Annotated in this window: 132 protein-coding genes, 2 pseudogenes and 2 riboswitches; of the genes and pseudogenes, 103 read left to right on the plus strand and 31 right to left on the minus strand. The window is 35.9% G+C overall.

Annotation, left to right across the window (positions count from 1 at the left end):
- Positions 1–17: 17 nt before the first annotated feature.
- From AC3WTI_RS17415 to glcK, 12 genes are all read left to right on the plus strand, one after another.
- On the plus strand, positions 18–1,295 hold the full coding sequence (locus tag AC3WTI_RS17415) for an MFS transporter (protein ID WP_087956962.1): 1,278 nt from the start codon (positions 18–20) through the stop codon (positions 1,293–1,295).
- A gap of 109 nt (positions 1,296–1,404) precedes the next feature.
- On the plus strand, positions 1,405–3,525 hold the full coding sequence (locus AC3WTI_RS17420; protein ID WP_087956961.1) for a peptidoglycan D,D-transpeptidase FtsI family protein: 2,121 nt from the start codon (positions 1,405–1,407) through the stop codon (positions 3,523–3,525).
- A gap of 332 nt (positions 3,526–3,857) precedes the next feature.
- Positions 3,858–4,775, plus strand: coding sequence for a phosphate ABC transporter substrate-binding protein PhoX (phoX, locus tag AC3WTI_RS17425; RefSeq protein WP_087956960.1), 918 nt, complete (start codon positions 3,858–3,860; stop codon positions 4,773–4,775).
- 27 nt (positions 4,776–4,802) lie between these two features.
- Positions 4,803–5,753, plus strand: a complete 951-nt coding sequence (gene pstC, locus AC3WTI_RS17430) for a phosphate ABC transporter permease subunit PstC (RefSeq protein ID WP_087956959.1) — start codon at positions 4,803–4,805, stop codon at positions 5,751–5,753.
- A gap of 1 nt (position 5,754) precedes the next feature.
- Complete coding sequence (gene pstA, locus AC3WTI_RS17435; protein ID WP_087956958.1) at positions 5,755–6,621, plus strand: phosphate ABC transporter permease PstA; 867 nt, start codon at positions 5,755–5,757, stop codon at positions 6,619–6,621.
- Between the two features lie 28 nt (positions 6,622–6,649).
- Positions 6,650–7,465, plus strand: a complete 816-nt coding sequence (gene pstB, locus AC3WTI_RS17440) for a phosphate ABC transporter ATP-binding protein (RefSeq protein ID WP_000226683.1) — start codon at positions 6,650–6,652, stop codon at positions 7,463–7,465.
- A gap of 314 nt (positions 7,466–7,779) precedes the next feature.
- Positions 7,780–8,436: a phosphate signaling complex protein PhoU gene (phoU, locus tag AC3WTI_RS17445; RefSeq protein WP_087957231.1), complete on the plus strand. Its 657-nt coding sequence runs from the start codon at positions 7,780–7,782 to the stop codon at positions 8,434–8,436.
- 354 nt (positions 8,437–8,790) lie between these two features.
- Positions 8,791–11,145, plus strand: coding sequence for a sugar phosphate nucleotidyltransferase (locus AC3WTI_RS17450; protein ID WP_087956957.1), 2,355 nt, complete (start codon positions 8,791–8,793; stop codon positions 11,143–11,145).
- Positions 11,146–11,214: 69 nt separating this feature from the next.
- Positions 11,215–11,364, plus strand: a complete 150-nt coding sequence (gene rpmG, locus AC3WTI_RS17455) for a 50S ribosomal protein L33 (protein ID WP_001265616.1) — start codon at positions 11,215–11,217, stop codon at positions 11,362–11,364.
- A gap of 104 nt (positions 11,365–11,468) precedes the next feature.
- Complete coding sequence (locus tag AC3WTI_RS17460; RefSeq protein WP_087956956.1) at positions 11,469–12,047, plus strand: 5-formyltetrahydrofolate cyclo-ligase; 579 nt, start codon at positions 11,469–11,471, stop codon at positions 12,045–12,047.
- A gap of 103 nt (positions 12,048–12,150) precedes the next feature.
- Positions 12,151–12,351, plus strand: coding sequence for a YqgQ family protein (locus AC3WTI_RS17465; protein WP_000253699.1), 201 nt, complete (start codon positions 12,151–12,153; stop codon positions 12,349–12,351).
- A 19-nt stretch (positions 12,352–12,370) separates the two neighbouring features.
- Positions 12,371–13,354 carry a glucokinase gene (glcK, locus tag AC3WTI_RS17470; RefSeq protein WP_048531179.1) on the plus strand — a complete coding sequence of 328 codons (984 nt, stop codon included), beginning with the start codon at positions 12,371–12,373 and terminating at the stop codon, positions 13,352–13,354.
- Positions 13,355–13,436: 82 nt separating this feature from the next.
- On the opposite strand, the gene AC3WTI_RS17475 is transcribed toward glcK, so the two are convergent.
- A complete protein-coding gene (locus AC3WTI_RS17475; RefSeq protein WP_087956955.1) occupies positions 13,437–13,610 on the minus strand; it encodes a DUF2759 domain-containing protein in 174 nt (57 codons plus the stop codon).
- A gap of 170 nt (positions 13,611–13,780) precedes the next feature.
- Here AC3WTI_RS17475 and AC3WTI_RS17480 point away from each other — a divergent pair, with 170 nt between their 5' ends.
- Positions 13,781–14,410 (plus strand): MBL fold metallo-hydrolase, encoded by a 630-nt coding sequence (locus AC3WTI_RS17480; protein WP_000871244.1) that lies wholly within the window; start codon positions 13,781–13,783, stop codon positions 14,408–14,410.
- 9 nt (positions 14,411–14,419) lie between these two features.
- Positions 14,420–15,532, plus strand: a complete 1,113-nt coding sequence (locus AC3WTI_RS17485; protein ID WP_492304383.1) for a class I SAM-dependent methyltransferase — start codon at positions 14,420–14,422, stop codon at positions 15,530–15,532.
- Positions 15,533–15,676: 144 nt separating this feature from the next.
- Here AC3WTI_RS17485 and AC3WTI_RS17490 read toward each other — a convergent pair whose 3' ends face one another.
- The 4 genes from AC3WTI_RS17490 to metI all read right to left on the minus strand — a co-directional run bounded on the left by AC3WTI_RS17490 (position 15,677) and on the right by metI (position 19,327).
- The gene (locus AC3WTI_RS17490; RefSeq protein ID WP_000894375.1) at positions 15,677–15,967 is read right to left on the minus strand and encodes an ArsR/SmtB family transcription factor; all 291 of its coding nucleotides are present in this window, start codon (positions 15,965–15,967) and stop codon (positions 15,677–15,679) included.
- A gap of 433 nt (positions 15,968–16,400) precedes the next feature.
- Entirely contained in the window at positions 16,401–16,913 is a 513-nt protein-coding gene (locus AC3WTI_RS17495; protein ID WP_087956953.1) for a cysteine hydrolase family protein, read from the minus strand.
- A 141-nt stretch (positions 16,914–17,054) separates the two neighbouring features.
- Positions 17,055–18,218, minus strand: coding sequence for a cystathionine beta-lyase (gene metC / locus AC3WTI_RS17500; protein WP_097841208.1), 1,164 nt, complete (start codon positions 18,216–18,218; stop codon positions 17,055–17,057).
- Entirely contained in the window at positions 18,215–19,327 is a 1,113-nt protein-coding gene (metI, locus tag AC3WTI_RS17505; RefSeq protein WP_087957230.1) for a cystathionine gamma-synthase/O-acetylhomoserine thiolyase, read from the minus strand. The genes metC and metI overlap by 4 nt, the downstream gene beginning before the upstream one ends.
- Before the next feature lie 241 nt (positions 19,328–19,568).
- A riboswitch (SAM riboswitch) is annotated at positions 19,569–19,678 on the minus strand.
- A gap of 203 nt (positions 19,679–19,881) precedes the next feature.
- Positions 19,882–19,991, plus strand: a riboswitch (SAM riboswitch).
- Positions 19,992–20,061: 70 nt separating this feature from the next.
- Here metI and AC3WTI_RS17510 point away from each other — a divergent pair.
- The 6 genes from AC3WTI_RS17510 (at position 20,062) to AC3WTI_RS17535 (ending at position 27,759) form a co-directional block, all read left to right on the plus strand.
- A complete protein-coding gene (locus AC3WTI_RS17510; RefSeq protein WP_097841207.1) occupies positions 20,062–21,894 on the plus strand; it encodes a bifunctional homocysteine S-methyltransferase/methylenetetrahydrofolate reductase in 1,833 nt (610 codons plus the stop codon).
- Complete coding sequence (gene metH / locus AC3WTI_RS17515; protein ID WP_087956950.1) at positions 21,894–25,292, plus strand: methionine synthase; 3,399 nt, start codon at positions 21,894–21,896, stop codon at positions 25,290–25,292. The genes AC3WTI_RS17510 and metH overlap by 1 nt, the downstream gene beginning before the upstream one ends.
- Before the next feature lie 18 nt (positions 25,293–25,310).
- Entirely contained in the window at positions 25,311–26,369 is a 1,059-nt protein-coding gene (gene murG / locus AC3WTI_RS17520) for an undecaprenyldiphospho-muramoylpentapeptide beta-N-acetylglucosaminyltransferase (RefSeq protein WP_087956949.1), read from the plus strand.
- 96 nt (positions 26,370–26,465) lie between these two features.
- The gene (locus AC3WTI_RS17525) at positions 26,466–26,726 is read left to right on the plus strand and encodes a DUF3966 domain-containing protein (RefSeq protein ID WP_000817964.1); all 261 of its coding nucleotides are present in this window, start codon (positions 26,466–26,468) and stop codon (positions 26,724–26,726) included.
- Positions 26,727–26,822: 96 nt separating this feature from the next.
- Entirely contained in the window at positions 26,823–27,215 is a 393-nt protein-coding gene (locus tag AC3WTI_RS17530) for a nucleoside 2-deoxyribosyltransferase (RefSeq protein ID WP_087956948.1), read from the plus strand.
- Positions 27,216–27,270: 55 nt separating this feature from the next.
- Positions 27,271–27,759 carry a hypothetical protein gene (locus AC3WTI_RS17535; protein WP_142286684.1) on the plus strand — a complete coding sequence of 163 codons (489 nt, stop codon included), beginning with the start codon at positions 27,271–27,273 and terminating at the stop codon, positions 27,757–27,759.
- A 36-nt stretch (positions 27,760–27,795) separates the two neighbouring features.
- Here AC3WTI_RS17535 and AC3WTI_RS17540 read toward each other — a convergent pair whose 3' ends face one another.
- The gene (locus AC3WTI_RS17540; protein ID WP_048531157.1) at positions 27,796–28,107 is read right to left on the minus strand and encodes a hypothetical protein; all 312 of its coding nucleotides are present in this window, start codon (positions 28,105–28,107) and stop codon (positions 27,796–27,798) included.
- A gap of 252 nt (positions 28,108–28,359) precedes the next feature.
- Between AC3WTI_RS17540 and AC3WTI_RS17545 the strand changes: the two genes are divergently transcribed.
- Both AC3WTI_RS17545 and AC3WTI_RS17550 read left to right on the plus strand, forming a co-directional pair.
- Positions 28,360–28,575, plus strand: coding sequence for a DUF3912 family protein (locus tag AC3WTI_RS17545; RefSeq protein ID WP_142286685.1), 216 nt, complete (start codon positions 28,360–28,362; stop codon positions 28,573–28,575).
- 87 nt (positions 28,576–28,662) lie between these two features.
- Positions 28,663–29,070, plus strand: coding sequence for a hypothetical protein (locus tag AC3WTI_RS17550; RefSeq protein ID WP_087956945.1), 408 nt, complete (start codon positions 28,663–28,665; stop codon positions 29,068–29,070).
- Between the two features lie 154 nt (positions 29,071–29,224).
- Here the strand turns inward: AC3WTI_RS17550 and AC3WTI_RS17555 are convergent, their stop codons facing one another.
- The 3 genes from AC3WTI_RS17555 to AC3WTI_RS17565 form a co-directional block, all read right to left on the minus strand.
- Complete coding sequence (locus tag AC3WTI_RS17555; protein WP_492304384.1) at positions 29,225–30,619, minus strand: L-cystine transporter; 1,395 nt, start codon at positions 30,617–30,619, stop codon at positions 29,225–29,227.
- A 107-nt stretch (positions 30,620–30,726) separates the two neighbouring features.
- Entirely contained in the window at positions 30,727–30,969 is a 243-nt protein-coding gene (locus AC3WTI_RS17560; RefSeq protein WP_000440714.1) for a DUF2626 domain-containing protein, read from the minus strand.
- 125 nt (positions 30,970–31,094) lie between these two features.
- Complete coding sequence (locus tag AC3WTI_RS17565; protein ID WP_087956944.1) at positions 31,095–31,790, minus strand: helix-turn-helix transcriptional regulator; 696 nt, start codon at positions 31,788–31,790, stop codon at positions 31,095–31,097.
- A gap of 205 nt (positions 31,791–31,995) precedes the next feature.
- Between AC3WTI_RS17565 and comGA the strand changes: the two genes are divergently transcribed.
- From comGA to AC3WTI_RS17615, 10 genes are all read left to right on the plus strand, one after another.
- Positions 31,996–33,039 carry a competence protein ComGA gene (gene comGA, locus AC3WTI_RS17570; protein ID WP_087956943.1) on the plus strand — a complete coding sequence of 348 codons (1,044 nt, stop codon included), beginning with the start codon at positions 31,996–31,998 and terminating at the stop codon, positions 33,037–33,039.
- Positions 33,032–34,063, plus strand: a complete 1,032-nt coding sequence (gene comGB / locus AC3WTI_RS17575; protein ID WP_087956942.1) for a competence type IV pilus assembly protein ComGB — start codon at positions 33,032–33,034, stop codon at positions 34,061–34,063. The genes comGA and comGB overlap by 8 nt, the downstream gene beginning before the upstream one ends.
- 11 nt (positions 34,064–34,074) lie before the next feature.
- Positions 34,075–34,374 (plus strand): comG operon protein ComGC, encoded by a 300-nt coding sequence (gene comGC, locus AC3WTI_RS17580; protein WP_016086289.1) that lies wholly within the window; start codon positions 34,075–34,077, stop codon positions 34,372–34,374.
- Positions 34,371–34,826 (plus strand): comG operon protein ComGD, encoded by a 456-nt coding sequence (gene comGD, locus AC3WTI_RS17585; protein ID WP_087956941.1) that lies wholly within the window; start codon positions 34,371–34,373, stop codon positions 34,824–34,826. Before comGC ends, comGD begins: the two co-directional genes overlap by 4 nt.
- Complete coding sequence (gene comGE / locus AC3WTI_RS17590) at positions 34,819–35,121, plus strand: competence type IV pilus minor pilin ComGE (RefSeq protein WP_142286704.1); 303 nt, start codon at positions 34,819–34,821, stop codon at positions 35,119–35,121. The genes comGD and comGE overlap by 8 nt, the downstream gene beginning before the upstream one ends.
- Positions 35,091–35,561 (plus strand): competence type IV pilus minor pilin ComGF, encoded by a 471-nt coding sequence (gene comGF / locus AC3WTI_RS17595; RefSeq protein WP_142286686.1) that lies wholly within the window; start codon positions 35,091–35,093, stop codon positions 35,559–35,561. The genes comGE and comGF overlap by 31 nt, the downstream gene beginning before the upstream one ends.
- Entirely contained in the window at positions 35,558–35,929 is a 372-nt protein-coding gene (gene comGG, locus AC3WTI_RS17600; RefSeq protein WP_087956940.1) for a competence type IV pilus minor pilin ComGG, read from the plus strand. Before comGF ends, comGG begins: the two co-directional genes overlap by 4 nt.
- Before the next feature lie 174 nt (positions 35,930–36,103).
- Positions 36,104–36,754: a 2OG-Fe(II) oxygenase gene (locus AC3WTI_RS17605; protein ID WP_142286687.1), complete on the plus strand. Its 651-nt coding sequence runs from the start codon at positions 36,104–36,106 to the stop codon at positions 36,752–36,754.
- Positions 36,755–36,872: 118 nt separating this feature from the next.
- On the plus strand, positions 36,873–37,370 hold the full coding sequence (locus AC3WTI_RS17610; RefSeq protein WP_087956939.1) for a shikimate kinase: 498 nt from the start codon (positions 36,873–36,875) through the stop codon (positions 37,368–37,370).
- A 38-nt stretch (positions 37,371–37,408) separates the two neighbouring features.
- Positions 37,409–37,609: a YqzE family protein gene (locus AC3WTI_RS17615; protein WP_000106080.1), complete on the plus strand. Its 201-nt coding sequence runs from the start codon at positions 37,409–37,411 to the stop codon at positions 37,607–37,609.
- Positions 37,610–37,676: 67 nt separating this feature from the next.
- On the opposite strand, the gene AC3WTI_RS17620 is transcribed toward AC3WTI_RS17615, so the two are convergent.
- Both AC3WTI_RS17620 and AC3WTI_RS17625 read right to left on the minus strand, forming a co-directional pair.
- On the minus strand, positions 37,677–38,309 hold the full coding sequence (locus AC3WTI_RS17620; protein ID WP_001073110.1) for a VC0807 family protein: 633 nt from the start codon (positions 38,307–38,309) through the stop codon (positions 37,677–37,679).
- A gap of 141 nt (positions 38,310–38,450) precedes the next feature.
- Positions 38,451–38,568, minus strand: a pseudogene (locus AC3WTI_RS17625) (GTP pyrophosphokinase).
- A gap of 73 nt (positions 38,569–38,641) precedes the next feature.
- Between AC3WTI_RS17625 and AC3WTI_RS17630 the strand changes: the two are divergent.
- On the plus strand, positions 38,642–38,869 hold the full coding sequence (locus tag AC3WTI_RS17630) for a hypothetical protein (protein WP_000032702.1): 228 nt from the start codon (positions 38,642–38,644) through the stop codon (positions 38,867–38,869).
- A gap of 96 nt (positions 38,870–38,965) precedes the next feature.
- On the plus strand, positions 38,966–39,097 hold the full coding sequence (locus AC3WTI_RS17635; protein WP_087956938.1) for a hypothetical protein: 132 nt from the start codon (positions 38,966–38,968) through the stop codon (positions 39,095–39,097).
- A gap of 36 nt (positions 39,098–39,133) precedes the next feature.
- Here AC3WTI_RS17635 and AC3WTI_RS17640 read toward each other — a convergent pair whose 3' ends face one another.
- On the minus strand, positions 39,134–39,928 hold the full coding sequence (locus AC3WTI_RS17640) for a YqhG family protein (protein ID WP_087956937.1): 795 nt from the start codon (positions 39,926–39,928) through the stop codon (positions 39,134–39,136).
- Positions 39,915–41,597 carry a DEAD/DEAH box helicase gene (locus tag AC3WTI_RS17645; RefSeq protein ID WP_001100039.1) on the minus strand — a complete coding sequence of 561 codons (1,683 nt, stop codon included), beginning with the start codon at positions 41,595–41,597 and terminating at the stop codon, positions 39,915–39,917. Before AC3WTI_RS17645 ends, AC3WTI_RS17640 begins: the two co-directional genes overlap by 14 nt.
- A gap of 390 nt (positions 41,598–41,987) precedes the next feature.
- On the opposite strand from AC3WTI_RS17645, the gene gcvT reads away from it, so the two are divergent.
- The 12 genes from gcvT (at position 41,988) to AC3WTI_RS17705 (ending at position 51,202) form a co-directional block, all read left to right on the plus strand.
- Positions 41,988–43,088 carry a glycine cleavage system aminomethyltransferase GcvT gene (gene gcvT / locus AC3WTI_RS17650; protein ID WP_087956936.1) on the plus strand — a complete coding sequence of 367 codons (1,101 nt, stop codon included), beginning with the start codon at positions 41,988–41,990 and terminating at the stop codon, positions 43,086–43,088.
- A gap of 20 nt (positions 43,089–43,108) precedes the next feature.
- The gene (gene gcvPA / locus AC3WTI_RS17655) at positions 43,109–44,452 is read left to right on the plus strand and encodes an aminomethyl-transferring glycine dehydrogenase subunit 1 (RefSeq protein ID WP_492304385.1); all 1,344 of its coding nucleotides are present in this window, start codon (positions 43,109–43,111) and stop codon (positions 44,450–44,452) included.
- Positions 44,449–45,924 carry an aminomethyl-transferring glycine dehydrogenase subunit 2 gene (gene gcvPB, locus AC3WTI_RS17660; RefSeq protein WP_087956935.1) on the plus strand — a complete coding sequence of 492 codons (1,476 nt, stop codon included), beginning with the start codon at positions 44,449–44,451 and terminating at the stop codon, positions 45,922–45,924. The genes gcvPA and gcvPB overlap by 4 nt, the downstream gene beginning before the upstream one ends.
- A 445-nt stretch (positions 45,925–46,369) precedes the next feature.
- Positions 46,370–46,573: a DUF3929 family protein gene (locus AC3WTI_RS17665; protein ID WP_000639160.1), complete on the plus strand. Its 204-nt coding sequence runs from the start codon at positions 46,370–46,372 to the stop codon at positions 46,571–46,573.
- Between the two features lie 70 nt (positions 46,574–46,643).
- Positions 46,644–46,835: a hypothetical protein gene (locus AC3WTI_RS17670; protein WP_000535935.1), complete on the plus strand. Its 192-nt coding sequence runs from the start codon at positions 46,644–46,646 to the stop codon at positions 46,833–46,835.
- A 118-nt stretch (positions 46,836–46,953) separates the two neighbouring features.
- Positions 46,954–47,328, plus strand: coding sequence for a GntR family transcriptional regulator (locus tag AC3WTI_RS17675; RefSeq protein WP_048531120.1), 375 nt, complete (start codon positions 46,954–46,956; stop codon positions 47,326–47,328).
- 3 nt (positions 47,329–47,331) lie between these two features.
- Positions 47,332–48,204, plus strand: coding sequence for an ABC transporter ATP-binding protein (locus tag AC3WTI_RS17680; protein ID WP_492304386.1), 873 nt, complete (start codon positions 47,332–47,334; stop codon positions 48,202–48,204).
- Positions 48,185–48,853, plus strand: a complete 669-nt coding sequence (locus AC3WTI_RS17685) for an ABC-2 transporter permease (protein ID WP_087956933.1) — start codon at positions 48,185–48,187, stop codon at positions 48,851–48,853. Before AC3WTI_RS17680 ends, AC3WTI_RS17685 begins: the two co-directional genes overlap by 20 nt.
- Positions 48,854–48,867: 14 nt before the next feature.
- Positions 48,868–49,500 carry an ABC-2 transporter permease gene (locus AC3WTI_RS17690; RefSeq protein WP_097841206.1) on the plus strand — a complete coding sequence of 211 codons (633 nt, stop codon included), beginning with the start codon at positions 48,868–48,870 and terminating at the stop codon, positions 49,498–49,500.
- Between the two features lie 33 nt (positions 49,501–49,533).
- Positions 49,534–50,157, plus strand: coding sequence for an ABC-2 transporter permease (locus AC3WTI_RS17695; RefSeq protein ID WP_087956931.1), 624 nt, complete (start codon positions 49,534–49,536; stop codon positions 50,155–50,157).
- A 10-nt stretch (positions 50,158–50,167) separates the two neighbouring features.
- Positions 50,168–50,767, plus strand: a complete 600-nt coding sequence (locus AC3WTI_RS17700) for an ABC-2 transporter permease (protein ID WP_142286688.1) — start codon at positions 50,168–50,170, stop codon at positions 50,765–50,767.
- Positions 50,768–51,013: 246 nt separating this feature from the next.
- Entirely contained in the window at positions 51,014–51,202 is a 189-nt protein-coding gene (locus tag AC3WTI_RS17705) for a hypothetical protein (protein WP_087956930.1), read from the plus strand.
- A gap of 16 nt (positions 51,203–51,218) precedes the next feature.
- Here the strand turns inward: AC3WTI_RS17705 and AC3WTI_RS17710 are convergent, their stop codons facing one another.
- The 5 genes from AC3WTI_RS17710 to AC3WTI_RS17730 all read right to left on the minus strand — a co-directional run bounded on the left by AC3WTI_RS17710 (position 51,219) and on the right by AC3WTI_RS17730 (position 53,867).
- Positions 51,219–51,476, minus strand: coding sequence for a DUF3975 family protein (locus AC3WTI_RS17710; RefSeq protein ID WP_087956929.1), 258 nt, complete (start codon positions 51,474–51,476; stop codon positions 51,219–51,221).
- 15 nt (positions 51,477–51,491) lie between these two features.
- Positions 51,492–51,806, minus strand: a complete 315-nt coding sequence (locus tag AC3WTI_RS17715; protein WP_000312623.1) for a DMT family transporter — start codon at positions 51,804–51,806, stop codon at positions 51,492–51,494.
- Position 51,807: 1 nt separating this feature from the next.
- Positions 51,808–52,140, minus strand: coding sequence for a DMT family transporter (locus AC3WTI_RS17720; protein ID WP_000312339.1), 333 nt, complete (start codon positions 52,138–52,140; stop codon positions 51,808–51,810).
- 71 nt (positions 52,141–52,211) lie between these two features.
- Positions 52,212–52,793 (minus strand): TetR/AcrR family transcriptional regulator, encoded by a 582-nt coding sequence (locus AC3WTI_RS17725; RefSeq protein ID WP_141545909.1) that lies wholly within the window; start codon positions 52,791–52,793, stop codon positions 52,212–52,214.
- A 96-nt stretch (positions 52,794–52,889) separates the two neighbouring features.
- Positions 52,890–53,867: a LacI family DNA-binding transcriptional regulator gene (locus AC3WTI_RS17730; protein WP_097841205.1), complete on the minus strand. Its 978-nt coding sequence runs from the start codon at positions 53,865–53,867 to the stop codon at positions 52,890–52,892.
- A 317-nt stretch (positions 53,868–54,184) separates the two neighbouring features.
- Between AC3WTI_RS17730 and AC3WTI_RS17735 the strand changes: the two genes are divergently transcribed.
- Entirely contained in the window at positions 54,185–54,721 is a 537-nt protein-coding gene (locus AC3WTI_RS17735; protein WP_142305867.1) for a DNA polymerase III subunit delta, read from the plus strand.
- A 40-nt stretch (positions 54,722–54,761) separates the two neighbouring features.
- On the opposite strand, the gene AC3WTI_RS17740 is transcribed toward AC3WTI_RS17735, so the two are convergent.
- Positions 54,762–55,145 (minus strand): rhodanese-like domain-containing protein, encoded by a 384-nt coding sequence (locus tag AC3WTI_RS17740; protein WP_048531103.1) that lies wholly within the window; start codon positions 55,143–55,145, stop codon positions 54,762–54,764.
- Positions 55,146–55,315: 170 nt separating this feature from the next.
- On the opposite strand from AC3WTI_RS17740, the gene AC3WTI_RS17745 reads away from it, so the two are divergent.
- Positions 55,316–56,152 (plus strand): lipoate--protein ligase family protein, encoded by an 837-nt coding sequence (locus tag AC3WTI_RS17745; RefSeq protein ID WP_087956925.1) that lies wholly within the window; start codon positions 55,316–55,318, stop codon positions 56,150–56,152.
- 28 nt (positions 56,153–56,180) lie between these two features.
- Here AC3WTI_RS17745 and AC3WTI_RS17750 read toward each other — a convergent pair whose 3' ends face one another.
- The 3 genes from AC3WTI_RS17750 to AC3WTI_RS17760 all read right to left on the minus strand — a co-directional run bounded on the left by AC3WTI_RS17750 (position 56,181) and on the right by AC3WTI_RS17760 (position 58,215).
- Complete coding sequence (locus AC3WTI_RS17750; RefSeq protein ID WP_097841203.1) at positions 56,181–57,020, minus strand: hypothetical protein; 840 nt, start codon at positions 57,018–57,020, stop codon at positions 56,181–56,183.
- 200 nt (positions 57,021–57,220) lie between these two features.
- On the minus strand, positions 57,221–57,892 hold the full coding sequence (locus AC3WTI_RS17755; protein WP_142286690.1) for a DUF1048 domain-containing protein: 672 nt from the start codon (positions 57,890–57,892) through the stop codon (positions 57,221–57,223).
- 5 nt (positions 57,893–57,897) lie between these two features.
- Positions 57,898–58,215, minus strand: coding sequence for a PadR family transcriptional regulator (locus AC3WTI_RS17760; RefSeq protein ID WP_061677431.1), 318 nt, complete (start codon positions 58,213–58,215; stop codon positions 57,898–57,900).
- A gap of 156 nt (positions 58,216–58,371) precedes the next feature.
- Here AC3WTI_RS17760 and splB point away from each other — a divergent pair, with 156 nt between their 5' ends.
- From splB to AC3WTI_RS17775, 3 genes are all read left to right on the plus strand, one after another.
- Entirely contained in the window at positions 58,372–59,397 is a 1,026-nt protein-coding gene (gene splB / locus AC3WTI_RS17765; RefSeq protein ID WP_087956922.1) for a spore photoproduct lyase, read from the plus strand.
- Positions 59,398–59,541: 144 nt separating this feature from the next.
- Positions 59,542–59,970, plus strand: coding sequence for a transcriptional regulator MntR (gene mntR / locus AC3WTI_RS17770; protein WP_087956921.1), 429 nt, complete (start codon positions 59,542–59,544; stop codon positions 59,968–59,970).
- A 53-nt stretch (positions 59,971–60,023) separates the two neighbouring features.
- Positions 60,024–60,686, plus strand: a complete 663-nt coding sequence (locus AC3WTI_RS17775) for an HAD family hydrolase (RefSeq protein WP_142286691.1) — start codon at positions 60,024–60,026, stop codon at positions 60,684–60,686.
- Here the strand turns inward: AC3WTI_RS17775 and AC3WTI_RS17780 are convergent.
- Together AC3WTI_RS17780 and AC3WTI_RS17785 are read right to left on the minus strand one after the other, a co-directional pair.
- Entirely contained in the window at positions 60,683–61,084 is a 402-nt protein-coding gene (locus tag AC3WTI_RS17780) for an SA1362 family protein (RefSeq protein ID WP_087956919.1), read from the minus strand. The genes AC3WTI_RS17775 and AC3WTI_RS17780 overlap by 4 nt on opposite strands.
- Positions 61,085–61,163: 79 nt before the next feature.
- Entirely contained in the window at positions 61,164–62,084 is a 921-nt protein-coding gene (locus tag AC3WTI_RS17785; RefSeq protein WP_087956918.1) for a DUF1385 domain-containing protein, read from the minus strand.
- A gap of 244 nt (positions 62,085–62,328) precedes the next feature.
- Here AC3WTI_RS17785 and AC3WTI_RS17790 point away from each other — a divergent pair, with 244 nt between their 5' ends.
- Genes AC3WTI_RS17790 through efp form a run of 4 tightly spaced genes read left to right on the plus strand, consistent with a single transcriptional unit; the run spans position 62,329 to position 64,955 of the window.
- Positions 62,329–62,817 carry a YqhR family membrane protein gene (locus AC3WTI_RS17790; RefSeq protein WP_142286692.1) on the plus strand — a complete coding sequence of 163 codons (489 nt, stop codon included), beginning with the start codon at positions 62,329–62,331 and terminating at the stop codon, positions 62,815–62,817.
- A 52-nt stretch (positions 62,818–62,869) separates the two neighbouring features.
- Positions 62,870–63,310, plus strand: coding sequence for a type II 3-dehydroquinate dehydratase (gene aroQ, locus AC3WTI_RS17795; RefSeq protein WP_000757087.1), 441 nt, complete (start codon positions 62,870–62,872; stop codon positions 63,308–63,310).
- A gap of 4 nt (positions 63,311–63,314) precedes the next feature.
- Positions 63,315–64,376, plus strand: a complete 1,062-nt coding sequence (pepQ, locus tag AC3WTI_RS17800) for a Xaa-Pro dipeptidase (RefSeq protein WP_000411051.1) — start codon at positions 63,315–63,317, stop codon at positions 64,374–64,376.
- Between the two features lie 21 nt (positions 64,377–64,397).
- Positions 64,398–64,955 carry an elongation factor P gene (efp, locus tag AC3WTI_RS17805; RefSeq protein WP_029439892.1) on the plus strand — a complete coding sequence of 186 codons (558 nt, stop codon included), beginning with the start codon at positions 64,398–64,400 and terminating at the stop codon, positions 64,953–64,955.
- Between the two features lie 35 nt (positions 64,956–64,990).
- On the opposite strand, the gene AC3WTI_RS17810 is transcribed toward efp, so the two are convergent.
- Positions 64,991–65,311 (minus strand): hypothetical protein, encoded by a 321-nt coding sequence (locus tag AC3WTI_RS17810; RefSeq protein WP_087956916.1) that lies wholly within the window; start codon positions 65,309–65,311, stop codon positions 64,991–64,993.
- Between the two features lie 282 nt (positions 65,312–65,593).
- On the opposite strand from AC3WTI_RS17810, the gene AC3WTI_RS17815 reads away from it, so the two are divergent.
- The 9 genes from AC3WTI_RS17815 to AC3WTI_RS17855 are packed head-to-tail and all read left to right on the plus strand — an operon-like array spanning position 65,594 to position 71,116.
- Positions 65,594–65,875, plus strand: a complete 282-nt coding sequence (locus AC3WTI_RS17815) for a YqhV family protein (protein WP_000816054.1) — start codon at positions 65,594–65,596, stop codon at positions 65,873–65,875.
- A gap of 28 nt (positions 65,876–65,903) precedes the next feature.
- Complete coding sequence (gene spoIIIAA / locus AC3WTI_RS17820; RefSeq protein ID WP_087956915.1) at positions 65,904–66,830, plus strand: stage III sporulation protein AA; 927 nt, start codon at positions 65,904–65,906, stop codon at positions 66,828–66,830.
- The gene (gene spoIIIAB, locus AC3WTI_RS17825; protein ID WP_087956914.1) at positions 66,824–67,339 is read left to right on the plus strand and encodes a stage III sporulation protein SpoIIIAB; all 516 of its coding nucleotides are present in this window, start codon (positions 66,824–66,826) and stop codon (positions 67,337–67,339) included. Before spoIIIAA ends, spoIIIAB begins: the two co-directional genes overlap by 7 nt.
- 14 nt (positions 67,340–67,353) lie before the next feature.
- Positions 67,354–67,557 carry a stage III sporulation protein AC gene (gene spoIIIAC / locus AC3WTI_RS17830; protein ID WP_000020914.1) on the plus strand — a complete coding sequence of 68 codons (204 nt, stop codon included), beginning with the start codon at positions 67,354–67,356 and terminating at the stop codon, positions 67,555–67,557.
- A 23-nt stretch (positions 67,558–67,580) separates the two neighbouring features.
- Positions 67,581–67,964: a stage III sporulation protein AD gene (gene spoIIIAD / locus AC3WTI_RS17835; RefSeq protein WP_078030514.1), complete on the plus strand. Its 384-nt coding sequence runs from the start codon at positions 67,581–67,583 to the stop codon at positions 67,962–67,964.
- Between the two features lie 10 nt (positions 67,965–67,974).
- Positions 67,975–69,147 carry a stage III sporulation protein AE gene (spoIIIAE, locus tag AC3WTI_RS17840; RefSeq protein ID WP_000943696.1) on the plus strand — a complete coding sequence of 391 codons (1,173 nt, stop codon included), beginning with the start codon at positions 67,975–67,977 and terminating at the stop codon, positions 69,145–69,147.
- Positions 69,148–69,159: 12 nt separating this feature from the next.
- Positions 69,160–69,792 carry a stage III sporulation protein AF gene (gene spoIIIAF / locus AC3WTI_RS17845; RefSeq protein WP_087956913.1) on the plus strand — a complete coding sequence of 211 codons (633 nt, stop codon included), beginning with the start codon at positions 69,160–69,162 and terminating at the stop codon, positions 69,790–69,792.
- Positions 69,782–70,444, plus strand: coding sequence for a stage III sporulation protein AG (gene spoIIIAG, locus AC3WTI_RS17850; protein WP_097841202.1), 663 nt, complete (start codon positions 69,782–69,784; stop codon positions 70,442–70,444). Before spoIIIAF ends, spoIIIAG begins: the two co-directional genes overlap by 11 nt.
- 15 nt (positions 70,445–70,459) lie before the next feature.
- Positions 70,460–71,116 carry a SpoIIIAH-like family protein gene (locus AC3WTI_RS17855; RefSeq protein WP_087956911.1) on the plus strand — a complete coding sequence of 219 codons (657 nt, stop codon included), beginning with the start codon at positions 70,460–70,462 and terminating at the stop codon, positions 71,114–71,116.
- Between the two features lie 100 nt (positions 71,117–71,216).
- Here AC3WTI_RS17855 and AC3WTI_RS17860 read toward each other — a convergent pair whose 3' ends face one another.
- Positions 71,217–71,411 (minus strand): hypothetical protein, encoded by a 195-nt coding sequence (locus AC3WTI_RS17860; protein ID WP_048531067.1) that lies wholly within the window; start codon positions 71,409–71,411, stop codon positions 71,217–71,219.
- Positions 71,412–71,880: 469 nt separating this feature from the next.
- On the opposite strand from AC3WTI_RS17860, the gene accB reads away from it, so the two are divergent.
- The 15 genes from accB to AC3WTI_RS17935 all read left to right on the plus strand — a co-directional run bounded on the left by accB (position 71,881) and on the right by AC3WTI_RS17935 (position 88,220).
- A complete protein-coding gene (gene accB / locus AC3WTI_RS17865) occupies positions 71,881–72,369 on the plus strand; it encodes an acetyl-CoA carboxylase biotin carboxyl carrier protein (protein ID WP_087956910.1) in 489 nt (162 codons plus the stop codon).
- A gap of 16 nt (positions 72,370–72,385) precedes the next feature.
- On the plus strand, positions 72,386–73,738 hold the full coding sequence (gene accC / locus AC3WTI_RS17870; RefSeq protein WP_048531063.1) for an acetyl-CoA carboxylase biotin carboxylase subunit: 1,353 nt from the start codon (positions 72,386–72,388) through the stop codon (positions 73,736–73,738).
- 22 nt (positions 73,739–73,760) lie between these two features.
- Positions 73,761–74,153 (plus strand): Asp23/Gls24 family envelope stress response protein, encoded by a 393-nt coding sequence (locus AC3WTI_RS17875; protein ID WP_000807630.1) that lies wholly within the window; start codon positions 73,761–73,763, stop codon positions 74,151–74,153.
- A 347-nt stretch (positions 74,154–74,500) separates the two neighbouring features.
- A complete protein-coding gene (gene nusB / locus AC3WTI_RS17880) occupies positions 74,501–74,893 on the plus strand; it encodes a N utilization substance protein NusB (protein WP_000830249.1) in 393 nt (130 codons plus the stop codon).
- A gap of 23 nt (positions 74,894–74,916) precedes the next feature.
- Complete coding sequence (folD, locus tag AC3WTI_RS17885; RefSeq protein ID WP_087956909.1) at positions 74,917–75,777, plus strand: bifunctional methylenetetrahydrofolate dehydrogenase/methenyltetrahydrofolate cyclohydrolase FolD; 861 nt, start codon at positions 74,917–74,919, stop codon at positions 75,775–75,777.
- Between the two features lie 26 nt (positions 75,778–75,803).
- On the plus strand, positions 75,804–77,162 hold the full coding sequence (xseA, locus tag AC3WTI_RS17890) for an exodeoxyribonuclease VII large subunit (protein WP_097841201.1): 1,359 nt from the start codon (positions 75,804–75,806) through the stop codon (positions 77,160–77,162).
- Positions 77,152–77,382 carry an exodeoxyribonuclease VII small subunit gene (gene xseB, locus AC3WTI_RS17895; protein WP_000428423.1) on the plus strand — a complete coding sequence of 77 codons (231 nt, stop codon included), beginning with the start codon at positions 77,152–77,154 and terminating at the stop codon, positions 77,380–77,382. Before xseA ends, xseB begins: the two co-directional genes overlap by 11 nt.
- Positions 77,382–78,272 carry a (2E,6E)-farnesyl diphosphate synthase gene (ispA, locus tag AC3WTI_RS17900; protein ID WP_087956907.1) on the plus strand — a complete coding sequence of 297 codons (891 nt, stop codon included), beginning with the start codon at positions 77,382–77,384 and terminating at the stop codon, positions 78,270–78,272. The genes xseB and ispA overlap by 1 nt, the downstream gene beginning before the upstream one ends.
- 301 nt (positions 78,273–78,573) lie before the next feature.
- Positions 78,574–80,466: a 1-deoxy-D-xylulose-5-phosphate synthase gene (dxs, locus tag AC3WTI_RS17905; RefSeq protein WP_087956906.1), complete on the plus strand. Its 1,893-nt coding sequence runs from the start codon at positions 78,574–78,576 to the stop codon at positions 80,464–80,466.
- Between the two features lie 3 nt (positions 80,467–80,469).
- On the plus strand, positions 80,470–81,309 hold the full coding sequence (locus AC3WTI_RS17910; protein WP_087956905.1) for a TlyA family RNA methyltransferase: 840 nt from the start codon (positions 80,470–80,472) through the stop codon (positions 81,307–81,309).
- Between the two features lie 142 nt (positions 81,310–81,451).
- A complete protein-coding gene (gene argR / locus AC3WTI_RS17915; protein WP_001032581.1) occupies positions 81,452–81,901 on the plus strand; it encodes an arginine repressor ArgR in 450 nt (149 codons plus the stop codon).
- A gap of 267 nt (positions 81,902–82,168) precedes the next feature.
- The gene (recN, locus tag AC3WTI_RS17920) at positions 82,169–83,908 is read left to right on the plus strand and encodes a DNA repair protein RecN (protein WP_087956904.1); all 1,740 of its coding nucleotides are present in this window, start codon (positions 82,169–82,171) and stop codon (positions 83,906–83,908) included.
- A gap of 118 nt (positions 83,909–84,026) precedes the next feature.
- A complete protein-coding gene (spoIVB, locus tag AC3WTI_RS17925) occupies positions 84,027–85,325 on the plus strand; it encodes a SpoIVB peptidase (RefSeq protein WP_087956903.1) in 1,299 nt (432 codons plus the stop codon).
- Between the two features lie 287 nt (positions 85,326–85,612).
- Positions 85,613–86,407, plus strand: coding sequence for a sporulation transcription factor Spo0A (gene spo0A, locus AC3WTI_RS17930; protein WP_033686380.1), 795 nt, complete (start codon positions 85,613–85,615; stop codon positions 86,405–86,407).
- 286 nt (positions 86,408–86,693) lie between these two features.
- Entirely contained in the window at positions 86,694–88,220 is a 1,527-nt protein-coding gene (locus AC3WTI_RS17935) for a glycosyltransferase family protein (RefSeq protein WP_097841200.1), read from the plus strand.
- A 187-nt stretch (positions 88,221–88,407) separates the two neighbouring features.
- Here the strand turns inward: AC3WTI_RS17935 and AC3WTI_RS17940 are convergent, their stop codons facing one another.
- Positions 88,408–88,554, minus strand: coding sequence for a YycC family protein (locus AC3WTI_RS17940; protein ID WP_001247671.1), 147 nt, complete (start codon positions 88,552–88,554; stop codon positions 88,408–88,410).
- A 50-nt stretch (positions 88,555–88,604) separates the two neighbouring features.
- Between AC3WTI_RS17940 and AC3WTI_RS17945 the strand changes: the two genes are divergently transcribed.
- Positions 88,605–89,333, plus strand: coding sequence for a glycerophosphodiester phosphodiesterase (locus AC3WTI_RS17945; RefSeq protein WP_048531043.1), 729 nt, complete (start codon positions 88,605–88,607; stop codon positions 89,331–89,333).
- Between the two features lie 49 nt (positions 89,334–89,382).
- Here the strand turns inward: AC3WTI_RS17945 and AC3WTI_RS17950 are convergent, their stop codons facing one another.
- A complete protein-coding gene (locus tag AC3WTI_RS17950) occupies positions 89,383–89,616 on the minus strand; it encodes a DUF2627 domain-containing protein (RefSeq protein WP_001190188.1) in 234 nt (77 codons plus the stop codon).
- Positions 89,617–89,752: 136 nt separating this feature from the next.
- Here AC3WTI_RS17950 and AC3WTI_RS17955 point away from each other — a divergent pair, with 136 nt between their 5' ends.
- The 19 genes from AC3WTI_RS17955 (at position 89,753) to AC3WTI_RS18045 (ending at position 108,374) form a co-directional block, all read left to right on the plus strand.
- A complete protein-coding gene (locus tag AC3WTI_RS17955; protein ID WP_087956901.1) occupies positions 89,753–91,825 on the plus strand; it encodes a sigma-54 interaction domain-containing protein in 2,073 nt (690 codons plus the stop codon).
- A 195-nt stretch (positions 91,826–92,020) separates the two neighbouring features.
- Positions 92,021–92,920 (plus strand): phosphate butyryltransferase, encoded by a 900-nt coding sequence (gene yqiS, locus AC3WTI_RS17960; protein WP_097841198.1) that lies wholly within the window; start codon positions 92,021–92,023, stop codon positions 92,918–92,920.
- Between the two features lie 34 nt (positions 92,921–92,954).
- On the plus strand, positions 92,955–94,055 hold the full coding sequence (locus AC3WTI_RS17965) for a leucine dehydrogenase (RefSeq protein ID WP_087956898.1): 1,101 nt from the start codon (positions 92,955–92,957) through the stop codon (positions 94,053–94,055).
- A gap of 87 nt (positions 94,056–94,142) precedes the next feature.
- Entirely contained in the window at positions 94,143–95,246 is a 1,104-nt protein-coding gene (gene buk / locus AC3WTI_RS17970; RefSeq protein ID WP_087956897.1) for a butyrate kinase, read from the plus strand.
- A gap of 4 nt (positions 95,247–95,250) precedes the next feature.
- Positions 95,251–96,672, plus strand: a complete 1,422-nt coding sequence (gene lpdA, locus AC3WTI_RS17975; RefSeq protein WP_001051291.1) for a dihydrolipoyl dehydrogenase — start codon at positions 95,251–95,253, stop codon at positions 96,670–96,672.
- 27 nt (positions 96,673–96,699) lie between these two features.
- Positions 96,700–97,701 carry a 3-methyl-2-oxobutanoate dehydrogenase subunit alpha gene (bfmBAA, locus tag AC3WTI_RS17980; protein WP_000852551.1) on the plus strand — a complete coding sequence of 334 codons (1,002 nt, stop codon included), beginning with the start codon at positions 96,700–96,702 and terminating at the stop codon, positions 97,699–97,701.
- 13 nt (positions 97,702–97,714) lie between these two features.
- A complete protein-coding gene (gene bfmBAB, locus AC3WTI_RS17985) occupies positions 97,715–98,698 on the plus strand; it encodes a 3-methyl-2-oxobutanoate dehydrogenase subunit beta (protein ID WP_000290071.1) in 984 nt (327 codons plus the stop codon).
- A gap of 15 nt (positions 98,699–98,713) precedes the next feature.
- The gene (locus AC3WTI_RS17990; RefSeq protein ID WP_000257655.1) at positions 98,714–100,030 is read left to right on the plus strand and encodes a dihydrolipoamide acetyltransferase family protein; all 1,317 of its coding nucleotides are present in this window, start codon (positions 98,714–98,716) and stop codon (positions 100,028–100,030) included.
- A gap of 340 nt (positions 100,031–100,370) precedes the next feature.
- Positions 100,371–101,549 (plus strand): FtsW/RodA/SpoVE family cell cycle protein, encoded by a 1,179-nt coding sequence (locus tag AC3WTI_RS17995; protein WP_097841197.1) that lies wholly within the window; start codon positions 100,371–100,373, stop codon positions 101,547–101,549.
- 107 nt (positions 101,550–101,656) lie between these two features.
- Positions 101,657–102,361 carry a DUF421 domain-containing protein gene (locus AC3WTI_RS18000; RefSeq protein ID WP_087956894.1) on the plus strand — a complete coding sequence of 235 codons (705 nt, stop codon included), beginning with the start codon at positions 101,657–101,659 and terminating at the stop codon, positions 102,359–102,361.
- Between the two features lie 69 nt (positions 102,362–102,430).
- A complete protein-coding gene (locus AC3WTI_RS18005; RefSeq protein WP_087956893.1) occupies positions 102,431–102,895 on the plus strand; it encodes an NUDIX hydrolase in 465 nt (154 codons plus the stop codon).
- Positions 102,896–103,016: 121 nt separating this feature from the next.
- A complete protein-coding gene (locus tag AC3WTI_RS18010) occupies positions 103,017–103,424 on the plus strand; it encodes a YjdF family protein (RefSeq protein ID WP_087956892.1) in 408 nt (135 codons plus the stop codon).
- Between the two features lie 143 nt (positions 103,425–103,567).
- Complete coding sequence (locus AC3WTI_RS18015) at positions 103,568–103,981, plus strand: BrxA/BrxB family bacilliredoxin (protein WP_001979317.1); 414 nt, start codon at positions 103,568–103,570, stop codon at positions 103,979–103,981.
- 250 nt (positions 103,982–104,231) lie between these two features.
- Positions 104,232–105,011 carry a transporter substrate-binding domain-containing protein gene (locus AC3WTI_RS18020; protein ID WP_000735471.1) on the plus strand — a complete coding sequence of 260 codons (780 nt, stop codon included), beginning with the start codon at positions 104,232–104,234 and terminating at the stop codon, positions 105,009–105,011.
- 36 nt (positions 105,012–105,047) lie between these two features.
- Positions 105,048–105,707, plus strand: coding sequence for an amino acid ABC transporter permease (locus AC3WTI_RS18025; protein WP_097841196.1), 660 nt, complete (start codon positions 105,048–105,050; stop codon positions 105,705–105,707).
- Positions 105,700–106,422, plus strand: a complete 723-nt coding sequence (locus tag AC3WTI_RS18030; RefSeq protein WP_048531021.1) for an amino acid ABC transporter ATP-binding protein — start codon at positions 105,700–105,702, stop codon at positions 106,420–106,422. The genes AC3WTI_RS18025 and AC3WTI_RS18030 overlap by 8 nt, the downstream gene beginning before the upstream one ends.
- Before the next feature lie 100 nt (positions 106,423–106,522).
- Entirely contained in the window at positions 106,523–107,491 is a 969-nt protein-coding gene (locus tag AC3WTI_RS18035; RefSeq protein ID WP_087956889.1) for an aromatic acid exporter family protein, read from the plus strand.
- A gap of 16 nt (positions 107,492–107,507) precedes the next feature.
- Positions 107,508–108,068 carry a L,D-transpeptidase gene (locus tag AC3WTI_RS18040; protein WP_063223020.1) on the plus strand — a complete coding sequence of 187 codons (561 nt, stop codon included), beginning with the start codon at positions 107,508–107,510 and terminating at the stop codon, positions 108,066–108,068.
- A 66-nt stretch (positions 108,069–108,134) separates the two neighbouring features.
- The gene (locus AC3WTI_RS18045; RefSeq protein WP_087956887.1) at positions 108,135–108,374 is read left to right on the plus strand and encodes a DUF3894 domain-containing protein; all 240 of its coding nucleotides are present in this window, start codon (positions 108,135–108,137) and stop codon (positions 108,372–108,374) included.
- Positions 108,375–108,451: 77 nt separating this feature from the next.
- Here AC3WTI_RS18045 and prli42 read toward each other — a convergent pair whose 3' ends face one another.
- The gene (gene prli42 / locus AC3WTI_RS18050; RefSeq protein ID WP_000549038.1) at positions 108,452–108,544 is read right to left on the minus strand and encodes a stressosome-associated protein Prli42; all 93 of its coding nucleotides are present in this window, start codon (positions 108,542–108,544) and stop codon (positions 108,452–108,454) included.
- 189 nt (positions 108,545–108,733) lie between these two features.
- Between prli42 and AC3WTI_RS18055 the strand changes: the two genes are divergently transcribed.
- Together AC3WTI_RS18055 and AC3WTI_RS18060 are read left to right on the plus strand one after the other, a co-directional pair.
- The gene (locus AC3WTI_RS18055; RefSeq protein ID WP_002008488.1) at positions 108,734–109,279 is read left to right on the plus strand and encodes a GNAT family N-acetyltransferase; all 546 of its coding nucleotides are present in this window, start codon (positions 108,734–108,736) and stop codon (positions 109,277–109,279) included.
- Between the two features lie 127 nt (positions 109,280–109,406).
- Positions 109,407–110,525, plus strand: coding sequence for a tripeptidase T (locus AC3WTI_RS18060; protein ID WP_048531011.1), 1,119 nt, complete (start codon positions 109,407–109,409; stop codon positions 110,523–110,525).
- Positions 110,526–110,569: 44 nt separating this feature from the next.
- On the opposite strand, the gene AC3WTI_RS18065 is transcribed toward AC3WTI_RS18060, so the two are convergent.
- A complete protein-coding gene (locus tag AC3WTI_RS18065; protein ID WP_087956885.1) occupies positions 110,570–110,770 on the minus strand; it encodes a hypothetical protein in 201 nt (66 codons plus the stop codon).
- 142 nt (positions 110,771–110,912) lie between these two features.
- Between AC3WTI_RS18065 and AC3WTI_RS18070 the strand changes: the two genes are divergently transcribed.
- Together AC3WTI_RS18070 and AC3WTI_RS18075 are read left to right on the plus strand one after the other, a co-directional pair.
- Entirely contained in the window at positions 110,913–112,151 is a 1,239-nt protein-coding gene (locus tag AC3WTI_RS18070; protein ID WP_074569315.1) for a DNA polymerase IV, read from the plus strand.
- Between the two features lie 78 nt (positions 112,152–112,229).
- Positions 112,230–112,376, plus strand: a pseudogene (locus AC3WTI_RS18075) (DNA polymerase IV); the annotation flags it as partial.
- Between the two features lie 32 nt (positions 112,377–112,408).
- Here AC3WTI_RS18075 and AC3WTI_RS18080 read toward each other — a convergent pair.
- Entirely contained in the window at positions 112,409–112,660 is a 252-nt protein-coding gene (locus AC3WTI_RS18080; protein WP_000656495.1) for a DUF3932 family protein, read from the minus strand.
- Positions 112,661–112,677 lie beyond the last annotated feature (17 nt).

The raw sequence follows: 112,677 nt of genomic DNA on the forward strand, positions 1-112,677 counted from the left end.
GTAAAGGAGAGTTGTGTATGAAGTGGAAACATGTAATTGGTGACGTTGAAGTGAATCGGGATTTAGTGTTATTACTCCTTATTGGAGGTTTATACACGCTCGCAATTTCTTTATCGAATACGTTTGTTAACATTTATTTATGGAAACAAACACAAAATTATGTGAATCTTGGCTTGTATAATTTGGCCAGCGTTGTATTACAGCCTCTCACATTTCTTATAGGTGGGAAATTAGCGAAGCGTATTGATCGCTCAATCTTGTTGCGAATAGGCGTAGGCACGTTAGCAGTTTTTTTTATTGTTGTTTTAGTAGCGGGAAAAAGCGCTTCTCACTATATTTTATTAATGGGGGCTCTTTTAGGAGTCGGATATGGTTTTTACTGGCTCGCGTTTAACTTATTAACATTTGAGATTACAGAACCAGAAACAAGAGATTTCTTTAACGGGTTTCTAGGACTTCTTACATCCTTCTCTGGCATGATTGGACCGATAGCAGCTGGATACACAATTTCACGTATGGAAAAATGGAGTGGCTATACGGTCATATTCTTTCTTTCGTTACTGTTATTTGCAATTGCTGTTATTTTAAGTTTCTTTGTATCTAAGAGAGAATGTGAAGGACGGTATGAAATTGTACAAGTATTGAAAGAGCGGAAAATTGATAAAAATTGGGGAAGAATTACACGTGCCCATTTTTTTCAAGGGTTAAGAGAGGGAACGTTTATTTTTGTTATTTCAGTGTACGTGTATTTAGCAACTGATAGCGAGCTTGCATTAGGGAAATATAGCTTAGTAAATTCGGCAGTATCATTTGTGTGTTACTATTTAGTCACTCGTATGTTAAAGAAAGAGTGGCGGAAAAAAGCGATATTGCTTGGAGGCATTATTTTATATGCTGTCGTATTTTTAGTTATATTCAACGTTACATACGCAAAATTACTTATTTATGCAGCGTGTATCGCGATTGCATACCCCATTTTGCTCGTTCCATACGGGTCCATGACCTATGATGTAATTGGTAGAGCGAAAAATGCGAAAGAGTTGCGTGTAGAGTATGTAGTTGTTCGAGAACTATGGTTAAATGCAGGAAGAATTTGCTCGATTTTAAGTTTTTTATGTGCTGTACTATTCTTTCCGCCTGAAAAAAGTTTGCCTTACTTATTATGTATTTTAGGTGCAGGACATTTCCTTATTTATTTTGCAGTTAAAAATGTCAAATATGATGAGGGAAATACAAGTAAAACAAGTGTTGTAACGCAAGGGACTGCGCAGAATCAAACAGAACCAGAAGGTTAACTTCTCGGTTGTTTTATGCTAGAATAGAAAAAGATGTAAGACAGCAGTGAGGACACCTGTATGAAGGTGTCCCTTTCACATTACATAGCTGTTGGTAGAGGGGGTTTGTATGAGCAAGAAGCAGAAACAACAAAAGAAAAAGACTCACGTTCCTTTTCGGTTAAACGTGCTGTTTTTCTGCGTGTTTTTAATGTTCTCCGCGGTTATTGTAAGGCTTGGTTATGTACAAATTGTTCGCGGTGAGGAATATAAGAATGAAGTGGAGAGGAAAGAAAACTCGACGATAAGTAATCCTGTACCACGTGGGAAAATATTTGACCGTTTTGGGCGACCTGTAGTAGATAATGCAGCTGTACGTACGATTACATTTACAAAAATGAAAGGATCAACTGCAGAGGCTCGCTTAGAAACAGCGAAAAGGCTAGCAGATTTGATTGAAGTACCGACAGATAAATTAACAGATCGCGATAAAAAAGATTATTGGCTTGCTATTCATAAAGAGGAAGCGAAAGAAAAAATTACGAATAAAGATCGTCAAGAGTTTAAAGATAAAAAAATTGACGATAAAGAATTAGATGAGCGTCAACGAAATCGCGTGACAGAAGAGGAAATGAATCAATTATCCGCAAAAGATTTAGAAGTACTAGCGATTAAAAGCAAAATGGACGGCGGATATGCGATGACGCCACAAGTTATTAAAAAAGATGCTACAGAAGAAGAATATGCGATTATTAGTGAAAACCTAGCAGCATTACCGGGTGTAGATACGAATGTTGATTGGGATCGAAAATATGTTTATGATGATTTATTCCGAAGTGTACTTGGCGGGGTATCAACATCTGATGAAGGTTTACCTAGAGAAAGACTAGATTACTATCTTGTTCGTGATTATAATCGAAATGACCGCGTAGGGAAAAGTTATCTTGAGCAGCAATATGAAGATAGTTTGCACGGTACGAAAGCGGAAGTGAAAAATATTACAGATAAAAACGGTAATATTTTAGAAACGATTAATGTATCAAAAGGGCAAAGTGGTAACAATCTGAATTTAACAATTGATATGGAATTGCAAAAGCGTGTAGAAGAAATTATCACGAAAAATTTATTGAGATATAAAGGGGGACAACCTCTTTTAGATCGTGCATTCGTTGTAATGATGAATCCAAAAAATGGTGAAGTTTTATCTATGGCAGGAAAACAGTTAGTGAATGAGAATGGCGAAACGAAAGTACAAGATTTCGCATTAGGTACGATGACAAGCTCTTATCCGATGGGATCAACTGTAAAAGGTGCGACAGTACTTACAGGATATCAAACAGGTGCGATTCAACCAGGTTCAGTTCAACTCGATGAACCAATCGTATTGAAAGGAACGCCGAAAAAATCTTCTTGGAAGACGATGGGATATATTAATGATCTGACAGCATTAAAAATGTCTTCTAACGTATATATGTTTAAAACAGCGATGAATATCGCAGGTGTTCAATATGTGAGAGGTGGTACGTTAGATATACCGCAAAAAGCATTTGATACGATGCGATATTATTTCGGACAGTTTGGACTAGGCGTAAAAACAGGTATTGATTTACCGAATGAATCAGCGGGCCAAACAGGTAAAGGAATTCAGCCAGGTTTCCTATTAGATTTATCAATTGGACAGTATGATACGTATACACCACTTCAATTAGCACAATATGTTTCAACAATTGCAAATGGTGGTTACCGTATGCAGCCGCAAGTTGTGAAAGAAATTCGTCAACCGGCAGTGAAACCAGACGAAGTTGGAAAAGTGGTTCATTCAATGGAACCGAAAGTGCTAAATCGTATTGATATGCCTGAATCACAAATTAAACGTGTTCAAGAAGGATTTAGACAAGTATTTAACGATTCTGGTGGTACAGCTACGAAATACTTTGCAGGTGCACCATATAAAGCGGCTGGTAAAACAGGTACAGCTCAAACTGTGTATGGCGGAGATAAAGAGATTGGTAGAAAGGCAAACGGTGAGCGTAAAGAAACATATAACTTAACGTTAGTAGGTTATGCGCCACTTGAAGACCCTGAAGTAGCATTTTCTGTTGTTGTACCTTGGGTAGATGATAAATCAGGTATTAACGGATATATTAGCCGTGACATTATGGACGCGTACTTTGATTTGAAAAAAATAGAAAATGGTGAAGCTACAAAAGAGGAAATAGAAAAGAAAAATAAAGAGCAAGATGATGAATAAAAAAGTTGTAAAAAAAGCACACTATCTGAAAAGATAGTGTGCTTTTTTTTATGGTTCATGCATACGTTTTAATAAAGTGGACAAGCGTATCATATCGGGAAATTAAGGGACCTCGCAAATGATACGTATGCATTTCCCTCTGGAGGATAACAATTTTATGAGCCCATTATCTGTGAAGAGGAACGGTGGATACGGATTCAAGTTTTACCTTGTGTTGATTCTTGTGGAACTTTACAAAACTTTTACAAACAATTAAAACCGAATTAATAGTTTAGCAGTATTCTTATATCTGTAATCCTGTTATTTCCGGTTACTTCTAGGAGGAAGAACACGTGAAATGGATAAGTGCATCGATTAAAGTTTTTATACTGTCGACATGTTTTCTTTATGTTGGCACGTCTACTGCATTTGCTGTGAATGAAATGGGAGAAGTGAGAGTTGATGGATCCTCAACGGTTTTTCCTATTATAGAAGCGGTAGCGGAGGAATATACAAAGGTGCATCCAAACGTGAAAATTTCCATCAGTGTTTCTGGAACAGGAGGAGGATTTAATCGTTTCAGTAAAGGAGAAGTAGATATAAATAATGCTTCGAGAGTAATGAAACAAGTGGAAGAAAATGAAATGAAGAAAAACTCCATTCAGTTTACACCATTTGAAGTCGCTTACGACGGTCTTACAATCGTTGTAAATCGCCAAAATACTTGGGTAGACAATATGACGGTAGACGAGTTACGTCTATTATGGAGTGAAGATGGAAGCGAAAAGCGATGGTCACAAATTCATTCTTCATGGCCACGCGAACCGGTGAAGTTTTATGCGCCAGGTGTAGACTCTGGTACGTATGATTATTTTCAAAACGTCATCTTACAAAATAATCGCATTGTAAAAAAAGTCTCTTTGTCTGAAGATGATCAAGTTATTATGCAAGGGGTAATGAATGATAAAAATGCCATTGCTTTTGTAGGATATGCTTATTATATGGCCAATCGAGATAAGGTGAGAGCAATAAAAGTGGATGGTGTGCTTCCGACGAAAGATACGATTCAATCAGGTAAATATAAGCCATTATCTAGGTCGCTATTTGCTTATGTAAATGATGCATCTATCCGAAATAAAATGAATGTAGAAAATTATGTTGAGTTTATGATTCAGCATGTTGGTGATCTCGCTGAAGAGGTAGGATATGTAAAATTACCAAAAGAAAAATACAATGAACAGCTGCGGATGTTAACAGAAATAAAAAAGTAATGTCAGGGTGGAAAGGGGTTTTCATCTTTGGCTTATAATGACAAAAGTCAAATTACATTTTCTGTACAACATTTGATTGAGAGAAATACAAAACAAAGAAAAAAAACGCAGCGAATCAATCGAATCGTTCCATTGTTACTAAAAATAATTGCTAGCGTGTCTATTGTGACGACACTTGGAATTATTTTTACATTGGCAAATGAAACATTGATGTTTTTTCAAAAAATACCATTACTCTCCTTTTTGACGGGAAAAGAATGGTTACCTTTTTTTGAAGATCCTAAATTCGGTATATTACCACTTATATGTGGAACGGTACTTGTAACAGCAATCGCTATGCTCGTAGCAATTCCTATCGGTTTAGCGTGTGCTGTATTTTTAAGCGAATATGCTTCAAACGGTGCAAGGAAAGTATTAAAACCGATGTTAGAACTATTAGCAGGTATTCCGACAATTGTATATGGTTTTTTTGCATTAACAGTTGTCACACCGCTTTTACAACGGGTTATACCAGATTTACAGTTTTTTAATGCGATTAGTCCGGGTATTGTTATTGGCTTTATGATGATCCCGACAATTGCATCTTTGTCTGAAGATGCAATGAGAGCTGTAGCGAAAGGGACGAAAGAAGCTTCGTTAGCACTTGGAGCAACTCGGTTTGAGATGGTAAAACAAGTCGTGTTTCCTTCGGCTTTTACAGGGATTATGGCAGCGATTATATTAGCTGCTTCCAGGGCAATTGGTGAAACGATGATCGTTGTAATTGCAGCGGGATCCACGCCGAACGTATCGCTCGATCCGACACACTCTATTCAAACACTAACAGCTTATATTGTGCAAGTGAGTTTAGGTGATGCTCCGCATGGAACAATTACGTATTACAGCATGTACGCTGTAGGGGCAACTTTATTCTTGTTTACTTTTATCATGAACATCATTTCGCAGTTTATTATGCGCCGCTTTAGGAGGGGGACATAATATGCGAATGTTGAATCATAAAAAAATACAAGAAAATATGGCATCACGTTTTTTTAAAGATCGAGTTTATAAAATGTTATGTTATCTAGCTATTTTGTTTTCAATAGTAATACTGCTTATTTTGCTTTTTCAAATTTTCGAAAAAGGTATAAGTTATCTTTCGTTAGATTTCTTTACAAACTTTGCTTCGCGTAATCCGAAAGAAGCTGGGATTGCTGCAGCATTGTCAGGAACGATATTATTTATGAATATTGTTATACCAGTCTCCTTTATATTTGGAGTCGGGACTGCTCTTTATTTAGAGCAATATGCGAAGGAATCTATATTTAAAAAGGTAATAGAAATTAATAATCAAACGTTAGCAGGAGTACCATCTGTCGTATTTGGATTACTCGGCTTAACTATTTTTGTATATGCTCTTCATTTAGGTGAGAGTATTATTGCGGCGGCACTGACGATGAGTTTACTCGTCTTACCTACAGTTGTAGTAGCAAGTCAAGAAGCGATACGATCTGTACCAAGTTCATTATTAGAAGCTTCTTACGGATTAGGTGCTACGAAGTGGCAAACGATGTATCAAGTTGTATTGCCATATGCTTTCCCGGGAATTATAACGGGTTGCACGTTAGCGATATCAAGAGCGATTGGAGAAGCGGCACCGCTATTAGTTATTGGGGCACTTGCATTTGCAAATTATGTTCCATTTAGTATGTTTGATAGATTTACAGTTTTACCAATTCAAATTTTTAATTGGATGAGTAGACCGCAAGAAGAATTTCAGTATGTAGCAGCTGCTGGAATGATTGTTTTGTTAGGTTTGTTGCTCTTTATCAATATATTTGTCCTATGGTTACGGAATCGAAAATAAGTTGGAAATGGATGAAAGGGGAATTCAAATGGTAGCAACAGTAGTAAATGTACAGGTGAAAAACGAGGAGAAAATCGAGACTGCGCCAAAGAAAGTAGTATTTGATACGAAAAACTTAAATTTATGGTACGGAGAAGACCATGCTTTAAAAGATATTAATTTAAGCATTCATGAGAATGAAGTTACAGCAATTATCGGACCAAGTGGTTGTGGTAAATCCACGTACTTAAAAACATTAAATCGCATGGTAGAGTTAGTACCAATCGTGCGAACTACAGGCGTAATTGAATATAGAGAGCGCAATATATTTGATAAATCATACCCAGTTGAAGAATTGCGAACACATGTAGGAATGGTGTTCCAAAAGCCAAATCCATTTCCAAAATCTATTTATGAAAATGTAGCATACGGCCCGAAGATTCATGGTATTAGCGACAAGAAAACATTGGATGAAATTGTTGAAAAAAGTTTACGTGGAGCAGCAATTTGGGATGAGTTAAAAGATCGTTTGCACGATAATGCATACGGCTTATCTGGTGGACAGCAACAGCGTCTATGTATCGCACGTTGTTTAGCGATTGAACCAGACGTTATTTTAATGGATGAGCCAACATCGGCACTAGATCCAATTTCAACATTAAAAGTAGAAGAATTAATTCAAGAATTAAAGAAAGACTTTAGCATCGTTATCGTAACGCATAACATGCAACAGGCAGCACGTATTTCAGACAAAACTGCTTTCTTCTTAAGTGGAGAAGTTGTGGAATATACAGATACAAATAAATTATTTACGACACCTTCAGATAAGCGTACAGAAGATTATATTACAGGCCGATTCGGTTGATGTCGCTAGTAAGGCTAAGAGTAAATACCCTCTTAACAGAGGGTATTTCTTATTTTATCCCGCATTTAACGGGCAGTAAGACCCCCACCTCAAAATTCAGCGAAAGCAAAGAAGTAAGGTGGGGGATCAACTGCCCGTAAAAGCCCGATTGGTGAGGGCTGATAATCAGTGGGGGATGAACAAAACCCCCACTGATTAAAGTTTCACTTTATTGAAAAGGAATACTTCTCCTATGTAAGGGTGATTACAGAGATAAGAGGCCTTACATAGGAGATTTATATATAATGGCACATAATATTGAGGGGGAAGAAACAATGGTAAGAGAACAATTTCAATGTGATTTAAAAACGTTACAACAAAAGGTGATTGAGCTTGGTGAACTAGCGAGGGAAGCTTTATTGCTTGCTATGGAAGGTCTTCATAAAAGGGATGTAGAGAAAGCGTTAGAGGTAATAGATGGTGATTATCGTATGGATAATTTAGAAGAGGAAATAAATGATCTTGCACTTATGCTTATTACGAAGCAGCAACCTGTAGCAAGTGATTTAAGAAGGATTTTTATTTCAATTAAAACAGCGACAGATCTAGAGCGTATTGCAGATCATGCCGTTAATATTGCGAAATCAACAATTCGTCTTGGGGAAAAAGAAGTGGTTGTTAGTTTGCACAATCTTGATGAAATGTTTGCAATTGCAAATAAGATGTTACAGTTAGCATTAGATGCATATGAGCAAGAAAATTTAACTTTTGCGAAACAAATTGCTGAAATGGATGATTCAGTTGATGAAATCTATGGGAAAGCGATTCGTGAATTTATATCTTCAGTACCAGAACAACCAGAAGCAATTACGCAAATTACACAATTATCATTTGTAGCGAGATATATTGAGCGTGTAGCAGACCACATTACAAATATTGCTGAAAATGTTTTTTATTTAGTAAAAGGAAAGCATTACTTATTAAATGAATAAAGAAAAAAGCAGGTGAAACATCACCTGCTTTTTTTAGTCAAAACATGACAAAAAAAGCTCATTGTTTCCTTTAGTTTATGATGATAAGATGTATCATAATATAATGGAAAAAATAGGACATATATGTTGTTCGTTTAGTAAGTAATATTTTACTAAGTTAATAGTAAGCGCTTTCTTTTTATGTTTAAAAGGTACTTGTATATAGGAAGCTATACTGCTTGTCAGCCATCAACGGGAGATGAAAAAATCCCTACTATTTAAAGTTTCATTTTATACTGCTAGTTAATGCGGGCTAGATAATATACATATCGTATATGAAGTTACTGAACATTATATAAGTGGAGGCTGAAGTATATGAAGGGGGTTATTTTAGCTGGAGGAAAAGGACGACGCCTTAGACCATTAACATGTAATACTCCAAAGCCGATGTTGCCATTATTAGAGAAGCCAGTTTTGGAATACAATATTGAATTATTACGTCAGCATGGTATTCGTGAGATTGCCATTACTGTTCAGTATATGAGTACGGCCATTAAACAATACTTTGGTGACGGTAGCAAATGGGGCGTCAATTTGTACTACTTTGAAGACTCTCCACCGCTTGGTACTGCTGGAAGTATTAAACAAGCGGAAAAATTCTTGGATGAAACGTTTGTTGTCATAAGCGGGGATGCGTTAACTGATTTTCAATTATCAGAAGGCATTGCGTTTCATGAACAAAAGAAAAGAATGGTAACTATGTTTGTAAAGGAAGTAGAAAATCCACTCTCATTCGGTTTAGTTGTAATGAACAAAGAACAAGAGGTTACACGATATATAGAAAAACCGAGTTGGAATGAGGTAGTTTCTAATATTGTGAATACAGGTATATATATTATGGAACCAGAAATTTTTTCTTACATACCGCCCCGAGAATTTTTTGATTTCAGTCAAGATGTGTTTCCATTATTGGCAAATAAGAATGCGTTATTTGCATATTTGTCAGAAGGCTATTGGTTAGATATCGGTACATTTGATCAATATCGACAAGCACAATTTGATTTGTTAACGAAAAAATTACAAGTACCTATTCCTTATACGGAAGTATTGCCGATGGTATGGATGGGGGAAGGGGTGACGATTGGAAAAGGAACGAAAATTCACGGTCCCTCTTTTATTGGAGAAGGAGCAAAGATTGGTGCTGGAGCTGTAATTGAACCATACTCTATTATCGGGAAAAATAGTATTGTTTCAAGCTATTCTCATCTTCAAAAAAGTATTGTTTTTGCAAATGCTCACATTGGACAGTATTGCGAGTTATTAGAAACGACAATAGGAGAGCATACAATGGTCGAAGATGACGTTACATTGTTTCAAAAAAGCATAGTAGCGGATCATTGTCATATAGGGAAGAGTACGGTAATTAAGCAAAAGGGAAAACTATGGCCATATAAGGCGATTGACAGCTATTCGGTAGTAGGATCGGCTGGTGTTCAAGAAAGTGAAAAAAGTGCAGGATGGTTGCAAAAAAGCCGGATAGTAGGAAGAGGTAATGTTGAAATCACTCCTCAATTTATTGTAAAGGTTGCGATGGCGTACGGATCTCTTTTTGCCAAAGGAGAAAGTATATTAATCGGGAGTCAGGAACATATAGAAACGACCTCTTATAAAAATCTCTTTCTTCATGCGATTCATGGTATCGGAGTTCATACGATGGAATGCAAAGAAATGAACGAGTCGCTTTTTCAGTATAGCATTCAGGATTTACAATGTGCAGGTGGGGTTTTCATTCAAGTAGAAAATGAAAAAGAGGTTGTTATAAAGTTGTATGGCAAGGATGGGGTACAATTAACGTATAAGCAGCAAAAAGCGATAGAACAAGTCTATATGTCTGAGTCGTTTTATTACGTATGTGAGAAGGAAATGGGGCGGAATAAGCTAGTCCACGTTTCTTTACATGATTATATAGAGGCTGTATTAGAACGCATTGATATTGAGAAAATACAAAAACAAAAGTTTCATCTTCTTATCAATAAGAGAAATGATATGTTACAACATTTACTTATGCTCTTTTTGCAAAGGCTCGGATGTACAGTTACGTGGATTTATGCGGGAGAACAAAAGGATCATGTGAAAGCTTTGATGAAATCAAGTAAGGCAAATATGGCGCTTATGTTTTCAGAGCAAGGAAATTATTTCGAGTTATATGATAATCATAGTAATATTTACCAAGGAACAGATTTTGAAGAGGTAGATATTCCAGATTTATTACTTGAATCGACAGGAAATATTTACCCAATGTCTTTGAAATTAGGAGAGTGTTACCTTCTATTTTATACGCAAGATGAAAAAAAGTCGTTTCAAGCGAGATGGAAACGAGATATTTTATATCGAATAGGAAAATTATTTGAGCTAATAGCATTGCAGGGAAAAACGTTTCTCAGCATAGTAGAGCAATCGCCTCCGCTCTATCTACTTTGTGATGAAGTTGTATGTTCATGGAATGAAAAAGGGAAAGTAATGAGGAAATTATTGGCTGATATGGAAAGAAAGGAAGACGGTATATTTGAAGGAGTACAGTTCAAATATACCGAAAAAGAGTGGTCTTATATCGTTTCTGACACAAAACAACCGAAATTTTTAGTGTATTCACATGCTAGAAACCCAGTAATAGCAAGGGAAAACATGAAAAATCTTATAGAAAAAATTAGACAATATCAAAAGGTGTAGAATTTTTATTTTAAAAGTGGTATTATAGTATAGTCTGATTTAAGTTATTAGTACTGGAGGGAAATAAGAATGCGTGTGAATATTACTCTAGCATGTACAGAATGCGGAGATCGTAACTATATCTCAAAGAAAAACAAACGTAACAACGCTGAGCGTATCGAGCTTAAAAAGTATTGCAAGCGTGACAAGAAGTCTACGTTACACCGTGAAACAAAGTAAGCAGTAGGAATATTTTCCTACTGTTTCTTTTTTTATTCGATTCCTCTGTTAAAAGTGATACACTATCATCGTAGAGAAAAGTATCACTGTGAGGGGGAAAATGTGTGAGAGAAGAGAAAGTACGTTTACGTAAACAAATAATAGAGCACATGAATTCTTTATCAGAAGAACGGTATACAACTTTATCAGAGCAAATTGCATGTTCGTTGTATGCGCAAAAAGAGTGGACTGAAGCTAAAACAATCGGAATCACTCTCTCAATGGAAAATGAAGTGAATACGTATCCTATTATTGAAAAAGCTTGGGAAGAAGGCAAGAAAGTTGTTGTCCCGAAGTGTAATAAAGGAACACGAACAATGTCCTTTAGGAAAATTAGTAATTTTGATCAATTAGAAACGGTGTATATGAATTTACGTGAACCAATTCCAGTAATTACGGAAGAAGTGAATGCAGATGAAATTGATCTTCAAATCGTGCCGGGCGTAGCTTATACGGCGCGAGGAGAACGGATTGGATATGGCGGTGGCTATTATGATCGTTATCTTGTGCATTATAAAGGGAAAACGCTATCATTAGCGTATAGTTTTCAAATGGTAGAACATATTCCAGTAGAGCCGTTTGATAAAAATGTAGAAAAAATTATTACAGAAAAAGGAACAATGGTTAAAAATGGGCTTGTATAGACAAATAAAAATTGACGAGACTTTTTCTTCTTGATTATAATAAAATATGTGAACGTTTTCTTATTATAATTTTTTATAGTAAGTGAGCATAGAGGGTGATAAAATGGTATCTATTTATGATATTCAGCAATTGCTAAAGAAATTTGGTACGATTATTTATACGGGTGATCGAATTGCAGATTTACAATTAATGCAAGATGAATTGCGTGAATTAAATCAATCACAGCTAATCGATCCACAAGACTATCAAACAGCTTTATTTTTATTGAAGCAAGAAATTCAAAAAGAGCTAAATAAGAATTAGATAAAGGTAGGTAAGCAACATGGAAGAGAAATGGTTAGTTGGTGTTGACCTTGGTGGTACAACGATTAAATTAGCATTTATTAATGTGTACGGTGAAATTTTACATAAGTGGGAAATCCCTACGAATACAAATGAGCAAGGAAAACATATTACACTTGATGTAGCGAAAGCTATTGATAAAAAGTTAGAAGAGTTAGGCGAATTAAAAAGTAAGTTAATCGGTATTGGTATGGGAGCTCCTGGTCCTGTACACGTGGCGTCTGGAATGATTTATGAAGCGGTTAACTTAGGATGGAAAAACTATCCGTTAAAAGATTTATTAGAAGTAGAAACAGGATTACCTGTTGTTATTGATAATGATGCAAACTTAGCAGCGCTTGGTGAAATGTGGAAAGGTGCTGGTGAAGGAGCGAAAGATTTAATTTGTATGACTCTTGGTACTGGCGTTGGTGGCGGTGTAATTGCCAATGGTGAGATTGTACACGGCGTAAGCGGTGCTGCTGGTGAGATTGGACACATTACAGTCGTTACAGAGAACGCTTTCCCATGTAATTGCGGGAAGTCTGGTTGCCTAGAGACTGTAGCATCTGCTACGGGTATTGTGCGTGTTGCTATGCAAAAAATACAAGAGACTGATAAAGAAAGTGTTCTACGTTCTATGTTAGCAGAAGAAGGGCGTATTACATCAAAAGACGTATTTGAAGCACATGGACAAGGTGATGAACTAGCAGGCGAAGTAGTAGAAAAAGTAGCTTCTTATTTAGGTTTAGCTGTAGCGAACCTTTCTAGCACGTTGAACCCAGAGAAAATTGTTATTGGTGGAGGCGTTTCTAAAGCTGGAGATGCACTATTAGAACCAATTCAACGCTACTTCGAGCAATATGCTTTCTCACGTGCTGTAAAGAGCACGAAGTTAGCGATTGCAACACTTGGTAACGATGCAGGTGTTATCGGAGGAGCTTGGCTTGTAAAAAAGCACAAATACGAAGCGAAGATGATATAAGTTGTGAATTATGAAAAGAGGAAGGGGAACCCCCTTCCTCTTTTTGTGTTGAGATCTTGATGAAGAATAACATGTAAATGAATTAAGCTGCTGGTGGGTACCCGTTATATAGAACAGTCATAATTGTAAACCATCCGAAAACGAGTACAGTTGCAATTGCAAAGCCGCTTGCGAAAAAGTTCTTTTCACGAAGTGTTCTAAGCGTAGCAAATACAGCTAACAGAGTGACTAATGCAAAAATAATAACAAGGCCCATACAATATCCTCCTCTGTCTACCCATTCCTAAATATGAGTTTTTAGAATATTAACTCTTTTATATTGTACATGTTTTAAAAATGATTGTCGAGATAGCATCCTTTCTTTTCCTAAGAGAAAAAAATGTTGTATCATTGAAAGTAAGTTTAATAATTGGAGGAGATTTTCATATGAAATGGATACAAATGCCGTTAGGCCCATTACAAACGAATGCTTATATTTTAACGAATGATCAAAATGAGTGTATTATCTTTGATCCTGGTCATGAAGGAGAGAAGCTCGTTACATATTTACAAGAAGAACAATTAAAGCCACTGGCTGTTTTATTAACACATGCTCACTTTGATCATATTGGCGCTGTTGATGCGGTAAGAGACGCTTTTCATATTCCTGTGTACGTACATAAAGAAGAAGCAGATTGGTTAGGCGATGCAACTGTAAATGGTTCTCAAATTTTTATGATGAATCGCAGCATTACAGCAAAACCAGCAGATCATATTATTGATGCAGAAGGTGCATTAGCAATTGGCTCATTTAATTTTGAAATTTTTGAAACGCCAGGACATTCTCCAGGTAGTATTTCTTATTACTGTAAAGAGGCGAATGCTGTATTTTCTGGAGATGTATTGTTCCAAATGAGCATTGGAAGAACAGATTTACCTGGTGGAAGTTTTGCTGAATTAATTGGAAGTATTGAAGAGAAATTATTTGTATTACCTGATGAAACAGCGGTGCTATGTGGACATGGTCCAGAAACAAGCATTGGTTTTGAAAAAGAAAATAATCCATTTTTACAGTAAGGAGCTAGTATGGAGATGGAGCTCATTTTAAAAGAATGGATGGAAAAAGAAAAGGATTATTCAATTTCATACAGTACATATATGAACCTCGCATTATACGCAGAGGAACATGGATATTATATGAAAGAACGTGAAAAAATCGGAAGACAAGGGGACTTTTTTACAAGTAGTAATGTATCCTCTGTTTTTGCAAAAACCTTTGCTAAGTTTTTTATTCGTCTTGTTGAAAATGGTGAAGTTGTTCCGAATATTTGTGAGATTGGTGGGGGAACAGGGAGGTTTGCCTATGATGTTTTACAAGAGTGGAAGCAATTATCTCCAGAAACCTTTATGGATTTAAACTATTCAATGATTGAAATGAGCCCTTTTCATAGAAAATTACAGCAGAAAAATCTTTATTCGTTTTCTAATGTGTCATATTATACGTCGCATAGTGAAATGGGAGAATCATTCGAAGGGATTCTTTTTTCGAATGAGTTATTTGATGCATTTCCTGTTGAAGTAATTGAGAAGAGAAATGGAATATTGTATGAAGTACGTGTTACGTACACAGAAGAAGGGGAACTTGCAGAAGTATGTAGACCGTTACATAAACGAATTGGTCGATACTTATTAAAATATAATATTCATCTTGTTGAAGGCCAGCGTTTTGAAGTGCCAATTGCGATGGAAGAATATATAAAAGAAATGGCGAAATGGTTTCAACGAGGTGTATGTATTACAGTTGATTATGGATATACAAAAGAAGAATGGATGCATCCTGCACATCGGGAAGGAAGTTTAAGAGGATATTACGATCATAAGTTAATCCGTAATCCTTTAGTACATCCAGGTAAAATGGATCTTACTACTCATATTCATTGGGACGAACTGAAAGAGATGTTTAGCTTGCAAGGTATGCATACAGTATGGCATAAGAAGCAATCTGAGTTTTTGTTAGCAGCAGGAATATTAGAGCAGCTTACGAATCATCAAGATAGGAACCCTTTTTCTGAAACGCAAAAACAAAATCGAGCAGTTCGTTCTATGATTTTGAGCGGAGGATTAGGGAGTGCATTTGATGTTGTTATACATACGAAACATATGCAACAGTTACAATTGAATCGGTATTTGAAAATATAAAAAAACAAGACACAGCATATTTCTGTGTCTTGTTTTTTAATACGACTTATGTAGCATCATATATTTCCTCTCATGATATATATTTATATTAAAGATATGAGATAAAAAATATAGAATACGTCCTTTTTCTCTGTTTATGAGTCCCTAACCCAATAATACGCGAACGAGTTGAATAATTGTCTCGTTTTCTACTTTGTAATAAATTTCCAATCCTTTTCTTTCACTTGAAACGATTTTAGCACTTTTTAATTTTGCTAAATGCTGTGAAATTGTAGATTGTGGCATGTTTAAGCCAGTGTACATTGTAGAAACGTTGCTTGGACCACGTTCAATTAATCCTTTTACAATACATAAGCGAACAGGATGAGCAAGTACTTTCAATAATTCTGCATTGCTTTCATATAGTTCAATTTCTTTTTGAAAGGTTTCTAACATGTTCTTTTCCACCTCCGTGTGAGCTGTTATACCATATTATACATATCAAAAAATTAAAGAAAAGGAAACAGTTGTTGCAGAAAAAAAGTCCTAAAGTAAAGAAATTGTAAGAAAAGAGACCCTGATGTAAATAAAGTGGATGATTTAGCATGGTTTTGTAAAATGACATTTTTGGGTGAAAATTTAGATGCGTTTTAAAAATTGAAAGATATAGATATATTTGTAACACAATTTTATCATGATTTTCTTATTCTTTCAAATGAATATACAAAATTTTTAAAATAATATGACAAAGGAATTATAATGGTATATATAGAATATAAAACAGGTTAAAAGAAAAGAAGCTGAATGTAATCAGCTTCTTTATGGTGAAAATGAAATGTTTGAATATAGCTGATAAATCTTAGAATTACCAATACATTAGTTATGTATTCTAGATTTCATCTTGCATCAACTTTAAAAATCTGTGGTTCCATATATTCTCATAAAAATCAATTGTCTCTTTTGCGGACATAAATGGATTATTTAATGTAGAGGTAGCTTTCTGTACCATAAAGTTTTCGTATCCTAGTCCATGGGAAAACTTAATCGTAGCATCCATGCAGTACTCTGTTTGGGCACCACAAAATTCAATACGTTGTACAGATAATTTCTCTAAAATCTCTTTTAAGTTTGTTTTATAAAATGAATTGGCATGTGTTTTTCTTACAAAAAAATCTTGTTCCTGAACATCTAAATCAGCATGAATATCCCAAAGTTCTTTTTCGGGAACTAAATCATCATCACAGTGTTGAACAAAAATGATTGGTTTATTTGATTTTCTGTATGAAGAAATTCTTTTATTTACTTTTGTAAGTAGCTTTTGTAAATCGAATAAATGCTCCTCGCTATAACATACTCCATTTTGTAAATCGATAACGATTAAAACATCTGCACAAGTATCCATTATTTTTGCTCCTTTTTTTATTTCTTAATATATCAATTAATTTATTACTTGGAAATAGATGGTCTCTTTCGTTTTTTTATGAACTATACGAGACAGCATAAAAAAAGATATGAAAGCTTAATTTCATATCTTCTTTTTTCTCTATGCATTTACAGGTTCTTCTACATAAGAAAGGGCATTTTCAAAATCGGATATTAAATCGTCAACATTTTCAAGACCGACGGATAACCGAAGTAATGAATTCGAAATACCTCTTTCATCGCGAGCTTCTTGCGACAGTGCTGCATGTGACATTTTAGCCGGGTAAGAAAGAATGGATTCGACAGCTCCTAGACTAACCGCAAAGACAGGTAATTTTACTTTTGATAAAAATTGGCGGAGTGCGTCTTCTGATTGTAAAGTGAAAGATAGGACGGCTCCTGCTGATGTAGCTTGAGATTGTTGAATATCAAATCCCATATGTGTTTGTAGGCCAGGATAGTAGACATTTTGAACTTTAGTGTGGTCTTGTAAATAATGTGCAATTTTATTGGCGTTAGCCGCTGAATGCTCAAGACGTACATGCAATGTTTTTAGGCCGCGAAGTACGAGAGAACAATCTTGCGGGCCTAAAATCGCGCCGAATGCATTTTGTAAAAATCCAAGTTTTTGAGCGAGTTCGGTATCTTTTACAACCGCTAATCCGGCAGTAACATCACTATGCCCGGCAATGAATTTTGTAGCACTATGAAGAACGACATCGGCGCCAAGATCAAGTGGTTTCTGGAATAGTGGTGTCAAAAATGTATTATCAACAAAAGTAAGGGCGTCAATAGATTTTGCAAGTTTAGAAACAGCACGAATATCTGTCACTTTTAAAAGTGGATTAGAAGGTGTTTCCACATAAAAGAGTTTTGTATTTGGCTTAATATTTTGCTGTATTTCATCTAAATTGGTCATATCAACAAATGTATGTGAAACACCGTAACGGGAGAGAACCTCAGTTATGATTCGATAAGTCCCTCCGTATACGTCTTCTGAAATGAGTACATGATCATCTTGTGAAAGGAGGAGGAATGCAGTAGAAATTGCTGCAATTCCTGATGCGAAGGCGAACCCTTTTGTTCCGCCTTCTAATAAAGCAATGATATCTTCAAGCGCTTCACGTGTTGGATTACCAGAGCGGCTATAGTCATATTTCCCGAACGTATCTACATCAAATTGGTGGAATGTTGATGTATTATAAATGGGAACGTTAACAGCTCCTGTTTGCGAGTCATGTTTATATTGGTTGTGTAGTAAGAGTGTATCTATAGAATAACTCATATTCTTACACCTTCTTTTACAAGTTTAATGGCTTGCTGTAAGTCTTGAATTAAATCTTTACTATTTTCAATGCCAACGGAAAATCGAAGTAGACGATTACATACACCGTTTGCTGTTCTGATTTCTTCAGGAATATCAGCATGTGTTTGCGTTGCTGGATAAGTCATTAAACTCTCTACACCACCGAGACTTTCAGCAAATGTAATTAAGGATAAAGATTGTAAGAATGGATTAATCCACGTTTCATCTTTTAGACGAAATGAGATCATACCGCCTCTTCCAGGATAAAATACATCTGGCACACCGTCTTCGTCATTTAAATAAGCGACAACTGCTTTTGCATTTTCTTCATGTTGTCTCATGCGAAGCGCTAATGTTTTCATACCGCGGATTAATAACCATGAGTCAAATGGGCTTAAGACCGCACCTGATGCATTATGATAATGGGCGATTTCCTCGCAAAGTTCTTTTCCTTTTGCAACGACAAGTCCGCTTAGTACGTCGTTATGTCCTCCTAAATATTTCGTTGCGCTATGAATTACAATGTCGGCGCCTTCTGTTAATGGCTGCTGTATATAAGGTGTGTAGAATGTGTTGTCTACGATAAGAAGTAGTCCGTGTCTTTTCGCTACAGTTGCGACAGTGGCAATATCAGTAACTTGCATTAATGGATTAGTCGGAGTTTCTATGAAAATAGCTTTCGTTTCAGTTGTGATAGCTTGCTCAATTTGTTTAATAGATTGTGTATTTACGTATCTACATCGAACATTCCACTTTTTTTCATGCTCAGAAAATAATCGATAAGTCCCGCCGTATAAATCTTCAGATACAATAAGTTCGTCTCCAGAACGGAATAGCGAAAGGACGAGGAGAACAGCCGCCATTCCAGAACTACAGGCATAACCTTGCTCGCCGTATTCTAAGTCTGCGATTGCCTGCTCTAAAAGACCACGGGTTGGATTTCCAGTTCTTGAATAGTCAAAGCCAGTAGATTTACCAATTCCTTCGTGACGATAAGCAGTTGAGAAATAAACAGGTGGGTTAACAGTTCCTGTTGTAGTTTCGCTCCGATTTCCGATTTGCACTAGTTTTGTTTCAATAGTTGACATGTAAAAATTCCTCCTTTTTAAATGAACAATTAAGTGAATGTAAAGTGAAACTTTAATCAGTGAGGGATTCATCCCCACTGATTATTAGCCCTCACCAATCGGGCTTTTACGGGCAGTTGATTCCCACCTAACTTCTTTGTTTCAGCTGAATTTTGAGTTGGGAATCTTACTGCCCTCAAATAGCGAGGTAAAATAAAAAAAGCCTTCTAAGAAGAAGGCTTTCGGTTTGAATAGAGTCTTCTTCTCATCTGTCAAATCTTTCACAATTTGCTGGAATTAGCACCTTATTAACAAATGTTAATGGTTGCTGAGGCGTCATAGGGCCAGTCCCTCTACCTCTCTAGATAAGAATGTTCGTATGAAATTTTATTATGTTTTTAACTTTACAACAAAAGATAATTGAATTGCAACTTTATTTTAAATAATTTTTATTTTTCCGCAAGTGTCATTGACTTTTGCATTTGTGCGTGCTAAATTTATTAAAAAATTAACAAACATTGTTAAAAGGGGAACGCATTTCCTTTTAGCTACATAAATAAAATAATAAAGACAAACTCTTATTGAGAGCGGTGGAGGGAAAGGCCCTGTGAAACCCAGCAACCTTCAAACGAAATGTTTGAAACGGTGCTAATACCTGCAAAACGAATGTTTTGCATAATAAGAGGAGGATCGATTATGTCCCCCTCTTCAAAGTGAAGAGGGGGTTTTTATATTGATAGAAATGAGGGAGATTGGTGAAATTACTAGATTTATTATCAAAAGGAATTGTAATAGGTGATGGTGCGGTTGGAACGTTATTACATTCACATGGCTTGCAAAGCAGTTTTGAAGAATTGAATATATCTGATCCAGATTTAATTATATCGATTCATAAGCAATATGTAGCTGCTGGGGCAGATGTAATTCAAACAAATACGTACGGAGCAAATGAAGCGAAATTACGTATGTATGGCTTAGAAAATCAAGTTACTGAAATTAATAGAGCGGCAGTCAAACTGGCGAAAGCATCTGTTACAGAAAAAAATGCGATTTTAGGAACAATTGGTGGTATGAAACATATCGGAGCTGTTACGACAACTGATATGGAGCGAGAATTTATGTTACTGGAACAGGCAAGTGCATTACTAGAAGAACAGGTGGATGGACTGCTGTTAGAGACTTTCTATGATGAGTTTGAATTACTTCATGCTGTTCAGGTGTTACGAAAACAAACGAATATTCCAATTGTAGCTCAATTAGCGTTACATGAGGCAGGTACGACTCAAAATGGAAATGATGTAAATGAAATATTAAAACAGCTTTTAGAATATGGTGCAAATGTCGTTGGATTGAACTGCCAACTAGGGCCGCTTCATATGACAGAAGCTTTTAAAATGATATCGATTCCGAAAAATGGTTACTTATCAGCATATCCAAATGCAGGTCTCCCAAATTATGTGGAGGGACGTTACGTATATGAGGGAAGTCCGGCTTATTTTGAAGCGATGACACCGAAATTTATTGAGCAAGGTATTCGTTTATTGGGTGGTTGTTGTGGCACTACGCCAGAACATATTGAAAGCATGAAACGTGCTGCTCTAAATGTTACGCCTGTAATAGAGAAGGATACGATTCAAAGGCCGAAAGTAGTTCATACACACGAGAAACGTTCGAAAGCTCATGTCACTTTAGCAGAGAAAGCAAAAAAACAAACGACAGTAGTAGTGGAATTAGATCCACCGAAAACGTTAGATACGCAGCGGTTTTTTGAGGGAGCAAGAGCATTGAAAAGAGCTGGAGCAGATGCTATTACTCTAGCAGATAATTCATTGGCGTCGCCTCGCGTCTCGAATATGGCAATGGGAGCATTATTAACGAAGCATGATATTCCAGTATTGACGCACTTAACGTGTAGAGATCATAACGTCATCGGACTACAATCTCATTTACTAGGCTTATCGGCGTTAGGCATGGAAGAAGTGTTAGCTTTAACTGGTGATCCAGCACGCGTCGGTGATTTTCCAGGTGCCACTTCTGTATATGATTTGTCCTCTATTGAGCTCATTAAAATGATTAAAGAAATGAACGATGGGCGTTCCATTTTAGGGAAATCAATAGGGCCAGCAACAAGGTTTTCAGTGGGAGGTGCTTTTAATCCGCATGTAAGACATTTAAAAGCGGCGGTTAAGCGGATGGAACGGAAAATAGATGCTGGAGCGGAATATTTCTTAACGCAGCCAATTTACGATATCGCGTTAATTGAAGAAGTGTATGAAGCGACAAAGCATTTGAAGCAGCCTATTTTTATTGGGATTATGCCACTAATAAGTAAACGGAACGCAGATTTCCTTCATTTTGAGGTACCAGGTATTACGCTACCTGAAGAAGTAAGAGAGAGAATGGATGGACATGAAACGAAAGAAGCAGCAATTGAGGAAGGGATTCGTATTTCACAAGAATTGATCGACGCGGCAATGAAATATTTTAATGGCATTTATCTTATTACACCATTTCTAAAATATGAAATTACAGAACATCTTGTTAAATATGTGAGAGAAAAGCAAGAAGTGAAAGAAGGTATTAATTGATGAAATGTATAGAAGAAAAATTACAAAATAACATCTTAATATTAGATGGTGCAATGGGAACGATGATCCAGCAAGAGGACTTAACGGCGGAAGATTTCGGAGGGGAAGAGTACGAAGGGTGTAATGAATATTTAGTAGAAACAAGGCCTGATGTTATTTTAAAGATTCATAAAGCTTATATTGAAGCTGGAGCGGATATTATTGAAACAAATACATTTGGAGCGACAAATATTGTATTAAGTGATTATGAGTTGTCTCATTTAGATGAGGAACTAAATGAGAAGGCAGCGCGTTTAGCGAAGCAAGCGGTCCAAGAAAGCGGGAAGGAAGTATATGTTGCGGGAGCGATGGGGCCGACAACGAAAGCGATTAGTGTTACTGGTGGTGTGACATTTGAAGAATTAATTGAAGCTTATACGCGGCAGGCAAGAGGATTATTGAATGGAGAAGTAGATGTATTACTCGTTGAGACGAGTCAAGATATGCGTAACGTGAAGGCAGCTTATATTGGAATTCAAGCAGCTTTTGACGAACTAAGTAAGGTAGTACCTATCATGATTTCGGGAACGATTGAACCGATGGGAACGACTTTGGCTGGGCAAACAATTGAGGCTTTTTACTTATCGATAGAGCATATGAAACCATTATCTGTTGGATTAAACTGTGCGACTGGTCCAGAGTTTATGAGGGACCATATTCGTTCCCTATCTGATTTATCGGAGTGTTACATTTCTTGCTATCCAAATGCAGGTCTTCCTGATGAAGATGGACATTATCACGAATCTCCATCTTCTCTCGCTGAAAAAGTGAAGCGATTTGCTGAAGAAGGATGGGTTAATGTTATCGGTGGTTGTTGTGGCACAACACCAGAACATATAAAAGCAATGAAATCTGCGCTAGCGTCTCTTAAGCCGCGTGAACATCACGAAAGAGCTGGACACGGGGTTAGTGGATTAGAGGCACTTCAATATGATGACTCTATGAGACCGTTGTTTGTTGGTGAAAGAACAAACGTTATTGGATCACGTAAATTTAAACGATTAGTAGCAGAAGGGAAATTCGAAGAGGCTGCTGAAATCGCTAGAGCGCAAGTGAAGAAAAATGCTCATATTATTGATATTTGTATGGCAGACCCGGACCGCGATGAGATAGAAGATATGGAAAATTTCTTGGCAGAAGTTACGAAAGTATTAAAAGTACCGATTATGATTGACTCAACAGATGAAAATGTAATGGAGCGAGCTCTTACTTATATTCAAGGAAAAGCTGTTATTAATTCAATTAATTTAGAAGATGGAGAAGAACGATTTAAAAAAGTGACACCGCTTCTTCGGAAATATGGTGCTGCAATTGTAGTTGGAACAATTGATGAAGATGGTATGGCAGTAAGTGCAGAAAGAAAACTAGAAATTGCGAAAAGAAGTTACGAGTTATTAACGACGAAATATGGTATACGCCCGTCAGATATTATTTTTGATGCACTTGTATTTCCTGTAGGTACAGGTGATGAAGAATATATTGGCTCGGCGGCCGCGACGATAGAAGGGATTCGCCTTATTAAAGAAGCGTTACCAGAGTGTTTAACGATTTTAGGTGTAAGTAACATATCATTTGGTTTACCACCAGCTGGACGCGAAGTATTAAATTCCGTTTTTTTATATCATGCAACGAAAGCAGGATTAGATTACGCGATTGTGAATACGGAAAAATTAGAGCGCTATGCGTCAATTCCTGATGAAGAAAAACGTCTTGCAGATGCATTACTTTTTGAAACGACGCAAGAGACGTTAGAAAAATTTACAAACTTTTATCGCGTGGCAAAAAAGAAAGATATCGTTATCCAAGAAACATTAACTCTTGATGAAAGGCTCGCAAATTACATTGTAGAAGGTACGAAACAAGGGTTACACGAAGATTTAAGTCTTGCGCTTACAGAAGGAAGAAAACCTTTAGATATTATTAATGGTCCCCTTATGACAGGAATGGATGAGGTAGGACGATTATTTAATAATAATGAGCTTATCGTTGCTGAAGTATTGCAAAGTGCTGAAAGTATGAAAGCTGCTGTAAGTTATTTAGAGCCACATATGGAATCTAGTGATAGTGCGAAAAAAGGGAAGGTGTTATTAGCAACTGTTAAAGGTGACGTACATGATATCGGGAAAAACCTTGTTGAAATTATTTTATCGAATAACGGATATGAGATTATTAATTTAGGGATCAATGTTCGCTCGGATCGAATTGTTCAAGAAGTACAAGAAAAGAAGCCTGACATTATTGGTCTTTCTGGTTTATTAGTAAAATCAGCGCAACAAATGGTAACGACTGCTGAAGATTTAAAAGCGGCAAATATTGATATTCCAATCGTTGTAGGCGGGGCAGCGTTAACGAGAAAATTTACAGATAATCGTATTTCACCATCATATAAAGGGCTCGTATGTTATGCGAGTGATGCGATGACTGGTCTTGATATTATTAATAAGCTTCAAAAAGAAGAAGAGAGAGAGAAGATGAAACAAGATAAGAAAGAACGTCATCTTCATATCGTAACAAAAGAAGAGAAGAAAGTAGAAATTCCAGCAGTAATTGAACCCTTACCGAAGGCTGAAGTTATAGTGCCTGATTCAACAAAACGAATCGTATTACGCGATATTCCAGCCCTTCATCTCGCTCCATTTTTAAATAGACAAATGCTACTTGGACATCATCTTGGATTAAAAGGAAGTGTGAAGAAGCTTTTGCGAGAGGGAGATAAAAGAGCACATGAATTAAATGATTTAATAGACGAATTATTGCAGGAAGGACAATCTTGGTTAAAGCCGAAAGCAGTGTATCAATTTTTCCCAGCGCAAAGTGATGGACAAAATATTGTAATCTATGATCCAGAAGATCATACGCGTGTTATAGAACGTTTCACATTCCCGAGACAAGGAAAAGCACCATACCGTACTTTAGGTGATTATTTGAGGCCGATTGGAGATGAAATGGACTACGTTGCTTTCCTATCTGTTACGGTCGGAGAAGGTGTTCGGGACATTGCTGAAGAGTGGAAAGCGAAGGGTGATTATTTACGCAGTCATGCTATTCAATCGTTAGCGCTTGAACTAGCAGAGGGCCTTGCTGAAAAAACACATATGCTTATTCGTGATCGCTGGGGTATTCCAGATTCACCAGAACTGACGATGGAAGAACGTTTCCGTACGAAATATAGAGGAATACGCGTGTCCTTCGGTTATCCAGCATGTCCAGAACTTGCGGATCAAGAAAAATTATTCCGCCTTATTCATCCAGAAGAAATAGGTATTTCATTAACGGAAGGATTTATGATGGAGCCAGAAGCATCTGTAACGGCTATGGTATTTTCTCACCCTGAGGCAAGATATTTTAGTGTATTATAGTGTAGAAGGGGGAGACGTATGAAAAAAATAGTCTTTACAGGTGGCGGTTCGGCAGGGCATGTAACACCTAATTTAGCCATCATTCCGCATTTACAAGAACAAAATTGGGATATTTCTTATATTGGTTCTCATCAAGGTATTGAGAAAACGATTATAGAAAAGGAAGGCATTCCGTATCATAGTATTGCAAGCGGAAAGCTACGCCGTTATTTTGATTTGAAAAATATAAAAGATCCTTTTCTTGTAATGAAGGGTGTTATGGATGCATATGTAAGGATTCGAAAACTAAAACCGGATGTGATTTTTTCAAAAGGTGGTTTCGTATCTGTACCAGTTGTAATTGGAGGATGGCTAAATAGAGTCCCTGTTTTATTACATGAATCTGATATGACGCCAGGACTAGCAAATAAAATTGCGCTCCGTTTTGCTTCGAAAATATTTGTTACATTTGAAGAAGCTGCGAAACATTTACCGAAAGAAAAAGTAATCTATACAGGATCTCCTGTACGTGAAGAAGTGCTAAAGGGAAATCGGGAAAAAGGTTTAGCATTTTTAGGTTTTTCACGTAAAAAGCCAGTTATTACAATTATGGGAGGAAGTTTGGGCGCGAAGAAAATTAATGAAACGGTTCGAGAAGCGTTACCAGAACTTCTGAAAAAATATCAAATTGTTCATCTTTGTGGAAAAGGTAATCTTGATAAAAGCTTACAAAATGAAGAAGGATATAGACAATTTGAATATGTGCATGGAGAACTACCAGACATATTAGCGGTAACAGATTTTGTTATTTCACGTGCGGGATCTAATGCCATTTTTGAGTTTTTAACATTGCAAAAGCCGATGCTTTTAATTCCACTATCAAAATTTGCAAGCCGTGGAGATCAAATACTAAATGCAGAGTCTTTTGAAAGACAAGGATATGCTTCCGTATTGTATGAAGAAGATGTGACTGTGAAATCTCTTATAAAGCATGTCGAAGAATTAAATCAAAATAATGAGACGTATAAAACAGCTCTAAAAAAATATAATGGAAAAGAAGCAATTCAAACAATCATTCAACATATTTCAGAGGCATGATGAAACAATCATGCCTCTTTTACTAGGATGAAAGATTCCAAGAAACGGTGTTTTTATGTTACAATAACAAATGGATTAGTAGGGGAATTCCAATTAATGAAGCGTGAAAATACGAATGGATTAGGAGTGACTGTGTTGGAGCTAAGTCTCTATGAAAATACTGCACTTATTATATGCTTTGTGTTGTACGTTGGTAGTGTTATTGTTTATATTTCAAGGAAGTTTTCGCAAGAAAGAGAGCTTGAAAAATCAGAAATAACAGCTGAACTAGAAATGTTAGCTGATGAAAGTTATAAAAAACAAAAAATAAAAGAAGACCATGAGGCATCCCATCATTTAAACGCAAATAAGTTTTAAAGATGGGGATTTTTTTTGACGTTGTTCTTTATTATGTTTATAGCAAATAACGCTAAAATGGAGTTTCCCCCTTATATAATGAAGGAGTGTATATAAATGAATTTTTATATCGCCTCAGGATTCCAAAATAAACACCTTGTACGTTCTATAGCAAATGAACTGGAACATGCAGGATGGAACCATACATATGATTGGACTAAAAACGAAAGAGCAGTGAATCAAGAACAATTAAGAGAAATTGGTCAGGCAGAAAAGAATGCTGTTAAAGAAGCGGATGTGTTTTTACTTATATTAGATGGCGGAAACGGGAGCCATACAGAGTTTGGAATGGCGATTGCGCTAGAGAAAAAGATATATGTATATCATAAAAGAAATCTGCCCCAAACAACGTTCTATCATTTGCCAGAAATAAATATTTTTGAAGGAGATGCAGCTGAATTTGCATCTTATGTTGTGAATCATGTGAAATTACTACCTAAAAGGTTATAAAAGGAATCTTTTGGGTACAGTGATGATAAGAAACATATATAAAGGAGTACATAATATGAAATTAGAAAATGGATGGGAAACGAGCTTTTTAGAAGTCGTGCAAAATAGTGAACTTAAGAAAGATGCGCTGCTTAGTCAATTGCTTTGTGAGGATAGTGAAGAAGTTGAGGAGCTTGTTGATGATTATGGTTATGAAGAAATTATTAACCGCGAACATGATGAGGAATTAGCTGATATTTTAGGAGAAGAACTTTTTAGTGAGATGGAACGATACGTATTCTTATCTTCACAGCCAGAAGAAAAACTTATTTCATTCGTAAATGGATTAGGTTTTCACGTGTTAGATTGGATCGTTCTTCTTGAAACAGAATTTAGTATTGATAGTGCACATTTTACGTCAGACGCTGTGAAAATGTTAGAAAAGCGCTTTAGACAATTTCCATACATAGAGGATAAGACAATTTTTGATATGACATTTGGAGAAGCAATGGATCTGTTAGAGTCCATTACAGGATTACAACTGAAAGAAAAGATGAACGTATAATGTAAAAAAAGAACGTGAGGTAATCACGTTCTTTTTTTACATTATAATAATTTTATCATCTAGTTTTGTTTGTCCGCTAAGAAGTGCGTTTAAATATTCCACTTTTCTTATACAGGCCTGTATATGTCTTTCAACCTCTTGTAACTCTGCTTGGTGATGTGTTTCAATCGGATGAATTTGTACGTTGAATTTTTCAAATTGACTACTATATGTTATTTCTGCATAGCCGCTCATAATATCCATTTCGTTATGAAATAAAAATTGCTTCGTTTTATCACAGAATGATACATCTTGAAATCCATATACTTTTAATGCTTCAATTACTTTTTTAATCATGTTTGTATTCATTTTTTTACCCTCTTTACGAAGTTCTACTTATATATTATAACATAAAAAATTACATAGAAAGCGCTTCCAAGTGTATTTTATTATAAACTTTACGTTTCAATCACAAAAATGAAACAAAGAAAAAATAATTGTAAAGAAGGGAGGACTCTTTTATTGTTTCGTCATATATATAGAGAAATAGTGCAATGAAAGGAAATTTTCCGAGTTGGAGATCGTATTTCCAATTTGAGCGCAGTAAAAGAGGTGAAAATCTTGAACTTTGATATTGTAGGACAAAAAGCATATATAAAGGATGGACCGCATCGGAACCGAATTGGAATTGTAAAGAAATGCGAGACGAAATTAGAATCGCAGTTTGCTATTGTAATTGGAGAACAAATCATTGATGTAGAGCTAAAGGATATCGTGTTAGTTGGAGTAGATGTAGGACAATTTCATAAATGGTGCGAACAAAATGGTTATTTGTGAAAAGGACGGGCTGTGAGATAATGAAATATATGTGAGAAAAGAGAATATGTTATTGTATTCTCTTTTTCTATGTGTAAGGAGACGGAAATGAAGTATACAGAACGAGATTTTACCTTGGAGTTAAAAGAGAAGATTCAGTGCATGGAGAAGGAAATAGAGAGAATATCATTTAAACTTTTTAAAGATTATTCACATTTGTACATAGAAAAAAGCATGGAATTATTTATAGAACTCATCAGAGATAAAGAAGATCCTTTTGAAACAGGATATTCTTCATCCATTTCGATAGCTGTATTAGATGAAGAAGGGAAGATGATTGAATTTTATACAGTTCCTATCTGGGAATGTTGTAATTATTTTTTAGGAGTACCGCTTCAAATAAGGCTTTGGGGAAGTAAGTTAAGTGGTGAACTTGTTGATGAATCTTATTGTGAGATAGAGGAGGAGTTAAAGGAGCGGTTGGAAGAGTTTTTACAGTTTGCAGATGAGGAATAATAGTTAGTCCTTAGTTTAAAATTAATAGTTATTAAAAAATGAAAAATGGTATATTTTCGTTATATCTATACGTGATGCCTTATGTATAAAAGACAAAGAGAAAGATGAAAAGAACTAAAAAAGGACGCTAACAAAACTGTTAGCGTCCTTTTCATTATGAAGCAATTTCACCAGTTTTTATCTCATCTTGATTGTACGTATCTTGATCTAATTCACCAAGCCATTTACTCGAAATAAGACCTGCTGTCATAGAACCACTTACGTTAAGAGCTGTACGACCCATATCGATTAATGGTTCAACTGAGATAACAAGAGCGACAATACCGATTGGTAAGTTCATTGTAGATAGTACGATTAACGCTGCGAATGTTGCACCGCCACCAACACCGGCAACACCGAATGAGCTAATTGCAACGACAGCGATTAAAGTTAAAATAAATTGTGGTTGTAATGGATCAATTCCTACAGTTGGAGCGACCATCATTGCAAGCATTGCTGGATAAATACCTGCGCAACCGTTTTGTCCGATAGATACTCCCAATGATGCTGCGAAGTTTGCAATCCCTTCAGAAATACCAAGCTTTTCTTTTTGTGCTTCAATATTTAATGGCATTGCACCAGCACTAGAGCGAGATGTGAATGCAAATGTTAATACAGGGAATACCTTTTTCAAATATTGAATTGGATTTAAACCAGATAGAGCAATTAATAATAAGTGGATAACGAACATTACGATAAGTGCTACGTAAGACGCTAACACGAAGTTACCAAGTTTTAAAATAGCATTTATGTCGCTACCAGCAACTGTTTTTGCCATAAGAGCTAATACGCCGTATGGAGTAAGACGTAAAATTAATGTTACCATACGCATTACGATTGCATATACAGCATCAAGCATTTTCTTAAATAGCTCTGCTTGTTCTGGATATTTTCGTTTTACACCGATAAAGGCGATACCGATAAAGGCTGCAAATATTACAACAGAAATTGTTGATGTTGGACGAGCGCCTGTTAAATCAAGAAACGGATTTGTAGGCAATAGTTCTAATAATTTATCTGGAATTGTTGTTTTTTCAATAGAAGTAAATCTTTCTTCAACTAGCTTCAGACGAGCAGATTCTGCATCACCTTGTTGCAGGCCTGTTGCTGATACATCAAAACCTGCACTTGCAGCGATACCGACAGCTGCAGCGATTCCTGTAGTAAGAATTAAAATTCCGATAATAAGACCACTAATTTTACCAAGATTTTTTGTTAACTGTAATTTTGTAAAGGCTGAAATAATAGATACTAAAATAAGTGGCATAACGATCATTTGAAGTAATTTCACATAACCGTTACCGATTAAGCCAAACCAAGTATTTGATTCAATAATTACTTTAGAAGTTGGTTCATAAATAAATTGTAATATAAGACCGAATATAATTCCGACTCCTAAAGCAGTAAATACACGTTTATTAAAAGATACATGCTTACGTTGCATATAATATAATACGCCAACTAAGATGAGCATGACTGCAACGTTAATTCCGACAAGCAGTGTATTCATGTTGATTCCCCCTAATTCCAATCTGTTATATAGAATATAAGGTAATAAAACCTATAAGTCAACTAGGAAATTGCGGAATTAAAAAAAAGATGGCAAAGTGCCATCTTTTAATGTCCAGCCCCAGGGACAAGTAAAAACGTCGTGTAGTATGTAAATCCTATGAAGAAAACAGTTAAATATGCCCCAAATACGTATATATACATACGCTCTGTTAAATTTAAATAGCTTAAAAGTACGAAGAATCCTGTTTGTCCTAAAAATAGTAGTGCGGTCGAATGCATATCCCCTACGTAAAACATAACCGAGAAAATTCCAGTCCAAAAGCCGAGAACGCGAAACATGCGCTCCATGCCATCTCCCTCCTTTTCTAAAAAAAGTAAACCTCACTTCATTATAGTTTATTTTTCTTACTATTGTAAATATTCGTTCATATAAAAAGAAGCCAATTATAATTGGCTTCTTTTTATATGAGAAATTAAATTGTTAGTTTATAATTACAAGATTTACATCCATCTAGTAGACTATCGTTTCGTGTTAATTCCGTGTTAGGGAATAGGATTTCAAAAATCCCTTTCATCATATCTCCGTGCATATTACAAATTTCAGTTGGATGATGAACAGCAACTTCTTTAAATGGACAATTGTGTACATCATAGAAAATTTTCGTTCCATCTGCACTTAATTCAAATGCAGGTGATAAGCCAGCTGTTGAGAAAGCTTCTTTTGCAATTTGAACTTTTTGCTCGATTGTTAAAGCATCTTCACTCACATTTAAACGCAGCATATGTTGTTGCATTAATTCGGCTCCGAATTGTTTTCCAGTTTCGTATAGCGCTTTTTCACCAGCAGCGCCAAGGCTAAGTAAAGAATTAAATGCGATTCTTGCTAACAATTGATAATCACGGAATGGAAATTGTAATTGAATCACATCATCAGATAATACATACAATCTGCTTGGGCGTCCGCCTTTTCCAGTTTTCTTCGTTTCCGATTTCAGCATATGAACATCTTCTAATTTCGATAAATGTAAACGCGCTACGTTTGGATGAATGTCAAACTCATCAGCAATTTCTTGTACTGTTACGTAACTATGTTTTTGAGAAATATATTTATAAATGTAATAACGAGTTGGGTCAGATAATACACCTGTAATTTTTAAAGCTTGTTCCATGAGGATCTCCACCTTTATCACTTTATCCAAGATATTAACATTATAATACAGATAAACTTCCATATAGGTAATTTCAGACAATAATTCGGAAATTGTTCATAATTTCACAAACATATTTTTCCTTTTTATTCTAGTGAAAATACAAAAATACCGATTTTTCTTATAAATTTTTTCATGCTATATACATAGTGGGGAGGGAAAAATGATGAATGGAATTGAAAGTTTTGCGAATACGATTTTGAAAGAGGCGTGTAGGGTACAAGCTTCGGATTTACATATTGTGCCCCGGAAGAAGGATGTAGTGGTTCAACTGCGTATAGGGAAAGATTTAATGACGAAACACTGTATCGAAAAAGAATTTGGAGAAAAACTTGTTTCACACTTTAAATTTTTAGCATCCATGGATATAGGGGAGAGGCGGAAGCCACAAAATGGTTCATTGTATTTACAAATGGATGGAAAAGAAGTGTATTTGCGCCTTTCCACACTTCCAACCGTATATCAAGAAAGTCTCGTTATTCGTCTTCATTTACAAGCATCTATTCAGCCGTTATCTCATCTTTCGTTATTTCCAAGTACAGCGAAGAAACTTCTATCCTTTTTACATTATTCGCATGGGTTACTTGTTTTTACGGGACCGACTGGTTCAGGAAAGACAACAACAATGTATGCATTATTAGAGGTAATTAGAAAAAAGAAAACACGTCGCATCGTTACACTGGAAGACCCAGTTGAAAAAAGAAATGACGATGTATTACAAATTCAAATAAATGAAAAAGCAGGTATCACATATGAGGCGGGACTGAAGGCTATTTTACGCCATGATCCAGATATTATTTTAGTCGGTGAAATTCGTGATGAAGAAACAGCGAAAATTGCTATAAGAGCAAGTTTGACTGGACATTTAGTAATGACGACATTGCATACGAACGATGCGAAAGGAGCGATACTTCGGTTTATGGACTTTGGTATAACGAGGCAAGAGATTGAACAATCTTTATTGGCTATAGCTGCACAGCGACTTGTCGAATTGAAGTGTCCGTTTTGCAAAAGAAAGTGCTCAACTTTATGTAAATCAATGAGGCAAGTAAGACAAGCGAGTATTTATGAGTTGTTATATGGATATGAGTTAAAACAAGCGATTAAAGAGGCAAACGGGGAATGTGTCACATACAAGCATGAGACATTAGAATCTTCGCTACGAAAAGGATACGCTTTAGGATTTTTAGAAGAGGATGTGTATGTTTAAAAAAATATGGAGTTTAAGTGATCAAGTAGTATTACTGAAACGATTAGGAGAACTATTAGAAAAAGGATACTCCCTTTTACAGGCATTAGAATTTTTACGCTTTCAATTACCTTTAGAAAAGAAAGTACAATTGCAGCGCATGATTGATGGGTTAAAAGATGGGAAAAGTCTACACGATTCTTTTCATCAATTAAAGTTTCATCAGGAGATGTTAAGCTATTTATTTTATGCTGAGCAACATGGTGATATTTCTTTTGCGTTGCAACAAGGGAGCTCACTTCTTTATAAAAAGGATAAGTATAGGAAAGATATGATGAAAATAATGCAGTATCCTATGTTTTTGGCGTTCTTTTTAATAATCATGATTTTTGTGTTTAACCGCATTTTATTACCGCAGGTTGACATGGTATATAGTTCGTTTGGTTCTACAGCACCTTTACTTACAGAACAAATATTAAGTGCAATTAAGCTGCTACCCTATCTAATTATGAGCACTATTTTTATCGTCTTAATTGGCTGTAGTGTATATATATTTTACTTTCGGAAACTCCCGCATATGAAGCAGATAAAAATTATGCTTCGAATTCCCCTCATAAAAAAATTTCTTATTTTAAAGCATTCGCATTATTTCGCTACTCAATTGAGCGGCTTATTACACGGAGGGCTATCGGTACTTGAGGCTATAACAATAATGATGGAGCAAAAATATTATCCATTCTTTCAGTATGAAGCGGGCCGAATTAAACACCAATTAATTACGGGAGAACCGTTGCAAGCTATTATTGCAAAAAGTGGATATTACGAGGAAGAGCTATCTTATATTATTACGCATGGACAAGCAAATGGTAATTTGGCGATTGAATTAGGTGACTATAGCAATCTTATCATGGAGAAGATGGAGCAAAAAGTTAAACGTATGTTAGTGATCATTCAACCGATTTTATTTACGTGTATTGGAGGAATAGTCGTTCTTATGTATTTAGCAATGATTATGCCAATGTTTCAAATGATGAATTCTATTTAGGAGGTATTTACATGCAAAATGAGGAGGGATTTACCCTTTTAGAAATGTTATTAGTTATGGTCGTAATAACTGTATTATTACTATTAATTATTCCGAATGTAGTTACACAACGTTCATCCGTTGAAGGAAAAGGATGTAAAGCCTATGTGAAATCTATAGAAGCGCAAATACAAGTATACCAATTACAACATAATAAAATTCCCTCGCTAAAAGAGCTAAGTGATGAAAAATATATTACATCTGATAAGTGTCCGAATGGTGAATCCATTCATATTTCAAATGATGGCACAGTATCAAGTGGGAAACTGTGAAACAAAAAGGTTTTACTCTTTTAGAAATGCTACTCGTTCTCTTTGCAATTTCTGTGCTAAGTATGGTCATGTATTACAATGTACATTCATTATATGAAAAACAAAAAATCGAACAGTTTTTGAGACAGTTTTCAAATGATATTTTGTATATGCAACAATTAGCGATAAACCGTCAAAAACATTATACATTACGATGGTATAAAGATAGACATATGTACTATATAGGGGAATCGAGTATGAATCTTGCTATCATTAAAAGAGAATATGATAGCGATATACAAATGGATTTGAATACTTTTCCAAATCCGATGACATATAATCCGAATGGAAATATTAATAGAGGTGGTACAATTTTACTTTCGTATCGAAGTTATAAATATGAGGTTGTATTTCAGCTTGGAAGAGGGAGATTTACGTATCGTGAAATGTCAAAAAGGGTCAGTGATGGCTGAAATGCTTGTGGCATTAAGTATAGTAATGATGGCGGTATCTTTACTACTTCCGCAAACAATATTGATTATGCAAGAAAGAAAAAACATACAAATTCGTTATAATGCATTTGTATTATTAAAAAGGGAAGCAGCTTTATATATGTATGAGAATGAGGTAAAACAACAGAAAGAAAAAGTTATAAATGGAAATGTATATTACACATATTGGGGAGGAAATGAAGTTTGTGTTATGTGGAAAGATGTGAAAGGAAGAATGATGGAACAATGCTTTTATGCAGGAGAAAAAACAAATTAGAAGTTGGATTTACATTAATAGAAATGATCGTATGTTTTTTTCTGTTATCACTGTTCTTTTTACTCTTACCACGTTTAAACTTTATCGGAATAGAAAACAAACAATCGAAAGGATTAAATAATTGGGAATGGGATGTGTTTATAGGACAAGTACAATTAGAATTTCGTGAAGTATCATTTGTAGAAAAAATAGTCCCAGAAAATAAAGATAATCTTTTGCGTTTCCGCCTTCGTACTGGAGATGAAGTGACGTATGAAAAATTGAATAATCATCTTATAAGAAAAGTGAATATGCGCGGAAGAGAAGTTATATTACAAAATATTGAAATGGTTTCATATGAAGTAACCCCTCATTTGCTTTTTATAAATGTGAAAGATATGAGTGGGAAAACATATGAAGGTGTAGCTGTAAGGTATAGCGAGATGGACATAAATGTATGAGAAAACAAGATGGATTTACGATGCCAGGAACAATCATTTTTCTTGTATTATTAACTTCGTTCTTTGTATACGAAACGAATATGTTACTTATAGATAAAAAATTTTATATTGAAATAGAGCAAAAGTTTGTACTGGAGGAGCTACTAAGTCAATCGATTACAAATATAAAACAGGATTTACAACAGAAAGAACAGGAAGGTACTTTCTTCTTTCCATATGAAAAGGGCGAAGCAAGTGGAAATTACATCTTTGAAAATGATTCCATTCTCGTTTCGTTGCAGTGCAAAATTAAACAGGAAATTTTCTATAAAGTAAGCTTTCGATATAGAAAAAAGGATAAAAAAATATTCGATTGGATAGAAGGATAGTATGTGAAATATACGGATGCAAACCATAATTTCTCATTTTGCAATAAGGTATTTTTTAAAAGGAAATGGATAAATAAAACAATCGAAAGTTTAAATTTTCTCAAAAAAGAGAAAGGTAGAAAGAATATGATATATTCAAGCTATCCAAACATATTTTTTAGGGAGAATAGGGAAATGACAAATAACAACCAAATAGGTGAAAATAAGGAACAAACTATTTTTGATCATAAAGGAAATGCAATTATGACGGAAGATAGGGAAATACACATTATTTCAAAATTCGAAGAACCTCTTATTGTCGTGTTAGGAAATGTATTAAGCGATGAAGAATGTGATGAATTGATTGAATTGTCTAAAAGTAAGTTAGCACGTTCTAAAGTTGGTTCATCACGTGATGTAAATGATATTCGAACGAGTAAGGGTGCATTTTTAGACGATAATGAACTTACTACGAAGATTGAAAAACGAATTTCATCTATCATGAATGTTCCTGCGTCTCATGGAGAAGGATTACACATTTTAAATTATGAAGTGGATCAACAATATAAAGCGCACTATGATTATTTTGCGGAACATAGTAGATCAGCTGCTAATAATCGTATTAGTACGCTTGTCATGTACTTAAATGATGTAGAAGAGGGCGGAGAAACGTTCTTCCCGAAATTAAATCTTTCTGTGCACCCTAGAAAGGGAATGGCAGTATACTTTGAGTATTTTTATCAAGACCAATCATTAAATGAGCTTACGTTACATGGAGGGGCTCCTGTAACGAAAGGTGAGAAATGGATTGCAACGCAGTGGGTGAGAAGAGGCGCTTATAAGTAAAAGCGTGTATGAAACGTTTTGTTCTTCATTGTATAAGAAGAACAAAACGTTTTTTTATTAAATAATGGAATCATTCGTTATAATAACAAATAATAACGAATGATTGAGAGGAACGAACATGAAATCTATATACATAACCGGCTATATGGGAGCAGGGAAAACAACAATTGGAAAAGCATTAAGTAAAGAACTTCATATGGATGTTGTCGATACAGACAAAAAAGTTGAAGAGAAGCAGGAGAAGGCAGTTCGTGATATTTTTGCCGAAGAAGGTGAAACGGCTTTTCGAGAATATGAAAGTGAAATGTTACGTTCACTACCGAGTTGTAATGTAATTATTACAACTGGCGGTGGCATCGTTGAACGAGAGGAAAACCGAAAGTGGATGAAGGAAAATGGAACTGTCGTGTATTTATATTGTGATCCACATGTAATTGCAGAAAGACTTCGTGAAGATACGACACGTCCACTATTTCAGAAGAAAGATATAGAGGCATTTGTGGCAAAATTTGAATCGCGCCGAGCTTATTATGAAGAGGCTCATATTCATATTGATACGACGAATAAGTCTGTAAAGCAAATTATGAATGAATTAAAAGAAAAGGTTAATGCATAAAAAAGTGGACATACTAATCAAGTAGAGGTGATGATAATATGTCTACTAATGATTATGTTCGCTTTGTGACACAGCAGTTTGTGTCGTATATGGATGCTCCAAAAGAAGATCGTAAACAAAAGAAAGAACAACGCCGTGCTGAAAAAGAGCCATTTATGAATAAGTGGTTCGGTGTGATGCCGCTAAGTGCTGCTTTGTTTTATCGAAATGTAAAAGATAAAAGAAAAAAATCAAGTTAACGATTTCGTAATATGTGTAGCAAAATGAAAATCCCCTAGTAGCATCATACTACTAGGGGATTTTCATTTATTGCACGGATTCTTTTTCTTCTGTAACGGCATGTATTTTATTATTTACCCAAACAAATCCAATTCCGATACAAATGGAAATGCCCCATCCAACAGCGGTCATAATCGCTCTCATTTCACCATAGCCATCTACACCGAAAACAGAGATGAAATAAATTTTTAAGAAGCTTTTTAATATGAATTGTAGACCGAAAAATAGCGTTAAATATTGTAGTGCTGGATAGATACGACTATCACGATACAGTTCACGACTTTTATCACGGTCATGGCCTTGCAGTGCGGCAATATCTGCTGCGAAATATAACATAAGTGGTTTTTTTATAAAGATTGTACATATGACGATAATGCCGAGTACGATGTGATAATACGCATCGTTCCATAACATTCGTTCGGCTGATCCAGATAATAGATCTACCGTTGTATTAGAAATGAGTGTAATTAAAATAAAGAACCCTGTCACGTTAAACTGTTTTTCTTTTTTAAAGGTATACAGTGTATAAATAATCCCCGGAACAGAGGAGAGTAACATCGCGTAATAAGGGTCAATATAAGGTTTTGCAAATTTCCAAATGAGGAACGGGATTACGAGATAAAAGACAAGATCTAATATAGCTTTTTTATTTTGATTCATACAAATCCTCCTTAAGTCATACATATATTTTATAATATAATTTCTGAAAATTGTATAAGGTTTAATAGGAAAAGGAAAAATATATCAGTTTTTGAGGGATTAGTAGATTGAAAAAAATTGCCCCTAGCGTAGTAAGTTTTTTTAGTATATAATAAAGGAAACGCTTTCATTTTTTATTTTGTTCACAAAATGGACGGAAAATCACATATTTACTATCGATATGTTGCTTTATAATGAAACTAATTAAATATACATGCATACAATATTGTGAAATAAATAACATAAATAATTTATATAAATGTAAACGTTATCAAAAGAGAGAGGTGGAGACAATGAGTAAATTTTTCTTCAATCATAATCCAGCAACAGTAGAGGATGGAAGGCTTGTTAAATATGCTGAAATTATTTATGGAGAAGGCGGCCGTTCTGTATTAGAAAATTTAATGGTGAAGGCATCTATCAGATTGCGTGATCGTTATCCGAATAAATCTGACGAACAGATCTCGAACTTAGTAAATAAAGGCATCCATGATATGTTTCAAAAATACGTGAGCGAGTAAGAGTAGCCAATGGCTGCTCTTATTTTTTGTATAAGGATTGTATCTCTAGCTGAAAATAAGGGTGTATTTTGAAAGACATAAGAAGGAGTGGAAAAGATGAGTAATGGAATTGGCCGTTCAAAAGAAAACCTTCCTACTGATGCAAATCATGTGAGTGCAAAAGATCGTGCGCATCAAAAACGTATGGCAAAGCAAAAACAACAAGGGCGTAATGAGGATAGAGGATAACTCAAAAAAAGCTCCTTCTAAAACAGAAGGGGCTTTTTAAGATAAAAAATGATTCGCGGTAACATAAAAAAGTCCGCCATTAATAATTTGCACTGTAATGCGTGGTTCATATTGTTCTTGCAGTGCTTGCTTTTCAATTTCATAGCTTTCGGGAAGTTCATCACTTTCTTCATAAAAACGATTTAAAAGGTCTAAATCGTGATTCCAGCGCACTCTTGCTTCTTTCGCCCACGTATGGTCATCTTCTGCAATAATATTTTTTAAAGCGTCCTCTATACGTTGTAAACCGCTTTGCGGTTTAATGATAGGTGAGAGAGTAAAACAAAAATCAGGTATTTTCGGTGTAAGTTTAATTTTAGTTAATGTTTCATGAAAGTTTGCAATCATTGTGCCAGAAATGAGATGAATACCAATCGAGTGAAGGATGTCCTTTTTTCGATCACATTGATAGGAAACTTTTATATTTACACCGAGCCACGGATGGAGCGGTGTATGTGTTGCTCCGCTATGCCGTACTTCCTCATATAAACGTATGTAAGAGCCTAATTCTTTTGTCGTTTGGAAAATTTGGTGAAGGCGTGGGGAACCGTAGTGAATCAGTTCACCATCGTTTTCTTCATTTTCTGGATTCGTAAGAAGAGTAAGGCGCATCGGATTCGGTACGCCTCCTGTTTTCTCAAGATAGTGCCAATAAAAAGGGCGGTTCATTAATAATTTATCCATCTCAATCGTTAACTGCACATCTAATAAATGAGGAGAACGTTCTAAAATTTCACAGTTATTCGCCTCAAAAAAATTGTATAAGTAATTATGAATTTCATGTTGCTGCATAGCCTTGCACCTCAGCTTCATTTCGTTTCGCAAAGTCGATAATAGATGTTAAGTTTTCCATCTTAATTCGGATTTCTCCTTCGCTTTTTGATTGCGCAAATATTTCTTGAATGTGCGCGTCGATGTTTTTCATATTAATTCTCGTTAAAATTTCATCAAGTTCACCGATAACACGCTCAAATAAATTGATTTTTTCATATAACAGTTTCAAAATATGTTCTTCCACAGTATGTTTTGTAGCTAAGTTATAAATATGAACATCATTCTTTTGACCAAGACGGTGAATACGTCCGATTCTTTGTTCAAGACGCATTGGATTCCATGGCAAATCATAATTGATCATATGGCTACAAAACTGTAAGTTAATCCCTTCACCACCAGCTTCAGTTGCAATTAATACTTGTGCGTGGTTTTGGAAAAGTTCTTTCATCCAATCTTTCTTCCCGCGTTTAAACCCGCCGCGGAATGGAACGGAAGAAATACCGTGTTGTTGTAAAAACCATTGTAAGTACATTTGTGACGCTCGATATTCTGTAAAGATGACGACTTTATCGTCAATTTCTTTTATAAGCTCAAGAGCTTTAGTCGCTTTTGAATTGAAAGGAATATGATTAATTTTGTCCATTAGCACATCAATATGTGGGTCTTTTATGTAATGCTCATTTTCCTTTTGCCTTTTTTCTACATGTTTTTTTAATGAATAATACACAGCCTCGCGACTACTACACGCTTCCCGTTTTAAAGTTAACGATGAGAAAGCAGATGTGAAGGCATCTTGTCCTCGCCAATTCTCGATATCATTATACAAAGCTTGTTCTTGTTCATTAAACTCAACAAAAATTGTACGTACATGTCTCTTTGGCCAATCAATTCCAGTATTATGCCGTCGGTTTCGGACCATCACTTTATTAATAAGAGCTTTTAAATCTTCATCAGATTCCGCAGAACGATTTTTTGAAGCGTAATATTCTTCAAAGTTGGATTGATTGCCTAAATGTCCTGGCTTTAATAAAGAAACAAGGTTGAAAATTTCATCAATCTTATTTTGAACAGGCGTAGCGGTTAATAATAAACAAAATTTCTTTTTTAATCTCTGTGCAAATTCATAGTTTTTTGTTTTATTATTTTTAAGTTTATGTGCTTCATCGATAATAATAAGGTCATATTCTAAGTTCAAAACGATATCGCGATGCGGTGAACGTTTTGCAGTATCAATTGATGATACAATCACATCGGCTTGTTCCCATGAGTAGCTTTTCTTCTGGGCTACAGCGGGAATAAAAAACTTTGTATTTAGTTCGTATGCCCATTGTGATACGAGAGAGGCAGGGACGAGTATAAGCACCTTTTTCACAAGACCGCGGACCATATATTCTTTTAAAATAAGTCCAGCTTCAATTGTTTTCCCAAGTCCCACTTCGTCTGCTAGTATCGCTTTACCATTCATTTGTTCAATGACATTTTGAGCGACTTCTAATTGATGAGGAAGTGGTGTGAAATGAGATAAATGTTTCGGTGCTTGCAATCCATCGAAAGTAGGAACAAGTAATGATTTTTCTGTTTCATAAGCTAAATGATATAAATCCCAGTTTGTCCAAGGGCCATCTTCATCAATTCTATTTAAAAAATTGTTTTGCCACGTTCGATCTACGGAAATATCGACATTCATTACGACTCTCCCACCTTTTATAAACTAAAGTAATTATTAAAAAATCTTTATTTATAACCCTTGTAATAAGGAACTATTACACATACTAAAAGTTAAAGAATAGGTAAAGATAAAGGGCTAAATTTTGAAAGTTGTATTTACTAAGATTAAGAATAAAAAATTCTAAATTATTTTTTATGCTAGAATATTGATGAAATATAGCGAATAATGTTAGGATAATGGTGTGAAATGTGTGGAATCTTTCGTATTTTATCCAAGAAAGTGATTTTTTATTTACGCTTTCATAAAAAAATATAAGGAGATTCCGTATATCCTATCTTTTCAGAGTGAAAATGTTTAGATAAGGGAAACAACTTTTATTGATTTGTCAGAGCATAAGGGGGAGAGAGCATGATTACATTACAACGTACACCGTTATTTGATGTATACGCGAAGTATGGTGGGAAAACAATCGACTTCGGTGGTTGGGAGTTACCAGTTCAATTTTCAAGCATTAAAGAAGAACATGAAGCTGTACGTACAGCGGCAGGTTTGTTCGATGTGTCTCATATGGGAGAAGTTGAGGTAAAAGGTGTAGATAGTTTAGCATTTTTACAACGTGTTGTTACAAATGACGTTTCTACCTTAAAGGTAGGAGGCGCACAATATACAGCTATGTGCTACGAAAATGGTGGTACAGTAGATGATTTATTAATCTACAAACGTGGTGAAGAGGACTATTTATTAGTAATCAACGCATCAAATATCGAGAAAGATTACGAATGGTTAGCTAGCCATGTAATTGGCGATGCGAAAGTAGTCAATGTTTCTAGTGAAGTTGCACAGCTTGCAATTCAAGGACCAAAAGCAGAAGGCATTTTACAAAAAGTTGTATCAGAAGATTTGAAAGAAATTAAGTTCTTTAAATTTAAAAACGATATTCTTGTAGATGGAATTCCAGCACTTGTATCTCGCACGGGTTACACAGGTGAAGATGGATTTGAAATTTACTGTAAGAGTGAAGATGCTGCAAAACTTTGGGAGAAACTTCTTGAAGTTGGAGCAGAAGAAGGCTTAAAAGCATGTGGTTTAGGTGCTCGTGATACACTTCGATTCGAAGCGACATTACCACTTTACGGTCAAGAGTTATCAAAAGATATTACACCGATTGAAGCTGGAATTGGCTTTGCGGTAAAACCAAATAAAGAAGCAGACTTCTTTGGAAAAGCAACGTTAAAAGAGCAAAAAGAAAACGGTGCGCCTCGTAAGTTAGTCGGCATCGAAGTAATCGAACGTGGAATTCCTCGTACGCATTACCCTGTATTTATTGGAGAAGAAAAAATCGGGGAAGTAACGAGTGGTACACAATCTCCAACGTTAAAGAAAAGCATTGGTTTAGCACTAATTGATGTAAAATACGCAGCAGTTGATACAGAAGTAGAAATTGAAATTCGTAATAAACGCGTCAAAGCAGTAGTTGTTCCAACACCATTTTATAAACGTTCAAAGTAACGGGGAGAGGGGTAGATTTCATGTTGCATCGTTATCTTCCAATGACAGAAGAAGACAAAAAAGAAATGTTACAAACGATCGGCGTTCAAACGATCGATGAGTTATTCTCTGATATTCCAGAGAGCGTTCGTTTTAAAGGGGATTTAAAAATTAAAGAAGCAAAATCAGAGCCAGAGCTTTTAAAAGAGTTAACTCAAATGGCTAGTAAAAATGCTAACTTAAAAGAGTACGCTTCTTTCTTAGGAGCAGGCGTATACGATCATTACGCCCCAGTAATCGTAGATCATGTTATCTCTCGCTCAGAATTTTATACAGCTTACACGCCATACCAACCGGAAATTTCACAAGGGGAATTACAAGCAATTTTTGAATTCCAAACAATGATTTGTGAATTAACAGGAATGGATGTAGCAAACTCTTCTATGTACGACGGAGGTACAGCTTTAGCTGAAGCGGCAATGCTAGCAGCTGGCCATACTCGTAAAAAGAAAATCCTTGTATCTAGCGCAGTTCATCCAGAATCAAGAGCAGTACTTGAAACGTATGCAAAAGGTCAACATCTTGAAGTTGTTGAAATTAATCATAAAGATGGTGTAACAGATTTAGACGTATTACAAAGTGAAGTAGATGATACAGTTGCTTGTGTAATCGTTCAATATCCAAACTTCTTCGGACAAGTTGAAAAATTAGCTGATATTGAAAAAATCGTTCATCAACAAAAATCATTATTTATCGTTTCTTCAAATCCGTTATCATTAGGCGCATTAACACCACCAGGAAAATTTGGTGCTGATATTGTAATCGGTGATGCACAACCATTTGGTATCTCAACGCAGTTTGGTGGACCGCACTGTGGTTACTTTGCAACAACGAAAGCATTTATGCGTAAAATTCCAGGACGTCTTGTCGGACAAACTGTAGATTCAGATGGTAAACGTGGATTCGTATTAACGTTACAAGCTCGTGAGCAGCATATTCGCCGTGATAAAGCGACGTCTAACATTTGTTCAAACCAAGCGTTAAATGCATTAGCAGCATCAGTTGCAATGACGGCACTTGGTAAACAAGGCGTGAAAGAAATGGCACGACAAAACATTTCTAAAGCACAATATGCAAAACGTCAATTTGAAGCGAAAGGCTTCACTGTAACATTTGCTGGACCATTCTTCAATGAGTTCGTTGTAGATTGCAAGCGTCCAGTGAAAGAAGTAAACGATGCATTATTACAAAAGAATATTATCGGCGGTTACGACCTAGGCCGTGATTATAAAGAGCATGAAAACCATATGCTTGTAGCAGTAACTGAGCTTCGTACAAAAGAGGAAATTGACACACTTGTAAACGAAATGGGGGCTATCCAATGAAGAACCAAGACCAAGCACTTATCTTTGAAGTGAGTAAAGAAGGACGCATAGGATATAGCCTACCAAAATTAGATGTAGAAGAAGTGAAACTAGAAGATGTATTTGAGAGCGATTATATTCGAGTAGAAGATGCAGAGTTACCAGAAGTATCTGAACTTGATATTATGCGTCATTATACAGCACTTTCAAACCGTAACCACGGTGTTGATTCTGGATTTTATCCACTTGGATCTTGTACGATGAAATATAATCCGAAAATTAATGAGAATGTAGCTCGTTTCGCAGGATTTGCAAATATTCATCCGTTACAAGACGAAAAGACAGTACAAGGTGCAATGGAATTAATGTACGACTTACAAGAGCATTTAATTGAAATTACAGGTATGGATACTGTTACATTACAACCAGCAGCTGGTGCACACGGAGAATGGACGGGCTTAATGTTAATTCGTGCATACCATGAAGCAAATGGTGACTTTAACCGTACGAAAGTAATTGTTCCTGACTCTGCTCACGGAACGAATCCAGCATCTGCAACTGTAGCTGGTTTTGAAACAATTACAGTAAAATCAAATGAACATGGTCTTGTTGACTTAGAAGATTTAAAACGTGTTGTAAACGAAGAAACAGCAGCACTTATGTTAACAAACCCTAATACATTAGGTTTATTTGAAGAAAATATTTTAGAAATGGCAGAAATCGTCCATAACGCAGGCGGTAAATTATACTATGATGGTGCAAACTTAAATGCGGTATTAAGCCAAGCGCGCCCAGGAGATATGGGATTTGACGTTGTGCATTTAAACCTTCATAAAACATTTACAGGTCCTCACGGCGGCGGTGGCCCAGGTTCTGGTCCAGTAGGTGTGAAAGCTGATTTAATTCCGTACTTACCAAAACCAATTTTAGAGAAAACGGAAGATGGCTATCGCTTTAACTATGATCGTCCAGAAGCAATTGGGCGCGTAAAACCATTCTACGGTAACTTCGGAATTAACGTTCGTGCATACACATACATTCGTTCTATGGGTCCAGATGGATTACGTGCAGTAACGGAGTATGCGGTATTAAATGCGAACTATATGATGAGAAGATTAGCACCATTCTATGATCTTCCGTTCGATAGACATTGTAAGCATGAGTTTGTATTATCAGGTCGTCGTCAAAAGAAACTTGGTGTACGTACATTAGATATTGCAAAACGTCTGCTTGATTTCGGTTACCATCCACCAACAATTTACTTCCCATTAAATGTGGAAGAATGTATTATGATTGAACCGACAGAAACAGAATCAAAAGAAACATTAGATGGTTTCATTGATAAGATGATTCAAATTGCTAAAGAAGTAGAAGAAAATCCAGAAGTTGTACAAGAAGCACCTCATACAACAGTCATTAAACGTTTAGACGAAACGATGGCTGCACGTAAACCGGTTTTACGTTATGAAAAGCCAGCTCCTGTACAAGTTTGATTAGAATAATGAAGAAAGAACTCGCTATATGCGGGTTCTTTTTTTGTATGGAGAATCTGTCCCACATTAACGGGCAGTAAAACTCCCACCTCAAAAATCGGCTGGTGCAAAGGAGTTAGGTGGGAGATAAACTGCCCGTAAATGTCCGATTGGTTCAACTAATAATCAGTGGGGATGAACAAAAATCCCCCACTGATTAAAGTTTCACTTTATGCAGAAGTGGTGAAGAAAATGTTAAAATTTTATATTTTTTGTTTCATAATGGTATAAAGAAGCAGTTTCATAGGTGATTTTGTTGAAAAAGTCAGTTTGATAAAAGTATTTATTTTTGTTAGAATTTTATTGAAATTAAGAAGATGTAATGAGATAGGAATGACTCATTTTTATGTATATGTGAAAAAACGAGCAAGCTGGGGGTGAAAATGTGGGATATCGGTGTTATAGAATGATATACCATTTAGAAAACGGAAAAACGATTAAAGATGTAAAAGAATTTTGTTATAGAGATCAAGGAAAAGTACTAGAAAGAGTAGCACATCGCGTAATGGATAATAGAGAAGTGACGGCAATTGATAAGCAAGGAACGATCATTTCAATAGCATGTGAGGACATTGTAAAGGTGGAACTTGATTACATAACAGAAAGTTAACCTTGAGTCATATCGAATTATTCGATAAAATATACTGTTGAATGGTGAAGTGAGAAGAGAGGAGTTTATCATGGGTAGTACAAGACACTTTTATATGTTTATCTTAGCGTTTGTTCTTGTTGTCGCATTAACGATTTATTTAATTGTTGATAGCACTTGGTACAACACAGTTCATCCTGCGTTCCTTCTGTTTATGTATGTAGGAATTGCGGTAGTGAGTTTTGGAATGAGAGATGAGATGTTAGATCGCTTTGAAAAGTGATACATATACGAAAGACCAACAGGAAAATGTTGGTCTTTTTTTCTTGCCAAAAATAGGATGGTGTGTATATACTGTATATATAAGGTATATACAGTATATACACACACTGGAGGAAAACATGAATATTATTATTTCGAATTCTTCCCAAGACCCTATTTATGTACAAATAAGAAAACAATTAAGCCAGCTTATTTTAAATGGTGGTTTAAAGGGTGGAGACCAATTACCGTCTATTCGTAGCTTAGCAAAAGAATTACAAATTAGTGTAATTACAACGAAGCGTGCGTATGAGGAGCTTGAAAAAGAAGGATATATAGAAACTGTTGCTGGGAAGGGGACTTATGTTTCACGTAAAAATAATGAACTACTAAAAGAACAGCGAATTCGTCTATTGGAAAGTAAAGCGGAAGAGATTGTAAATGAAAGTAAAGCGTTGCAGCTTTCACTTGAAGATTTACAGCAGATGATTGCGTGTTTATATGAGGGGGAATAAAGGGTGTTAGAGCTAAACAACGTTTGTAAAAGTTATCAAGATTTTGCAGTGAAAAATATAAGTTTTACATTACCACGCGGATATATTATGGGATTTGTCGGGCCAAATGGGGCAGGGAAAAGTACGACGATCAAAATGATTATGAATTTAATTCGAAAAGATAGCGGCGATATAAAAATTTTTGACAAGGACAATAAGAAAGCCGAAAAGGAAATAAAACAAAATATTGGTTTTGTATATGATGAAAATCATTACTACGAAGATTTAACGTGTGAACAAATGAAACGTATTATTGCACCGTTATATAAAAAGTGGGACGAAGAGCAGTATCAATCGTATATGCATAGATTGCAAGTTCCGAAGTATAAAAAAATTAAAGAATTATCAAAAGGGATGAAAATGAAATTTGCGATTGCTATCGCGTTTTCACATCACGCAGAGTTTATCATTATGGATGAACCGACAGCAGGATTAGATCCAGTTGTCCGAAGTGAATTACTTGATATGTTGCAAGAAATTGTAATGGAAGATGAAGTATCTGTATTATTCTCAACGCATATTACAACAGACTTAGAGCGCATCGCAGATTATATTACGTTTATCAACGATGGAGAAATTATATTTACTGGTGAGAAAGATGAACTAATGGAGAACTATGTAATCGTAAAGGGAAGTAATGATTTATTAGATCGAGAAGGAAAAGAATTATTTGTTGGATTACGAAAAAATAAATTTGGTTTCGAAGGTTTAGCGAAGGATAAACAAGCAATCATAGATTGGTTTGGGAATGAGGTTGTACTAGAAAAGCCTACATTAGATGATATTATCGTTTACACTGCGAAAGGGAGAGGTGCCTATGCGTCAGCTCATTTATAAAGATTTGTTCTTTTTTCGGGTGATGTGGTTAGTGTATTTAATTATGCCGTTTGTATTATTTATGTTAGACCCAAGTGTTGAATTGTTATTTTCGATGAGTTGTCTATTTATAACCCTTTCTTCCGTTATGACGTTAACCTTTATGGATGAAAGGAATAAAAGTGACATTATTATAAATAGTTTGCCGGTAAGTCGAAAGGATATCATAATTGCTAGATATATTTCCTGTGCAATATTTATTGTTGGTGGCATGCTCTCTACGATGTTAGTTGTTTTTCTTATAAGGGGCATTGCGGTTATTGGTGATATCGGTGTATATCATCCTAATTTATACATTGAAATTCCGTGGTATGAAGTAATAAATGGAGCTGTTTACGCCATATTTTTTGTTGTAATATTCTTTCCTAGTTATTATGGTACAAAATCGAAGGTAGTAAGAAGTATAGTATCAGCAGCCTCAATAGGAGTGGGAGGGATACTTTGGATATTTATTAGTGATGGGCTAAATAAAACAGCGCTTTCATTCATTGAATGGATTATGAATCCTATGCATGTTGCTGTATTTATAGTTGGATTTATTACATTAGTTAGTATTTATATCGTTTCTATGTTCCTTACAATTAAAATTTATGAAACACGTGATTTATAGAGAGGAGAATTCATATGCAACAGTTGATTTTGAAGGAGTTTTTCTTACAGAAGAAGATGTTTCCTTTCTATTTTTTAATACCCATTATATCTATTTTTAAGAATTCCGTCGACCCGATGGGGATTGCAATAGGATTATTTATAACATGTAGTACAATTATTTATATTTCTTTTTATCATGAGGAGAAAAGTAAAACAGAAAAAGTATTAGTGAGTTTGCCTATAACGAGAAAAGAGATAGTTATAGCTAAATATATTTCAAGCTCATTATTTATTATAGCTGGTTTGAGTATAACTTTTATAGTCATAATATTAGGAAATATTTTATTGGACAGAGATATAGTTATTCCTGGATATGCAGTGTTTTCAGCAATAGTAGCAACTTTAATTTATTGTGTAGTAACGATACCTGCTAATTACATTGGAGGATATAAAGCTATTACTGTCTTGAATGTGATTATGATTTTTCCTTTAATGGGTATGATTGGTCTTATGTGCAATGTTTTTGGTGATAAAACAATTATGTTAAAAGTACTTCACTCTCAAGTGGCTACACAAGCGATGGGTGTTCTTGGTATCGGAGTGTTAGTGAGTATACTCGTATCAATGTTCCTCTCAATGAAAATGTTTCAGGAGGCAGAGTTATAGAAGGGACATTTCCATATTAGGAGGTGTAATACCATGATCAAGCAATTAGTTTTAAAAGATATGATGATGCAAAGAAAGTTAGGGTTTGTTTATCTTATATGTTTCTTGTTCCTGCTCATTGTTGATTTTCGTAGTGATAGTTTTTTGATGACATTTAGTATGTTTATACCTGCTCTTGGCATGATACTGTCAATGAGTTATGAGGGGGAAAATAAAAGTGAACTTATAGTAAATAGTTTACCGTTTGACCGTAAAGATATTGTCATAGGGAAATATATATTTGTAAGTATGTTAGTTGCTCTAGGTGGATGTTTCTCACTAGTGGTTGGTTTAATACAGCTACAAAATGAGCATATGACTGGAGTTATGCTGTGGGGAGAAATTCTTGGAGGTATAACAGGTGGGTTTGTTTGTAGCATAATTGTACTTCCGATTGAATTCTCGGTAGGATATAGCAGTGCCAAACAAATTGCTCCCTTCATCGGAATTGCATTTGGGTATTTAAGTGGACTAATTGTAAGTAAAGTATGGTTAGATGTAGAAAATGCTTGGAGCATGAGTCTAGTCGTAAATAGTTGCTTTATAGCAGGATTGCTTCTTTTATATGTTATGTCTATGTTACTCTCAATTAACTTGTATAATGAGCGTGATTTATGAGGGGAGGAGAATGGCTTTGGTACAACTAATTTTAAAAGATTTCATCATTCAATGGAAATTTTTAATTTGGTACATACTGTATCCTGTTTTCTTTTATATGGCTTTAACAGATACGGAAAATCTCTTCATAATTATGTCAGTAATTATTACAGTTGGGGCAACAGTAAAAACATTTGAAGAGGATAGTAAAAATGAGAGTGAAGTCATATTAAATAGTTTGCCAATATTAAGAAAGCAGATTGTATATGCGAAATATATAGTAGCAATGATTATTCTTTTTATAAGCGCAACGGTTGGTTGTTTCACGATGGGAATAAAGAATGGGGTTAACCTATTTGAATTTATTGAAACGACAATGGTTGCTAGTATTAGCTTTATTTTAATGTATTTAAGTTTTGTTTTACCAATATCGTTTTGGTTAGCATATAAAAAAACTATTTTTATTGCGATTTTTATATTGATAGCACCTATGGCTGTTTCTTCTATTTTCTTTGGAATCAACCTAGAACAAATTCAATTATATAACAGCATGTTATTCGTTAGTTCGATATGCATGTTCATAGTATCTATCTTCGTTTCAGTGAAATTGTATGAGAAGAGAGAATTTTAAAAGGTGCCTTATGTAAGGCACCTTCTTCAATAACGACAATAGGAAAGTAAGAGTTTATAAACAGAGAGGCTGTTTGGCACAACATCTTTTGGAGTATGTAATATAAAGCTGAAAACGATAACGAGAATGAGAAAGAGGAAAAATAAAAATAGAATCTGCTTATGTATAGAATTTTGCATATTATTCACTCCTTTTTTAGGTAGTATGTCCAAAAGAAAGGAGTGTATGAAAAATGTTAGGGGGAGAATGATGAATAAAAGAAAATGGTTATATAGAATAGGGATATTTTTATTTTCAATTGGTCTCGTATTAGCAAATTTTTACTCAGATATACCATCACCATTTCCTAATTTGCATAAAGGGGTTGGTATAAGTGTTGTCATCGTTGGTCTTCTTTGTCTTATCACATCAAACTTCTACAGAAAGTCTCAATAATTATAAAAAAGGACAGTTACTCTTTTTCAGAAGTAATGTCCTTTTTAAATAATTTATTCCATAGTTTGGCGATACTCCATATAATGACGATTGCAATAGAGGCAATAATGGACCAAACAATTGATATCATTTCAAGTGTCATGTTAGGAAGGAATGTGAGAATGGATATTACTTTATGAAACAATGATTCTATTATATGAAAACTTATTTGTAATAGAATGACGATACTAAGTGTGATCCATGCTAACATTTGTTTTCCTTTTTCTTTCCACATGACATTCACCTCACGTTAGCTTAATAGTTTTAAGCCAACAGCGCCGCATAGAATGCAGCTTAAGAAGGCAAGGCGACGCCAATCCGCTGATTCACGGAAAATGAGAATACCTAGAAGTGCACTTCCGGCAGTTCCGATTCCAGTCCAAATCGCATAAGCAGTTCCCATCGGTAATGTATTCATCGCAAGTGATAAGAAGAAGAAGCTTACGCCGAAATTAGCGATCAAAATAACTTTTGGTGCCCAGCCTTTCTTTTCAGTGGCTACTTTCATAAAGAGTACACCAATAATTTCACAAATACCAGCTAGAATTAAAAATACCCAAGCCATTTTATGCGGCCTCCTTCGCTTCTTTTTCTTCTGTTACTCGTTTTAAACCAATTACGCCGAAGAAGATTAAGCCGATTAATAAAACTTTTACAATAGAGAAAGGTTCTCCGAAGATGAAAATCTCTGTCAGAACGATCCCGCCAGCTCCGATTCCTGTAAAGACGGCGTATACAGTGCCGACAGGTAAATCTTTATAAGCTCTAAATAATAAAACGAAACTAATTGTAATTAATAACGCAACACCAGCCCATTCAAGTGGTGCCTCCGCTTTTTTTAGTCCAATGACCCAAAAGATTTCAATAATACCAGCTATGATTACATAAATCCATGCCATATGTTATTTCTCCTTCCTACCAGTCGTTAGGTAAAGGGCTTAAAAACGACGCATTGCAAAGGAGCAATCCGTCAGTTTGAAAGGCCTCGCCAAAATACTTGCCAAGAGGCGTTTAAACGAGTCTCAAAGCGATTTAAACCTGCGAATAGTAGTTCAACCATAAGTCCGTCTAGTAAGCATAGAAAAGCTTCTAGAGCGTCTTCTACTTCAATGTTATGCAGTTCACTTTGCTCGTTTGCCCGTTTAAATATAGGGAATAAAAGTTTTCCGACGTTCTCAATGTGTGTATTCGCTTTTTCGATAATTTGTTCGCGAAATGCATCAGGCGGAAAATAAGAAGTTCGTAACCAAAACATTGATTCTTCACTTTCACCAAATCGTTTTGCATAGCCCTTTAGTAACTGTAAGAGCAATTCTTCAGTAGACGAATTTGAAAATTTTTCGATATCGTCAGTGAAGCTCTGTAAATCTTTTTGAAGAGCGGATTCTAAGCATATAAAATATAGCTCTTCTTTTCCTTTAAAGTGTGCGTAAATCGATGGCTTTTTAATCCCAACTTCTTGAGCAATATTTGCTAATGAAGTTCCTTCGTAGCCGTAGCGTGCGAAATGAGAAAGTGCTACAGCTTTAATGCGGTTTGCTGTCATTTTCATCCCCTACCTACCGTTCGTTAGGTTCATTATATGAGATGGAAAATATAAAGTCAATAGGTAAAGAACTGAAAAAGAGCGTTATAGGTAACGCCCTTTTTAGATAGTCTCTCGCTCAATTAAATGGAATGAAAGCTCTTTTGCGCTACCGACAATTTGCTCGCTCTGAATCTGCTTATGGAATAAAGAAAAAGCATGTGAGCCCATTGCGAGACCGGGATGTTCAATTGTGGAAATTTCTAACGCCTTTGAAATTTCATGGTTATCAAATCCAAGGATAGCAAGGTCTTCGGGTACTCGAATGCCATGTTTTCGAGCCTCTGTTAATAAACCAGCTGCAACTTGATCGTTCGCTGTAAAAATAGCGGTTGGACGATTTTTCATGTTTAAAATACGATGGAGTATTTGTGCACCGTCTTGCATTGTATAACATTGATGAAAAATCCATTCGGGATGTAAGGTTTTTCCTTCGTTACGAAGTGTATCGGCAAATGCTTTTTCACGTTCCATAGAATTTACACTTGTTTTTCTTGCTAAACAAATCCCGATTTTTTCATGGCCTTTACTAAGTAAATAGGCGGTGCCGAGACGGAAGCCTTCATAATGATCTACGTAGACAGATGAAATGAGGGGGTGGTTCATTTTTTCGCATGAAATAATAGGGGCAAATTTTGCGAAAGGTTCAATTTGTTCCCATGAACTCGTTCGAGAGCAAATAATCATCCCGTCGAATTGTTTCATTTTCATCATTTCAAGAACACGAATTTCTTCAATACTATCGTAATTTGTTTGGCATAAATTAATGTGATATCCAGCAGCTAACGCTTCGTTTCCGATTCCTTCAATAATGGTACTGAAGTATGGAAGGTTAATGAAAGGGAGCATAACGCCGATCGTATATGTTTTTCCCTTTATTAAATGAATAGCATTTATATTTTTTGCGTAGTTCAATTCTTCAACAGCATCTAGAACACGCTTACGCTTTTCTTCTTTTACGTAAGGGTGATTATTAAGGACGCGGGAAACAGTTGATATGGATACACCAGCAGTTTTTGCAATTTGTTTTATATTGGCCATATGTATCACCTCTTCCCCTTATTATAAAGGGAAAATAATAAGAATGAAAAAATCTTGACCTGAAAAGCTTTTCACAAACTATGTTATAAACATGACTTCTGTTATTCGCGTAACCTTTTTATTTGGGCGTGAGAATGATGGGGTCTTTTTTTGCGTATATAAAAGAGGTTTTGTCAAAATGTGTGAGAATAACGTGGAAAGTTTTCAAAGGGGGAGTTTGGTAGCGAAGCGAATATGAAGAGCATATAAACGCTTCGTTCGTTAAGAGAGCGGTATGAAAGGGCGGAAACAAATTGAAAAAAAGAATCATTTGTTTCGTGTTTTCTAGTTTCGTGCTTAGTTCGTGTTCGTTTCAGCAAACGATGCAAGAAGAAAAACCCTTTGTGAGAACAACAGGAGGAACTATGGATCGTGTTACGGATCCAATTCCGCTGAAGGAGCTTCCAAAATATTTTCCGGTGAAATATAAAGTTCCGGCGTTTTTACCGTATGACATTATGAGTAATGTGAAGGGAGAAGTCAGAACGATTGGAACAAAGAAAGCTGTCTTAATGATTAAATATAAACAGCGGGAGCCGGGGAGAAATGAGTATATTGAGTTAAATGTTGCAAACTTTCCTTATAGTTTTCCATATATCGTGGACGAGAAGCGATTTCAAGAACAAATGAAATTGAATAACGGAGCATTCGCTTATTTTAAAAATAAGGATGGCTCTGGGCAAGGAGATGAATTTGCTACGCTTATATGGAAAGAGAAAGGACTTGAATATCAGCTCTTGTATCGTAATGCACAAGAGAATGATCAAGATGTGATTACGAAAAATTTATTATACATTGCAAATAATATGGAATGAAAAAAACTAGCTGAATCATTCAGCTAGTTTTTGTATGTTATTATTTCTTTTTAATTTTTCCAGTCCACGTTTTGAATCCACCTTGTAATTGGTAGAAATCTTTGTAGCCCTGTTTCTTTAAGTATTGAGCCGCACGACCAGTACGGAATCCGCTTTGGCAGTATAAGTAAACTGGTTGATCCTTACGAAGTTCTTTATGGCGAAGGCGAATTTGTGATAACGGAATGTTACGTGCGCCTAAAATATGCCCTGCAGTATATTCGTCTGCTTCGCGAATATCGATAAGCTGTGCTTTACGGTAGCCAGCGCGAAACTCTTCTTCTGAAAGTGTTTTAATTAATTTTTTCTGATAGAAATACATCCATACAGTGTAACCGATGAACGCTACGATTACGGCTAATAAAATAATCCAAGTTGTTGACACGATTCTATCGCTCCCTTTTTTCTTATCCTACTTTCAATATTATAATGCCCGTATGTATTTATGCAACAGATTCATTTGCATATAAGAAGAAATTTCGTATTCTTTCACAAATTTTGTCGAATTTGGTAGACTAGAGAATGTGAAAAATAATTGGTTATATGAGGTGCAGGATGGGAAAAGAAAAATGGTGTTATATTAACTCTGGTCAATGTTCACCGGCATTTAATATGGCGTTAGATGAATGTTTATTAAATTGGCAAAGTGAAAAGAAAATGCCACCAACTATTCGTTTTTACGAATGGGAAGTACCAACATTAACAGTCGGGTATTTCCAGCGTGTGGAAAAAGATATTAATATGGATGTAGTTAAGGAAAAGAAATATGGATTCGTTCGTCGTCAAACAGGCGGCAGGGGTGTACTACATGATAAAGAATTAACGTACAGTGTTATTGTGTCTGAAGATCATCCGAATATGCCAAAAACAGTTACAGAAGCGTATCGTGTTATTTCGCAAGGTTTACTAGACGGTTTTAAAGCATTAGGGTTAGAAGCGTATTATGCAGTTCCAAAAACAGAAGCAGATCGTGAAAATTTAAAAAATCCACGCTCAGGCGTATGTTTTGATGCACCATCTTGGTATGAAATCGTAGTAGAAGGAAGAAAAATCGCAGGTAGTGCTCAAACACGTCAAAAAGGTGTTATTTTACAGCACGGATCGATTCCGTTAGAAATAGATTTAGATGAGTTATATGATCTGTTTTTATTCCCGAATGAACGTGTAAAAGAACGTATGAAGAGTATGTTCTCTTCTAAAGCGGTAGCAATTAATGAATTAACAGACCGTACGTTTACAATCGATCAGTTAATTAAAGCGTTTGAGGTTGGGTTTGAAAAAGGATTAGATGTAGAGCTTGTTCCGTATGAATTAACAGAAGAACAATTACATGAAGTACAAACATTAGCAAAAGAGAAGTATGAAAGTAAAGAATGGAATTATAAAAAATAAGAGGTGGCAATTGCCACCTCTTATTTTTTTATAGTAAATTAAGTACTTTTTCTACTTTGATTCCTTTATCTTGTAAAGAACGAAGGCGATTTACAACGTCCATAATTTCTTTGTCAAATGTAACGCTAATACCTTGGCTTTGTAGTTCTTGTTTTAATCCTTCAATAGAATCATCTATGTCGATGCCAAGCTCGTAATCTTGACAAACTTCAATTGTCTTTTTCACGAGTTTCACATAATTTTCTTGTAGTTTTGTATTTGTTTCAGTCAAAGCAGGTTGCTTCGGTTTTGCAGGCGCAACCGGTGCTGTCTCTTGCTTTGTAACTGGAGTTGGTACTGCTTTTTTCACAGGTGCTGGAGTAGATAATTCCACAGCTGCTTCTACACTTACTGGCTTCGGCGTTGGTACCGGAGTAGGTTTAGGTGCTACAGGTGTTTCTACTCGCGTAACAGGTTTTGGAGCCGGTGTAACTGCTTTTGGAGCTTCTACAACTATTTCTTTTTTCGGAGTAGCTTCTACAACAGTTTCTTCTTGCTCAGCAGCTTCTTTATTCTCTTTGCTCCACATAACGCGTTCAACTTCTAGAGAAACATTGTTTTTATTCATCGCTGTTAATGTAACTTTACCAACTTCAGCGTTCCCAGTGAAATCAACAATTTTATAAATAACACTCTTGTTCCAATCCACGTTTCCGCTCAAAAATAATTCTTCGTTACATTTTGGCGTTAAGCCCTCGATTTTAATTTCTGCGTTTACACCGTTTTCACTATATACCATAATTAGCGAAGCATTTACATCTTCGTCTGCTAACATTAGTTCACGTACCATTTTGCCGGTGCGTACTTGCGTTTTCTTCTTAACTGACATCTAATTTCTCCTCTCAAAAATTCAGTAATAATAAAAAAATCGTATAACGAAAAATAATTGCTCACGAAGATTTATGATACCGATAATAAAAGCATCACGTCAACAATTAACTTTAATTATTTTGCATTTTTCTTATTTTCTTTATGAAATTTTTCAATTTGTAAAATTAGACAGAAGAAAAACAGCCTTTTGAAAGGCTGTTAAAAATTTGATTTTTTATATAGTAATTTATATAAAACAAAAAATAAGATAGCAATTAAGGCATTTTGCCAAAATGTTAAATGATAAATGAGATAAGGTTGCTTTTTAAAATAAACATGTAAAAATACAGAGGCGCAAAATGGAGTAGCGAACGTAAATCCAAATAGAATTCTTCTTTTCCAAGTCGTTTTTTGATCAAAGGAGTAACGCTTTAAAAAATACAAAATAAGCAGTATTCCTAGAATAATGAGTGAAACAGACAAAATGGTTCCAGGGACACTAAAAGCTGGAGTGAAGTGTTCCGTATTCTTTCCAAAAGTTAAAATGAAAAATGAAACAATTGCATCGATTCCAAACTGTATAGCAAGAAGTAAACTAATAGCAAAACCGATTATAGAAGTTTTTTCTAACTTTGTTTGGGTTGGTAAAGCTGATATAAGTTCATCGCAATAAGACTGTAAATCATCTCCAAATATGTCATAAGCATTTTTATTTTCTGTTTGTGCTTCGATGAGATGATCTAATATTTCTAGTAACAGTTCCTCCATTTGTTGCTCGGGTACGTTTGATATTCGAAGATATACTAACATATCACCATAAGCAGCTTCGTTTTCAGGTGTTAAGAGTTCTCGTTTTTTGTTGTTTAATTCAACCATGTCTTTCGCCTTCATCCCTATCACTCCCCTTGTAATAAATTGTTTACGGTTGTTGAAACCATTCCCCAGCTTTGTTTAAATTCTTCAAGCTGTTCTAATCCTTTTTCGGTTACGTGATAATATTTACGTTTTGGACCGAGTGAGGAGGCTTTTAATGTTCCTTCAATCAATTTTTCTTTTTGCATACGTAACAATAACGGATATATGCTTCCTTCGCTTACGAATGTAAATCCGTGTTTGTTTAATTTTGTACTCAGCTCATATCCGTACACTTCTTCTTGTGAAATGATGTATAGGATACAACCTTCGAGCACGCCTTTTAACATTTGGCTGTGCATGATTTCACCACCTTTTATTCAGGTAACTTGCCTTGCAAGGTAGCTGATATCCAAATTATAACAGTCGGTAACTTGTAACGCAAGTTACTGAAGTGGAAAACTTTAATACGTGTTAAAGTTTCAACGTTTCCCATACTAACGAGAGGAGGGAAGCGTATGAAACCATTTATGCCAAAACTCGTTTACTTTGAACCGAAGGCACTTGAATATCCACTTGGAAAAGAGTTATATGAGAAGTTTACGAAGATGGGATTAGAAATTCGTGAAACGACATCGCATAATCAAATTAGAAATTTACCAGGTGAAAATGATTTGCAAAAGTATCGTAATGCAAAGGCAACGCTTGTCGTTGGGGTGAGGAAGACATTAAAGTTCGATACGTCAAAACCGTCAGCTGAATATGCAATTCCGCTTGCAACAGGGTGTATGGGGCATTGCCATTATTGTTATTTGCAAACGACACTTGGGAGTAAGCCTTATGTTCGCGTGTACGTTAATCTTGATGAAATATTTGGGAAGGCACAGCAATACATGGATGAAAGAGCACCTGAAATAACAAGATTTGAAGCGGCTTGTACATCAGATATCGTTGGGATTGATCATTTAACACATGCATTAAAGCGGGCGATAGAGTTTGTTGGAGAAAGTGAATACGGGCGTTTACGTTTCGTTACGAAGTATTCGCACGTTGATCATTTGTTAGACGCAAAACATAACGGGAAAACTCGTTTCAGGTTTAGTATTAATTCACGGTATGTAATTAAAAATTTTGAGCCGGGGACATCGCCGTTTGAGGAACGAATTGAAGCGGCTCGTAAAGTAGCAGGAGCCGGTTATCCGCTTGGCTTTATAGTTGCGCCACTTTATATGCATGAAGGGTGGGAAGAAGGATACCGTGAACTATTTGAGCGACTGTACAATGCGCTAAAAGATTTGTCGATACCGAATTTAACGTTTGAATTAATCCAACATCGCTTTACAAAACCGGCAAAAAAAGTCATTCAAGAGCGTTATCCGAATACGAAACTTGAAATGGATGAAGAGAAGCGTAAATATAAATGGGGACGATATGGAATCGGGAAATACGTTTATAAAAAAGATGATGCGGAAGTATTAGAAGAAACAATAAGAGGTTATATACATGAGTTTTTTCCTGATGCAGAAATACAATACTTTACTTAAGAGGAGTCTGTATGCAAATACAGATTCTTTTTTGTTTTATATAATTAGGCTTGTTTTCAACTTGTCACGTTATTCTTTCTGGTGTATCATTTTATTGATTGCTTCGTACGGAATGAGCAAAATGAAATTGGATGGAGGAAACCGATGCCTACCCCTAGTATGGAAGATTATATTGAACAAATTTATTTGTTGATTGATGAAAAGGGTTATGCCCGCGTATCTGATATTGCTGAAGCGCTTAGTGTACATCCATCCTCTGTAACAAAAATGGTGCAAAAATTAGACAAAGATGAATATCTAATTTATGAAAAATATAGAGGGCTTGTATTAACATCAAAAGGTAAAAAAATTGGAGAACGTCTCGTATATCGTCATGACTTGCTAGAGCAATTTATGCGTATTATCGGTGTGGATGAAAGCAAGATTTACAATGATGTAGAAGGAATTGAACATCATTTAAGTTGGGAAGCGATTGACCGCATTGGTGATTTAGTGCAATACTTTGAACAAGATGAGGTTCGAGTGGAAACTCTTCGTGGCGTTCAAAAAGCGAATGAACAGAAAAGCAATTAAGGGGAACGTATGTCGTTTCCTTTTTTATTTCAACTGAAAAGGATGGGAGAATTATGAAAGCAATTATTTTTGATTTTGATGGATTAATTGTGGACACAGAAACAATATGGTTTCACTCTTTCAGAGACGCCGTTCGTGAGTACGGTGGGGAGTTACCTTTAGAGGAATTTGCAAAATGTATTGGAACGACAGATGATGTACTGTATACGTATTTAAATGAGCAATTAAAAGAGAAATTTAACAAGCATGCATTAAAAGAAAAGGTGAAAACTTTACATAAAGAGAAAATGAAAGTACCAGAAGCTCGTGACGGGGTAAAAGAATATTTAGAAGAAGCGAAAGAAATGGGATTAAAAATTGCATTAGCTTCCAGTTCATCTAGAGATTGGGTTGTTTCTTTTTTGGAAGAGCTACAAATTCGAGATTATTTTGAAGTCATTAAAACGAGAGAAGATGTTGAAAAGGTAAAACCGGACCCAGCACTTTATCAAATTGCGATAAAAGATTTAGGGATTGATCCGTCTGAAGCTGTTGTATTTGAAGACTCGTTAAACGGATTGAAAGCAGCGATTGCAGCAGGATTAAAGTGTGTTGTTGTACCGAATGATGTAACGCGGAATTTACCTTTTGAAAATCATCACCTTCGAATTGAAAGTATGAAAGATAAAAGTTTGAAAGAAGTACTGCAAAATATAAAAAAAGACCGTATTTCCTAAAAGGAAGCACGGTCTTTCTTTTTTGTTTTTTTGCCTTCAATGACAGTTAAATGAGATTGTTTTCTTTTACGCTTCAAAGTGGAAGGAGTGCCTTTTTTTCCTTTGTCAGTAGAAGCGTTTGATTTAAAGAAAGAATTGCTTAGGGGTGCTACATTTTGTTTCCCATGTTTGCGGTTCGATTGTTTTGCAGCACGCTTATAAGAGCTTTGCGAATTTGCAGAACCACTAGAGTTTGTAAACATTTTGTAGAGTAAATAAAAGATACCAACGACAGCCAACATGATACCAATATTTCTTAACACTCCCATTGGATCTGTAATGACAGATGAAACAAGGCCGAATATTGCTAATCCGATAATAAGCACAAATATAGCGAAAGTAAACGAACGACCGTTCATAAGGAACACCTCCTAAAAACATATATTAAAAATAGTATATTAACGATGAGGAAAGGAGTTGAACACCATTTTTAAATAATTATTGTTTGTTTTCTAAACGTAATAATTCTTCAAACGATGCAATGGCTACTTCCACTTGATCATCTGTTGGTTCTTTCGTTGTTAATAGTTGCAGCCATAATCCGGGATATCCAAGTATGCGTAATACTGGAATATCGCGTAATCGATTCGTAAATTGTAACACTTCAAAAGAAATGCCGAGAACGACTGGAATTAATAAAATTCGGTTTACGACTCTGGCCCAAAGTGGATCTGTAGGGACAAGGAAGTAAACAAACATTCCAATAATGACTGTAAATATAATAAAGCTACTGCCACAACGATAATGAAGGCGAGTTTGTTTTTGAACATTTTCTACAGTCATCGGAAGATTATTCTCATAGGCATTAATTACTTTATGCTCCGCACCATGGTACTGAAATACCCGCTTGATAAGTGGGGTTAAAGAAATAAAGTATATATAGCTCAATAATAGCATGAGCTTAATGACACTTTCGACAATGATTTGCCCTGTATGAGAGGGGAAAATCGGTCTCGTTAATTCAGCTAGTAGTGCAGGAACTGCTGTGAAAATGACTTTACCGAATATGAAAGATAAAACACCAACTGCTGCAACTCCTAATACCATCGTTAATTTCGATTGTTCTTCTTTTTTATTTGCAATTTGTTCGTCTTCTTCTGGGTGGACATCAAATCGTTCTGAAGCAAAGTTTAAATGTTTTGCTCCGTTCGCACTTGCATCCACAATAGCGGCAATCCCTCGTAAAAATGGAATTTTTTTTAGGATAGATAATGCTTTATTACGAACGCGTGGTAATCGATAAAATTCAATTGATTTATCTTTACGACGAACCGCTGTAACAGTATATTCTCTACCGCCAAACATAACTCCTTCTATGACTGCTTGCCCGCCATATATTTGTTTTGACTCTTCTGCCATGTTAACACCAACCTGTATTTGTTTCTCTCTTATGTAGAAAAAGAGGCAATTGTCATACTGGGTTCTGTCGTTTTGAAATAAGACAATCACCGAGTTTCCTTTATTTTATCGACAAATACAAGTATATGACAAGGAAAAATGTTACGAGAGTCGGACATTTCTTATTCTTTTTATAGACAAATTTCGCAGTATTTAAACATGGTTCAAAATAGTTTCGGGCATACTATTGAGCGGAGGTGTCGATGTGAGTCAAGAACAATTAGGAACAAGGAATTTTGTACAAATTGGTTTATTTGGTGGACTCTTTTGGGGAGGGATATGGTATTTCCTTCATATATTTTCATTTACGGAAGCGGGACCGAACTATTTACTTTTACCATTTGCCTTTGGAAGCTGGAAAGAAGGGGTATGGGGCAATGTGTCAGGAATTGTTTGTATGGGACTACTTTCGATTTTAATTGCCTTTTTATACAAAGCGTTTTTGGCAAAGTTTGAAGGAATTCTTCCAGGGATGATTTACGGTTTATTTTGGTGGGCGTTACTATTTTTCGGAATGGGGTTAATAGCGCCTGCTATTAAAAGTGCACTCCATTTACCGAAAGAAACGATTGTGACGACGATATGCATTTTTATATTGTATGGTGTGTTTATAGCATACTCTGTTTCCTACGCTGTAAATACGGATAAGGCCGAGCGAGAAGGGGAAGAGAAGACAAACTATTCAAATAAGTAACTCCTATGTTAAAATGTTGTATAGATATTTAATATTAAGGAGTTTTAAGCATATGAAAAAGGTACTCCTCGTAAACGGTCCTAACCTAAATCGCCTCGGTGTTAGGGAGGTAAATGTATATGGAAAGGGCACGCTAGCGACACTTGAAGCAGATATGAAGCAAGAAGCAGAAACAATGGGAGTGGAGTTAGAATGTTTCCAATCGAATCATGAAGGTGCGATTATCGATCGTATTCATGAGGCGGAAGATATATATGAAGGGATCATTTTAAATCCTGGAGCATTTACGCATTATAGCTATGCGATTCGAGATGCAATTGCGAGCATTTCGATTCCTGTTATTGAAGTACATATTTCTAACATTCACCAGCGTGAGTCGTTCCGTCACGAATCTGTGACAGCAGCTGTTTGTGCGGGACAAATTGTTGGATTTGGTTTTTATGGCTATAAGTTAGCGTTATTTGCATTAATGGAGAAATTGAGGGAGGCATAAAGTAATGGAGAAAATCGAAAGATTAAGAAGTGCATTTGATGAGGCTGGTATTGATGGTATTTTGTTAACAAATGAACATAGTCGTAGATATATGGCTAACTTTACAGGAACAGCTGGTGTTGTACTGATTTCGAAAAATCGTGCTCAATTTATTACAGACTTCCGTTACGTAGAGCAGGCTACTAAACAAGCTGTTGGATATGAGATTGTACAGCATGCAGGATTAATTATCGATGAAGTTGCAAAGCAAGTGAAGGAACTAGGAATTCAAAAGCTTGGCTTTGAGCAAGATACTCTTACATATAGTTCTTATTCAGCTCATAAAGAAGCGATCGATGCTGAATTTATCCCAACTTCTGGGCTTGTAGAAAAGTTACGCTTGATAAAGACTGATTCAGAGATTAAGATATTAAAGGAAGCTGCACAGATTGCAGATGCTGCCTTTGAACATATTCTATCATTCATTCGCCCGGGAGTATCTGAAATTGAAGTGTCAAATGAACTTGAATTTTTCATGAGAAAACAAGGAGCAACATCTTCTTCGTTTGATATTATCGTTGCTTCAGGTCTTCGTTCGGCATTACCGCACGGCGTGGCATCTGAAAAAGTGATAGAAACAGGAGATTTCGTTACATTAGACTTCGGCGCTTATTACAAAGGGTATTGCTCTGATATTACTCGTACGATCGCAGTTGGTGAACCATCTGATAAATTGAAAGAAATTTATAATATCGTTTTAGAAGCACAATTACGTGGTGTGAACGGTATTAAAGCTGGTTTAACAGGCCGTGAAGCGGATGCGTTAACGCGCGATTACATAACGGAAAAAGGATACGGTGAATACTTCGGACACTCTACTGGTCATGGAATCGGTCTTGAAATCCATGAAGCACCAGGTTTAGCGTTCCGTTCTGATACAGTTCTTGAACCAGGTATGGCTGTAACAGTAGAACCAGGTATTTATATTCCAGGTATTGGCGGCGTACGTATTGAAGATGATATCATTGTAACAAGTGAAGGTAATGAAGTAATTACGAAATCACCAAAAGAACTTATTATTTTGTAATACACAGGAGGATTTTTTTACATGATTTCAGTAAACGATTTTCGTACAGGTTTAACAATTTCAGTGGATAATAGCCTTTGGCAAGTACTTGATTTCCAACACGTAAAGCCAGGTAAAGGTGCTGCATTCGTTCGTTCTAAGCTACGTAACCTTCGCACAGGTTCTGTTCAAGAGAAAACATTCCGTGCAGGTGAGAAAGTAGAAAAAGCACACATCGAAAACCGTCGTATGCAATACTTATACGCAAGCGGTGAGGCTCACGTATTTATGGATAACGGAACTTATGAGCAAATCGAACTTGGTGAAAACCAAATCGAGCGCGAGCTTAAATTCCTAAAAGAAAACATGGAAGTATCTATTATGACTTACCAAGGAGAAGTACTTGGTGTTGAACTTCCAAACACAGTTGAATTACAAGTTACAGAAACAGAGCCAGGTATTAAAGGAGATACTGCTTCTAACGTAACAAAACCAGCTACATTAGAAACTGGTCTTGTTGTACAAGTACCAATCTTCATTAACGAAGGCGAAATGCTTATCATCAACACTGGTGAAGGTAAATACGTTTCTCGTGCATAGTAAAAAAGCACTCGTGATTATCACGAGTGCTTTTTTTATAGGAAATAGGGCAGATAATAAATCGCGGTTATAGCAAAGCTAACTAAGACTAGTGAAAGGGTACCCATAATGTACGGAGTCAAAACAATTTGAAATGGTTTTACCTCGCCAGTCTCAACGCCAGTCAGTGTTTTACTGATGGCATGATCTGTAATGTTGTTTCTATGATTACTCATAATAATTAGCCACGTAATTGCAAATATCGCTAAACTACCAAGGAAAAAGGCCTCCATAAATGACCAACTGACCAATAATGAAAAAAGATAAATAAGAGCTAATTCTATTACGACAGTTAAACTAATTTTTAATATCTTCATATTTTCCCCCCTCATTTTGTACATATAGCTAATTAAAAAATGGCGCGATACGATCGATCGTACGCGAGATGACTTTAGTTCTGTCGCTCATGCTGCATCGACCCCTTTTAAATTAAATATACCATAATGCACCATAAAATAATGCGAATATTCAGATCGCGCAAAGACGTTAGATAAAAATTATGTTTTTAATTCTGAAATAGACAACCTCTGCATATGGTTGTACAAATATATTCTTTTTTAGCACACGCACTAGTAACCGTTATGGGAGAAGGTGGGAGAATGAAACAGTGGCTAGCGGCAATGGAAACATCCGTGCTTGTAATGGGGCTACTTCGGTTGTTTTCAGGTAGCGCGGAAATATTCGCCGCTTTGCTTATGCTCTATGTGAATGATGCGAAGAAAGCATTGTTTATAAATGGTATGTTGGCGTTTGTTGGACCGACCGTATTAATTTTAACAATGACAATAGGCATAGCGAGTGTGGCAAGTGAGATTTCTTTCTTGAAACTCTTTTTTCTAGCGCTTGGAATTGGCTGCATTTTTATCGCGTTGTTGAAATAAGTAAGTCGAGTATAGTGGGGAGAAGCTGATGAAAGAAGTATTAGAAGTTTTACCGAAAACGATGAAGCAATTAGTAGAAAGTTGTAAGCAGTACGATGCTCTAGAGGAAATCCGTGTTCGAATTGGAAGACCGCTAGAGTGTATTGCTCATGGCAAAGTATTTTTTTATGACTATGTCGTTACAGCAGAGGATGCGATTTACTTATTGAATAAGTTAAGTCAATTCTCAATTTATACGATGGAAGAGGAATTAAAGCGTGGGTATGTGACACTTCGAGGTGGGCATAGAATCGGCTTAGCAGGAAAAGTTATTACAGAAAAAAGCGCAGTGAAAATGATTCGAGATGTCTCTTCCTTTAATATTCGTATTGCTCGTCAAAAAATCGGAATTGCTGAACCACTTTTGCCGTATTTGTATGAATCACGATGGTTAAATACGATGGTAATTGGCCCGCCGCAAACGGGGAAAACAACACTTTTAAGAGATGTAGCACGTTGCATGAGTCAAGGTGTAAGTGATTCGAAAATTCCTTCTTGTAAAGTAGGGATTGTTGATGAGCGGTCAGAGATTGCTGGCTGTGTGAAAGGCATTCCGCAATATGACTTTGGCACAAGAGTAGATGTGTTAGACGCATGTCCAAAAGCTGAAGGAATGATGATGATGATCCGTTCTATGAGTCCAGATATTTTGATCGTAGATGAAATCGGACGTAAAGAAGATAGTGAAGCAATTATGGAAGCGGTGCACGCTGGGGTTCAGCTTTTTATAAGTGCACATGGATTTTCTTATGATGATGTTGTGAAACGCCCATCACTAAAGGCGGTGCTGGAGCTCGGCATATTTGATAGGTTTGTGGAGCTATCAAAAGCAAGAGGGCCAGGAACAGTTATGCAAGTGAAAGATAAGAATGGAAAATCGGTATTACCTCATAGAAAGGCTGAGAGTGTATGGTGAAAATATTTGGTGCAGTGTTAATCGTTGCGGTCAGCACCTTTTTCGGATTTTCATACGCTAAAAGATATAGTGAGAGACCGAGGCAACTTAGATTATTAAAAGCGGCGCTTCAATCATTAGAGGCAGAAATTATGTATGGACATACACCTTTGTCTGAAGCTGCTGAGCGATTAGTAAAACAAATGCCGAAGCCGTTAAATTGGATATTTCAAAGTTTCGCCAGAAGGCTAGAAAGCGGAGAACAAACAGTAAGAGAAGCTTGGATAGATAGTTTGAAAGAAAATTGGAAGTTAACAGCATTTCAACAAACTGAATATGAGATTTTGCAGCAATTTGGTGAAACGCTCGGACAACATGATCGTGAGTCACAACAAAAACATATTCGCTTATGTATTACACATTTAGAGAGAGAAGAAGAAGAAGCGAAAGCATTACAACTACAATATGAAAAAATGATTAAGAGCTTAGGGATACTGGCAGGGCTACTTATCGTAATTTTACTGCTATAGGAGGGAGAAAGGCGATGTCCATTGATGTTGGATTAATATTTCAAATCGCCGGAATCGGCATTGTTTTAGCTTTCATTCATACCGTACTAAAAGAATTAAAGCGTGAGGATATTGCAAATTGGGTTATCCTCGTCGGTTTTGTCGTTATTTTATTTCACGTCGCATTTTTAATTAATACGTTATTCGACAAGATTAAAAGTGTCTTTCTCTTCCAGTAAAGGGGGCGGTTCGCATCGAAATTATACAAATTGTCGGATTAGGCCTCGTTGCTACGTTTTTAGCAGCTGTATTGAATCAACATAAATCTAGCATTACAACATTATTTATTGTGTTTGTAGGTAGCGTGATGTTTCTTATTTTAATTGATCAAATTCATGCTATTTTACAAATGATTGAGAGAGTAGCGAGTGAAGCGAAAGTTAGCAACGTATATGTAGAAACGTTGCTAAAAATTATTGGGATTGCTTATATTGCTGAGTTTGGAGCGCAAATTACAAAGGATGCAGGGCAAGGTGCAATTGCTTCGAAAATTGAATTAGCTGGAAAGATTTTAATTCTCGTTATGGCGATTCCTATTTTGACGGTTGTAATTGAAACTATTCTCGGATTTTTACCAACGGGATAAGGGGGAGTGAATGTTGAGGGGCTTTGGAGCTAAGCTGCTATTTGCTTGCTTCCTTTTCTTTTCTTTACCGGTTGTTGTACAAGCTTCTCCTGTAGAAACAAACGTCGTTGATCAACAATTGGATAAGCTCGGAATTGAAGATGTGAAGCAATTTTGGGACGGGCTTGTTACAAAATATGGAGGTTACTTACCAGAGAGTCAAAAAGGTAGTTTTATGGAGTTTGTAAAGGGAGAAAAAGAAATTTCTATAAAAGAGTGGATGCTCGGTTTATTAAAATATTTATTTCACGAACTTGTTGCAAATGGGAAACTACTTGGAACGCTTATTATGCTCACAATTTTTAGTGCATTGTTGCAATCACTGCAATCTGCATTTTCAAAGAGTAGCGTAAGCAAAATTGCCGATGCAGTTGTATACATGGTACTCATTATTTTCGCTTTAAATAGCTTTTATGTCGTCATGACATATGCAAGAGAAACGATACAAACAATGGTAGATTTCATATTAGCGTTATTGCCAATCTTGCTTGCACTTATAGCGACAGGGGGCGGTGTTGTATCTGTATCGTTTTTTCATCCGATAATCATCTTCTTAATGAATACGAGTGGGCTTTTGATGAATTATATCGTTCTACCACTTTTATTACTTGCAACGATATTAAGCATTGTAAGTACGATGAGCGATCAATATAAAGTTACGAAATTGTCCAAGCTTCTGCAAAACGTTAGCGTTGGGATTATCGGTATCTTTTTAACGATTTTTTTAGGGGTATTATCTGTACAAGGAACAGCGACAGCTGTTGCTGATGGAATCGCTGTGAAAACAGCTAAATTTGTAACAGGGAACTTTATTCCCGTAGTAGGTAGAATGTTTACCGAGGCAGCGGATACTGTTATTAGTGCATCGGGATTATTAAAAAATACAGTCGGAATTATCGGGCTCGTCATTCTATGTTTAATTGTCGCTTTTCCAGCGATTCAAATTTTTTGTATCGCATTTATTTATAAGTTCGCAGCAGCAGTATTGCAACCAGTTGGCAGCGGAGCAATTATTCAATGTTTAGATATCATTGGCCGGAGCATCATTTATGTATTTGCTTGCTTAGCCATCGTATCTTTTATGTTCTTTTTAAGTATCACAATTATTATTGCTGCGGGGAATATTACACTTATGATGCGGTAGGAGGTGAAGGGTATGCAATTTGTTACAGAGTGGATTCGAAATATTATCGTTTTTTTACTCTTAGCGACAATGCTGCATCTTATTCTTCCAAATTCTAATTTGCAAAAGTACGTTAAATTCGTTGTAAGTCTATTATTAGTAGTTTTAATCTTAACGCCCCTATTTAAACTATTGCAAACAGATGTAAATGAAGTAATCACAAATTTTAATGAAGAGAAGTACGTAGCAGAAGGATCTGTAAAAAATTCAATAGATTCGAAGAAAAAAGAAATACAAGCTCTAACACGTGCATATAGTTTAGAAGAGATGGCTACCAAAATGAAAAAAGAAGTAGGAAAAGAGTTTGAGAAACAGTATGGTATGACAGTCTCTGAAATACAAATAGTCGCAGCGGAAAGTACAGCGGAAGTAAAGTCAGCGAAAGATATTCAATCTGTTGTTGTGACGTTGAAAGAAAAAGAACGTAGTAAAAATGATGCAATTGAAACAGTAAAACCAGTTGAAATTAACACGAAAGAACCACCGAAAAAAGTAGAGGAAGCGAATGTAGAAATGAAAGATTTCTTTTCAAGCAGGTGGCAACTAGAGAATAAACAAATCCAAGTTCAAATGGAAGGGAGGACAGGTAGAGTAAATGGACAATAAAGATAAAAATTCGAAGTTCTCATTTTTTCGAAACTTATTGAATGGGGATGAAAAAGAAAGCAATGAGAAGGGAAAAAAGGTGACACCTAAGTTTTTACTTGTCCTACTCATACTTGGAATTTTGCTTATGTTTTCTAGTAGTTTATTATCAAGTAAAAAAGAAGAAGTACCTGTATTTAAAGAACAAAAAACTCAAAATCAAGAAAAAGACGTACCAACTTTCGGACAAAAAAACAATGATACTATGTCAAACGTAGAAAAGTATGAAAAAGCGTATGAACAAGAATTAAAAGCAGCTTTAGAAGAAATAGCAGGAGTAAAAGATGTAACGATTAATGTAAATTTAGATTCATCAGAAGAAAAAATATTAGAGAAAAATACTGTGAAACGTTCACAAACAACAGGTGAAACAGATAAAACAGGTGGTAAAAGAGAAGTGGAAGATGAGTCTCTTGATGAAAAGACAGTCATTATACGTGAAGGGGATAAAGAAACTCCCGTTGTTTTACGAACAGAGAAACCGAAAGTACGAGGTGTCCTTGTCGTAGCAAAAGGAGTGGATAATATACAAGTTAAAGCGATGGTAAAAGAAGCAGTCATACGGCTGCTAGATGTACCAGCTTATCGCGTTTCAGTATCACCGAAAAATTGATAGGGAGGAAATAAAGTGTTAAAAAAACAAACGGTTTGGTTATTAACGATGTTAAGTTTAGTTGTTGTACTATCTGTTTATTACGTAACAACTCCTGACAAAATGAATACAGCATCACCAGCAACAGGTGAAAAGATTGGACAAGAAAAACAAGGTACTGATAAAGCGGTAACAAATGAAGCACCGAAAGAAACGCCGAAAAAAGAGACTACAAATAAGGAAACATCAAATAAAGAAACAAACAAAGAAACAGACAAAAAAGAGAATGCAAACAAAGAAACAAGTAAAAAAGATGCTAACGTAACAGTTCAATCAAGTGATGAAAATTTCACAGCGCTACGTATGCAAATGGAAGATCAGCGAAGTGAACAAAAAGCAAGATTACAAGAAGTGATGAATTCAGCAAAGTCTTCAGCAACAGAAAAGAGTAAAGCGAAAGATAACTTTGATGCAATTACTACAATGGAAACGAAGCAAGAACTACTTGAGACAGTAATTAAATCTCAAGGTGGATATAAAGATGCTCTTGTAAGAGCAGATGGAACTGACATTAGAGTAACTGTGAAAGCAGCAAAACATTCACAAAAAGAAGCGAATAAAATTATACAGCTTGTAAGAAGTGAAGGCGGATCAAAAGATGTAGGTGTGAAATTTGATCCACCAACAAAATAAAAATTAATAATCCGCGGGGACATCCCCCGCGGATTATTAATTTTTTGCGAATCAGATTGTTTGAAAATAATTAGATGAAAATAATAACAGAAAAAAGCTATCATTTTCGATAGCTTTTTTCTGTTTCGTCTTTGTAGTTGCTTTTATTATGCTCAACTCGGAATGGAGAAATACGTTGTGAGTAAAAGATTAGTGGTTCATGGTAACGATGATTACTTTTTCCAGATTTGACGTGGATGAAGAGAACGAATGCCCAGACCATTACGGCAGGTAAGAAGAGAATGAGCCATATCATATGTCCACACCTCGATACGATATATTTTCTACACTTTGAACATACTATTCTTATATGAAGGAATGATGAACGACGTGTAAACAAAAAATAATGTTTGGTAAAAATATAGTATTGACTATAGATGAGGTGAAGAATAGAGCGGTAATGATATGATTACTTTGTAGCATTTTGAAAAAGTAAGGAATGTTTTTTAGGAAGTGGTCTTGCCAATTTTGTGTGAAACTTGGTATTATTACTAGGTAATAAATTTTTTATTGGAATAATATTTTTACAGGAATTTCGATTTATTATAAAGAAATATAAATTGGAATGTTTAAAAAATTTATCGTAAGATGGAAATAGTAACTATTTCTATTAGTAAATGAAATACATTTTCTAATAGAGTACATCGTATTTTTACAGTCAATCTAGTTTTAGTGATGAGAATCTGTAAAAACGGGACAAACAAGAGTATGGGAGTGGATTTTACATGTTTAAAATTCAAGAAGTTCGTGAATTAATTAAATTAATTGATAGCTCTAATATTGATGAATTTGAATACAAAAAAGATGGTACGACAATCAAAATGAAAAAGCGTGGTAATGAAGTTGTTGCGGTGCAAGCACCTGTAACGAAACAAGCCGTGCCACCAGTAGCACCTGTTGAAGTTGAAACAACAGTAGCGGCAGCACAAGTGGAAGTACCAAAACAAGAAGAGAAAAAAGCTGTTCAAAATGAAAACCTACATAAAATTACTTCACCGATGGTAGGTACATTCTATTCTTCTTCTTCGCCTGATACACCTGCATATGTAAGTGTAGGGGATAGAGTATCGAAAGATTCTATCGTATGTATTGTCGAGGCTATGAAATTATTTAACGAAATCGATGCTGATGTAGATGGCGAAATTGTTGAGATTCTTGTTAATAATGGACAGCTTGTGGAGTATGGACAACCGCTATTTCTTGTAAAAGCGTAATAAGGGAGTCTTTGTGATGATAAAAAAAGTATTAATAGCCAATCGTGGGGAAATTGCTGTACGAATTATTCGTGCTTGTAAAGAAATGGATATTGAAACAGTTGCAATTTATTCAGAAGCAGATAAAGAGTCACTTCACGTACAAATTGCTGATGAGGCGTATTGTGTAGGACCAACGATTTCGAAAGAAAGCTATTTAAATTTGACGAACATTATTAGCGTTGCGAAGTTAACAGGTTGCGATGCTATTCATCCGGGATACGGATTTTTAGCAGAAAATGCAGATTTTGCAGAGTTATGTCGTGAATGTAACTTGATTTTTATCGGTCCAAGTCCAGAAGCTATTTCAAAGATGGGCACAAAAGACGTTGCTCGTGATACAATGAAAGAAGCAGGGGTTCCGATTGTACCAGGTTCACAAGGGATTATTAAAAATACCGAAGAAGCGATCGAACTTGCTAATCAAATTGGATATCCAGTTATTATTAAAGCGACTGCTGGTGGTGGCGGAAAAGGTATTCGTGTTGCGCGCCATGAAGAAGAGCTTGTAAAAGGAATTCAAATTACGCAGCAAGAAGCTAGTACCGCTTTTGGGAACCCTGGTGTATACTTAGAAAAGTACGTTGAAGATTTCCGCCATGTTGAGATTCAAATAATGGCAGATACACACGGAAATGCCATTCATTTAGGAGAGCGTGATTGTACAATTCAGCGCCGTTTGCAAAAACTACTAGAAGAAAGTCCATCACCTGCACTTGATGAAAATGTTCGCAAGCAGATGGGTGAGGCAGCAGTTAAAGCGGCGGTAGCGGTTGATTATACAGGTGCTGGTACGGTTGAGTTTATTTATGAATATAGAACGAAAAGCTTTTATTTCATGGAGATGAATACGAGAATTCAAGTTGAACATCCAGTTACTGAAATGGTAACAGGGATGGATTTAATTAAAGAACAAATTCGTGTTGCTTCTGGAGAAAAGTTATCGTTACAGCAAGAAGAAGTACAATTTAATGGTTGGGCAATTGAATGCCGAATTAATGCGGAAAACCCTGCCAAAAAATTTATGCCATCTCCAGGTAAAGTAGAAATGTACTTGCCACCAGGCGGATTTGGTATTCGCGTCGATTCAGCTGTATATCCGGGATATTCAATCCCACCTTTCTATGATTCGATGGTTGCTAAATTAATTGTTCACGGAAAAACACGTGAAGAAGCAATTGCAAAAATGAAGCGTGCACTCAGTGAGTTTGTCGTTGAAGGCGTACATACAACAATCCCGTTCCATTTGCAATTGTTAGATCATCCTGATTTTGTAAAAGGTGAGTTTAATACGAAATTTTTGGAAGAGCATGAACTTGTGACGCAGTGATACATTAAAGGAGGTTTTTTTCATGGCTGAACATATGTTAGATATGGGTCAAGATACAACTCTTGGTAAAGTAGAAATTGCACCAGAAGTAATTGAAGTAATCGCAGGTATTGCAGCTGCTGAGGTAGAAGGTGTAGCGGCAATGCGTGGTAATTTTGCTACAGACGTTGTTGAGAAGTTAGGTAAGAAAAATCATGGTAAAGGTGTAAAGGTTGAATTAGCAAACGAAGATATTATCGTTGACCTTTATGTTGTAATGTATTTTGGCGTAGCAATTCCAGTGGTTGCACAAAAGATTCAAGACAACATTCGCCAAGCACTCTTTACAATGACAGGACTTGAGCCAAAAGAAGTGAATGTTCACATCGTTGGCGTAACATTCGAAACACAAAAAACAGAAATCGAACCAGTGTAAGAATGAAAAAGGTGCCTAGTAACATAGGCATCTTTTTTAACGTTTCATTTCTTCACAAATTAAAACCCTCTAATTATTATACTATTTCAAAAAAAAAGAAATTAAAAAGAAAATGTTTCGTTTTTCCAAAAAACGTACATTGTGATAAGATATGGAACTTGAAGTTAATCTTTTTATTATTTTTCAGCCTTGTAACCCGTGTGTCAAATGATAAATTGTGTTATTATCATTGTATTATAAGGTTGGAAAATCAATGAAAACTGTAAGAGTAAGTGAATTGACGGCTTATAAATTATAATAATATAACAAAGCATAAGGAAAGACTTGAAGCATAAAGGAGAGTTACAATGAAACGTAGGACGGCTAGAGAAAGAGCGATGCAAGCATTATATCAAATGGATATTACAGGTGAATTAGAACCGAAAGTAGCGGTGGAAAACACGCTAGATGAAGGTGAAGAAACAAACGAGTTTCTAGAATCACTTGTAGTAGGTTTTGTAGAAAATAAAGAAGTGATTGATGAAGCGATTCGTCAAAACTTAAAAAAATGGAAGCTTGAGCGTATTAGTATTGTGGATCGCAGTATTTTACGTGTAGCTGTGTATGAAATGAAATACATGGAAGAAATTCCACACAACGTAACAATTAACGAAGCAATTGAAATTGCTAAAACATTTGGGGATGAGGAATCTCGTCGTTTCATTAACGGCGTTTTATCTAATATAAAAGATACACTGTAATTTCTTTAAGGGGGAATCTTAAAATGGTAGCAGTAATCATCAAAGGAAATGAAGTTGCGGAGAAAAAACGAGCACAATTAACAGAAGAAGTTGTGAAGTTGAAAGAGCAAGGGATTGTACCAGGATTAGCAGTTATTCTAGTTGGAGAAGATCCAGCATCTCGTTCTTATGTAAAAGGAAAAGAAAAGGGCTGTGAACAAGTAGGAATCTATTCAGAGCTAATTGAATTTCCTGAAACAATTACGGAGGAGCGTTTGCTTGCTGAAATCGATCGCTTAAATGGCGATGACCGTATAAATGGCATATTAGTGCAATTACCTTTACCAAAACATATTGAAGAAAAAGCTATCATTGAAAGAATTTCACCAGAAAAAGATGTAGATGGATTTCACCCAATCAGCGTGGGACGTATGATGACGGGACAAGATACATTCCTTCCATGTACACCGCACGGTATTGTAGAATTAGTAAAAGAAACAAATCTTGATATCTCGGGAAAACATGTTGTAGTAATCGGAAGAAGTAATATTGTCGGCAAGCCAGTGGGACAATTGTTCTTAAATGAAAATGCAACTGTCACATACTGTCATTCTAAGACGCAAAATATGAAAGAGTTAACGAAGCTAGCTGATATTTTAATCGTAGCTGTTGGACGACCTAAGATGATAACAGCTGATTATATGAAAGAAGGAGCGGTTGTAATCGACGTTGGTGTAAACCGTTTAGAAACAGGTAAACTTTGTGGAGATGTTGACTTTGACAACGTGTTAGATGTTGCGGGTTACATTACCCCTGTGCCTAAGGGTGTTGGTCCAATGACAATCACAATGCTTCTTCATAATACTGTTGAATCGGCTAAACGTGCAGGTGTTGTTTGTAAATAATTTGAGTCGGCTATGAGGAGAGAGAAATGGAGAAACAATATTTAACCGTTACAGCGTTAACACGCTATATAAAAACAAAAATAGAATATGATCCGCATTTGCAGTCTGTTTGGTTAAAAGGTGAAATTTCCAACTTTAAAAATCATAGCCGTGGCCACATGTATTTTACATTGAAGGATGAAAATGCAAGAATCGCAGCGGTTATGTTTGCGGGTCATAATCGTAATATTAAATTCAGACCTGAAAATGGGATGAAGGTACTCGTGAAAGGGAAAATCTCTGTTTACGAGGCGAGTGGTTCTTATCAAATTTACATTCAAGACATGCAGCCTGACGGAATCGGAAACCTACATTTAGCTTACGAGCAATTAAAGGTTCGTTTAGAGGAAGAAGGATTGTTTTCTCAAGTTTATAAAAAAACAATTCCTCCTTATGCAAAAACAATAGGTGTGATTACGTCGCCAACAGGGGCAGCGATTCGTGATATTATAACAACGATTAAACGTCGTTATCCAATTGGAAATGTTATTGTGTTTCCGGTACTTGTACAGGGGGAGTCAGCAGCTCCCTCAATTGTACAAGCAATTCGTACAGCGAATGAAATGGAAGAGATAGATGTCCTAATCGTTGGGCGCGGTGGAGGATCTATTGAGGAATTATGGGCGTTTAATGAAGAAATGGTTGCAAGGGCCATTTTCAAGAGTAAAATCCCTATTATTTCAGCAGTAGGCCATGAAACGGACTTTACAATTGCAGATTTTGTTGCCGATTTACGAGCGCCAACACCAACTGCAGCAGCTGAGCTGGCAGCGCCTAATATTATAGAGTTACAAGAAAAGGTATTGCAAAGAACTCTAAGATTGCAAAGGGCAATGAGAGAGTTAGTACATAAAAAAGAAGAAAAACTACAAGTATTGCAAAAATCTTATGCGTTCCGTTATCCAAGACAAGTCTATGAGCAAAAAGAGGAGCAATTGGATAGAGCGTTAGAACAGCTTGTTTTAGCGAAAGAACGCTATATTGATAAAAAGGTAAATCAGTTAAAACAGCTTTCATTTTATTTAGAGAAGCACCACCCATCTCAAAAGATTATGCAAACGAAGGTAGCGGTTGAAACGTTGCAAAAGCAATTGCAACGTGAAATGCAAACATTACTTCAAACGAAAGAATTTGCCTTTGTAAGAGCTGCTCAAAAACTTGAAGCGTTAAGTCCGCTTAAAGTAATGATGAGAGGGTACGGGCTTGTATATGATGAAGAGAAGCAAGTGTTAAAAAGTGTGAAAGATGTCAGCCTTGGAGATGCTGTTTCAGTTCAATTACAAGATGGAATACTAGATTGTAGCGTATCAGGCATAGAGGAGCGTGAATTGAATAATGGAAAATAAATTAAGCTTTGAAGAGGCAATTTCGCAACTTGAGCATCTCGTTTCTAAGCTAGAGCAAGGTGACGTACCTTTAGAAGAAGCAATTTCTTATTTTAAAGAAGGTATGGAATTATCTAAGCTTTGTGATGAGAAGTTGAAGAACGTACAAGAACAAATGGCAGTAATTCTTGGGGAAGATGGAGAGCTTGAACCGTTTACTGCTTTAGGAGATGAAGCATAGTGACTGTTGCTTTTGATACTTTTTTGAAAGAAAGTAAAACTTTCGTAGAAGAGAAGCTTGTAAGCTATGCAAATGAATTACAATGTCCAAATGTACTTCGTGAAGCGATGGCATATTCTTTGGAAGCGGGTGGAAAGCGTCTCCGCCCGTTACTTTTATTTGCGACATTACAAGCGTTTGGGAAAGAAAAAACTCTTGGAGTAGGTGCAGCTTGTGCTCTTGAAATGATACATACATACTCGTTAGTTCATGATGATTTACCTTGTATGGATGATGATGATTTAAGAAGAGGGAAGCCCACAAATCATAAAGTATTTGGTGAAGCAATGGCAGTTTTAGCAGGCGATGGTTTGTTGACGTATGCATTTCAAGTTATTATGGCATATGAACAAAAGGAAATCACTGCTGAGAAAAAGGTAAGACTTGTACTTGAGCTTGCAAAAGCAGCGGGACCAGAAGGAATGGTTGGCGGACAAGTGGCAGATATGGAAGCGGAAGGGAAACAACTTACGATTGATGAGTTGGAGTATATTCATAAGCATAAGACTGGGAAACTACTTGAATTCGCTGTACTTGCCGGATCGATCCTTTCTGATGCCACAAAAGAACAAGAAGAAAAGTTACTTGCGTTTGCAAAATATATCGGCCTAGCTTTCCAAATTCGAGATGATATTTTAGATGTGGAAGGAACCGAAGAAGAGATTGGAAAACCGATTGGTAGTGATGTTTCCAACGAAAAGAGCACATATACGACGTTATTTACTGTAGATAGAGCAAAGGATATTTTAGAAGAAACGATTGCAAAAGCAAAAGATGCTATCAGTTCCTTGCAATTACAAGATGAATATTTATTATCTATTTGCGATTTGATTGCAAAACGTAATAACTAATATAACAGCGTTTTCATTTGTTGAGTCATTCATCATTTTATGATATAAATGTAGGAAAAGGTTTTTCTTTTCTTGTTATTGGCAAAAATATATGTAGATTACATTGCCGTTATCACTTCGTGTTAGCGGCTATTTTTTTCATTGCCTTAAGAAATATGGTTTATAATAGGATTAGGGCGCAATAGACTGGTTAATAGCAGGACAAGGTGAAAAATAAAAAAGAGAATTTCTTGTTTTGTGTTAATGTTTTTTATAATATTTGACATGTTGACAGATTATGAAATGAAAGTGAGTGATCCATGTGGATCTAACGCAAATTCAAAACCCTAGTTTTTTGAAAGATATGTCTATCGGTGAACTAGAGGGATTGAGTGAGGATATTCGTAAGTTTTTAATTGAAGAGCTCTCTCAAACAGGTGGACATATTGCACCTAATTTAGGTGTAGTAGAACTCACAATTGCTCTGCATAAATTATTTGATAGTCCAAAAGATAAATTTTTATGGGACGTAGGACATCAATCCTATGTACATAAAATTTTAACTGGGCGTGCAAAAGAATTCGGTACATTAAGGCAATATCAAGGTCTATGTGGTTTCCCAAAACGTTGCGAGAGTGAGCACGATGTATGGGAGACTGGCCATAGCTCGACATCATTATCTGCTGCAATGGGAATGGCTCTAGCACGTGATTTAAAGAAAACGAAAGAATATGTTATACCAATTATTGGTGATGGTGCTTTAACAGGCGGAATGGCTTTAGAGGCATTAAACCATATTGGACATGAAAAAACAGACATGATTGTTATTTTGAATGATAATGAAATGTCAATTGCACCAAACGTTGGTGCGCTTCATAATGTACTTGGACGTCTACGTACCGCAGGAAAATACCATTGGGTAAAAGACGAATTAGAGTATATATTGAAGAAAATCCCGGCAGTTGGTGGGAAAGTTGCTGCAACAGCAGAGAAAATAAAAGATAGTCTTAAATATTTACTAGTATCCGGTGTCTTTTTCGAAGAGTTAGGCTTTACGTATTTAGGTCCAGTCGATGGGCACGATTATGAAAAGCTATTCGAAACGTTGCAATATGCAAAGAAAACAAAAGGCCCAGTGCTTGTTCATGTTATTACGAAAAAAGGAAAAGGTTACAAACCAGCTGAGAGTGATGTTATTGGTACTTGGCATGGAACAGGACCTTATAAAATTGAATCAGGTGACTTCGTTAAACCGAAAGAAGTTGCACCAGCATGGAGTGCTGTTGTTAGTGAAACAGTACTTAAATTGGCGAGAACGGATGAGCGTATCGTTGCAATTACACCTGCAATGCCTGTTGGATCAAAACTTGAGAAATTCCAAAAAGAATTCCCAGATCGTATGATTGATGTAGGTATTGCAGAACAGCATGCTACAACAATGGCGGCAGGTATGGCAACGCAAGGTATGAAGCCTTTCTTAGCGATTTATTCAACATTCTTACAAAGGGCATATGACCAAGTTGTTCATGATATATGTCGCCAAAATTTAAATGTTTTCATCGGAATCGATCGTTCTGGTTTAGTAGGAGCAGATGGTGAGACGCACCAAGGTGTATTTGATATCTCATTCTTACGTCACTTGCCGAATATGGTACTTATGATGCCGAAAGACGAAAATGAAGGGCAACATTTAGTATATACGGCGATGCAATATGAAGATGGACCAATCGCATTACGTTATGCGCGTGGCAATGGACTTGGTGTTCATATGGATGAGGAATTAAAGACGATCCCAATCGGTTCATGGGAAACGTTAAAAGAAGGTACACAAGCGGCTATTTTAACATTTGGTACAACAATACCAATGGCAATGGAAGCGGCTGAGCGTCTTGAAAAGGCTGGAGTTTCAGTGAAAGTAGTAAACGCTCGCTTTATTAAACCCATGGATGAAGCATATTTACATGATCTCTTAGGAAAAAATATACCGATTTTAACGATTGAAGAAGCTTGTTTAATCGGTGGTTTTGGAACGGGAGTAGTTGAATTTGCGTCTGAGAGCGGGTACCATAGTGCGTTAATTGAACGAATGGGTATTCCAGACCGTTTCATAGAGCACGGTAGTGTAACAAAATTACTAGAAGAAATTGGTTTAACGACAGATGCTGTTGTAGACCGTATTCATACAATGATTCCATCAAAACAAAAAAGGGCGTAACAAATGAGTGCAAAAAAAGAAAGAGTAGATGTACTATTAGTAGAGCGAGGGCTTATAGAAACACGTGAGAAAGCAAAACGCGCCATTATGGCCGGACTTGTATATGCAAACGAAATGAGACTGGATAAGCCAGGAGAGAAAATCCCACAAGATACAGAGATTACGGTGAAGGGACAAGTTATGCCGTATGTAAGCCGTGGTGGTTATAAACTTGAAAAGGCATTAGAGTCATTTCATCTGAATTTACAAGATAAAGTTATGATAGATATTGGTTCATCAACTGGTGGCTTTACCGATTGTGCGCTTCAAAATGGAGCGAAATTATCTTATGCATTAGATGTAGGATACAATCAACTTGCGTGGAAATTGCGTCAAGATGAGCGTGTTGTCGTAATGGAACGAACAAACTTCCGTTACGTAACGCCAGCAGATTTAGAACGTGGTTTACCGCAATTTGCTAGTATCGATGTGTCATTTATATCATTAAAGCTTATACTGCCGGTTTTAAAAACAATGCTTATGCCAAATGGAGATGTAGCAGCGTTAATTAAACCGCAGTTTGAAGCTGGAAGAGAGCAAGTTGGTAGAAAAGGTATCGTTCGTGATCGAAAAGTACATGAGGCTGTCGTGGAAATGATTGTCGACTTTGCTATAAAAGAAGGATACGACGTAGAAGGTTTAACATTCTCACCAATTACGGGCGGGGATGGTAATATTGAATTTTTAGTTCATCTGAAATGGCATGGTGAACGCGAGAATGGCGAAAATCATTCTCCGGTTTCTGTTGAGCAAGTAGTTACAGAGGCGCATGATGTCCTAAAACAAAAAGGGAAAGGGGAATAACATATGTTGTTCCTCTTTTTGTTGTAATTGTATAATGATTGTAAAAACAATTGTGTACAAGTAACGAATTATAAGTTAACATAAATAAGTGAAGTATACCAATGTTTAAACTATGGTAAGAGATAGTGTGAGGTGCAAATGTATGAATAAAGGTCAGCGCCATATTAAAATCAGGGAAATTATTGCGAACAAAGAAATTGAAACACAAGATGAATTAGTAGATATTTTACGTAATGAGGGGTTTAATGTAACGCAAGCAACAGTATCGCGCGATATTAAAGAACTGCACTTAGTGAAAGTGCCGTTACATGATGGTCGCTATAAATATAGCTTGCCAGCAGATCAACGATTTAACCCGTTACAAAAATTAAAACGCAATCTAGTGGATTCATTTGTAAAATTAGACACGGCAGGACATATGCTTGTGCTAAAAACATTGCCTGGTAACGCTCATTCACTTGGGGCACTTATTGATCATTTAGAGTGGGATGAGATCATCGGAACCATCTGTGGTGATGATACTTGCTTAATTATTTGCCGCACACCTGAAGATACAGGTGTTGTCTCTGATCGTTTCTTAAATATGCTGTAACAAAAAAATCTTGTTTGCTTTCCTCTGTAAAGTGGAAAGTGAACAGGATATTTTTGTTGGTTAAAAAGGTGAATTCTTAATTGTAATATAATATTTTCTTTGAATGAAATTAGGAAATAGGTGGATTGACCCGTGAAACAAATGTTTGGTACAATGGAGCGGTTAGAAAAGTAATTTATACATACAAACATATAGTATGACTATTTAAATAAAGAACTGAAAAAAGCCCTGAATAGGGGATTAGTTTATAACGAGGTGAATGGGGCATTGTTATCGGAATTATCGATTAGAAACTTTGCTATTATTGAGGCATTAAATATTTCTTTTCAAAAAGGATTAACGGTTTTAAGTGGGGAAACAGGAGCCGGAAAATCGATTATTATTGATGCAATTAGTTTACTTGTAGGTGGTCGTGGTTCAGCGGAATTCGTTCGATATGGAACAGAAAAAGCTGAGATAGAGGGACTATTTTATGTAGAAGACGATAAGCATCCGTGTATTGAAAAGGCAGAAGAGTTGGACATAGAAATCGAAGACGGCATGATTATTTTGAAGCGTGATATCGCTGCAAATGGAAAAAGCGTATGTCGTGTAAATGGGAAATTAGTTACCCTTAGTGTATTAAAAGAAATTGGAAAAACACTTGTTGATATTCATGGGCAGCACGAAACGCAAGACTTAATGAATGAAGAGCGTCACTTATTTATGCTTGATCATTTTGATGGAGATCGTATTGTTAAACAATTGGATATATATCAAAACGTATACGCTGATTATGAGAAGTTAAAAAAACAGTTAAAATCGTTAAGTGAAAATGAACAACAAATGGCGCATCGCTTAGATTTAATTCAATTCCAGCATGAAGAAATCCGTAAGGCGGATTTAAAGATGGATGAAGAAAATGAATTAACTGAAGAACGATTGCAAATTTCTAATTTCGAAAAAATTTATAAAGCATTAGGCGATGCATATCGCTCGTTAAGCGCGGATGGACAAGGATTAGATAATGTAAGAAGCGCAATGGGACAAATGGAGAGTATTACACATTTAGATGAAGTGTATCAAGAAAATCATGATTCAATTGCAAATAGCTATTACTTATTAGAAGAAGTTGCGTATCAACTAAGAGAAAAGCTCGATATGATGGAATATGATCCGAATCGTTTAGATGAAATTGAAACGCGTTTAAATGAAATTCGTATGCTAAAGAGAAAATATGGAAATACTGTAGAAGAGATTTTAGCGTATGCTGATAAAATTGAACAAGAAATTTTTACGATTGAAAATAAAGACGTTCATATTGAAACGACGAAGAAGCAGTTAAAGGAATTAGAAAGTGTTATTCTGAAAGAAGCAACGTTGTTAAGTAATATGCGTCATGAACTTGCAGAGCATCTTACAAATGCCATTCATCAGGAATTAAAAGAATTATATATGGAAAAAACAAAATTTGAAGTGAGAATCATGAAGAGAGAAGGAAATGCGGAAGAACCTCTTGTAGAGGGAGCGCCGGTAAGGCTTACAGCGGATGGCTATGATCATGTGGAATTTTATATTTCAACCAATCCAGGCGAGCCGTTAAAACCACTTTCAAAAGTTGCTTCTGGTGGAGAGTTATCTCGTATTATTTTAGCTTTAAAAAGCATTTTTTCTAAGCATCAAGGTGTTGCATCAGTTATTTTTGATGAGGTGGATACTGGTGTAAGTGGCCGAGTCGCACAGGCTATTGCGGAAAAAATTTATCGAGTATCAGTAAACTCACAAGTGCTTTGTATTACGCACTTACCTCAAGTCGCTTCAATGGCGGATTCACATTTATTTATTCGAAAACAAGTAGCAAATGATAGAACAATTACGTCAGTTACTGTTTTAACTATGGAGGATAAAGTAACAGAAATAGCTCGAATGATTTCTGGTGTGGAAATTACAGATTTAACGACAGAACATGCGAAAGAATTACTTACGCAAGCGCATCATTTTAAACAGACAGCAGAGGCTATCCAGTAATGGATAGCTTTTTTTCTCAAAAAATGATTTCTTAATTCTTCCGGTTATAAATAAAGCACTGCAAGGAGAGATTAAAAAGTGAAGCCAAGAGGCTGAATGTGGGGTAGGAGCGAGGAGAGTGAACAAATTGAAATTAGAAAGATTTCGTAAAATAATAGGTATTTTTCTCCTTGTTTCTTTAGTTTTTATAGGGTGTTTTAAACCGCTTAGGACGTTTATTTCGTCCCCGAAGCAACTTGTTGTTTTTGAAGGGCAACAATCAGAAATAGCTTCATTACCAGTGTTTCAAGCTTCATCTACAGATCGTCATGTGTTTACAGTAAGTTCAAATGAACAAAAACAAGGACTTATGGTAAATTCTCATCAAAATGGTGAAGCGGATATGGTGTTTCAACTTGCTGGTTTTCCAGTAAAAAAAGTAAATGTGAAAGTATTAAAAGATTTCAAAGTTATTCCAGGTGGACAATCAATTGGTGTGAAGTTAAACACAAAAGGAGTACTTGTTGTAGGCCATCATTTAATTCAAACTGAAAAAGGGAAAGTATCTCCTGGTGAAACGGCTGGTGTGCAAATTGGGGATATGATTACTGAAATTAATGGGAAAACAATTGAAAGAATGAGTGATGTAGCACCATTTATTCATAATAGTGGTGAAACAGGTGAACCGCTTAATCTTGTTTTGTTAAGAGATGGAAAACATATTCGCACGAAGTTAACACCACAAAAAGACAGTGGAGAATCGTCTTATCGTATTGGTTTATATATTCGTGATTCGGCAGCTGGAATCGGAACAATGACATTTGTTCATCCAGATTCTATGAAATATGGAGCACTTGGTCATGTCATTTCTGATAACGATACGAAAAAACCGATTCAAGTCGAAGATGGACAAATTATGCGTTCGACAGTTACATCAATTGAAAGAGGTAGTCACGGGAATCCAGGAGAGAAATTAGCGAGATTCTCACCAGATCGTGAAGTGATTGGCAATATTACAATAAATAGTCCATTTGGTATTTTTGGCAAATTGAATACAAATATGACAAACGGCGTAATGGATAAAGCAATGCCTATTGCACTATCTCATCAAGTAAAAGAGGGACCTGCAAAAATATTAACGGTCATTGATCAAGATAAAGTGGAAGCGTTTGATATTGAAGTTGTTAGTACAGTACCGCAAAAGTTTCCGGCGACAAAGGGCATGGTAATAAAAGTAACAGACAAACGTTTATTAGCAAAAACGGGTGGTATCGTACAAGGGATGAGCGGAAGTCCAATTGTACAAAACGGGAAAGTAATTGGTGCTGTTACACATGTATTTGTAAATGATCCAACATCGGGATATGGTGTCCATATTGAATGGATGTTACATGAGGCTGGAATTAACATTTATGAACAAGAAAGAAAAGCGAGCTAATTAATAATTAGCTCGCTTTTCTGTTGAAAAATTCGTTGAAATTTTGTAAAAGCTCCGCAAGAGGTGTTTTTTGTTGTAAAATAAAAGAAAAGGGTTGAACGTTTCGTTGTATTTCTATGATGGAATGTGTTGCGAAAGGGAATAAATGAACGATAAACATATTTTTTTGTGATTTTATCGGAAAGTAACAAACTTTAAAAGGGAATTTTCACACAATTGTCGAACAATTCATGTAGCCTAGAAGGATACACATGTCGGAGAATCGATTCGGTAAGGGAGGAAAAGCTGTGGAGAAAATTAAAGTATGTCTTGTGGATGATAATAAAGAATTAGTATCAATGCTAGAGAGTTATGTTGCTGCTCAAGATGATATGGAAGTAATCGGTACTGCTTATAATGGTCAAGAGTGTTTAAATTTATTGAAAGACAAGCAGCCGGATGTACTTGTTTTAGACATTATTATGCCACATTTAGATGGTTTAGCTGTACTAGAGAAAATGCGCCATATTGAAAGGTTAAGACAGCCTAGCGTAATTATGTTGACAGCATTTGGACAAGAAGATGTGACGAAAAAAGCAGTTGACTTGGGTGCTTCATATTTCATATTAAAACCATTTGATATGGAGAATTTAACGAGCCATATTCGTCAAGTAAGCGGTAAAGCGAACGCTACTATTAAACGTCCACTGCCATCTTTCCGTTCAGCAACGACAATAGATGGAAAGCCGAAAAACTTAGATGCAAGCATTACGAGTATCATTCATGAAATTGGTGTGCCTGCTCATATTAAAGGGTATATGTACTTAAGGGAAGCAATCTCTATGGTGTACAACGATATCGAATTACTTGGATCTATTACGAAAGTATTGTATCCAGATATTGCAAAGAAATATAATACAACAGCAAGCCGTGTTGAGCGAGCAATCCGTCACGCGATTGAAGTAGCATGGAGTCGTGGGAATATCGATTCTATTTCGTCTTTATTCGGTTATACAGTATCCATGTCAAAAGCAAAACCTACGAACTCTGAGTTCATCGCAATGGTTGCGGATAAGCTGAGACTTGAACATAAGGCTAGCTGAGAGTGAATATAGTAAGGAATTTAAGTTTTAGTAAAGTTTAATCATTCTTGAAATTGATACTCAATATTAAATTTAAAACCAATGAACTTTTTATTTAATGACCAATGAATGTTAGAATTCGTTGGTCTTTTTATTTACTTCAATTCAAGGATTTTGAAGGAATACATATTTATATAGAAAAAGCAGTGAAAATAAGGGTATGTATAGGAAATAGGTAGGTTTGCCATCATAATCTCTATAACGTAACATTGATTTGGGGAAGATAGAGATATAGGAGAATGGATGAATGGCTTTTAAGAAAATAGTGAACCGAGCTTACCCAATCATTGTTATGACAGTGTTTTTATCTATATTTTCAATGATAGTAAGTAAATTTTTTATTCCGAAAACAATTTTGATGAGTGGTGAATTTCCTTATCCAACTGAGGAGTATACTCCTGAAAAAATTGGTGTTGTTATAGCGGTAACGTTGCTTTTATTTGCGCTCTTCTTTATGTATTATAAGTGGGTTATTAATAAAATGAAAAGAACGCATACAAATATTATGATTACTTTAGGTAGTATAATCATTTTGACGATGGAAATATTTATTACTTCTAAAGCATTTAACCCTGTTATAGGAGATTATGCCATTCTCAAACAAGGAATTGTCTCTGTGTTTAATGGAGATAATCAATTTTTAGAAATGGGACAGCTTCTATTTTATCCGTATAATACACATATCGTATTATTAGGAGGGTATTTTGCTAAATTGGTAGGAAGTGTAGATTTAGCGATAAAAATATTACCGATAGCCTGTATAACAGGTAGTATTATTTTAAATGTATTGATTGTAAGGAAAATTACAAACTTTAAAGTTGCTCACATATCGATCGTGTTATCTGTGCTAAACATTTTTATATATTGGCAGGCACCAGTTTTCTATACCCATACACTAGTAATATTTTTTATTTCAGCAACTTTGTATACATATTTGTGCTTGAAAACGGCGGAAACAAAAAGGATGAAGATTATTTTATGGATTTTATTAGGGGTTTTCGCGGCTTTTACTTATATTATAAGACCAACAGCATTAGCTGTAGCTTTAGCAATTTTAATTGAAAATATTTTGAAGTTTCGTAAGGCGTATTCTGTAAAGGTTTTAAGTAGTGTTTTATTTTGTTTAATCCTTATTGTAAGTTTCAAAGGTATAACGACAAAGTTAAATCTCAGTACCGATAATGAAATTGAAAAAATCCCATTTACTCATTGGGTGAAGATGGGACTGAACAAAGATACGTATGGTGTGTGGAATCAGGCAGATGCAGATTATATTGATGATGAAAATATAAAGAATACGAAGGATTTGAATGAACACAATAAAAAAGTTATAGTGCAGCGTTTCGGTGAACTTGGTGTAACGGGTTATGTGCAACATTTAAATGAAAAAATAACTAGAGAATGGGTATCAAGTCAGTTCTCGATGTACCGTATTGGACAATGGTTTGAGCAGAAGGATGACACGATAACGAAGTATGTATCGGACTATAGTACAACGAATTATGAAATTGTTACTATATATTCGTATGTTATCAAATTATTCGTTTATGTAGCTGTTCTGGCGGCTATTATTCTTTATAAAAAGAAAGATGAAAATGAATCGGAAGTTATACGAATTGCGATGATTAGTACATTAGGAGTATTTACTTTCTTGTTACTATGGGAAACAGTTCCTCATTATACGTATGAAGCATTCGCATTTATGAATATTCCAGCTTCTTTAGGATTATATAAATTGTTTATGATTTTAAACAAAGAAAAGAAGAATGCATAATTTGAGTAATTGAAACAAGTAGTAAGAAACCCCTTCTTTTATTAAAAGAGGGGGTTTCATTTAATTGAATATAAATGTTTTGTAAAAGGATTACATGGAATCATATTATATCCGCCAAAGAATTTTAGCAGGGAAGTCATCCGTGATATAATAGAAATAATAAAAAGCCCTGCAAAACAGGACTGTATTATTCTTCGTCTTTATTTTGTTTTTCTAATTCAACTAACTTTTGAATTAGAATGTGCTGCGGCATATGCATAAGTTGTTCAAGTGGAACACCTAATGCTTTTGATAGGCGGACTGCAGTGTCTGGAGAAATTTGTAATGGTCTCATAGAAGTACCTCCTTTTTCGTATAGTATAGCATAAGATTGGGGGAGTGAGGATGACTCTTATATTTGCACATCGTGGTGCAGCAGGAACATACCCGGAAAATACGATGATTTCATTTGAAGCAGCGGAATCTTTTAGAGCAGATGGAATTGAACTTGATGTTCAATTAACGAAAGATGGAAAAGTTGTTGTCATCCATGATGAAACAGTGGACCGGACAACAAATGGAAAAGGTGCGGTTCGGAATTATGTATATGAGGATTTATGTAAATTAGATGCGAGCTATAAATTTGGTGATAAAGTAGGTTTTTGTAAAATACCTCTTTTAGAAGAAGTATTACAATGGATTGAAAAAACAGAGTTGCTACTTAATATTGAACTTAAAAATAATAAAATTCCATACAGAGGTTTAGAGGAAGAAGTTATAACGCTTGTACGGAAATTTAATTTAGAAGATCGTGTTATATTTTCTTCATTCAATCACTACAGTATGAAAAGGTGTCATATGATGGCTCCTGATATTCAAACAGCGATTTTATATCGCGAAGGTTTGCATAGTCCGTGGGCGTATGCGAAAAAAATGGGCGCTACAGCAGTACACCCTAATTATCGTTATCTTCAAGATGCCATTGCCGAACTAACGATGGAAAGTGATGTAGAGGTTCGCCCCTATACCATTAATGAAGAAACACTTATGCTGAAATATTTTGATATGAATATTTCAGCAATTATTACTGATTACCCTGAAACGGCAAGAACGTTATTGCCAATAAAAAAATGAGGCCGCGTGTAACGGTCTCATTTTTTTATTGATAAATAGTGGGGATTTCCTATCTTCTAAAGCGAGCTTGTACTTTATTTCGTTTACGGTCTCGGTGTAAGACGAAACCACCAAAAATATAAAATCCGAGCCCGAAGCAGAGAGCACCAATTAAAAATTGTAACCATAGTATAGAGAGTGGAGGAAATAGAATCCCGAATACAGTATCTCTCATTAACTTAATGCCAAACACAGCTAATGAAATAGGGATGAGTGCTAATAAAAGAGCGAGGTAACGCTGCATATAAACTCTCCTTTTCAGATTATTTTGTTTATTTTAATGATGTTATATGAAAAGGGGGTTTGTCAAGAGGGGGCTGAACGAGTAAGATAAGGGTGTGAAAAATTTTGCAGAGATACTTCGAGAGGAAGTGTAATATATGAGACAAAAAGTTTTAATTGTTGGTGCAGGTGAAGGTGGTAGTACTTTGCTGAATCTGTTACAAAGTTCGAATATATTTCAAATTATAGGGATTATTGATATAAATCCGATAGCAAAAGGATTACAAATGGCTAAAGAATACGGGATTACAATTGGAGAGAGTGTAACGCCATTTCTTTCTATGCACATTGATGTAATGTTTGATATGACAGGTGACACTGATTTACATAAAGATTTATTAAAGAAAAAGCATAAAGATACTCTTCTTATACCAGGTGATATTGCGAAGATTGTTACGAGATTAGCACATGAGAAGGAAGATTTAATTGGAAAGTTAGAAGAACAAACGCAACAAGGTGATTTAATTTTAAATTCTACGCATGACGGTATGATTGTAATCGATCGAGATGGACAAGTTCGTCTATTTAATAAAAGTGCAGAGCGTATTATCGGGTATAAAAAAGAAGATGCGGTAGGGAAATATATTTTAGAAGTTATTCCAACGAGTAAGTTGCTTCGTATTATACGTACGAAACAAATAGAAGTGAATTATGAACTGACATTAGAAAATGAAAAGAAAATTATTACAACCCGTATTCCGATATTAAAAGAGGGAGGAGAAGTACAAGGGGCATTTGCGATTTTTAAAGATATAACAGAAGTTGTAGATCTTGCGGAAGAAGTTACAGATTTAAAAGAGATTCAAACGTTACTTGAGGCGATTATCAACTCGTCTGAGGAAGCCATTTCGGTCGTGGATGAAAAAGGGCGAGGATTAGTAATTAACCCTGCGTATACGAAATTAACAGGTTTAACAGAAGAGGATATTATTGGGAAACCAGCTACAACTGATATTGTAGAAGGTGAAAGTATGCATATGAAAGTACTTCGAACGCGTAGGGCGGTACGAGGAATACATATGAAGATTGGACAAAAAAAGCGAGATGTAATTGTAAACGTAGCACCGGTCATTGTGGATGGAATATTAAAAGGTAGCGTCGGTGTAATTCGTGACGTATCAGAAATTCAAAAGTTAACAAATGAATTGAATCGAGCAAGGCAAATTATTCGAACGTTAGAGGCGAAGTATTCGTTTGATGACATTGTCGGAAATTCAGATGAAACAACGGCCGCTATTGAACAGGCGAAACTTGGCGCGAATACACCAGCAACAGTATTGCTGCGCGGAGAATCTGGAACGGGTAAAGAATTGTTTGCACATGCTATCCATAATGGAAGTAACCGAAAATATAATAAGTTCGTTCGTGTAAACTGTGCCGCTATTTCGGAGACGTTGTTAGAAAGTGAATTATTCGGTTATGAGGAAGGTGCATTTTCTGGTGCGAAAAGAGGCGGAAAGCGTGGATTCTTTGAGGAAGCGAATAACGGTAGTATCTTTTTAGATGAAATAGGAGAATTGTCTGCAAATACACAAGCGAAACTCCTTCGTGTGTTGCAAGAAAAAGAGATTGTAAAAGTTGGTGGAACGAAAGCAATCCCTATCAATGTCCGAGTAATTGCAGCAACGCACGTGAATTTAGAAAAGGCTATTCTAGAAGGAGAGTTTAGGGAGGATTTATATTATCGATTAAATAAAATTCCAATTCAAATCCCGTCTCTGCGTCAGCGTAAAGAGGACATACCATCAATTGCAGAAAGATTAATTCAAAAAATTAATCAAGATTATGGCCGAAATATAGAGGGACTCACTAATTCAGCTATTTCGTATTTACAATCATATGAATGGCCAGGGAATGTGAGGGAACTTGAAAATATTTTGGGGAGAGCTATTATCTTTATGAATTATAACGAGACCTATATTGATGTACACCATTTACCGCCATTACATAACGAAGAGCAGGTGGAATCAAAGCAAGCTCATTTATTGCCAGAGTTAGAGGAAAAGCCACTTGAACATTTAGTGACGGAGTTTGAAGGGAATATCATTCATGAATATTTAGAGCGATTTGGCGGAAATAAAACAAAAACGGCAAGAGCATTAGGAATTTCGGTTCGAAATTTATATTACAAGCTAGAAAAGTATGAGTGTGCAAAAAATAGCATGCAATAAATTGCGTACCGTGCAATTTATTGCATGGTATACAAAATACGACAAAACAAGACAGAATCTTTTGTTATTTTCCAAAGTATTGATTTTACTGCATTTTGAATGCGTTTTCATTATTGGTAAGACCACTTTTGAAAGTTGGCACGGTATTTGCTTTATAAAAAGACGAGGGACGACGGAAAGGGTTGATTACAAAATATGAAGTTAGAACACTTAATTGATCAAGCAGTAGGACAGCCTAAAAAAACTGTGGCTGTAGCAGTAGCTGAAGATCATGAAGTAATTGAAGCTGTAGCAAAAGCAATTACATTACAGCTAGCTCAATTTCGTCTATATGGAAATCAAGAAAAAATAATGGGGATGCTACAAGAACATAGTTTACAAACTTCAGAACATATTGAAGTAATTGCAGCACAGTCAAGTGCTGAGGCTGCAGAACTTTCTGTGAAAGCTGTAAGAAATGGCGAAGCAGATGTGCTTATGAAGGGGAACATCCCAACAGCAAATATTTTGAAAGCTGTATTAAATAAAGAGTGGGGACTTCGTAAAGGTAGCGTACTTTCACACGTTGCAGCATTTGAAGTTCCGAGTTACGATCGTCTGATTTTTGTTACGGATGCAGCGATGAACATTGCACCTGATGTAACACAGAAAGCTGCTATTATACAGAATACTGTAGAAGTTGCCCAGGCAATAGGAATTGATTTGCCAAAGGTAGCACCAATTGCAGCGGTAGAGGTTGTGAATCCTGCGATGCAAGCAACAATTGATGCAGCGATGTTAACTCAAATGAATCGCCGCGGACAAATTAAAAATTGTGTCGTTGATGGACCACTTGCTTTAGATAATGCAGTATCACAAATTGCAGCAGAACATAAAGGCATAGTAAGTGATGTAGCAGGTAAGGCAGACATTTTACTCGTCCCAACGATTGAAGCTGGAAATGTGCTATATAAATCACTCGTCTACTTTGCTGATGCAAAAGTAGGGGCAATGATTGCTGGCGCAAAAGCACCGATTGTTTTAACATCTCGTGCTGATTCAGCAGAAACAAAAGTATATTCATTAGCATTGGCAGTTGCGACTGCTTCAAAATAAACCAAATAGGGTAAAACATTAGGGGGAAACGACAATGACATTAGAAATCTTCGAATACTTAGAAAAATATGATTATGAGCAAGTAGTATTTTGTCAAGATAAAGAATCTGGTTTAAAAGCAATCATTGCAATTCATGATACAACACTTGGACCAGCTCTTGGTGGAACAAGAATGTGGACATATGATTCTGAAGAAGCGGCGATTGAAGATGCATTGCGTCTTGCAAAAGGGATGACATACAAAAACGCAGCTGCTGGTTTAAACTTAGGTGGTGCGAAAACAGTAATTATCGGTGATCCACGTAAAGATAAGAGCGAAGCGATGTTCCGTGCGTTAGGCCGTTACATTCAAGGACTAAACGGACGTTATATTACAGCTGAAGATGTTGGTACAACAGTAGATGATATGGATATTATCCACGAAGAAACTGACTTTGTAACAGGTATTTCACCATCATTCGGTTCTTCTGGTAACCCATCTCCAGTAACTGCATACGGTGTGTATCGTGGTATGAAAGCTGCTGCGAAAGAAGCTTTCGGTACTGATAATTTAGAAGGAAAAGTAATTGCTGTTCAAGGTGTTGGTAACGTAGCATATCACTTATGCAAACATTTACACGCTGAAGGAGCAAAACTGATCGTTACAGATATTAATAAAGAAGCTGTACAACGTGCAGTAGAAGAATTCGGTGCAGCAGCAGTTGAGCCAAATGAAATTTACGGTGTTGAATGTGATATTTATGCACCATGTGCATTAGGCGCAACAGTTAATGATGAAACTATTCCACAACTTAAAGCAAAAGTAATCGCAGGTTCTGCAAATAACCAATTAAAAGAAGATCGTCACGGCGACATCATTCATGAAATGGGTATTGTATACGCACCAGACTATGTAATTAATGCAGGTGGCGTAATTAACGTAGCAGACGAGTTATATGGATACAATAGAGAACGTGCATTAAAACGCGTTGAGTCAATTTATGACACAATTGCAAAAGTAATCGAAATTTCAAAACGCGATGGCATTGCAACTTATGTAGCAGCAGATCGTTTAGCTGAAGAACGCATTGCAAGCTTGAAAAACTCTCGTAGCACATACTTACGCAACGGTCACGACATTATTAGCCGTCGCTAATCATTCATATATTACTTTTACAAAAGGTGTGGTTACCTCTTATGAGGTTTCCACCTCCTTTTGAATTTATTAGTGGAGGTAGCAACAGTGTCTTTAAATCGAATTCTTGTTATTAATCCGGGTAGTACATCCACAAAAATTGGTGTTTTTGATAATGAAAGACCTGTTTTAGAAGAAACTATTCGCCATGATGAAGAACAGATTGGAAAATATAAGCGAATTATCGACCAATATGAGTTTCGTAAAGAAACGATCTTAGAAGTTCTACATTCTCATGGTATTAATATTTCAAAGTTAAACGCAGTTTGTGGACGCGGGGGATTACTTCGTCCAATCGAAGGCGGAACATACACAGTAAACGATTCGATGTTAGAAGATTTAAAAAATGGGTTTAGCGGTCATCACGCTTCAAACCTTGGGGGCATTTTAGCTTATGAAATTGCTTCTGGATTAAATATTCCGGCATTCATTGTAGATCCTGTCGTTGTAGATGAAATGGAGCCAATTGCTCGTATAAGCGGTATTGCTGGTATGGAACGTAAAAGTATTTTCCATGCATTAAATCAAAAAGCAGTTGCTCGTAAAGTGGCTGAAGAATTAAACCACAAATACGAGGATTTAAATTTATTAGTTACACATATGGGCGGCGGTATTACAGTTGGTGCTCATAAAAAAGGAAAAGTTATCGATGTGAATAATGGTTTAAATGGAGAAGGACCATTTAGTCCAGAGCGTGCGGGTACAGTACCAGTAGGACAATTAGTTGAAATGTGCTTCTCTGGTGAGTATTACCGAGACGAAATGGTTAAAAAACTTGTTGGACAAGGTGGACTTGTGAGCCTTATCGGTACAAATGATGCGATTAAAGTAGAACAAATGGTTGAAAAAGGTGATCCTGAAGCAACTCTTATTTATAAAGCAATGGCTTATCAAGTTGCAAAAGAAATTGGCGGAGCTAGCGCTGTACTTCACGGGAAAATCGATGCAATCGTATTAACTGGTGGACTTGCTTACAGTAAAATTCTTGTTGATGAAATTAAAGAACGAGTAGACTGGATTGCAGATGTAATCGTACATCCAGGAGAAGATGAATTACAAGCATTAGCAGAAGGAGCACTTCGTGTACTACGTGAAGAAGAAGCTCCAAAAGAATATGTTGTACGTGAAAAAGAAACGGTAGCTAGGGGTTGAGATAATGGCAAAAGAATATGATTTAGTCATCGTTGGCGGCGGTACTGGTGGATATGTTGCTGCAATTCGTGCATCACAACTAGGTTTAAAAACTGCACTTGTTGAAAAAGAAAATCTTGGTGGTACTTGTTTACACAAAGGATGTATTCCTAGTAAAGCCCTTTTACGTAGTGCGGAAGTATACGCAACTGCTAAAAAAAGCGAAGAGTTCGGGGTTATTGCAAGTAATGTAGAACTAAACTTTGCGAAAGTACAAGAGCGTAAAGAGAAGATTGTAACGCAACTTCATAAAGGTGTTCAACACTTAATGAAACAAGGTAAAATTGATGTGTTTGAAGGTATTGGCCGTATTCTTGGCCCATCTATTTTCTCTCCGATGCCAGGGACAATTTCAGTTGAACTTGCAAGTGGAGAAGAGAATGAAATGTTAATTCCAAAAAATGTACTTATTGCAACAGGTTCTCGTCCGAATTCATTACCAGGTTTAGAATTAGATGGAGAGTACGTAATGTCTTCCGATCATGCCCTAAAAATGGAAACGCTTCCTAGCTCGATTATTATCGTAGGTGGCGGTGTAATCGGTATTGAGTGGGCATCTATGCTTGCTGACTTCGGTGTAGAAGTTACAGTATTAGAGTATGCGAAAACGATATTACCACTAGAAGATCAAGACGTTTCAAAGGAAATGCAACGTCTATTCAAGAAAAAAGGTATTAAAGTGGTAACAGGTGCAAAAGTATTACCAGAAACATTGGTAAAAGATAATGGAGTAACAATTCAAGCTGAACATAACGGTGAGAATAAAGAATTTAAAGCAGAAAAAATGCTTGTATCTGTAGGACGACAAGCCAATACGCAAAATATTGGTTTAGAGAATACGGATATCGTTGTGGAAAAAGGATACATTCAAACAAATGAGTTTTATCAAACGAAAGAATCTCATATTTACGCAATCGGTGATGTAATCGGTGGTTTACAGCTTGCTCACGTTGCTTCTCATGAAGGAATTGTTGCAGTAGAACATATTGCTGGTAAAGAAGTTACACCAATTGATTATTCTATGGTATCAAAATGCGTATATAGCAGTCCCGAAGTTGCTTCTGTCGGTTTAACAGAACAAGAAGCGAAAGAAAAAGGCTATAAGTTAAAAGTAGGTAAGTTCTCATTCCGTGCAATCGGAAAAGCACTTGTATACGGCGAATCAGATGGTTTCGTAAAACTTGTAGTTGATGAAGAAACAAATGACATTCTCGGTGTTCATATGATTGGACCACATGTAACAGATATGATTTCTGAAGCGGGTCTTGCAAGAGTACTTGATGCAACACCTTGGGAAGTAGCACATACAATTCATCCGCATCCATCATTATCTGAGGCGATTGGTGAAGCAGCGTTAGCTGTAGATGGAAAAGCGTTACACGCATAAAAATGTGGATTTAGGAGGTTATGAAAAATGGCAGAAGTAAAAGAAAAGCGCCATGAAGAGCTTGGCTTAAGCGATGAGCAAGTATTAGAAATGTTCCGTACGATGTTACTTGCACGTAAAATTGACGAACGTATGTGGTTATTAAACCGCGCTGGTAAAATTCCATTCGTAATTTCTTGTCAAGGACAAGAGGCTGCGCAAGTTGGAGCAGCATTCGCTCTTGATAGAGAGAAAGATTATGCATTACCGTACTACCGTGATATGGGTGTTGTACTAGCGTTTGGTATGACAGCTAAAGAACTTATGTTGTCTGCTTTCGCGAAAGCTGGAGATCCAAACTCTGGTGGTCGTCAAATGCCTGGTCACTTCGGTCAAAAGAAAAATCGTATTGTGACAGGGTCATCTCCAGTAACAACGCAAGTACCACATGCAGTTGGTATTGCATTAGCTGGAAAAATGGAAAAGAAAGATTTAGTAACGTTTGTTACATTCGGGGAAGGCTCTTCTAACCAAGGTGATTTCCATGAAGGTGCAAACTTTGCTGGCGTACACAAACTACCTGTTATTTTCATGTGTGAAAATAATAAATACGCAATCTCTATTCCAGTTGAAAAACAATTAGCATGTAAAAATGTATCAGACCGTGCAATTGGTTATGGTATGCCTGGATATACAATAGACGGAAATGATCCACTTGCAGTATATAAAGCTGTAAAAGAAGCGGCAGACCGCGGCCGTCGTGGTGAAGGCCCAACTTTAATTGAAACAGTATCATATCGTTTAACAGCACATTCTAGTGACGACGATGATCGTGTTTATCGTGATAAAGAAGAAGTAGAAGAAGCGAAGAAAAAAGATTCAATTATAACATTTGCTGCTTATTTAAAAGAAGCTGGCGTGTTAACTGAGGAATCTGAAAAACAAATGTTAGACGAAATTATGCATATCGTAAATGAAGCAACAGAATATGCAGAAAATGCTCCGTATGCAGCACCTGAAGATGCATTGAAGCACGTATACGCAGAATAGGGGGGAACGTTTCATGGCTGTAATGTCTTATATTGATGCTATTACATTAGCAATGCGCGAAGAAATGGAACGCGATGAGAAAGTATTCGTTTTAGGTGAAGATGTTGGTAAAAAAGGTGGCGTATTTAAAGCGACACACGGTTTATATGATCAGTTTGGTGAAGATCGTGCGCTTGATGCACCGCTTGCAGAATCTGCAATTGCTGGGGTAGCAATTGGTGCGGCAATGTATGGTATGCGTCCAATCGCTGAAATGCAGTTTGCTGATTTCATCATGCCAGCAGTAAACCAGATTGTTTCTGAGGCAGCAAAAATTCGTTATCGTTCTAATAACGATTGGACTTGTCCAGTTACAATTCGTGCGCCATTTGGCGGAGGTGTCCACGGTGCATTGTATCACTCACAATCTGTGGAAGCGATGTTTGCAAACCAACCTGGTTTAAAAATCGTTATCCCTTCTACACCGTATGATGCAAAAGGCTTACTAAAAGCTGCAATTCGTGATGAAGATCCAGTATTATTCTTTGAACATAAACGTGCATATCGCTTAATTAAAGGTGAAGTGCCAGAAGATGATTACGTATTACCAATCGGAAAAGCTGATGTAAAACGTGAAGGTGATGATATTACTGTTATCACATACGGATTATGTGTTCATTTTGCTCTTCAAGCAGCTGAAAAGTTAGCACAGGACGGCATCTCTGCACACATTCTTGATTTACGTACGGTATATCCATTAGATAAAGAAGCAATCATTGAAGCTGCTTCTAAAACAGGTAAAGTTCTTCTTGTAACAGAAGACAATAAAGAAGGAAGTATTATGAGTGAAGTGGCAGCAATTATTGCTGAAAACTGTCTGTTTGATTTAGATGCGCCAATCGCACGTCTTGCAGGTCCAGACGTTCCAGCAATGCCTTATGCACCAACAATGGAAAAATTCTTCATGGTAAATCCAGATAAAGTTGAAAAAGCAATGCGTGAACTTGCGGAATTTTAATCGGGGGGACTATACATGGCTGTAGAAAATATTACAATGCCTCAGCTCGGGGAGAGCGTTACAGAGGGTACAATTAGTAAATGGCTTGTTAATGTTGGCGATCACGTAAATAAGTATGATCCGCTTGCAGAAGTAATGACTGATAAAGTAAATGCTGAAGTACCATCTTCTTTCACTGGTATTGTGAAAGAGTTAATCGCTGGTGAAGGTGACACGTTAGCTGTAGGTGAAGTAGTTTGTGTGATTCAAGTAGAAGGCGCAGATGAAGTAGCAGCAACAGCTGTTGAGGAGAAAACAAAAGAAGAACCAAAGGCAGAAGTAGCTACGCCTGAAAAAGCACCGAAAGCAAAACAACCAACTGATGGAAAACCTCGTTTTTCACCAGCTGTGTTAAAACTTGCGGGAGAGCATAACGTTGATTTAGATCTAGTGGAAGGTACGGGAGCAAATGGCCGTATCACTCGTAAAGATATTTTAAAGCTAGTGGAATCTGGAAACATTCCGCAAGCAGGTGCGAAGAAAGAGGAAGCGGTAGCAGCAGTAGTAGAAGCGCGTCCAGAAGCACCAAAAGCAGCGCCAGTAGCACAAAAAGTAGAAGCTGCGAAACCAGTTTCTGTACCAACAATGCCTGGCGATATCGAAATTCCAGTAACAGGTGTGCGTAAAGCAATCGCAGCGAACATGTTACGTAGTAAACACGAAGCACCGCACGCTTGGATGATGATTGAAGTAGATGTGACAAACCTTGTGTCATACCGTAATTCAATTAAAGGGGATTTCAAAAAGCGTGAAGGCTTTAACTTAACGTTCTTTGCTTTCTTCGTAAAAGCAGTAGCACAAGCGTTAAAAGAGTATCCTCAAATTAATTCAATGTGGGCTGGCGATAAAATCGTTCAGAAGAAAGATATTAACCTTTCTATCGCTGTTGCAACAGAGGACGAACTATTTGTACCAGTAATTAAACACGCAGACGAGAAGACAATTAAAGGCATCGCTCGTGAAATTACAGAACTTGCAGGAAAAGTACGTACGAAATCGTTAAAAGCGGACGAAATGCAAGGCGGAACATTTACAATTAATAACACAGGATCATTCGGTTCTGTTCAATCTATGGGTATTATTAATTACCCACAAGCGGCTATTTTACAAGTTGAATCAATTGTAAAACGCCCAGTAATTATGGATAATGGCATGTTTGGTGCTCGTGACATGGTTAACTTATGTTTATCACTTGATCACCGTGTACTAGATGGCTTAATTTGTGGTAAGTTCTTAGGACGTGTAAAAGAAATTTTAGAAAATACGTCAGAAAATAATACGTCTGTTTATTAATAAAAAGCTCGCATAAGCGAGCTTTTTATCATCCTATTTCTTCATCTACATCCTACTATATGTATAATACCTTTCCCAGTAATCTTACAATGAACGATTATGTATTAGGAATTTATGAAAATACATTGCTGATATATGGTATATGGATATAAAATAAGAAAAGAATAATTTTTTTGGCAAATCTTACTGATGAAACTGTAGTATAATATATTGTATTGTATGAAAAAGAGAGTTATTCTATATAAGTGTTTTATAGATAATGTGTAATCAGTCGTCAAAACATGAAGAATGTTGACTCCTGGTTTTTTATTTTGCTGTAACAATGTTTCAGGAGGATGTCATGAAAAGAAGTACCGAGTTTCTAAAAAGTTTAGATGTAAAATTAATATTAATTTTGTTAGCATTATGTGTTACGAGTATAGCTGCTATATATAGCAGTCAGCAAACTGGCCAATATGGAGAGGCAAACTTTGCAATGAAACAGGGTTTGAACTACATAATTGGGGTCGTATTGTTATTGCTTGTTGCAAGCATTGACTTAGATCAATTACAAAAATTGTCTTGGCCACTTTATATCGTTGGATTTGCTTCACTTATTCTTTTGAAAATACTACCGGTTTCCACTTTCACACCTGAAAAATTAGGTGCGAAAAGATGGTTTGTATTTCCATTAGTTGGACAAATTCAACCATCTGAGTTTTTCAAAATTTCATTGCTTCTCGTAGTAGCAAGTATAGCAGTGAAACATAATGCGCAGTATATGGCAAGGACATTCCAAACGGACTTAAAATTAGTAGGTAAAATTGTGCTAGTATCCCTCCCGCCTATGGCCGTTGTATATAGCCAACCAGATACAGGGATGGTGTTCTTATACGCCGCTGCAATTGCATGTATTTTATTTATGTCAGGTATTCAGAAGAAATTGATAGCGTTATGTACAGTTATTCCGGTGACCGTATTATCTACGTTAATATTTATTTACGTAAGGTATGAGGATTTCTTCTTTAATAATTTAGTTACGTTACTAAAACCTCACCAACAATCACGTATTGTAGGTTGGTTAAATCCATTTGAAAATGCAGATCAAGGTTATCAAACACAGCAATCGATTTTAGCTGTAGGTAGTGGCGGTATGGAAGGGAAAGGATTTGGCGAGGGGAACGTTTATATCCCTGAGAAGCATACTGACTTTATCTTTGCTACAATTGCCGAAGAAGGTGGATTTATCGTAGCCGCGTTAGTTGTATTCTTGTTCCTATTACTACTATATCGAACAATTATTATCGGTTATTCTGCTGATAATTTATTCGGTACATTATTATGTGCTGGAGCAATTGGAATATTAACGGTTCAAATATTCCAAAACATCGGTATGATCGTTGGATTAATGCCTGTAAAAGGGATTGCATTACCGTTCTTATCATATGGGGGAAGTTCCTTATTCTCAAATATGATTATGATGGGCCTCATATTATCGGTACGGAAAACGTATAAAAAGTATATGTTTTCTGTTAAGTAAAAGAGCTGGTTCGTGTAAAATACGAACCGGCTTTTTTACATATATGCTCTTAAACGTTGCAAACTAAAACAAAGTAGCAATTTGAGACGGGTAAGGAGTGCAAAGTGATGCATATGCATATTTTTGAAGGGGCACGGCATCTTTCCAATAGTGAATGGGTTATTCGGGCTATTATAGCATATATATTTTTAATATTAGTTGCGAAAGCAATGGGACAAAGGTCCATCGCACAACTTCGTTTTTTAGATGTTGTATTAGTGTTATTACTTGGCGGGAATATTTCTAACGCATTATCTGATGAAAAAGTAGGATTACTCGGCTCAATGATTACAACGTTCATACTCGTTGTACTTCACATTATAAGCTCAGTCTTAATGTTGAAATGGGATAGATGGAGGCGCTTTTTAGAGCCAGCACCTATTATTCTTATACATAATGGTTCCATTGATTTTAGCAATTTGAAAAAAGCGAGAATTACGGTGGAATATTTATTTTCGGAACTTCGTATGCGAAATGTGAGCGACATTCAAAAGATTAAATTAGCATTATGGGAAGCGAACGGTGTTGTTTCTATTTTTCAGTATCCTGAATATGAGGCAGTTTCGCGGCTTGATCTGAAAGTGGCGGGAAAAAAATCTCCAGTTTCTTTTGTATTAGTAAAGGATGGGAGCATTCAGAAAGATGTTCTTGCTTTATTAGGGAAAACAGAAGAGTGGGCAAGAGAGTTTCTAGAGAAGAATGCAGAAGTCGAATCCATTCTGTTAGCTACAGTAGATGAAGCACATAAAATAAATATATTATTAAAAAAATGAAAAATATACGCATTTTGTCGTTTCATACATATGATACAATAGTGTGGACAACGAAAAAGGAGGGATACGATGGGATATGTAGAAGAATTACGAAAAATAGTTGGTCATCGCCCTTTAATTTTAGTTGGTGCTGTTGTACTCGTTATAAATGAAAATGGATATGTATTACTACAACAAAGAACAGAGCCTTACGGAAAATGGGGGCTGCCTGGCGGATTAATGGAACTTAGTGAATCACCAGAAGAAACCGCTTGCCGTGAAGTATACGAAGAAACAGGAATAGAAGTGAAGAACCTGCGATTAATTAATGTGTTTTCTGGAGCGAACTATTTTACAAAATTAGCAAACGGTGATGAATTTCAATCTGTAACGACTGCTTATTATACGGATGAATACGATGGAGATTTTGTTATGAATAAAGAAGAATCGGTTCAGCTTACATTCTTCCCGCTAACAGAACTACCTGACTATATTGTAGGATCGCATAAAAAAATGATTGCGGAATATATAAAAATTGTGGAAGATAAGATATAATCTAATGAAAGAGATACAAAAACACAGTTCTGGTCGGTAGTCCAGACGCATGATTACATGTCAGTAACCTTCCCCTCCGGGATGTCCAGTATTTCTAATTTTTTTAAAGGAGGGGCTGTCAATGGATTTGACAGTATATCACGATGGTCAATTTTTCGTAGGAATTATTACGCATAAAGAAAAAGGGAAATTGTATGGAGCACGGTATATTTTTGGAATGGAACCTTCAGATGAAGAAGTACTTTTATTTGTGAATGGTCCAATGTTAGCATATTTCCAGCACGTTGCGAAATGCGGTGTGGAAGTGAAAGAAACACAGCGTCCGAAAAATATAAAACGTATCATACGACAGGCGGCAAAAGAAGTAAATGTAAAACGTTTTACTAAGGCACAAGAGGCAATTAGCTTATCTTATGAACTGTATAAAGAAGAAAAGAAAGTGCGTTCTAAAGAGAAGCGAGAAGCTGAAAAACAAAGAAGACGTTTAATTAAAGTACAAAAAGCAAAGCAAAAGCATCGTGGTCATTAAGAAAAGGTGTTAGAGCAATAGTTCTAACACCTTTTCTATACCCAAATACAAGTAAACTTACTTGTATTTCATAAACATTAACTGGTAAGATACAAATAGGTAGTTTTAGAGGAGGGAAAAGATTGATTAATTTTAACTTTTTTATGAATGATGTTGTCCGCCAAGCGCGTGAAGAGATTGTCTCTGCTGGATATACAGAACTGACAACGCCAGAAGCAGTAGAAGAAGCGTTTAAAAGAAATGGAACAACACTTGTAATGGTAAACTCTGTATGTGGTTGTGCAGGTGGTATTGCTCGTCCTGCTGCTGCGCATTCTGTACATTATGATAAACGTCCTAACCATCTTGTAACGGTGTTTGCAGGTCAAGATAAAGAAGCAACAGCAAGAGCTCGTGAATATTTCGAAGGGTATCCACCTTCTTCCCCATCATTTGCTTTATTAAAAGATGGGAAAATTGTAACGATGGTAGAGCGTCATGAAATTGAAGGTCATGAACCGATGCAAGTTATTGCAAAACTACAATCTTATTTCGAAGAGAATTGCGAAGAACTATAAAATAAACGAAAAGGCGGTACGTCCACAATGAAGTGGGTGTACCGCCTTTTTTATTTAGTATTGAAATGTGTGGGATATGCATGGTTTTGTTATTTTATGCATTATTTTATACATGTTAAACGCTATTTATATTGTTTTTTAATTTATTTTTATTTTATATATTGCATAAAAATAAAAGTGCTGATACAATACAAGCATCGAATAAATATTCTATTAAACTTTTAAATATACATCATTAGGGGGAAGAAAGATGAAGAAGTTATTATCAATATCGTTTGCACTTATTTTAATTGTAAGTATGTTCAGTGCCTGTAGTAATGGGGAAGAAAAGGCTACTGGAAAAAATAAAAAAGTATTGGTTATGGGGACTTCAGCAGATTATAAACCATATGAATACGTGGAAGCTTCAAAAAGTGATGAAATTATCGGCTTCGATGTTGATGTTGCTAAATATATCGGAAAAGAACTTGGTTATGAAGTGAAAGTGAAAGATATGGATTTTGGTGGTTTATTAGCATCTCTTAGCTCAGGAAAAGTTGATTTCGTAATGGCAGGTATGACGCCAACTGCAGAGCGTAAAAATAATGTTGATTTCACAGATATTTATTTTGTTGCGAAAAACATGGTCGTTTCTAAAAAGGACTCTAACATTAAATCTATAGAGGATTTAAAAGGGAAAAAAGTAGGGGTACAAACAGGATCTATTCAAGAAGAGAAAGCAGCAGAATTTAAAAAGCAAGTAGATTTCAAAGTTGAGGGACGTGACCGTATACCAGAAATCGTACAAGAAATTAAAGCTGGTCGTTTTGACGCTGCAATTATAGAAGACACAGTTGCTAAAAATTATTTAGAGAAAATGAAAGATTTACAAGGAATTGAAATTAAAGAAGCGCCAGAAGAAGTTGGAGCAGCAATTGCCCTTCCGAAAAACAGTGATAAAACAGCTGAATTTAATAAAGTAATTAAAAAAATGCAAGAAAATGGAGAGATGGATAAATTAGTGAAGAAATGGTTTGGCAGCGAAAAATAAGCTGCCTTTCACTTTTCTGTGAGGGGAATGAAAAGAATGAACTTAGATTTTTCGGCGATTACGCCTTCGATACCGTATATAATAAAAGGTCTAGAAGTTACTTTGAAAATTGTAGCAGTATCCGCTTTAGCAGGATTTATTTTAGGAACGCTATTAGCACTTTGCAAAATTGCTAGAATAAGAGCATTAAATATAGCGGCAGATCTTTATACATCAATTTTCCGTGGTACACCACTTGTATTGCAATTAATGATTATTTATTTCGGTGTCCCGCAAATAATTGGTTATGAAATACCAGCATTCTTGGCAGCTGTACTAGCATTTAGTTTGAATTCAGGTGCATACATGTCAGAAGTAATCCGTGCCGGCATTCAAGCGGTTGATAAAGGACAAACAGAAGCGGCAATGGCTTTAGGGGTTCCTTATGGAAAAATGATGCGAAATATCATTTTCCCTCAAGCATTAAAAAATATATTACCAGCGCTTGTGAACGAGTTTGCGACACTTACGAAAGAATCGGCTGTAGTAACAGTAATAGGAGCGACGGATTTAATGCGCCGTGCTTACATTGTAGGTGGCGAGACGTTTAAATATCTTGAACCATTACTTTTTGTTGGACTCATTTATTATATGTTAGTCATTATTCTTACATTAGTCGGGAAGGCAATTGAAGGGAGAATGAAGAAAAGTGATTAAAATTGAAAACCTTCATAAATCATTTGGAAAAAACGAAGTATTAAAAGGAATTACAACAACGATTGAAAAAGGGGAAGTAGTAGCAATTATTGGACCGTCCGGATCAGGGAAATCAACATTTTTACGTTGTATGAATGTGTTAGAAGCACCGACAAATGGTCACATTTGGATCGGGACGGAAGAAGTAACGAATCCGAAAACGAATATTATGCACGTTCGTGAAAATGTCGGAATGGTATTTCAGCATTTTCATCTATTTCCTCATATGACTGTATTAGAAAATATTACGTATGCTCCTATCAATGTAAAAGGAGTAACGAAACAAGAAGCTGAAAAGAAAGCCGAGAAACTTTTAGAAAAGGTCGGTTTATTAGATAAAAAAGATACGTATCCGAATCGTCTTTCGGGGGGACAAAAGCAACGTGTGGCAATTGCGAGAGCGTTAGCGATGGAACCAGAAGTGATGTTATTTGATGAACCAACATCAGCACTAGATCCAGAGATGGTGAAAGAAGTGTTAGAAGTTATGAAATCATTAGTTACGACAGGAATGACAATGGCGATTGTTACACATGAAATGGGGTTCGCAAAAGAAGTAGCAGATCGTGTTCTCTTTTTAGATGGTGGAAAACTTGTAGAAGATAGTGCGCCAGCACAATTTTTTGCAGCACCGAAAAGTGAACGTGCGCAACAATTTTTACAAAAAATATTGTAATCTGTAAAGGTTACGTGAATAATAAGTAGAAAAGGATGACATTGTGTCATCCTTTTTTTATACTAACTGTAAATACGTTTATACATATAGGAGCAATGCTATGTTCAAAATTGGATACCGTACAGTAAAAACAGCAATAGGGACAGGCGCAGCCGTTTTTATTGCTCAGTTATTAGGATTAGAATTTTATAGTTCAGCGGGTATTTTAGTTATATTATGTGTACAAAATACGAAACGAAAATCACTTCAAGTATCCTTACATCGTTTTTTAGCATGTGTATTATCAATGGTGTTCGCGTTTTGCATTTTTGAAACAATTGGATATACACCATTTGCAATTAGTGTATTATTACTTACATTTATTCCGACTGCAGTTATGCTCAAAATTCAAGAAGGTATTGTCACGAGCTCAGTTATTGTTATGCACCTGTATTCATTGAAACAAATTACATGGCTTATTGTTGGGAATGAAATTGCTATATTAACTATAGGGATTAGCGTGGCTCTATTAGTGAATATGTATATGCCAAGTAGTGAAAATAAGCTAAAAGAGTATCAAGATAAAATAGAAAGTAATTTTAAAACGATTTTGTTTGAAATGGTTGTGTATTTACGAAATCGAGAAAGTAGTTGGAGCGGGGCAGAACTTATTGAAACTGAAAATATGCTAAATGAAGCTAGAGATTTATCGTTTAAGAAACTTGAGAATGCATTTATGCGAGAAGATGACTATTATTATCGTTATTTTAATATGCGCATGCAACAATTCGAAATTTTAGAGCGGATGATACCATTAGCTGCTTCTTTATCGTGGACATATGAACAAGCTGACATGATTGCGGATGTGGTTGAAAACATTGGTAATGCTATTAGCCCTCAGAGTACTGGAGTTATCTCCTTAAGACAGCTTCAAGAAATGAGAGAATTATTTAGGGACATGCCATTGCCAGTTACACGCGAAGAATTTGAGATACGTGCGAAACTTGTTCAACTTGTATATGAAATGGAGCAATATTTACTCATTAAAAGTCGCTTTAAGGGAAAGGATAATATAAAAGAACTTATATAGAAGGTAGGAATTATTTATGCCGTATCTTCTCTCTTTCATATTATGTCTTTCTTTATCGCCCATTTGGCCTCTCGGTGATAATCCGCGTGCTGGAGATCCTTTCATTATTGTAAATAAAGCGACGAATAAACTAGCTTATATTGATGATGGGAAGATTCAAAAGGTTTTTCCAGTCGCGACAGGGAAAACAAATGAATTAACTCCAGAGGGAACTTTTGATATTGTCATGAAAGCAAAGGATCCATATTATATTGCCAAGAATATTCCAGGAGGATCACCAAAAAATCCACTTGGATCTAGGTGGATGGGATTTAATGCTAGAGGAACTGATGGGAGTAAGTATGGAATACATGGAACAAACCAACCAAGTTCAATTGGAAAATATATTTCACAAGGATGTATAAGAATGAAGAAAAACGATGTGGAATATTTATTTGATCGCATTCCAATTGGAACGAAAGTATGGATTGTGAAGTCGAAAAAATCATTTCAGCAATTGGCAAAAGAAAAAGGAGCTATTGCATATGAAAAAGCCAACGAAAAGGTTGGCTTTTTCTATTGTAATAAGTTGTCTTGACATGTGTACATAACCATGAGTTAATGGGAGTATAGAAAGATAAAATTAGATAAAGGGGTTGCTCATATGTACTTGAATCCAAAAATTTCATATATGCAATTTTTTATGGGATTTCTATTTGTTATTACATTCATGTTGGCAACTTTTAATATATGTTCTTATCTTGTAGCAATTGTATGTATGGCATTACTTAATCTTACTTTTGTTATTGGGGCATTTCAGCAGAAACAATATACAAGTTTTATAATAGCACTTGTAATGTCATTTTCTTTTAGCATTGTAGCAGTTGTGCTTTATATAAAATAAACCATCTCGATATCGAGATGGTTTATTTTGTTATATTATGTGCAAAAAGTAAAAAAAGGACGAACACATCGTCCTTTTTACCAAAACATACTTGCACCAGCAAGTAATGTTGTTACAAGCATAGAAATTAGCATTACATAAATCATAACTTTTTGAGCTTTTTTATGCATCGTTAAGCCTCCTTGCAAATCAGTACAATATCATTGTAACGAGAAATGATATTGTGGACAAGGGGAGAGAAGTGACAAAATTCGAGAAGTGTGTGTAAAGTATAACAGGAAATTTGTATGTATGTAGAGAATATATAAGAATGATAGATTATAAGTTTTTTGTTATGCAAGCTGAAGAATGGAGATACGATGATGAAAATATATGAAACAAATCGTTTACATTTAAGGGAAATCGATGAGTCGTATGCTGAAAAAGTTCTTCAATATTACGACAGAAATCGTGAATTTTTAAAAGCTTGGGAAGAGTATAGACCAGATGATTTTTTTACGTTAGATTATCAAAAGAAAAAGTTACAAAAGGATAGAAAAGAGTTCGCAGAAGGGAAAATCATAAGGCTTTGGATTTTTAAAAAGGGTGATGATACGAAAATAATTGGATGTATTTCATTTAATTTAATTGTTCGCGGAATTTATCAATCTTGTGTACTCGGCTATAAATTAGATAAGGCAGAGTTAAACAAAGGTTATACGACAGAAGCGCTAAGAAAAGCGATTCAAGTTGCTTTTGAGGAATTTCAATTACATCGTATAGAAGCGCCGATTATGCCGCGAAATTTAGCATCTATACAAGTAGTGACGAAGATAGGCTTTCAATATGAAGGCGTGTCTCGGAAGATGTTAATGGTTAATGGAGTGTGGGAAGATCATATGCGCTGGGTATTGTTAAATGAGTAATAGAAAGCAGATGGTTATCTAGACATATAAACCGTCTGTTTTTTGTCTTGTATTTCGAAACTTTTGCGAAATTCTGTTATAATTAATAGTGTTACATACATAATGGTAGTGCAGGAGGCGCAGTCTTATGATTAATCAAGAACGTTTAGTAAATGAATTTATGGAATTAGTACAAGTAGATTCTGAAACAAAATTTGAAGCAGAAATTTGCAAAGTATTAACAAAGAAATTCACAGATTTAGGTGTAGAAGTATTTGAAGATGACACAATGGCTGTTACTGGTCATGGTGCAGGTAACTTAATTTGTACTTTACCAGCAACAAAAGATGGTGTTGATACAATTTACTTTACTTCTCATATGGATACAGTAGTTCCTGGTAATGGAATTAAGCCTTCTATTAAAGATGGATATATCGTATCAGATGGTACTACGATTTTAGGGGCGGATGATAAAGCTGGATTAGCATCAATGTTCGAAGCAATTCGTGTTCTAAAAGAGAAAAACATTCCTCATGGTACAATTGAATTTATTATTACAGTTGGAGAAGAATCTGGTCTTGTTGGTGCAAAAGCATTAGATCGTGAGCGCATTACAGCGAAATACGGTTATGCATTAGATAGCGATGGAAAAGTTGGTGAAATCGTTGTTGCAGCTCCAACACAAGCGAAAGTGAATGCGATTATTCGCGGGAAAACAGCTCACGCTGGTGTAGCACCAGAAAAAGGTGTATCTGCAATTACTATCGCAGCGAAAGCAATTGCGAAGATGCCGCTTGGTCGTATTGATTCTGAAACAACTGCAAATATTGGACGTTTTGAAGGTGGTACACAAACGAATATCGTTTGCGATCATGTACAAATCTTTGCAGAAGCGCGTTCTTTAATCAATGAAAAAATGGAAGTACAAGTTGCAAAAATGAAAGAAGCATTTGAAACAACTGCAAAAGAAATGGGCGGTCACGCAGACGTTGAAGTAAACGTTATGTACCCAGGATTTAAATTTGCTGATGGCGACCACGTTGTAGAAGTTGCAAAACGTGCAGCTGAAAAGATTGGTCGTACACCTTCTCTTCACCAAAGTGGTGGTGGAAGTGATGCAAACGTAATTGCAGGACACGGTATCCCAACAGTTAACTTAGCGGTTGGTTATGAAGAAATTCATACAACAAATGAAAAGATTCCTGTTGAAGAATTAGCGAAAACAGCAGAATTAGTTGTTTCAATTATTGAAGAAGTAGCGAAGTAATATAATAGAAAAAGCGTGTAAATCCATTGTGATTTACACGCTTTTTATTTTGATTCAATTGCTTTTACAAGACGGATAAGCCAATACAAGAAAATCCATGGCAGTATGTAAGTTGTTACTACATGGACTAGCCGAGGGAGGAAATCAGCTATGTTAATATCAAAAATAGGAAGAAGTAAATAATTGATGGCGACGATTAGTATAATTACGAGAAACGTATAATTGAGTTTATCAGTTGAATTCATAATAATCACCCCTAATTACAAAAAAATCCATTTATTTAAATTATAGCAATGAATATGATAGAAAAGAACAAGTAATTATTATAATTATTGTGTAAAATTTGATATAATAAAAGAACGAATGTTCTTATTAGGAGTGAGTACTGTGCGAGAAATGTATCCGAAAAAGGGTCGTGTTATTTTACATGTAGATATGAATTGTTTTTTCGCATCTGTTGAAATTGCTCATGACCCATCATTACAAGGGAAGCCTTTAGCGGTTGCTGGAAATGAAAAAGAAAGAAAAGGAATTATCATAACATGTAGTTATGAGGCGAGAGAATATGGAATACGTACAACGATGCCTCTTTGGGAAGCAAAAAGGTTATGCCCGCAATTAGTTGTAAGGCGTCCTAACTTTACATTATATCGTGAAGCTTCATTTCAAATGTTTCAAATCCTTTCCCGTTTTACGGAAAAAATACAACCAGTCTCAATAGATGAAGGATATTTAGATATTACAGATTGCTACGCACTTGGTTCACCTCTTGAAATAGCAAAGATGATTCAACAAGCATTATTAACAGAGTTACAGCTTCCGTGTAGCATTGGAATTGCTCCAAACCTTTTCCTAGCAAAAACAGCTTCTGATATGAAAAAGCCTCTCGGTATTACCGTACTTCGAAAACGAGATATTCCAGAAATGATTTGGCCACTTCCAGTTGGAGCGATGCATGGAATTGGAGAAAAAACAGCTGAAAAATTAAATGATATTCATATACAAACAATTGAGCAGTTAGCAAAAGGAAACGAACATATCATTCGCGCTAAAATTGGAAAGCATGGTGTTGATTTACAAAGGCGGGCAAAGGGTGTGGATGATAGGGAAGTTGACCCGAGTCAAATGGGACAACATAAAAGCGTAGGTAATTCGATGACCTTTTCAAAGGATATGGATGAAGAGAAAGAATTACTTGATATGTTAGAACGGCTATCCAAGTCAGTGAGTAAAAGATTACAAAAGCGAACCCTTGTCAGCTATAATATTCAAATTATGATTAAATATCATGATAGGCGCACAGTAACGAGGAGTAAGCAATTAAAAAATGCTATTTGGGAAGAACGAGATATTTTTCAGGCAGCATCCCGTTTATGGAAGCAACATTGGGACGGGGATTCCGTTCGTTTACTAGGTGTGACAGCTACTGAAATAGAGTGGAAGACAGAATCGGTGAAACAATTAGATTTGTTTTCATTTGAAGAAGATGCGAAAGAAGAGCCGCTACTAGCTGTCATTGATCAAATTAATGATAAGTATGGAATGCCCCTTTTACAACGAGGTAGTCAATTATTACGTAAGCAAGAAAAGTCTTTTCAGCAAAAATTAGAAAATAAGTTTATGTAGAAGGTGTCATGAATCTGTATATATCATGACACCTTTTATGTTTAAAATTAATTATGAAATATTTTACTATAAAGTTTTTATAGAACACAAATTGTTTCTTTTGCACTACAAGCAAAAGAATTATTTAATAACTCAAGTGAAAAGATAATTTTAGAAGAGTTCGATCAAAGTATGTATACAAATTTTTGGACGGAATATGATGATTTGTTAAATAAGTATAAATAAAAAGCACTGATTACAGTGCTTTTTATAATAGATTATGAGATTGTAGCATTTTCAAAAATAACAATTTCTGAACTGTTTGTTGTTGAAACGCGTTGTGCGTAATATGTTAAAGCTGAAGAAATATATGTTGGTAACGAATCATTTGTATGTGTTGTTGTATATTCATGGATTAATTCTTTCAAAGTCGTCCATTCTAATTGTGCTGGGTGATCTGACACGAAAGAACTTACCCAGCGATCAAATGAAGATGAAAAATCAGTTTGTAAACGAAATGCTTCTTTCATAATAAAACGCTCCCTTA

The sequence above is a fragment of the Bacillus sp. EB106-02-03-XG38 genome, from assembly GCF_058792175.1.

What these genes read in the sequence shown, in the direction of transcription:
- accC (WP_048531063.1), top strand. Translation starts at nt 72,386, where the DNA reads ATGATAAAAAAAGTATTAATAGCCAATCGTGGGGAAATTGCTGTACGA.
- AC3WTI_RS17495 (WP_087956953.1), bottom strand. Translation starts at nt 16,913, where the DNA reads ATGGATACTTGTGCAGATGTTTTAATCGTTATCGATTTACAAAATGGA.
- AC3WTI_RS17480 (WP_000871244.1), top strand. Translation starts at nt 13,781, where the DNA reads ATGAAATGGATACAAATGCCGTTAGGCCCATTACAAACGAATGCTTAT.
- AC3WTI_RS17645 (WP_001100039.1), bottom strand. Translation starts at nt 41,597, where the DNA reads ATGAATGTCGATATTTCCGTAGATCGAACGTGGCAAAACAATTTTTTA.
- folD (WP_087956909.1), top strand. Translation starts at nt 74,917, where the DNA reads ATGGTAGCAGTAATCATCAAAGGAAATGAAGTTGCGGAGAAAAAACGA.
- spoIIIAE (WP_000943696.1), top strand. Translation starts at nt 67,975, where the DNA reads ATGTTGAGGGGCTTTGGAGCTAAGCTGCTATTTGCTTGCTTCCTTTTC.
- AC3WTI_RS17565 (WP_087956944.1), bottom strand. Translation starts at nt 31,790, where the DNA reads ATGGAACAAGCTTTAAAAATTACAGGTGTATTATCTGACCCAACTCGT.
- AC3WTI_RS17945 (WP_048531043.1), top strand. Translation starts at nt 88,605, where the DNA reads ATGACTCTTATATTTGCACATCGTGGTGCAGCAGGAACATACCCGGAA.
- spoIIIAB (WP_087956914.1), top strand. Translation starts at nt 66,824, where the DNA reads ATGGTGAAAATATTTGGTGCAGTGTTAATCGTTGCGGTCAGCACCTTT.
- AC3WTI_RS17685 (WP_087956933.1), top strand. Translation starts at nt 48,185, where the DNA reads ATGCGTCAGCTCATTTATAAAGATTTGTTCTTTTTTCGGGTGATGTGG.
- AC3WTI_RS17785 (WP_087956918.1), bottom strand. Translation starts at nt 62,084, where the DNA reads ATGGCAGAAGAGTCAAAACAAATATATGGCGGGCAAGCAGTCATAGAA.
- AC3WTI_RS17420 (WP_087956961.1), top strand. Translation starts at nt 1,405, where the DNA reads ATGAGCAAGAAGCAGAAACAACAAAAGAAAAAGACTCACGTTCCTTTT.
- AC3WTI_RS18040 (WP_063223020.1), top strand. Translation starts at nt 107,508, where the DNA reads ATGCCGTATCTTCTCTCTTTCATATTATGTCTTTCTTTATCGCCCATT.
- yqiS (WP_097841198.1), top strand. Translation starts at nt 92,021, where the DNA reads ATGAAGTTAGAACACTTAATTGATCAAGCAGTAGGACAGCCTAAAAAA.
- AC3WTI_RS17710 (WP_087956929.1), bottom strand. Translation starts at nt 51,476, where the DNA reads ATGTGGAAAGAAAAAGGAAAACAAATGTTAGCATGGATCACACTTAGT.
- spoIIIAC (WP_000020914.1), top strand. Translation starts at nt 67,354, where the DNA reads ATGTCCATTGATGTTGGATTAATATTTCAAATCGCCGGAATCGGCATT.
- AC3WTI_RS17555 (WP_492304384.1), bottom strand. Translation starts at nt 30,619, where the DNA reads ATGAATACACTGCTTGTCGGAATTAACGTTGCAGTCATGCTCATCTTA.
- AC3WTI_RS17955 (WP_087956901.1), top strand. Translation starts at nt 89,753, where the DNA reads ATGAGACAAAAAGTTTTAATTGTTGGTGCAGGTGAAGGTGGTAGTACT.
- AC3WTI_RS17550 (WP_087956945.1), top strand. Translation starts at nt 28,663, where the DNA reads ATGAAGTATACAGAACGAGATTTTACCTTGGAGTTAAAAGAGAAGATT.
- AC3WTI_RS17465 (WP_000253699.1), top strand. Translation starts at nt 12,151, where the DNA reads ATGGTATCTATTTATGATATTCAGCAATTGCTAAAGAAATTTGGTACG.
- bfmBAB (WP_000290071.1), top strand. Translation starts at nt 97,715, where the DNA reads ATGGCTGTAATGTCTTATATTGATGCTATTACATTAGCAATGCGCGAA.
- AC3WTI_RS17730 (WP_097841205.1), bottom strand. Translation starts at nt 53,867, where the DNA reads ATGGCCAATATAAAACAAATTGCAAAAACTGCTGGTGTATCCATATCA.
- AC3WTI_RS17630 (WP_000032702.1), top strand. Translation starts at nt 38,642, where the DNA reads ATGAGTAAATTTTTCTTCAATCATAATCCAGCAACAGTAGAGGATGGA.
- xseA (WP_097841201.1), top strand. Translation starts at nt 75,804, where the DNA reads ATGGAGAAACAATATTTAACCGTTACAGCGTTAACACGCTATATAAAA.
- AC3WTI_RS17450 (WP_087956957.1), top strand. Translation starts at nt 8,791, where the DNA reads ATGAAGGGGGTTATTTTAGCTGGAGGAAAAGGACGACGCCTTAGACCA.
- comGA (WP_087956943.1), top strand. Translation starts at nt 31,996, where the DNA reads ATGAATGGAATTGAAAGTTTTGCGAATACGATTTTGAAAGAGGCGTGT.
- AC3WTI_RS17760 (WP_061677431.1), bottom strand. Translation starts at nt 58,215, where the DNA reads ATGCACAGCCAAATGTTAAAAGGCGTGCTCGAAGGTTGTATCCTATAC.
- AC3WTI_RS18000 (WP_087956894.1), top strand. Translation starts at nt 101,657, where the DNA reads ATGCATATGCATATTTTTGAAGGGGCACGGCATCTTTCCAATAGTGAA.
- AC3WTI_RS17755 (WP_142286690.1), bottom strand. Translation starts at nt 57,892, where the DNA reads ATGAAGGCGAAAGACATGGTTGAATTAAACAACAAAAAACGAGAACTC.
- comGE (WP_142286704.1), top strand. Translation starts at nt 34,819, where the DNA reads ATGGCTGAAATGCTTGTGGCATTAAGTATAGTAATGATGGCGGTATCT.
- lpdA (WP_001051291.1), top strand. Translation starts at nt 95,251, where the DNA reads ATGGCAAAAGAATATGATTTAGTCATCGTTGGCGGCGGTACTGGTGGA.
- AC3WTI_RS17525 (WP_000817964.1), top strand. Translation starts at nt 26,466, where the DNA reads ATGAAGCGTGAAAATACGAATGGATTAGGAGTGACTGTGTTGGAGCTA.
- AC3WTI_RS17995 (WP_097841197.1), top strand. Translation starts at nt 100,371, where the DNA reads ATGAAAAGAAGTACCGAGTTTCTAAAAAGTTTAGATGTAAAATTAATA.
- AC3WTI_RS17415 (WP_087956962.1), top strand. Translation starts at nt 18, where the DNA reads ATGAAGTGGAAACATGTAATTGGTGACGTTGAAGTGAATCGGGATTTA.
- AC3WTI_RS17615 (WP_000106080.1), top strand. Translation starts at nt 37,409, where the DNA reads ATGTCTACTAATGATTATGTTCGCTTTGTGACACAGCAGTTTGTGTCG.
- AC3WTI_RS17690 (WP_097841206.1), top strand. Translation starts at nt 48,868, where the DNA reads ATGCAACAGTTGATTTTGAAGGAGTTTTTCTTACAGAAGAAGATGTTT.
- AC3WTI_RS17780 (WP_087956919.1), bottom strand. Translation starts at nt 61,084, where the DNA reads ATGAACGGTCGTTCGTTTACTTTCGCTATATTTGTGCTTATTATCGGA.
- AC3WTI_RS17695 (WP_087956931.1), top strand. Translation starts at nt 49,534, where the DNA reads ATGATCAAGCAATTAGTTTTAAAAGATATGATGATGCAAAGAAAGTTA.
- AC3WTI_RS17725 (WP_141545909.1), bottom strand. Translation starts at nt 52,793, where the DNA reads ATGAAAATGACAGCAAACCGCATTAAAGCTGTAGCACTTTCTCATTTC.
- AC3WTI_RS17610 (WP_087956939.1), top strand. Translation starts at nt 36,873, where the DNA reads ATGAAATCTATATACATAACCGGCTATATGGGAGCAGGGAAAACAACA.
- AC3WTI_RS17715 (WP_000312623.1), bottom strand. Translation starts at nt 51,806, where the DNA reads ATGGCTTGGGTATTTTTAATTCTAGCTGGTATTTGTGAAATTATTGGT.
- glcK (WP_048531179.1), top strand. Translation starts at nt 12,371, where the DNA reads ATGGAAGAGAAATGGTTAGTTGGTGTTGACCTTGGTGGTACAACGATT.
- AC3WTI_RS17670 (WP_000535935.1), top strand. Translation starts at nt 46,644, where the DNA reads ATGGGTAGTACAAGACACTTTTATATGTTTATCTTAGCGTTTGTTCTT.
- AC3WTI_RS17635 (WP_087956938.1), top strand. Translation starts at nt 38,966, where the DNA reads ATGAGTAATGGAATTGGCCGTTCAAAAGAAAACCTTCCTACTGATGCA.
- AC3WTI_RS17605 (WP_142286687.1), top strand. Translation starts at nt 36,104, where the DNA reads ATGACAAATAACAACCAAATAGGTGAAAATAAGGAACAAACTATTTTT.
- AC3WTI_RS17675 (WP_048531120.1), top strand. Translation starts at nt 46,954, where the DNA reads ATGAATATTATTATTTCGAATTCTTCCCAAGACCCTATTTATGTACAA.
- efp (WP_029439892.1), top strand. Translation starts at nt 64,398, where the DNA reads ATGATTTCAGTAAACGATTTTCGTACAGGTTTAACAATTTCAGTGGAT.
- AC3WTI_RS17560 (WP_000440714.1), bottom strand. Translation starts at nt 30,969, where the DNA reads ATGGAGCGCATGTTTCGCGTTCTCGGCTTTTGGACTGGAATTTTCTCG.
- pepQ (WP_000411051.1), top strand. Translation starts at nt 63,315, where the DNA reads ATGGAGAAAATCGAAAGATTAAGAAGTGCATTTGATGAGGCTGGTATT.
- gcvPA (WP_492304385.1), top strand. Translation starts at nt 43,109, where the DNA reads ATGTTGCATCGTTATCTTCCAATGACAGAAGAAGACAAAAAAGAAATG.
- rpmG (WP_001265616.1), top strand. Translation starts at nt 11,215, where the DNA reads ATGCGTGTGAATATTACTCTAGCATGTACAGAATGCGGAGATCGTAAC.
- gcvT (WP_087956936.1), top strand. Translation starts at nt 41,988, where the DNA reads ATGATTACATTACAACGTACACCGTTATTTGATGTATACGCGAAGTAT.
- AC3WTI_RS17775 (WP_142286691.1), top strand. Translation starts at nt 60,024, where the DNA reads ATGAAAGCAATTATTTTTGATTTTGATGGATTAATTGTGGACACAGAA.
- AC3WTI_RS17700 (WP_142286688.1), top strand. Translation starts at nt 50,168, where the DNA reads ATGGCTTTGGTACAACTAATTTTAAAAGATTTCATCATTCAATGGAAA.
- comGC (WP_016086289.1), top strand. Translation starts at nt 34,075, where the DNA reads ATGCAAAATGAGGAGGGATTTACCCTTTTAGAAATGTTATTAGTTATG.
- AC3WTI_RS17705 (WP_087956930.1), top strand. Translation starts at nt 51,014, where the DNA reads ATGATGAATAAAAGAAAATGGTTATATAGAATAGGGATATTTTTATTT.
- AC3WTI_RS17640 (WP_087956937.1), bottom strand. Translation starts at nt 39,928, where the DNA reads ATGCAGCAACATGAAATTCATAATTACTTATACAATTTTTTTGAGGCG.
- AC3WTI_RS17990 (WP_000257655.1), top strand. Translation starts at nt 98,714, where the DNA reads ATGGCTGTAGAAAATATTACAATGCCTCAGCTCGGGGAGAGCGTTACA.
- AC3WTI_RS17810 (WP_087956916.1), bottom strand. Translation starts at nt 65,311, where the DNA reads ATGAAGATATTAAAAATTAGTTTAACTGTCGTAATAGAATTAGCTCTT.
- AC3WTI_RS17475 (WP_087956955.1), bottom strand. Translation starts at nt 13,610, where the DNA reads ATGGGCCTTGTTATTATTTTTGCATTAGTCACTCTGTTAGCTGTATTT.
- AC3WTI_RS18080 (WP_000656495.1), bottom strand. Translation starts at nt 112,660, where the DNA reads ATGAAAGAAGCATTTCGTTTACAAACTGATTTTTCATCTTCATTTGAT.
- AC3WTI_RS17965 (WP_087956898.1), top strand. Translation starts at nt 92,955, where the DNA reads ATGACATTAGAAATCTTCGAATACTTAGAAAAATATGATTATGAGCAA.
- nusB (WP_000830249.1), top strand. Translation starts at nt 74,501, where the DNA reads ATGAAACGTAGGACGGCTAGAGAAAGAGCGATGCAAGCATTATATCAA.
- AC3WTI_RS18005 (WP_087956893.1), top strand. Translation starts at nt 102,431, where the DNA reads ATGGGATATGTAGAAGAATTACGAAAAATAGTTGGTCATCGCCCTTTA.
- AC3WTI_RS17535 (WP_142286684.1), top strand. Translation starts at nt 27,271, where the DNA reads ATGAAATTAGAAAATGGATGGGAAACGAGCTTTTTAGAAGTCGTGCAA.
- AC3WTI_RS17940 (WP_001247671.1), bottom strand. Translation starts at nt 88,554, where the DNA reads ATGAGACCATTACAAATTTCTCCAGACACTGCAGTCCGCCTATCAAAA.
- AC3WTI_RS17490 (WP_000894375.1), bottom strand. Translation starts at nt 15,967, where the DNA reads ATGTTAGAAACCTTTCAAAAAGAAATTGAACTATATGAAAGCAATGCA.
- AC3WTI_RS17665 (WP_000639160.1), top strand. Translation starts at nt 46,370, where the DNA reads ATGATATACCATTTAGAAAACGGAAAAACGATTAAAGATGTAAAAGAA.
- spoIIIAA (WP_087956915.1), top strand. Translation starts at nt 65,904, where the DNA reads ATGAAAGAAGTATTAGAAGTTTTACCGAAAACGATGAAGCAATTAGTA.
- AC3WTI_RS17815 (WP_000816054.1), top strand. Translation starts at nt 65,594, where the DNA reads ATGAAACAGTGGCTAGCGGCAATGGAAACATCCGTGCTTGTAATGGGG.
- AC3WTI_RS18010 (WP_087956892.1), top strand. Translation starts at nt 103,017, where the DNA reads ATGGATTTGACAGTATATCACGATGGTCAATTTTTCGTAGGAATTATT.
- AC3WTI_RS17875 (WP_000807630.1), top strand. Translation starts at nt 73,761, where the DNA reads ATGGCTGAACATATGTTAGATATGGGTCAAGATACAACTCTTGGTAAA.
- prli42 (WP_000549038.1), bottom strand. Translation starts at nt 108,544, where the DNA reads ATGCATAAAAAAGCTCAAAAAGTTATGATTTATGTAATGCTAATTTCT.
- AC3WTI_RS17720 (WP_000312339.1), bottom strand. Translation starts at nt 52,140, where the DNA reads ATGGCATGGATTTATGTAATCATAGCTGGTATTATTGAAATCTTTTGG.
- AC3WTI_RS17750 (WP_097841203.1), bottom strand. Translation starts at nt 57,020, where the DNA reads ATGTCAGTTAAGAAGAAAACGCAAGTACGCACCGGCAAAATGGTACGT.
- AC3WTI_RS18065 (WP_087956885.1), bottom strand. Translation starts at nt 110,770, where the DNA reads ATGAATTCAACTGATAAACTCAATTATACGTTTCTCGTAATTATACTA.
- argR (WP_001032581.1), top strand. Translation starts at nt 81,452, where the DNA reads ATGAATAAAGGTCAGCGCCATATTAAAATCAGGGAAATTATTGCGAAC.
- aroQ (WP_000757087.1), top strand. Translation starts at nt 62,870, where the DNA reads ATGAAAAAGGTACTCCTCGTAAACGGTCCTAACCTAAATCGCCTCGGT.
- AC3WTI_RS18055 (WP_002008488.1), top strand. Translation starts at nt 108,734, where the DNA reads ATGATGAAAATATATGAAACAAATCGTTTACATTTAAGGGAAATCGAT.
- comGB (WP_087956942.1), top strand. Translation starts at nt 33,032, where the DNA reads ATGTTTAAAAAAATATGGAGTTTAAGTGATCAAGTAGTATTACTGAAA.
- spoIIIAF (WP_087956913.1), top strand. Translation starts at nt 69,160, where the DNA reads ATGCAATTTGTTACAGAGTGGATTCGAAATATTATCGTTTTTTTACTC.
- AC3WTI_RS17935 (WP_097841200.1), top strand. Translation starts at nt 86,694, where the DNA reads ATGGCTTTTAAGAAAATAGTGAACCGAGCTTACCCAATCATTGTTATG.
- AC3WTI_RS17530 (WP_087956948.1), top strand. Translation starts at nt 26,823, where the DNA reads ATGAATTTTTATATCGCCTCAGGATTCCAAAATAAACACCTTGTACGT.
- AC3WTI_RS17860 (WP_048531067.1), bottom strand. Translation starts at nt 71,411, where the DNA reads ATGATATGGCTCATTCTCTTCTTACCTGCCGTAATGGTCTGGGCATTC.
- metI (WP_087957230.1), bottom strand. Translation starts at nt 19,327, where the DNA reads ATGTCAACTATTGAAACAAAACTAGTGCAAATCGGAAATCGGAGCGAA.
- pstA (WP_087956958.1), top strand. Translation starts at nt 5,755, where the DNA reads ATGCGAATGTTGAATCATAAAAAAATACAAGAAAATATGGCATCACGT.
- comGF (WP_142286686.1), top strand. Translation starts at nt 35,091, where the DNA reads ATGCTTTTATGCAGGAGAAAAAACAAATTAGAAGTTGGATTTACATTA.
- AC3WTI_RS18025 (WP_097841196.1), top strand. Translation starts at nt 105,048, where the DNA reads ATGAACTTAGATTTTTCGGCGATTACGCCTTCGATACCGTATATAATA.
- AC3WTI_RS18015 (WP_001979317.1), top strand. Translation starts at nt 103,568, where the DNA reads ATGAATGATGTTGTCCGCCAAGCGCGTGAAGAGATTGTCTCTGCTGGA.
- murG (WP_087956949.1), top strand. Translation starts at nt 25,311, where the DNA reads ATGAAAAAAATAGTCTTTACAGGTGGCGGTTCGGCAGGGCATGTAACA.
- AC3WTI_RS18035 (WP_087956889.1), top strand. Translation starts at nt 106,523, where the DNA reads ATGTTCAAAATTGGATACCGTACAGTAAAAACAGCAATAGGGACAGGC.
- mntR (WP_087956921.1), top strand. Translation starts at nt 59,542, where the DNA reads ATGCCTACCCCTAGTATGGAAGATTATATTGAACAAATTTATTTGTTG.
- metH (WP_087956950.1), top strand. Translation starts at nt 21,894, where the DNA reads ATGAAATGTATAGAAGAAAAATTACAAAATAACATCTTAATATTAGAT.
- AC3WTI_RS17485 (WP_492304383.1), top strand. Translation starts at nt 14,420, where the DNA reads ATGGAGATGGAGCTCATTTTAAAAGAATGGATGGAAAAAGAAAAGGAT.
- AC3WTI_RS18020 (WP_000735471.1), top strand. Translation starts at nt 104,232, where the DNA reads ATGAAGAAGTTATTATCAATATCGTTTGCACTTATTTTAATTGTAAGT.
- xseB (WP_000428423.1), top strand. Translation starts at nt 77,152, where the DNA reads ATGGAAAATAAATTAAGCTTTGAAGAGGCAATTTCGCAACTTGAGCAT.
- AC3WTI_RS17950 (WP_001190188.1), bottom strand. Translation starts at nt 89,616, where the DNA reads ATGCAGCGTTACCTCGCTCTTTTATTAGCACTCATCCCTATTTCATTA.
- accB (WP_087956910.1), top strand. Translation starts at nt 71,881, where the DNA reads ATGTTTAAAATTCAAGAAGTTCGTGAATTAATTAAATTAATTGATAGC.
- phoU (WP_087957231.1), top strand. Translation starts at nt 7,780, where the DNA reads ATGGTAAGAGAACAATTTCAATGTGATTTAAAAACGTTACAACAAAAG.
- gcvPB (WP_087956935.1), top strand. Translation starts at nt 44,449, where the DNA reads ATGAAGAACCAAGACCAAGCACTTATCTTTGAAGTGAGTAAAGAAGGA.
- AC3WTI_RS18060 (WP_048531011.1), top strand. Translation starts at nt 109,407, where the DNA reads ATGATTAATCAAGAACGTTTAGTAAATGAATTTATGGAATTAGTACAA.
- AC3WTI_RS17745 (WP_087956925.1), top strand. Translation starts at nt 55,316, where the DNA reads ATGGGAAAAGAAAAATGGTGTTATATTAACTCTGGTCAATGTTCACCG.
- AC3WTI_RS18045 (WP_087956887.1), top strand. Translation starts at nt 108,135, where the DNA reads ATGTACTTGAATCCAAAAATTTCATATATGCAATTTTTTATGGGATTT.
- bfmBAA (WP_000852551.1), top strand. Translation starts at nt 96,700, where the DNA reads ATGGCAGAAGTAAAAGAAAAGCGCCATGAAGAGCTTGGCTTAAGCGAT.
- comGG (WP_087956940.1), top strand. Translation starts at nt 35,558, where the DNA reads ATGAGAAAACAAGATGGATTTACGATGCCAGGAACAATCATTTTTCTT.
- metC (WP_097841208.1), bottom strand. Translation starts at nt 18,218, where the DNA reads ATGAGTTATTCTATAGATACACTCTTACTACACAACCAATATAAACAT.
- AC3WTI_RS17540 (WP_048531157.1), bottom strand. Translation starts at nt 28,107, where the DNA reads ATGAATACAAACATGATTAAAAAAGTAATTGAAGCATTAAAAGTATAT.
- AC3WTI_RS17910 (WP_087956905.1), top strand. Translation starts at nt 80,470, where the DNA reads ATGAGTGCAAAAAAAGAAAGAGTAGATGTACTATTAGTAGAGCGAGGG.
- spoIIIAG (WP_097841202.1), top strand. Translation starts at nt 69,782, where the DNA reads ATGGACAATAAAGATAAAAATTCGAAGTTCTCATTTTTTCGAAACTTA.
- splB (WP_087956922.1), top strand. Translation starts at nt 58,372, where the DNA reads ATGAAACCATTTATGCCAAAACTCGTTTACTTTGAACCGAAGGCACTT.
- pstB (WP_000226683.1), top strand. Translation starts at nt 6,650, where the DNA reads ATGGTAGCAACAGTAGTAAATGTACAGGTGAAAAACGAGGAGAAAATC.
- AC3WTI_RS17620 (WP_001073110.1), bottom strand. Translation starts at nt 38,309, where the DNA reads ATGAATCAAAATAAAAAAGCTATATTAGATCTTGTCTTTTATCTCGTA.